Origin of the sequence: Streptomyces sp. NPDC088762, assembly GCF_044750905.1 — a bacterium.
GTDB lineage: Bacteria > Actinomycetota > Actinomycetes > Streptomycetales > Streptomycetaceae > Streptomyces.
Genome location: NZ_JBIVKT010000003.1, coordinates 45,880 through 157,952 on the forward strand (window position 1 = coordinate 45,880; position 112,073 = coordinate 157,952).

The following is a 112,073-nucleotide window of genomic DNA, read 5'->3' on the forward strand; positions in this document are numbered from 1 at the left end:
CCCCCCCCGGCTGACGACGGCCGGTGGCCGTGCCACCTCGACCACGGCGCCACCGGACCGCGGGAGGTGCCCGGTGTGCTGCCGTGGGATCAACAGCCCTACCGTCACTGTAAGTCGGCGCGGGCAGTGCGGGCTGGACGCTGACGCCGGCGTCGCTGTGACGCAGATGGGCCAGCTCGTTGCGCATCTGCTGGCGCTCGGTCTGCTCGTCGGCCAAGAGGCTGACCTTGGCCCGTAGTTCCCAGGGATCGACGGGTTTGGTGAGGTAGTCGGCGGCGCTGGTGGCGAAGCCGGTGAACGCGCACTCCGGTCGCGGGGCATGCCGGTGAGGAAGAGGACCAGGATGTCCTCGGTCTGGTGGAGCCACTTGAGGCGGGGTGGCGGTCTGCAGGCCGTCCATACCGCCGCCGGTCCTCACCACGCCCAGCAGGACCAGGGAGACGCACTGCCGCAGCGTGGCCTTGGCTTGCGGTTTAACCTCGGCGCGAGATGAGTCCGGCGGGCGACTCCGTGGGCCAGCAGAACCATTCGGCGGTTCCTCCCTCGCTGTGTCTCTGCCCGGCGGCGTTCGGCCGGGCGGCCCGACGACCACCAGCCGAGCTGTTGCGGCCTGCTCGATCAGCGCGGCGGACGCCTCGGCCTCCTGTACGAGGGTGTAGACCGGGAGGCCCCGGGAAGTCGGCTCGGACGTCTTCGGCGTGCGCGGCAGCCTGGGCCAGCGCCTGGACCGCCTGCTGACGTACAGCAAGTCCGACACCGACGACGACACCTGCCTGATCGGTATCGAGGTCCTTGAGGAGCAGCAGCCGTGACGGGTCGCCCGTAGACCCATCACGGGCCGGACGGGCCGTCACATGTCGTCGGCGAGGAGTTCGGCCAGGGCCAGCATCTCCGGGTCGTGGGGCCACCGGTCGGCGAGCGCGTGCACGGCCGCCTGTCGCAGTCCCCAGTCGGAGTCGTCGGCGGCCCGTTCCCGAAGCAGCACCTCGGTGGCGGGGTCGCGGCGCCAGCCGCCGGCCAGCGCCTCGACCGCCGCGCGCCGGCTCGTCGCCCCGGTGCCGTCGGTGACTATGCGACGAAGCAGCTCGCCGGTCGCCCGTTCCTCGCGCCAGCCCGTGGCCAGGAAGTGGATGACTTCAGCGCGCAGGAAGTCGTCGGGGTCGTCGACGGCGAGCCGACGCAGCAGATCGCGGGTCCGCGTGGTGCGGAAGCCCAGGACGAGGGCCCGGACGGCGGTCGTGCGGACGTAGGAATCGCGGTCCTTCTCAGCCCGCTCACGGAGCACTTCCTCGGTCGCGGGGGCGTCGCGAAGGCTCGCGCCCAGCATCCGTATCGCCGTCGCTCGTACGTACGTGGCGTCCATGCCGACCGCGAGTCTGCGGAGCAGCAGCCGGGTGTCCGGGTCGTCGCGCCATCCGGCGGTGATGGCGAGGACGGCCATTTCGTGCGTCCTCGACTCACCCTTGCCGTCGGCGATGCGGCGCAGCACCGCTCCGGCCTCGGGGTCTCCCGGCCACAGAGAGCCGAGGGCCCACAGTGCGGCCTGCCGCACCGACTCGCTCGCCTGTGAGGCGGCGAGCTCGCACAGCCACGGCAACGTACGCGGATCATCGCGCCATCCGGTGGCCAGAACCCGTACGGCGGCCACGCGGACGTCCGCGTCCGGGTGCGCTTCGGCACGCTCGCGCAGCAGCAGAGGAGTCCGCGCTTCGGCGCGACGCTCGACGACGAGTGGCCCGAGCGCGGTGATGCGCGGATCCTCCGGGGGTGCGGGGAAGGTCGCCAGGGCAGCGTCAGAACGGACGGGTCCGGCCCGCATCCAGTCGAGCGTCCGCTTGGCGGTCTCGCACAGCCACCTCTCGGCAGCCGGATCGGCGGCGATGGCTTCCAGCAGGGCCGCATTCAGCGGGTCGTCGGGCCAGCCCTCAGCCAGAATGCGGAACACGCTGGTCCGCAGGTGCGGGTCGGGATCGCAGGTGGCACGCGTGCGGACGACGGCCCCGGCGTCGGGGTCGCCCGGCCAGCCGGAAGCGAGACACCGCACCGCGGTGAGGCGGACTTCGGAATTTGGGTCGTTGGCGGCGTACCGGCATATCGCGGCGTACGTCTCGGGCTCGTCGCGCCAGCCGTTGACGAGTGCTCCCAAGGCTCCCCGGCGGAGGTAGGTGTCGTCGTCGTTGAGCCAGCCTTGCAGCAAGCGCGCGGCAGCCGGGTCCATGCGACGGGCCAGGGCGAACAACCGGACCGAACGCTCCCTCGTCTCTCCATCGGGGTCCGCCTCTGCGAATTCGCAGAGCAGCCGAGCCAGTCGCGGGTCCTCGGGCCGTTCCTGGATGAGCGCACGGAGGGCCTCGACTTTGGTGGCCGGCGCGGGGCCGAAGGCCGCCTGGCTGTAGAGGTTTTCGTAGAACTCGGGGTGGTCGCCCAGCAGCGCGGCGCCGACCTGTGCGGCCGGTGGCACCTCGAACCAAGCGAAGTTCTCCCCCTCCCTCATGACACTGAGGAACTGACCGCGCGCCAGGTACCAGTCGCAATAGAGCCGGTGGACGGTGGGACAGCGTGCGCCGAGCCGGACGAGCACAGGCGGCAGGGACTCCTCCACCGCGCGCATGACAGGCGAACCGGGGCGTACCCGCTCCGCGACCACATGCTCGATCAGCGCGATCACCGCGCTCACGACGGCGGAGCACTGGGCGGGCAGTGCGCCGGGGTCGCGGACCTCACCGAGGCAGCGGGCGGCGAGCACGATGTGGTGGGGGATTTCGCGCGAGGACGCCCCGGACAGGCGGACGAACCACAGCGGATCGGCCGCCAGGAGGTGGGCGACGATCCGTCCTGCGACCCGAGGTTCGACCATGCCAGCGGTGAGGACGAGGGATTCGTGCCGGGAGGGGTCGTTCCAGGTTGTCGCCGATCGGAGCCGGTCGACCAGCTCGACGGCAAGCGCTCCGAGAAGCTCGTCAAGTGGGACCAGTCGGTGGGCGAGCTCGGCGGACGGCATGCCGTAGATGGCCCGGGCCCCGAGCGGTGTCAGCGATACCTGAACACCATGCTGGCGTCCGTCGTGGTGAATCGCGACGGACCGGCACATCAGACCGCCGGCCACGCTGCCGAACCGGGTGACCGGTGACCCGTCGTCAACGCCCGCCGCCACCTCCAAAGGATCTGACAGGCTGATCACCGCAGTGAGCGCGCGGCTCGGCTGCCCGCAGTGCACCCCGGTTGGGAGCCCGCGGAGGTCGAAGCCGACATACGAGTCGACGTACTCCCGCAAGACGGGCGCCGGACGTGCACCGATCCCGGTGGCCGTGTGGTCCTCCATTTTCGTCAGTGTACGAGCCGCCCAGTCCCGGAAGATCACGTTCCAAGGACTGATCACCACCGTTTGCGGTTGGGCTTGAAGTGGCGGCCGCGGTGGGGGCCGTGTGTCGTTTGGTGACCGAGCACCATGGGGCCTCGGCCGGTGAACCGATCGCGGCCCCCGCGCAGTCCGCGGCCGAGGCGGGTGTTCACCCCGCCCGCGCTCCCGTCCACCTCACCCGCCCTCTGCGTGTAAGGACGCTGTCAGCGGACCGGCCAGACCCGGACGACGGCCAGACCAAACCCTGTCCATCACTTCTGCTCCGCCGCGAAGCCGCTCGCCAGGACACCGCAGCCGGGGACGTAGTCGACGGCCTGGGCGAGCATCGGTTCGAAGGGCGGAGTGAGGACCACTCGGGGTTTACCTCCGAGCCGGGCAACGGCAGCCTCCCCACCCCGGCAGCAACGCGGCGCTGCCGGGCGGGCGGAGAGTGTTTTGGCCGCCACGCGCTGGCCTGAACCACGGTGCCGGTCTCGACGGGGTCGAGGTGGCCCAGCCAGGGCGGGGTGGTGCTGGCACCACCCCGGATACGGGCATTGGGGGGATCGTCCGGTGGGGCGGGGTTGTCTGAGGATCGGGGTGTAACCGAATCGCTCCGACCGGGGGGAACCACCCACATGCACCTCTTCAGGAAGCCCGCGCGGTGGGCCACGGCCGCCGCGTGCGGGCTGCTCGCCCTCGCCGTCCTGCCCGCGTCGCCGGCGGGCGCTGCCGGGACGAAGGGCGGCGCGGCGGCCGTGCCAGCGCGGTACGCGCAGCAGCGCCTCGACTGGCAGCCGTGCCAGTCCGGTGCGCTGGAGTGCGCCTCCATGACGGTGCCGCGCGATTGGTACCGCTCGGGCACGGGGGCGGACCTGACCGTCGCGGTGTCCCGGCACCGGGCCGCGGACCCCGCCGCGCGGCGGGGCGTGCTGATGATGGCGGCCGGCGGGCCGGGCGCCTCGGGGCTGGGCCGGCCGGCGGGGCTTGCGGCGTACTCGCCCAAGCTGGCGGCCGCGTACGACGTCGTCGGCTTCGACCAGCGCGGGGTCGGAGCCAGCACACAGGTGGTGTGCTCCGACCAGGACGCGGTGGACGCCCTGTTCACCAGCGGCGACCTGCGCGACCGCTCCCGCCGGGCCGTGGACGCCACCGTGGACCGGGCCCGGAACTTCGTACGGGACTGCGAGCGGCGGTCGGGCGACCTGCTCCCGTACATCACCACCGACCAGGCCGTGCACGACATGGACTTGTTCCGGGCGCTGCTCGGCGAGTCGAAGGTGTCCTACTACGGCCCCTCGTACGCCACCTTCCTCGGCGCCTACTACGCAACCGAGTTCCCGCGCCGGGTCGACCGGGTGGTGCTCGACAGCAACATCGGCTTCACGGGCAGCTGGCAGGAGTTCCTGACGGGCCAGCCGATGAGCTTCCAGCGCCGGTTCGAACAGGACTTCCTGCCCTGGCTCGCCGCAAACGACGCGACGTACCATCGGGGCCGGACCGCCGAGGAGGCCAAGGCCTCGTACGAGCGGCTGCGGCGCGCGCTGGGCGAGCATCCGCTGGACTTGGAGGGGACGACGGTCACCCCCAACCACCTCGACGCCGCCGCCACCTCCATCATCTACGACGGCGACCGCTTCCCCGACCTGGCGATGCTGCTCGGTGTCCTTGAGCACCCGAAGGCGGCTCCGTCGGCCGCCCGCAAGGCCCTCGCCGAGAAGCTGAAGCACCCGCTGGGGGCGCAGTTCGCGGCGGACTTCTTCTCCGTCATCTGCCAGTACACCCCGTGGAACCACGACAGCGCCTACTGGGTCCGCCGGAGCGCGGCCGACGGCGCCGCGTACCCGATGGCCGGGGCCCGTGAGCTGACCTTCGCCTCGGTCTGCGTCGCCTGGCCGCGCTCCCAGGCGCCCCGGGTGCAGGTCACCGGGCGGGAGCTGCCGCCGATCATGATGCTCAACTCGCTCCACGACCCGGCCACTCACTACGAGGGCGCGCTGCGGGCCCACCGGGGAACGGCCGGATCCCGGCTGATCACCGTCGGTGGTGGCGACCATGGCGTCTACCAGTCGCACAACCCCTGCGTGGACGCGTATGTCGAGAACTTCCTCCTCGACGGCCGGATGCCGACCGAGGATGCCTCGTGCGCGGGCAAGCCGCTGCCCGACCCGACCGCCGGCCGGTAGGTCGGCTCTTTCGGATCCTGCCGGTCAAGCCCGCGCCGTCCGGTGCATCGGCCCGCTGGCGGCGCGCCCACGGTGCCGGAGACACCTCCGCGAGGTGGAAGCCCTCACCACCGCATACACGGCGGTGATGAGCGCGGAACAGAGCTCCGCGTGCAATCTCCTCGAGGCCGCGGCTCCACGCCGGAACACCCGTGGCCCGTGCGGTACTGAACGCCTCCGCGCACGAGGCCATCGCGCGGGAACAGAAGTGGGTCACCACCAGACCGGTACAGGCCCCGCGCCACGACCTGCCCCGAGCCCACGTCCCGACCGAACTGCTGACCGGACGCCGCCCGGGGGATGCGCCGCTGAGCCGCCCCCTTCCCCGGGCGGGACCGGCCGGACCGGAGACCGGAGAAGGGGCACCGTACGCCCCCCCCCGCAGCCTCGACGGCCAGGTCGGCGTCTACCTTCAACTCCCTGGGGAGGTGAAGATGGAGCGGTCGGTCTTCGAGTCCACCTTTCAACTGCTCCGCCGTGGTGGGTGCCTGTTCAGAGGTACGGGGTCGGCGGTTCGGGTGACCAAGCCTGAGACCGCCCGAGGAGCCGCGCCACCTGGCACATCTCGGCGGAGGCCGGGTCCGGAACTGCCGGGTGCTGGCTCGCGGCGGGACGTCTACTGGCCTACCTATGGAGCGACAGGTGAATGAGCAGACGAGCGAGGCCGGTTGGCGGGCCAGCGTCTTGGTGACGGGCGCGACCAGGGAGATCGGGCTGGCCACAGCTCTGCTCCTTGCCCGTCAAGGCCGGCGGGTGATCGAGGCTGCCCGCTCGCAGGACAAGGCCGACGCGCTGGTTCGCGCCGCCCGCGACCAGGGGCTGGTGTTGGACGCGGTGGTCATGGATGGACGGCGAAGCCTCCCACCGGCGCGACTACACGGTGTGCGAACAACGCGGCAAGCCTCAACGAGGCAAGCCGCCCAGCCACCGGACCCCTGCTGGCCACCTGCGACGCGCCGCTGGACATGGAGAGCCCTGGCGATGGCGCGGGCCACCGGCTGCGGTCCGCCGGCCGACCGCTGGATGCGGGAGAAGAGGCTCGCGGCCCGGTCATGGATGCCGACGTCGGCGTCAGCAGGGGCTTCGCCAGTAGTCAGACCGGACAGATCCTCCTGGGCCCGGTCCCAGAACGGGGTCGCGACCGTGCCGGGCTCGACGAGGACAACCTGCACGCCGTAGCGACGGACCTCCATGCGCAAGCTGTGCGTCGCAGCGCTAAGCGCGGTGCCCGCCGGGAAGGTGGAAGCCACCGACGGTATCCCTGATCTTCGGAGTGTGGGCCATGTGGGATCCCAATTCGCTGCTCGGGGCGGGCACCCGCGCACGGTCGCGGTGGCTGGGCGGATCAGGCGGGAAGGGACATAAGGAGCAGGGGGTTGGTGGTGGGCTGGGGGGAGCCTCCGGCGGGTTCGAGGGTGAGTCCGACGGCGCCGGCGTCGGCGGGGTTGCCGGTGAGGATGACGGTGCCGTCGTGGTCGATGAGTCCGGCGGGGTGCATGGTGCCGTTGTGGTCGAGCCACAGCTGGTAGGTCTTTCCGGCTCCGGGCGCGGGAAGGTTGGCGGCGGTGAAGACGGCCTTGTTCTGCCGGTCGGAGGAGACCACGGTGGTCAGGGCGCCGTTGGCGGCCTTCCCGTGGACGGTGCGCGCGTCCGGGGCGGCCAGGACAGCGCTGACCGTGTCGAGATGCCGCTGGGCCTGGTGGGCCTGCTGCTTCAGGTGCTGTGCGTTCTGCACCTGCCACACTGTGACGCCGCCCAGTGCGGCCGCGGCCACACAGGCGGCCAGCGCAAGTGGCACGGCCCGTCGGCGCAGGATGTCGCTGAGCGCGGGCGCGGCGGCGGGGGCGGGCACGCGGGGCGGCAGTTGGCGCACCTCGTCGATTGCGGCCATGGCCTGCGCCTTGGCCGCGGCGGGGGGCGGCTGGGAGACGGCTGCGGCCAGGCGGGCCGCGGTCGCTTCGAACTCGGCGGTTTCCTGCCGGCAGGTCTCGCAGGCGTGAAGGTGGGCCTCGAAGGCTTGTCGTTCGCCGTTGTCGAGCGCGTCGAGGGCGTACGCGGCGGCGAGGATGTGGGCGTCGGTGGCGTGGTCTTTCACGTGGTCACCCCCATGCAGTCGCGGAGCCGGATCAGCCCGTCGCGCATGCGTGTCTTGATGGTGGGAAGAGGCGTGCGCAGGGCTTGGGCGACTTCACGGTAGGTCAGCCCCCGGTAGTAGGCCAGGGTCACCGCCTGCCGCTGGAGCTCGGTCAGCCCGCGCAGACAACGGCGTACCTGCTCGGACTCGAGGCGGGTCTCGACCTGCTCGGCGACCTCGTCGAAGGCGGTGGTGTGCTCGCGGGCGGCCTGGGCTTGCTCGCGGTCGGTGGCGGCCTGGGCGGAGCGGACCCGGTCCACGGCCCGCCGGTGCGCGATCGTCGACGCCCACGCGGTGACGGAACCGGCGTCGCGCCGGTAGCGGGCGGCCTGCCGCCACAGGTCGATCATGACTTCCTGGGCGACCTCCTCCGATTGCGCCCGGTCGCGTAGGACCTTGACCACGATCCCGAACACCAGGGGGGCGAGGGCGTCGTAGAGCACGGAGAAGGCCTGTTTGTCACCGTGGGCGACCTTCTGCATGGTCTCGGTGAGGTCGTGGCGGGCGTGGTCGGCGGAGGGGCCGGTGTTGAAGGGGATCGGTTGGTTCACCTGTGGGGCTCCGGCTGTGGAGAGAAGGCGGAGAGGCGGCCTGGGGCGGCCGTCGGGGGGCGGGGCGTCCATCGCATGCCGGTCCTTGTGTCGTCGCTGGTGCGGGACCGGACCGCCCCGGGACGGTCCGGCCTTGGAAAGCTGGGCGTGTGTCTCCTGTTCTTCGTAGCCGACGGGCTTGCGGATGGGAGGCCACTTCGTCACCCCCACGCACCTGGACTAACCCGTTGGAGGGGACCCGAGCCCCTCGGCCAAGCCGGTGGGGAGGCGGCGGCGAAGAGCGGCTGTGAGGGAACCCGAGGGCGTTCACGGGGCTTCCTCACCGGCCGCGCGGGACCTCCGCGCGGCCGTACACCCTCACAGGAGGTATGAAGACATGGTTGATGTGCGACGAGGTCTGGCCGTGGCCATGGCGGCTGGCGCGGTCGTGATGGCAGGCGCGTCGGTGGCGTCCGCTGACGCGGGGGCGCAGGGCGTGGCCGCGTACTCGCCGGGCGTGGGCTCGGGCAACCTCATCCAGGTACCGATCCACATCCCGGTCAACGCCTGCGGCAATAGCGTGAGCGTCATCGGGCTGCTGAACCCGTCCTTCGGCAACACCTGCGTCAACGCCTGACCCCGCACCCGGGCAAAGCCCCGGTTCGCCGCCGTCAAGACGGGGAGGCGCGGGCCGGTGACCAGACCCGGCGCGGGCAACGCGGCCCGGGGGGCCGCTGCGCGCGAAATCCGTGCCGGGCGGGTCGGCTGCGGGTGGCTGTCGGCACAGCCACCCGCAGCACCTCCGACGCTCTTACGACCTACCACGTGAGGACGGCGATGACCTGCTTGCCGACGCCCGAGCGGCTGACGAAGAGGTCTGCGCCAAGCGCCCGGACGATCTTCAGTCCGCGGCCGCCCGACTCGACCTGCCGCTGCCGGACGCCCTTCCCGTCGTGCTCGGACAGCTCTGTGGAGCCGTCGGTGACCGCGACGCCGGCTCGCCTGTCCTCCAGACTGACCGTGAGCGCGTACGGTCCCTCCGCGTGCAGGACCGCGTTGGTGACCAGCTCGGAAACGATCAGCACGAGGTCCTCGGCAACCGCGTGCGGGCAGACAGCCGGCTTCAGGGCCAGCAGTTCTGTCACGGTCCGGCGTGCGTGCCGGGCGGCTTGCCCGCCCGGCGGGAGCTGGATGTGCAGCGTGGCCGGACACCCGCAGGACGCGATGACGGGGTCCATGATCATTCCTCACCGTTGGCGGCACCCGGCCCCGGGAACCGCGGTGGAGGGTGCGGGAGTGGGGTTCCGGTGAGCCCGGAACCCCACGACGGCCTGCCGGCAGTCACCACTTGTCGTGGCAGTTCCAGTGGCCGGGCACCCAGTGCTGCTTCCAGAAGCCCTTGCCCCACCATCCGTCGTGCCACTTCCCGTGATGGCCCCAGTACCCGTTGTGCCAGGTGCCCTGGTGCCACTTCCAAGCTGAGTGGCCCTTCACCCAGCTGCACCGCTCATGACGGTCCCACCGGTCGTGCCGGTGGTCCCGGTCGTCGGTGACCGTCGAGGTCACTGCGGACGTGGCCGGCGCAGCGTTCGCCGTGGCGGACACGCCCAGCACGGACGCTCCTGCCAGAAGGGCCGGCCGACGCTGCCCCTGCCATCAGCCTGCGCACGTTCACAGCTACGGTCATCGCACTCACCTCCTTTTATTTCTGTCGATCGTGGAATCGGTGTGCTGCGGGGCCCGATCAGGGACCTCACGCGGAGGATTCGGGACGAAACGCCGGGCGGATTGTGTCCATATGCCAGACCGCGGTATTCGACCGGCCGGGTGGCATCCGGACGCATAGCCCATCCCGGCCGTGCCCTGACGCCGAATCGCCCCGGTAAGCGGTCCCTTGAGGGGGTCCGTGGGCTGCCGCCGGGCCGCCGGACGGCCTCGGCCGCCACGATCGAAGGCGCCCGTCGTGGTGTGGAAGTTCCAAGCAATCCACCACGGCACGGCAGCCGGAGTGCGCGAGGAAGGCAGGCCACCAGCGGTGTCATCAGCGCCGCCGGACTCATCCTGGCCGCCATCTTCGCCGCACTGGCCGTCATGTCCCTGCTCTACGTCGCCCAGATCGGCTGCATCGTCGCCATCGGCGTCCTAGATCGGCACTCTCCTGGTACGCCTCTTCCTCGTCCCCGCCCTGATCTTCGACCTCGGCCACCGCACGTGGTGGCCGACACTCCTGCCCAGCGACCGACCCTCCCCTGCGCGGCCGCGCGGCAACACCGGCGTGCGGATTTCCCTCTCTCGCAGGACCGACCAATCCGCCGGGCCGAGGCTGCCGAATGCCGGGTGTGAGCAGCTTCCGCAGCATCCTCTTCCGCGCCGCTCGGGGCGCCCTGGCCGGTGTGCTGGCCGCGTTCACTGCTCTGGCCGTGGCCGAGCTGGTGGCCGGACTGGTGCGTCCGGCGGCCGGGCCCGTGACGGTCGTCGGGGGCTCGGTGATCGACCGAACGCCTGCCGCGGTCAAGGACTTCGCGATCCGCACGTTCGGCGAGAACGACAAGACCGTGCTGCAGCTCGGCATCCTGGCGATGCTCGCCGTCCTCGCCGTGGGGGTGGGCATCCTCGCTCTCTCTCACCGGCGTTCCGGCGCCGCCGGCGTGCTGCTCTTCGGGCTCGTCGGCTCTGCCGCGGCCCTCAGCCGTCCCGACTCCACCGGCATCGGCGACGCGCTTCCCTCCCTCACCGGAGCCTTCGCGGGGGCGGTCGCCCTGTATGTCCTCGCCGCCAAAGCCGTACGCGGCCCGGGCGCCGACTCGGAAGGTCAAGGCGCCCAAGGGTGGAGCAGGCGCGGTTTCCTCGCCGCGGCCGGTGTCACTGCTGTTGCAGCCGGCTCGGCCGGGGCGCTGGGCCGGTATTTCACCAGCCGTCAGGGCCAGGGCGCTGTCGCCTCCCGCACGAGCCTGGTCCTGCCGACTCCTGCCTCCCCGGCGCCCACCCTCCCTGCCGGTGTGCAGTTGAAGGTGGCCGACATCAGCCCCTTCACCACCCCCAACTCCGACTTCTACCGCGTGGACACCGCCCTGAGTGTTCCCAAGGTCGACGCGGGCACCTGGCAGCTGCGCATCCACGGCAAAGGGGTCACCCGGCCGCGCTCCTACCGCCTCGACCAGCTCCTGGCTTATCCCCTCATCGAGCGTGACATCACGCTGACCTGTGTCTCCAACGAGGTCGGCGGCCCCTATGTCGGCACCGCCCGCTGGCTCGGCGTCCCCCTCGCCGACCTCCTCAAGGAGGCCGGTGTGCGCCCACCGTCCAGGGGAGGCACAGCGGACCAGCTGGTGGCCCGTTCGGTGGACGGCATGACACTCGGCTCGCCGGTCGAGGACGTCATGGACGGCCGCGACGCGATGCTCGCGGTCGGCATGAACGGCCAGCCGCTGCCCTTCGACCACGGATTCCCCGTGCGCATGCTGGTCCCCGGCCTGTACGGGTACGTATCCGCCTGCAAGTGGATCACCGACATCGAACTCACCACCTTCGATGCCTACGACCCGTACTGGGTGAAGCGGAAGTGGGCCCGCCTGGCGCCGATCAAGACCCAGGCACGCATCGACACCCCCAAGCCCTTCGCCCGCCCCGCCGCCGGCACCATCACGGTCGCCGGGGTCGCCTGGGCCCAGCACCGCGGCATCACCCGCGTCGAGGTCCGCATCGACGACGGCTCCTGGCAGGACACCGACCTCGCGCCCCAGGCCACCGTGGACACCTGGCGGCAGTGGTCCTACCGCTGGAACGCCGAACCCGGCGGACACACGATCACCGTCCGCGCTACGGACGGCACCGCCACCGTGCAGACCGAACAGCGTGCCCGGACCATCCCCGACGGAGCCAGCGGCTGGCACAGCGTCTTCGTGACCGTCCCCTAGACCACCCGAGATTGCCGCCAGGCCACCTCCCGGGCAGCACAACCACCCCGATCACAACCGACAAGTCCTTCAAGGAGAACCAGATCATGAACAGCATGAAGATCCGCCGTACCGCGATCGCCGTCACAGCAGCCGCTCTGCTGCCGTTCTCCCTGGCCGCGTGCTCCGACTCCGGCAGCAACACCAAGGCCGCCCCCACCGCGGCAGCCGGCGACCAGGCCAAGACCGGCGAGAACACCCCCGCGGGCGACTCAATGACCGGCGACCAGCCCTTCGGCCCGGCCTGCGCCGGCGTACCCAAGGAGGGCGCCGGCTCCTTCGACGGCATGACCAAGGACCCGGTCGCCACGGCCGCATCCAACAACCCGGCCCTCTCCACCCTGGTCGCCGCCGTCAAGCAGGCCGGCCTCGTCGACACCCTGAACAACGCCAAGAACATCACCGTCTTCGCGCCCACGAACGACGCTTTCGCGAAGATCCCGAAGGCCGACCTCGACAAGGTCCTTGCCGACAAGGCCACCCTCACCAAGATCCTCACCTACCACGTCGTCGGCCAGAAGCTCACCCCCAAGCAGCTGGAGAACGGAAGCTTCGAAACCCTCGAGAAGGGCATGGTCACCACGAAGGGCTCCGGCGAGTCCTACAAGGCCAACGGCACCTCCAACGTGGTCTGCGGCAACGTCAAGACCGCCAACGCCAACGTCTACATCGTCGACACCGTCCTGATGCCCAAGTAGAAGTCGGCACCGTCGCGCCTGCGAGCCCGTGCGGCCCGGCGCCCCCGCGAGGGAGGTGCCGGGCTGCACGCGTGGTGAGATCGACGATCGCGGCCTTCCTGCGGACAGGGGTCGCAGGCCATAATCGGGATGGTCGGCGTAGGCGGTTGAGGAGGCGTTCGCCGGCGGCGGGAGTCCTGGAGGCTGGCGGCAGCGACCACCACAGTCAGCATGAGCTCCCGTTCTGTCCATGCTGATGGTCCGTTTGCGTCCGACGATCTTCTTTCCGGCATCGGCGCTCTGCTCGCGCGCAGGCACGTTGGTGCTGTTTCCTGTCCGGTGGGTGGGTTCGGACACTCGGAGTGACTTGAGATTTACCTGCCGTCAATGCCTGGGTGGGTCTTTGCGGGTAGACGCTGTGGGTCGGTGAGGGTGCGGGGGCTAGGGCGGCAGTATGGATCAGGCTGTTGAGGGAGAGGGCCGGCATCTGATGTCAGGCCGTTTGCCGATGGTGAGCGCTGCGTTCGAGGATGGACAGGCGATTGCCGATGGCCGCGGACTGGCTCTGTCGTTTCTGGCGGACGTGCAGGCGGTGCATGGGCTGCCGGTGTCGGAGCAGGTGATGGGCACGGTCGAGTTGGTGGTGAGCGAGCTGGTGACCAATGCCCGCAAATATGCCCCGGGCCCCTACTTGTTGGCGTTGGAGGCATGCGAGGGCGCTGTCGAGGTGACTGTCTGGGACAGCGAGCCGACCTTGCCGGCGGTTCAAGCCAGTGACCCGCTCCGGATAGGCCGGCACGGTCTGGAGATCGTCATGGCGGTGTCTCGGAGCTTCGAGGTGCACCGCGAACCGGTAGGCAAGCGCATCAAGGCGGCTGTCGCGCTGGCCGACGGTTGGGGCACGGACATGGGCGGCTGGCCGGCGGTGTGACCAGGGAGCCCGCCCGGGCTGGGCGGTGTTCGCGTCTTGGGCCGGGTGATACGGCGGGTCATCAGGGCGATGGCGGCCCGGGTGATCAGGGTTTCGGAGTGCTGGACGAGCCGTTCCCAGGTGCACGCCGTCGGGCGGTCATCATCCAAGCCCAGGTCCGTTCCACGCCCCAGCGGCGGGGAAGAACGGTGAAACCCGACACGGCGACCGGCGCGGCCCTCTTCTCACCCCCGCTTCGGCGGGGCAGGCGCTGAAGAGTGACGGCTGAGTTGAGGGCAGAGACCGTCGTGTGCCCCTATCGCGCGGCGAGCCCAGGCGACGGGGCCAGGCTCGTCCGATCGCGGTTGCAGCCGGGTGCCGCCTGACGGTGACGTGGCATATCCGGTCTTGCCCGCACTAAGCGGCTGATCGCGTCCCGGCGGGGAAAGTGGACTGAGCCCCGCCTCTGTCCGCCAGAGCCGCGCCGGCCGAAGGGTACAGGCAGGCGGCTTGCACCCCCGTGCAGGTGCCGTCCCCGCCTCTCCATACTGTCGGCGGGCTGGGCGTGACCGTAGCGCACCTCGTCCTGCCTTTTCGCGGCATCGTGGCCTGGACTCCCCCACCGGCCTGTACTCGTCGGAGTGGAAATGCGGTTCAGGCCCGGTGGAACAGGTCTCCGGTGTTGACCGGACGCCGGCCACCGCACGCTGGGCCGGGACGGCGGGGTACTTCTCGGCCCTCGGCGAGCCACTGACGTTCGACGGCGTCGTAGATCGGCGCGTCGGACACCTGACGGAATTCCTGGGTCAGCCGGGCGAATCCGGCTCGCTCCAGAGGCGAAACGGTTTTCTGCTCCATGCCGGGTCCAACGAACTCGGTCGGCCGATGTGGCGGCGCGTAACCGTTCCGTCATGAACCGCCGCCGTGAAGGCCGGCATTGCCGACGGCCCCTCGCCGAGACCGTCGTCGACGGGCACCCCGAGGACGGCGTGTCGCCGGTCTCACGCACTGCAACTTCCCGACATCCCCCGTCAGCCGGTGCCGAAATGGTGCGGCAGGGTTGATGCCCGGAACGCCAGCGAGCCTCACACCCGTACGGCGGAACGCCGCACAAGGATGGGGTTGCCCCGAGGGCCCCGGCGCCCCGGGCAGAAGCCGAACGCATTGATCACCACGGACATCCAGCGCAAGGGCACGGTCTTGGTCAGCGTCACCGGGACACTCGACGAGGACGCGGGGCCCAGCGCTACAGCGGGCGCTGGACAATGTCACCGCTGCCGAGCGAGACCTCGTGGTCGACCTGCACGGCGCGGCATCCATGGACGCCGCCGGCCTGCTCCACCTGCTGGCCCTACACCGACGCCCGGAGGACCTGGGACTGCGCGTCCTTTCGACCCACGGCCTAGGTCGTCTCTTTCGGATCTTGTCGGGCCCGCGGTGTCCGGCACCGCGCCTGGCCGCGTTGTCGGGGCACCCGAGTACGTCCCGTACTCGGGTGCCCCTCCGCCTTGCCATGCACGGCACCGGACACCGCGGGCTCGGCCGACAAGATCCGAAAGAGACGACCTAGGGCGGCCGATCAGCCTGGGCACCCGCCGGTGGGCCATGACCTGCTCGAATGCGGGTGCGTCACCCGCCTGTCCCGGCGTGACGACGAACGCGAGAGGCCGGCACCCATCCCCGGTTCCACCTGCACTTCACACCGACCAGCGCGTGGCTGAACCTGGTCGAGCGTTGGTTCGCCGAGCTCACCCAGAAGAAGCGTTCACCGCTCCGTCCAGGCCCTCGAACGCGACATCCGGGCCTGGCTGACCGACTGGAACGACCAGCCCAGGCCCCGACGGACCCGCTGAAACCGGAGCGGGTGGCGGAAAACACCCTGGTCAACGGCCCTGTCCGCGCTCACCTCCGCCACCAGGTCCGGACGGACCAGCGTGACGTCCAGGACGTTCACGGCTCCCCCACGCCGCCGCGAACGTGACCCCGGTCCACAGGTGCCCGGGACCGGCCGCGGCCAAGTGCCGCGCAATGTCTGTTTCTAACGGGTTCTGTTGGCTCCACCCTTCCGGATTCGTCTGGCCTCCCGGCTGGGCTGGACGGGTGCCAATGGAGACTTGGCAGAGGTTCCGAACTCAGCTGGCCACCCAGGGCCTCGATCGAGTAATGGCAAGAAGGGGGTGCCCTGGCTGCCGCCCGGGGCGGATGCCCTGCCAAGAGCCTCAGACCGTGGGCGGACCCTCCTGGTGCCCAGTGTGGCCGGTGACGTGGCAGCGGCACTTCCGCCTCGTCCGCCAGCACCTGGACACCGGCCGGGCACTGCCCACCACGGCGGGCGAGGTCCTGCGCCAGGACCTCGGCCCGCCAACGAGGACGAGAAGCCGAACGCGCGCACCAGCCAGGCCGACAAGTGGGCCATGCACTACGCCGCCGCAGCGCAGTACTTCGCCCTGGCGGGCAGCAGCTTCGTCAGCTGGCCAGGATTACGGAGGCGACTGTCCGCCAGCCCGCGTCGGTCCGGGCGGCGAGGTAGAGCACGCGGACGCGCTGGAACTCCCGCCCCTGGCTGTCCTGGCGTGCCCAGGTGACTTCGATCTCTGCGGCCCGCTCGTTGAGGGCGCGCACCACCGGGTCGAGGGCCTTGCTGCCCCCGTAGTCGGCGTCGCGCAATCCGCGCAGTTCGTGTGCGAGTCCTTGGGAGAGCGCCTCGGCGGAGGTGAGCACGGTGTGGGCCGTCCCAGTGGTCATGCTGATCGGCACGGAGAAGTAGTCGAGGAGCGGCGCGGGGTCGGTGCTCCCCTTCGCCGCCAGTCCGATGAACGTCTCAACGTATCCGTCGAACCATGCCTGCGCTTCGTTCGCGACGGCGGCCAGATCGGTGTGCGTCATGATTTCGTGACCTCTCTTGCATGGATTTCAGGTGTGGGTTCCCTGGAGGAGAGTGTGCTTTGCCGTCGTGTCACCGGTCGGCTGCGAGTGCGGGCCACAGCCGGTTGGTGAGCGTGTAGTGGCCCAGGTGGTTGGTGGCAGACTGCGCCTCCCCGCCGGGTCCGAGGCGGGTCTCGGGCAAGGCCATCCCGCCGGCGTTGTTGATGCGGATGCCGATGCCGCGGCCGGTTGCCAGGAACTCGTCCGAGGAAGCGTGCACGCCGGCCTGGTCGCCCAGGTTGAGGCGGCGTACTTCGACACGGTCCAGTGCGTCGAAGGCTTCCACGGCCACCTCCGGGCGGCGGACGGCGACGACGACAGTCGCGCCCCGCAGGGCGCGTGTGGTCTCCAGCCCCAGTCCGGAGTTGCCGCCGGTCACGACGGCGAGCCTTCCGGTGAGGTCAGAACCTCGGCCGCGGCGCTGTGCGCCCCCGAAGCCGGAGTCGATGGCCTGTTGTGCTGTCATGATCGCCAATTTCTTGCGCGTGGAGCGTGAATGGCGTCGCCATAAACGGGGAGTTCCCCGGTTAGCCACTACCGTAACCGGGGAACTCCCCGGTTGTCCAGATAGACTGGTGCCATGACGAAGGAGCAGCCTTGACCACCAAGCCGAGCGTGTTGCGCGCCGATGCCCGCCGCAACCGGGAGCGCATCCTCGAAGCGGCCGTTCGCGCCTTCTCCGAGAAGGGCCCGGACGTAGCGATCGACGCGATCGCCAAGGCCGCGGGCGTCGGCTCGGCCACGCTCTACCGCCACTTCCCCACGCGCGAGGCGCTCATCGAGGCGGCCTACCGCAACGAGCTGGCCCGTGTCTGCGACAGCGCCGCGACGCTGCTCGACGGCCGTGCCCCGGACCGGGCGCTCCGCCAGTGGATGGACGACTTCATCGACTACCTGGCTGCCAAGCAGGGCATGGCGGACGCGCTGCGGGCCGCAGCGGCATCCGGTGCGGACCCCTTCGCCGAGACCCTCGACAAGCTCGCCACCGCGATCGGCACCCTGCTGCACGCCGGCGCCGACGCCGGTCTCCTGCGCCCGGATCTCGACCCCGTCGATGTCGGCTTCAGCCTGGCCGGCATCGGGCTGATCACCAGCGCCCCCGCCCAGCGCGAACGGGCCGGACGCCTTCTCGACCTACTCCTCGACGGCCTCCGGTACGGAGCGGACGGGCCAGCGTCCAGCTCGTGACCCCGCTTCGGCCCGGTCCGAACCCGAGCCGGGTTGCCCCCGACATGTTCCGCACCCACTCATGTCGTCCTCGAGCAGCGTCCAGATCTCGATCAGCTCCTGCGGCTCCCAGTCCTGCCGCACCCGCATCCCTCCGCCCCACCCGAGATCACTCGTTCAGCTACGAGACGCCCAGTGATGGGAAACGACACCCCGCCGTGCGCACCACCGCAAGGCCGCACGGGCGCGCGCCGTGTCCAGAGCTCGAAGCCCGTGAGGAGAAACGCGTCACCGTGCGTCAGCTCATCCATCGAGGATCCCGAACCTGACGGGACCGTGGGGGCAGAACGTGCGAGGCCCGGCCGGCGCCCAGCGCCACCAGTCTGTTGGATCAGGGGCATGACCACGACCTCCCCCACGGGAAGGAACCGCGCCCGCTTCGGGGCCGTCCGCGGTGGTGTTTGTTGTTGTTCGAACAGCACGTGTTCCGTCGCAAGGAGATCATCGTGGCAGCCGCCGACATGGCAGACGAGAAGTCCTGGTACGCAGTGCGCTGCGTCTTCCAGTGGGACGCCGGGGAGAGCACACCGTACGAAGAACGCCTGACCTTGTGGCAGGCCACCTCGATGGACGAGGCCATCGCCAGGGCCGAAAGCGAGGCACACACGTACGCAGGTGAAAACGGCCATCACTACCTGGAGTTGGCCCAGTGCTATCGCTTGGCCACCCCAGGACGGCCGGGCGACGGAGACGAGGTCTTCTCCCTGCTCCGCGACAGTCCCCTCGACGGGCAAGCGTATCTGGACCGCTATTTCGACACCGGCCAGGAACACCAGGCCATCACACCTCAGCAGTGACGGCTGTCCGACGGCGGGCGAGACCACCACACCGCTGCTGCAGTCGGCGACCCTGTCCGTTTGCCTGCCGCTGCCGGTGAATACGGGCCGACCTTCGGCGAGCCGCATGTCGACGAACGGGCGGCTGGCGGAAGCCGGGGACTGCGAGGTGCCCGTACAAGGGTCGGTCACCGTCACGGGACCGGGTAATGGGTGGCCAGGTTGTCTTGGGCGGGTCTGTGGTGTCCGGCCGGGCCGACGGCGAAGGCGCGCAGGACGTTGGTGGTGACGGTACGGGTGAAGTGTCCGGCGCGTGCATCGAGGCCGTGGTTGGCGCGGTCGCCTGTGGGTGTGGTGGCGTCCAGGGCCTCGACCCAGCGCATGGTGCCGGTCGCGAAGACGGCGGCCCCGCCCGGCAGCGACAGGTAGGCGGTGTCCGCGAACGAGGGGCGGCCTTTGCGCACGACGGGTGAGTGCGCGAGGACCTCGATCGGCCTGGGCGTGGGATGGGCCGGGTTTACGCGGTCGTACTCGATGCCGACCAGGTGCGGGAAGGAGTCGCCCGCGCGTGCGCCGGTGCCTTCCAGGAGCCAGTGGTGGGGGTGGGTGACCACGTAGGGGGCGTCCACCGGGTATCCGTCGTAGATCACTCCGAGAAGGGAGCTCTCCGGGTCGCGGGCCGGCATCCGCCGGAACTCGTGCGTGGGCGGGCAGCCCTGCTGGTAGCCGGGATCCTGGGCGTAGTCGTCCCGGTAGCAGACGACAATGCGGTCCTCTCCGAGCGGGGAGGCCTCGGATCGGATCCGCCGGTAGCAGCAGTTCGCCCCGAACACGGCCAGGTTCATGCCCGCATCGCGTGCCCGGGTGACGTGACGGCGCTGCTCGGGGCTCCAGTACTCGTCGTGGCCCGGCGAGACCACCGTCCTCACCCCCCGCAGCAGACCCGCGTCGTTTGCCACGTCCAGGCCGGTCGCGTAGGCGAGGGGCAGTCCCAGACGTTCGGCGAGGGCGATCAGCGGAGCCTCGTAGACGAGGAACTGGCCCGCGCCGTTGCGGTTGAGGTACGGGCGGTCGAAGGACACCCGCAAGGACCGCGAGCCCTTCTTCCCCGTCTTGCCCCTGTAGAGGTCCGTGCCGCCCCACCGGTTGTACGCCTGCCACGTCGCCACCGCGTTCACCACCACCGTCCGGCCCGCGGTCACCGTGGACCGGACGGTCACGGGTACGTACCGCTGGGCCTTCCCGTCCGTCGTGTCCAGCCGCAGCAGGTAGCAGCCCTCCGGCCAGCCGGACGTGTCCACCTCCACGGTCCGGCGCCAGTGGGCCGCGTGGGCCGTCCGCGTCACCGGGTCCGTGCGGGCCGGAGGCTGGAGCACGCCGGGGAGGTGGGCGGAGCGCCACACCAGACGTGCCCGTGCGCCTCCGTACCAGCCCATCCGGAATGCGGAAACCGTGTAGAACCGGGCCACCGTCGACAGCCGCAACGCCAGCGGCTCCCCCGCACGGACACTCGTCCGCTCCGCGAACCCTTCCACGGCCCGCGCCGGCCCCCGCCGGGTGATTCGCCAGTCCGGAGAACCCGGCAGCGCGTTCTCCGCTGCCACGTCCAGCCCGGATACCCGCCCCGCACCGTCCGCCGAGCCGCCCGTAGTCGTGGCCGCGGGAGCCGCACGAGCCGGCATACCGGGCCACGAGGTCATCGCGGCGGCAGCGGTCAGGCCCAGGAACCGTCGACGCCCCGGCCCACCTGCCCGGTTGGGAACATCTGCCTGGTCCACCGCGTCACCTCGGAACTCCACATCGGATGGACCCGTTGTAGACCACCGCCCGCGCCCCAACCGGCACGACGCGCACAGCAGCCGTCAGACCATCCCCCTGCGGGGGGGTGGGTAGGTCCCGCGCTACTGCGGCGCCGCGTCCCGGCACCCGGTCCCTCCTGGACCCGGACACGTCGACGTTCCATGCTCATCTCCCCGGCGCCCAGAACAGGGCCACCGATAGCTCCACCCCAGCAAGTTCACGCCGGCCAACGTCACCCCTGTCCGGGGCCAGGGCCTGGGCAATTACGTGGACTTGAGACTGCTTCCACCGCCAGGCAGCGCGGATTCGCGTACAGCGGGTCATTGGCCGTCGGTGATGTAGTAGTCGTTCTTGAGGTACTCCAGGGTGTAGCTGCCGAGGTCGCTCTCGGTGAAGGTGGCGGAGGACCTGACCGCTTCGAGTGGCATCTCGATCTTGTCGAGGGTGTGCACGCGGACGCGCTGCGGATCGACCGTCGCGGTCTGCAGCGCCTTCTTCTGCTCGGGTGAGATCATCTGGAACACGATCACGTACGTTGACGTGCACGGACCGAATCCCTGGTCCTCTGCCTTCTTCGCGCCCGGCCCGGCCACTTCGCAGACCGTGTCGATGTCCTCACGGCCAAGCCCGTGGAGGTACTGCTCGTACCGCTGGATCGCGCGCTCCTTCGTCATGGGTGCGGGCTGGTTGCCGGTAGGGACGGTTGACGGCTTCTCGGTGCCGGCGGACGCGGACGGCGCGGCCGACGGCTCTTTCGTCGACGTCGACGCGGACGGCTGCGAAGGCTTCGCGCCCGCGCCCTCCTTCACCTTCTCCGGACCGCACGCGCACGCCACCAGCACCACGCAGGCCGATACCGCTGCGCTCACCATCGTCCGTGTTTTCATCAGATCCCCTCCACCAGCCGACTACACCGTCAAGCGTTCACGCAGGATCTCAGGGAACGGTTCCCGAGCCGGTCCAGGAGTCGTGCCCGGGCCGCGCTCGCTCTCGTACCGCGGACGCCACCGCGCTGCCCGCGGCGAGGGGCGCCGCTTCGTGAGATCGGAGCCAGGGCTGCCGCCGGGCCGCCTTCGCGGGCGGCGTGGCGTCAAAGGCCACGTAGAGGGCGGGCAGGCAGGTGGGCGGCGAGGGCGGGGGGGTTGCGGGCGCGGGCGGCCGCCCGGTGCTGCAGGCCCTCAAACGACAGGGTACCGGCCCCCACGTCCCAGGTGAGCACCTCGCCATCGAGGACCAGGCCGCCGGGCAGCGGCGGCCACCAGATCCGGGAAACACGCCCTGGACCAGAGCGCCGCGGCAAGTCTGGAACAGCACCCGCCCACCCGGCTCCGGCGGGGTGAAGACGAGCAGCCGGAACCCGTCGTACTTCAACTCATACGCCAGACCCGAGCCGGAACGCGGCGGGCCGGGATCGTCTCGGCAGCCTGCGCCAGCATCGGCACGACCGGAGGCCGCAACACCACCTTTCAGCGGCACAGCACAGCAAAACGCCCACGCCTAAGGCGTGGGCAAAGGGGACTTCCGAACCACGACAGCTGAGGCGGACGGTATGTGTCGCACATGCTGGCACCACAGGAAACGAGCACAGGTCATGGCTTGAACCGTGTCCGCAGGCCGGCCGAGGCCAGCGGGCGCGGCCCCCGGGTCCGCCCCGTGTGTGCCCGTCCGACATCGCCGCGCGATGTCCGACCACAGGTGCAGCAGCACATGACCGCATGGCGGGAGCGTGATCCGGAACCCGCCGGCCGGTCGCGCGACCTCGGTGCCGCGCAGCACGGCCAGTTCGCCGACGAGGGGCCAGCCCGAGCCGGTGGACCAGCCGGGCAGGCCCGCGCCGAAGGTGGCGTCAGCCTGCCCCGGCCCGCTGAACAGCATGCTCAGGCCGCGCAGCGAGGAGCGCAACGGCAACTCCTACCGGCTCCACCAGCTCGCGGCGAAGTACGAGAGCCCGTGAGGGCATCCAGGCGGGATACGAAGGCCCCTCCGCCGCGGTGCAGGGGCCTTCGTCCCTGAGAGGGGGTGCCCCAGTATGTTCGCCGGGCCCGTGCGCGCGCCGTTGAATGCCGCCCACACGAGCGCCGTGTCCGCTGGCCTACGCCTACGAAGCGCTGTCCGCGCCGCCGAGCGAGAGTTCTGGCGTACTTCCCTTACGGCATGCCCCGACGCCCCGCGTCCTCATGACGGGTTCAGAGGCGCGGGCTCCTCAGCGGTGGCTCCGCGCCGCCCCAGGAGAAGGCATACGGGTCCGAGCCGCCCGCGTACGAGCAGGTGATTCCGGTATCAGGCAGGTCGAACTCCTCGCGCAGCCAGCCGTCCATGGCGAGGGCGGCGACCTCCGGCCGGTAGTCGGCCAACGGGAAGTCGAGGGAGACGATCCGCAGGTGGACACCATCCGGATGCCGGGTGCGCAGCTCTTCGGCACGGAGCGCGACGCCGAAGGAGAGCCACGCCAGGTCCTCCCAGTACATGCCCGTCGCCGGAAGCAGGAGGCGCACTCCTCGGTGGATCCCCACGGAGGGAGCCGAAGCTTCACCCGGGGGTAGGGTCTCGGCCGAAAGGTCCGCCGCCAGTCCGCCGAGCGGACTCCTGAGCCGATATCTGAATTTTCGACTTATTTCACTCAATCCACGAACTTGAGAAGATGGAACGCGAATTGTGCGGCTGCGCTCCGGCCTCGCTGTACAGGCGGCTATGTTTCTCGAAGAATTCGTCCATCTTGTCGGGCGTCATCTTGGTGATATCTACCTTGTTCATCATGTTGAAGTCGTCCGCGGACACCTTGAAGGTGATGATCTCCACCTCCATGTCCCGCCGCGAAGGCGTTCCGCGTAGCGGACCGCCTCGTCCAACGTGCCCCAGGAGTAGACTCCCTCGCCCCACTGCCAGCCGTGGTAGCGGCGGACCTGGTAGTCGTCCAGACCGCATTCTTGCTTGGCGGTCTGGAAGCGTTCCTCGACCGCCCATCGGGCGCCGGCGATGCGGATGAGCTCGTCGAGCGTGGTCTGGGCGGGGCAGTAGGCGCTGTAGTACGAGGTCTCCTCGGGCCGGCGGGCACTGCGGCGGGCGATCACCCAGTGGGCGGCGGTCTGCGGTGCCAGGGCCGGACCTCGATCCTGGCCCAGGCGTAGATGCGCGGGCCATGGGCACCGTGAAGAGGTCGTGGACGGGGTGGTCGATGGCCCAACCCGGGTGACGACGGGGTCATGGCGAGTGGTGGCCATTACGTGGAAGAAGTCCGCCTGTCGAACAAGACGCACAGGACTGCGATGATCTGAGGGCCAAGACCATGCCCGGCCGCGTCGGTCAGCCGGGGCCGATCCGCGACAAAGGAGGATCACCGCACAGTGCGCATCCCGTCCCGATTTGACCGGTGCAGACAGGCGTCCTTTGGGCAGGCCATCGCGTGACCACAAAGACCACAGGCCGAACGGCCGCGATAGAAGCGTTACTTGACGCGGCGACCAGACCCGTAGTGATCAACCTGACGGGTCCTGTCGGCAGCGGGAAGTCGGCGATCCTGGCCGAACTCGCCACTGTTGTGCCCGTGGTGGACGGCATCTGCAACGAGGACGACCTGGACCGACTCGCGCTCCCGGCCGGAGGCCCGGTTGTCGTGGCCAGCCGTCGTCCGCTGCCGTCGTACCGTGCGTGGCGTCCGGGGGTCGAGGTGATCGGTGTCGAAGCCGGGCCATGGCCGGATGAGGAGATCGGCCTCTTGGCCGACGGGCTCGGGGTCACCCATCCGCACCTGCGTGACGGCGTGCTGCGGCTCGCGGGCGGCAACGTACTGCTCGCCTCGGCTCTCTGCCGAGCCCTGCACGCTGCGCCGGGCAGCGTGCCGGGCGCGCTCGACGCCGCAGCCGACGCCGCGGCGCGCGAGGTGTGCGAGCGGCTCGGGGACGAGGTGGCCGGGATCGAGCGGGCGCTGCTGCTGGTCGCTGCCGTGGGGCAGTGCGACGCAGAGCTGCTCACCCAACTCGGTGAGGGCGGAGCGGTGTTCGACCGCCTTCGCGCATGCAGCGTGGTCGTTCCGGACGCGCTCGGACTGGCCGTGGCCGAACCGTTTCGCACCGTCTTCGACCAGGCCCAGCGCTGGCGCACGCCCGTGGCCTACCGCTCGGCGCGGACGCTGGCCGCCGCGCACCACACGAGGCTGATACCCGCCGAGCACAGTGGCGCCGCAAGAGGCGATCGGATGGCCGGATCGCTGTTCGCGTCGTTGGACGGGCCGGTGCGGCGGTTGTTCAGCCCGGTGACGACGCCCGTGCACGTCCGTCCGGCCCGCGCCGACGACGCGTCCGACGTCGGCCGGCTGGTCCGCGTGTGGGCGGAGCGCGGCGGCATGGACGTCCGGCGCTCCGAGCGGCTGCTCGGGTCGCTGTTGCACGCCGTGCCCGAAGGCGTGTACGTCGTGTGTGACCGGGAGGACCGACCGGTCGGACTCAGCAGCACCGCGCCGATTCACGACGCGACCGTGGCGGTCCTCGAACCGCTGCTCCAGCAGCACGCGGACGCCGCGTCCGGCGGTGGGCTCTTCATCGGCCTCGCGGTGTACGAGGAGCGGCAGGAGGCGGCCCGGTCGGCGCTCTTCCGGCACTTGCTGTCCACCGCCGTCGGCCGGGGCCGGCTGGTCACCTCGACGCCCTCCCCCGAGTACCAGGCGCTCTACGAGCACGTCGGGGTCCGCGCACACGGGCAGCTCCGCCACGACGTGTACGGCGGGGGCTCCGCCTGCCGGGTGTACTCACAGGACTTCGCCGGCGAAGGCGGGGTGTCGCCCTGGCTGGAGCGGCTCAGACTTCCGTCTCCGGCCCCGGTGCTGCCCGACGACGCGGCCTGGCTCAGCCGCCGCATCCGTGAGGCGCTGGACGCCCTGCACCGCCCGCAGCTGCTCGCCCGCAGCCCGCTGCTGCCGGTGGCCGGCGACCCGGCCGCACTGCGCGAACTCCTCGAATCCGGCGTGCAGCACCTGCTGAACAGCACGGTCGCGACGGAGACGGAAGCCGGGCGCATCCTGTCGCAGTACTACGTGGAGCGGTGCGGCGGGCACGAGTTCATCGCGAACCGGCTGCACCTGAGCCGGGCCACGTACTTCCGCAGACTCAACCAGGGCCTCGCCCTGCTCGCCACCGTCGTCCTCGCCAGGTGCAGGCCGGTGACAAGCTGACACCGACAGGTGTCCGCCACCCCTCCTGCGGGCCGCGGACACCTGTCCGTCCCGTCAGACCCAGATCGTCCGGGCACTTGCAGAGCGGGGATGACAGCACGTACGAGGTGAGGGACCAGCTCGTTTCGCCCGGCTGTGGGAGGACCACCGGCAGTCACTGTCCCCCGAGGGCTTCCGCGGTGTGGACTTCGACGGCGTGGACCTGGCCCTCCTGGACGCCGACGTCGCCGACCTGGTGCACAGGGAGCTGAACGACGGGCTCGACGACAGCGGCATCGCCTGCCTCCGGGGTTGCATCGCCGACCTCGAAACAAGATCGTTGCCCTGATCGACGAAGAGTGCTGCGCCTGTTTCTTCACTGCCCGCCTGTGCCCTGCTCGCCCTTATGGGGCGACCTTCGCACGTGTCGTGCGAAGCCGTGAGGTGATCGCGATGCAGTCGCCGTCCGTGTGGCCTTGCCGGGCGTCGACGCGGTACAGCAGGGCGTCTGTGTACCTGCACCTGGGCGCCAGGGTGCCACGACCAGAAACCGGGCGGGGGCCCGGGTGGCGGGCGTGACGAACGGGTACACGAGCGCACCGCGGTTTCTGGCGGGCCGCTGACGCAGAGGCACGGCCCCCGGTGGGGGCCGGGGGCCGTGCTCACGTGCGTCCGGGGGTTCAGAGGCCGAGGGCCGAGCCGCGCCAGTTCTGGTACGGACGGGCGTCGGAGCAGTCCCAGATGACGAGGCGGGTGGCAATCCAGACGGTGGTCACGTCCACGCACTTGCCGGAGTGGACGCTGCGCAGCTTGCCGCCGGGCAGCAGCTCGAACTGCTGGTTGGCGGCGCCGTGGCAGGAGTTCAGGCCCAGGCGCGAGCCGTTCTCCGTCTTGGCGTACTGGACGTCCAGGCAGTGCCCCATGGAGCGGATGGTCTTGTCGGGCTCCAGGACCCACATCTGGTTGTTGCCGCCGTGGCAGTTGTAGAGCTGGACGATGGCGCCGTCTTGGGTGCTGCCGTCCTTGACGTCCACGCACTTGCCGTTGGGCACGGCGACGATCGGGCCGGAGCCTGCCGGCGGCGGCGGGAAGCAGTGGATCTTCTCGATGGCCACGTACACGTCGGCGTACTGCCAGATCGGCGTCGGGATCTCGGTGGTGCGGCAGAGGTGGGCGGGGTACCCCTCGGCGGCTGCCTTGGCGTAGGCGGCGTCGTGGGCCAGCCGCTGGGCGTAGGGGAGCTGCCCCCAGCCCTCACCGATGAAGTACTTGTCCGTGGTGGGCACGGGGGTCTCGGTGGTGGCGGCCATGGCCCCGGAGGGTGTCACGAACAAGCCCACGAGCATGACCATGAGAGCAGCCGCGAGGGTGCGGGCCAACTTCACTGTCGAGTCCTTCCAATGGCGAATGAATGTGTGATGTGCACCTGACAACCGAGATCGGGAGGGGTCGACCCCCGTCCGGATTCCGGTAAGGACGACGCTACCGACCGGACGGGCCGCCGCAGTCTCACGACAGTCTCAACCCTCCTTCCCTGCAAGCAATCTGAGTGACCGCCGGACGCCTGGGGTCGGCTGGGCGCGGGAAGTCACGGCTCGCCGCTGCGCTGGACGCGGCCACGACGGGCAGACTGACGCTGCCCTCGGGCCGGAGCTATCTCCTCGATCCCGGCCTCGGAGCATGACCTCGTCACCGAGGAAGGGCAGGTCCGTGTCATCAAGGACGGGGACCGCTATGTCGTGGCCCGCCGTGACGGTGTGCGCGAGGTGCTTGAGTCGGCGGACGACCACAGCTGGCGGCCCCTGCCGGTAGAGATCTGCGACCACGGCCGACGCGTGCGCCTGGAGTACACGTCGCTGCCGTCGAGCCGTGATCGCGTCAGCCACCTCCCTGCCCGTCGCCACACGGTGGAGCGGCGCCTGCGCCGGCGGGGGTGCCTCGGCGGGCCGGTCCGAAAGGGCTGCCCGGGCACGGGCGCGTTCCCTGGCGCTGGCGGCCGCCTTCATCCGCGCCTCGGGCCGGCCGGGCCAAGCTTCGACCGGGGGGTGACGGCGGCCAGGTGGTCGAGCAGCACCGGCAACAGCTCGGAGTCCGTACGCGGCCGCAGCCCGAAACGGGACGCCTCCTTGAGGACCTCGCTCACCGGGCGTCCCCGAACGCGGGCACCGGCTCCACGTCGGGGAGGGCATTCCACGGGAGGGTGTGCCGGGTGCCGGACCACATTCGGAGCGATTCCGGCGGCAACGAGCGGCCGCTCGGGGAGGAATCGGGCTCGTCACCGGCGTCCGACAAGGTCGGCGTACTTGCGTGCCGCGGTGCCCGGAGTACGTGAAAAGGCCCCGGAGTGGATGATCTCCGGGGCCTCATGGGGCGCGGTGAGGTGGTCAGCGGTGCTTGGAGGACGGAAGAACGCCGAACGTCGAACCGTCCGCAGTCTTTCCTGGCCGGGTGACCCCCGTGCCGTCCATCCGCACCTCGGCCGAGGTGCGGACGCGGCGGGGCCGGCCGGGGGGCAGTCCGGCTGTGGCGCGGTGTGTCTGCGTGGCTCGTGCGGCCGGGGCCTCTTCAATGGGCAGCCTCCTACGGAATCGGGCACCGTATGACCTCCGCACCTCACCAGCCACCGGCGCACGCAGCGGCCCGGTACACCCGCCGGGTCATGCTCATGGGCGGGTTCGCCGTGGCCGCCGGAGCGGCACTGCCCCTCGCTGCGGCCGGGCGCGCGTACTCGGCCGCCGGTCCGAACGTCATCGGCTGCGGCACCTGGGGGGCGCGGGCCGCGTCCGAGTCCGTCGTCATCCTGGCCAACCGCCCGGAGCGGATCATCGTTCACCACACGGCGACGGTGAACGTGACGGACTACTCGCAGCGGCGCGCTTTCGCCCTGGCCCGCGCGATCCAGACCTACCACATGGACGCGCACGGCTGGATCGACACCGGTCAGCACTTCACCGTCAGCCGCGGGGCCTTCGTGATGGAGGGCCGCCACAACAGCCTCGCGGAGCTGCGCGCCGGCACCCGCCAGGTGCGGGCAGCGCACTGCATCGGGCAGAACACGGTGGCGATCGGCATCGAGAACGAAGGCACGTACACCTCGCAGGCCCCGCCGGCGGCGCAGTACGCGGCGCTGGCCGACCTGTGCGCCTACATCTGCGGCCAGTACGGCCTGCCGGCGTCGGAGATCTACGGACACCGCGACTTCAACGCCACCGCCTGCCCCGGCGACCGCCTCTACGCCCTGCTCCCGACCCTCCGCAGGGATGTCGCCACCCGCCTCGGCACGGCCCTGTCGGATCCGGATCCGGATCCGGATGCGCAGCCGGTGCCGGATGCGGACCAGGTGTCGGACCCGGTGGGCGACCTGGTCCGTCGGGCCACCACCCAGCCGTCCGTGGCATGGTCGGATCGGGTCTCGGAATATCTCCCGGCGGGCCTCCTGCCCTGACGGACCGAAGCCGGCGGGGCCGCGCCGGGTCAGGCGGAGGGTGCGTTCCAGTAGGCCCGGCCCGGTACGGGTCGTCGGGGGGCGAAGAGCTGGGAGACGGTCACGGGGGTGAGGCCGCGCCGCCGCAGGCCGTCGATGATGTGGGGCACGGCCGGAAGGGTGCCCGGATACACGTCATGCAGGAGGATGATTCCGTTGCGCTGGGCACCTTGCAGGACGCGGCTCGTGATGATCTCGGGGGGGCCGGCGCTTGGTGCCCCGGCCGTGCTGGACCAGGTGGAACTGGGGGTAGCCGTCGGCTTCTCCGTCCTGGCTCAGGACGGCGCCCGGCGGTTGCAGATGCCGGTCGGCGAGCTCGACGAAGCGGCGCTGGGCTTGCTCGTCGGGAAGGACGGTGGCGGAGGCCAGCCCCTCGAGGAAGATACCGACGCGTGGATGGGGGGCTTCGAAGGCACCGAAACTGCTCGAAGAACTCCTCGGTCGACCAGTCGCCCGGGAACCTGAAGACGTGGCGGTTGATCAGGTCGCGGAGACCGTCTGTCCCTGCCATCGAGGCAGGTCGACTACCAGACGACGATCCCACCGCCTACAGCCTTGGCGCGAACCGCGGCGGCAACGATGTTGTCGAATCGCTGGGCAACATAGTCGGTGTCATAACCGCCCAGGCCGGCCAGGTTGTCGAGGTGATGACGGATGGACTCGCACTCCGCGAGGAAGTCGTCGATCTCGTCCCCCTCCACGTAGAGGTCGTCACCGTCGAGCCGCGGGAAGAACCGGGATCCCAAGTCCCGCATCACCGCGGATCCCCACAGTCGGGTCCGAGTGCTCTCGAAGCCCGCGAGTGTGTCGCCGTACTCAGGGTCTTCGAGGAAGTCGTGCCTGCCGTCGGCGTCGTAGACAAAGGTGTGTACGAGGAGAGTCATGAGCAGATTCTCCTGACCGGGCTCACACCACGTCGAACGCATTACGGGCTGTCAGGGCGCAGGGCGCAGCAGCTCGCGGGCCGTGCGCAGGACGGTCGCCGCGGGCTGGGGAACGCCGCTGGGGACGACCAGCGCGGCTGGTCGCGCCGGGCGTCGATGCGGCGGGTGCAGCACTGGCAGGTGGTGCGGAGTTGCTTGAGCCAGGTGCCCGTGTCCTTGGCGGTGAGCTTGGTGAGCTTCTTCTTGCCGAGGCCGGGGATGAGGTAGTGGTCGACGCCTGCGTTGTAGCGGGTGTGGGTGTTCTCGCGGAGGCGGTGTAATGATCAGTAAGTGCACCATGCGAAACCCTGCGTCGTGGCACCCTCTAAACGTACGTCGGCGGGTGCCTGTCGACCGATCGTATGGGGTGTGATACGCCCTCTGCCAAGGACGCGCCCGATGTGAGGTACTGGCCTTCAGGGAGGGGGGAGATATTGCCGGGTGTTGTGAGCAGGAGTGTGGCCGACGGAGTCGGGATGACTCGGGTGGGTGACCGGTGGCGGGTGACGCGGCCTTGGCCCGCCGGGCTGCAGCCGTATCTGCACAGCTATGCCGGCTATTGGGAAGCCGTGGCCTCGCCGTTTCGGGTCCGCCTCGTGCCCACCGGCCGAGCCGTCCTGGTGATCAGCCTGGGGGAGCCGTTCACCCAGGTCCGTCGACTCCAGGAACCGAGCTCGTCAGGCGGAGCGATCGGTTCGCTGATCGTGGGCCTCGATGACGGGCCCCGGCTGTGTGACCACCCCGGCGGCCAGGAGGCGATACGGCTAGAGCTGACGCCGCTCGGCGCCTATCGGCTACTCGGCGTACCGATGCGCGAGTTGACGAACAGGGCGGTCGAACTGCGTGACGTCCTCGGTCCCGAGGCCGACGAGCTGGCGGAGCGCATGGCGGCCACCGATGACTGGGCGACCCGCTTCGACCTTCTCGATTTCGTGTTACTGACCCGACTCGAGCGGGGCCCGGAGCCCGCGCCGGAAGTGAACCACGCCTGGCGGCTGCTCGCCCGCGCGGACGGGGCGATCCCGGTCGCGCGCATCGCCGCCGAAGTGGGCTGGAGTCAGAGCTACTTGGTCCGCCGCTTCACCGAACAGATCGGCCTGACACCCAAGGTGTCCGCCCGCGTCCTGCGCTTCCATCACGCCGTACACCTCCTCGGGCACAAGGGTGCGAGTCCCTCCGAGGTGACGGCCTCCTGTGGGTTTTACGACCAAGCCCACCTCAATCGAGAGTTCCGTGCCCTGGCCGGGACCACCCCGGGCCAGGTAGCGGCGGCTCGCATCGCGGAGGGTGCCCTCGCCCAGTGAGTGGCGAGGTCATTTCTGTCCAAGCCAGGCCGTCCGCACGTCGCTAGGATCCCCGGCAGTGATCTTCGTCCCCGAAGGCAGTCCGCCAAGTTCAGAGGTGTCCGAAATGACGTATCCGAATTCGCCGTATCCGAATTCGCCGGCGGGCCCCGAGTGGCGGCCCAGGCGCGGTAAGCGATGGCAGCGCTACAAGGTGTCGCGCCCGGCCTCCCCGCAGGACCTGTTCGGGCTGTGGGGGGCGATCGCGGCCGTGGTGGCCCTGGCGGTGTTCCTCGGGTGGGCGCTCGACATGAAGGGCGGTGCGGTGATCGTCTTCGCGATCCCGCTCATATCGTCCTGGTACGACTCCCGGCGCATCCTGTTCTACTTCAGCCCGGCCAGAGTGCAGATCGGGAACGTGATCCTGCCGTGGAGGGATGTCACCCAGTTCGTCGCGGCAACGCCCCCGTACGGTGAGCACGCCTTGATCGGGGTGCGGTTGCGGCAGGGCATGACCCTACCGCCCGGATCGAACGTACCGCCGCCGAACCCGGCCATGCCGGCCCCGCTGTACGTATCCGTTCCACGGCACCAGGTCGATGTGGCCAAGATGGTCTCCAAGGCCCGCAAGTACGGCCCGCCGCACATCCAGATCGTGGTCGCCGATCCGTCCGGCGAACGCATCGCCTCCTGAGACCCACTCCGCGCAGCCAACCCCGCTTCGTCGAGCGCAAGATCTCGAACTGCCGGGCCAAGACCAGCCACCACCGCAAGTGGCCCCAACCCATCCGACCCCCGGCAGAAGCCACCGCCGTTCCACCTCCATAAATCAACGGCATTGCGCCTAACTGATCATTTCAGAATGAGTTCGGTCTGGCCCCGTCTCCACGAGGTGCTGCTGGTCGAGCTTCGCGGCGCCAGGCTCCTCGGGATGGACGATTGCTCGATCGACGGCTCCCACGTCCGAGCCCTCAAAGACATCTCAGGGAGCCAAGAAGTCGAGCTTCCTGCCCAGCGGAGAGCGCGAGTAGTGGGCTGAAGGCGTGGTGTTCGTCGTAGTACTTGCCGGTCTGGAGGCAGTGGTGGAGCCGGCCGAGGAAGCGGTTGAGCAGGTTGCGTTGAGCGGCGTTGTGCCAGTCTCCGTGTTCGCGTCGGCGCCAGCAGTGAGCGTCGGCCCCGGGTGAGGCCTGGAGGGCGGCGAAGGCCCAGAGGAAGCCGGCGTTCATGAGCCGGTTGTTCTTGACGAAGCGGCGGCCGACGAAGCGCTTCTTGCCCGAAGCACGCGTGATTGGGGCGGAGCCGGCATAGGACTTGAGGGCTCTCGCGTCGGCGAAACGATGCCGGTCGTCGCCGATCTCGGCGAGCACCCTGGCACCGAGCAGGGAGCCGAGGCCAGGGAAGCTGAGCAGGATCTCGCTGTCCGCGTGCGGGTGGAAGCACTCTTCAGCGGCGGCTGCGAGGTCGTCCGCTGTCTGGCTGGCCGCGGACAGTTGCAGGAGCAGGGCCTGCAGTTGCCGGCCGAAGGCGTCTTCGACCGCTGGAATCCGGCGAGCGTGCTCGGCGCGGAAGACCGTCTGCAGGCGTTCGGCTTCCGTGTCGCAGGAGCGGGTGCGACCACTGCGGTTGGGGGCGGCCCGCAACTGGGCGAGGGTGAGCCAGGCGGCCTTGGCCCGGGCGGGTGCCAGGGCAAGAACAATCCGGGCGTCGGGCCGGGTCAGTCCACCCTTCTTGCTCTGGAAAGCGAGAAGAGCGCCCGGGCGGATCGCTCGCCTCCAGGCCGTCCCTGGCCTGTTACATCGACAGGACTGGACCAGGCGCGACAGACCACGCGACGCGCCGTGCCACACACGGCGCCACGTCCTTCGGCGGCACGACGATTGGAGCGTCGGCAGCGGCCGCCGTGGTGGCGGCCCGCGTCATCATGATCATCACGAGGCGGTTCTACTGGTCACCACGGCACCGGCAACAGCGCGCGGAGCAGCAGTTCACTCCCCCGGGGCGGCCGATTCACCGCCAAAAAAAACGCCACTGCACCTACGGCTGGACGAAGGGGCGGAGAATTCGGCCCGCGCCCGCCGATCAGCCAGCGCTGTGCAACGGATGCCGCCGCCGGGGTGCCACTCCATCACCGGGCCAGCCGCGTCCCCGTGTTCGGTGCACCAGGACACCGGGACCAGGCCGCCGCAGCCGTACCGGCGCCACGCGCACCCCTTGGCCGAGCCGACGGACGGCACCACGTGCCGGACCACCCCGCCCCCGCCCGTTCCGTTCCGTTCACGCGAAGACCTGTGCGGTGGGTCTACACCCCCAACGCAAGGCCGGGGCAGCGCCCCTGCATGATCGTGCAGGGGCGCTGAGCGTCCCTCGTCCGCAAGTGGTCGGGCGGGACATGGAAGGACTGAGTGTGGCCAAAAGGCGCAGCTTTCACCCGATCCCGAGACGCCGCCGCAGCCTTATGGTCTGGGAGCGAATGGCCGTGCTCACTGCCAACGGCGGTAAGTGCGCGTATTGCGCCCGCCGCGACGGGACAACCGTGGATCACCTCATACCCTTCGCTGACGGGGGCTCGGATGATCTCGACAACTTCGTGCCGGCCTGCTCCCCGTGCAACAACAAGAAACGCAAGCGTGACCCTGTGGTGTGGTACCTCGCAACAGCAATGGCCGGGGAGTGGCGCGGGAAGGGCACGATCCATGGCGGAGCCGGGTACCGCGACCTCAGCCTTCGGGACCTGTACCTCGAACGCCACGAAGAAGCGCTCGGCTGGCTGGAGCGCCTGGAAGAGGTGACCGCGGAAGTCAGCAACCACGACAGGCGGATGTGGTTCCTGAACCGCTTCTTCCACCTGGGATACCCCCAGGGCGGAATCGGAGTGGACTTCTGGCTGGGCTGGTCGAAGGACAGCATCGCCGAGGCTCATAAGAACGGGTTCCCCCCAACGCCTGGCTAACTGATCGTTTCAGAACGAGTTGAGCTGCGGGCCCTACCCTCAGCGATCTTGGTTCGGCAGGGTGTCCGGATGCGTGCTGATCTTGTTCCGGACGACCTGTGGGGGCGGGGGCCCCGCTGCTGCCACGCGCCCCGAGCCGCGTCCGCGATGGCGCTTCCGGATGCTCAGCCGGGACACAGCCGCGTAACCGTCGCACTCCTCACGCACGCACCGCACCAGCCGCCTGCGCGCACACGAGGGCCAAATGCACTTCGGCGGGGGGCGTCGGGGGGGCCCGCAGGCCCCGCCGACCCGGCTAGCTGCGCGGCCGGCCGCCCCGGCCCCGGCGGAGCGTCACAAGCGCCTTGACGGCCTCCAACAGGCCGCCCGTTACCCCGGACCACTCCGGCGCCCAATCTGCGGCCAGCGCTTCCGCCACCACCGGGGCGAGGGCAGCCGCCACCCTGAGCGCCGACGCGCCGGAGACGTGCGGCGGCCGCGCCCTGCCCGAACACCGGGACATCCTCAACGCCCACGTCCAAGCGCAGCCGCTTGAAGCGCAGCGGGTGGCGCAAGACGCCGCCCCGGTCGATCGAGCGGTCGGCGCTGATCTCGGCCACCAGGTCGGGGCGGACCAGGCGCACGTCCAGGACGTCACGCTCCCCCACGTCGCGGTGAACGTGACGCCCTCCCAGGGGTGTCCGGGATCGGCGGCGGCCAGGTGCTCCGCGACCAGGCGGGCCGCCTCCGGGCGCAGCGGGACGGTGAGGCCGACCGCGCGCAGCCGGCCGCCGGTGTCGTGGCGGCCGAGGACGAGGAGCTGGGGGCGGGTGAGGGTGCCGGTGATGGCGCCGATGATCGCCTCGATGGTGTCCCGGCGGCGGACCTTGGTCCAACCGCCACGAGACCCCGGCATGTAGCGGCTGGTCAGGGGTTTGCAGAGGATGCCCTCTACGCCGGACACATCCGTCCACAACTCCAGCCACTCCCGAGCCTTCGCCGGATCCGTGGTCATCGGGCACAAGGTCCACGGGGCCGTCGGGCGTAGTCGGCGAACAGGGCCTCCAGGTGGGCGCGGCGCTCCACATACGGCAGATGCAGCAGCTCTTGGCCGTCGATCTGCAAAACGTCGAACACCACGAAAAGACCGGCAGGTTCGCGGCCAACGAGCCAGAGATGATGCCGTTGACAACCCAGCATCTCGCGGCTGGCCAGCCGCGCAGCCACACACTTGACCTCTACTGCCCGCTTCGTATCGCCATCACCAGCCACACGACCGGTCCCGCTGCCAGAACGATCAGCAGCAGACAGCACGGAACCGGGGACGGCCCCTTGAGGGGTGACTGGGCTGCTATTTGCGGAGCCACTCGGCGCACGTCATCGGCGTGATACCACCTCTTGCCGGCGGACCCTGTAGTGGTCATCCAGCTCTCCGTATGGATCCGCACCCCATGGGCCAGCGCATTCACATACACCGAGCGAGTACCGACGCCCGGCCACAAAGTGTTCACCTGGCGCTCCGTCAGCCAGTCGTCCCTCTCGTCCGCCATATTCCGCCCTTACCCCCAGCAGCCGATGACACGACATCATGAACTGTCCCATGGACATGCCTAGTTGGCCCCCCATCGCTCCTCGGGGTTCCGACGCGGCGATCCGCTTCCCCGGCCCCGAACGCCTGGCGCGAGCGGGTGTGGCCCTCGTCATCGAGAACGGGCGGTCAGGGTCTGACCGCCGCCCTACCGCGAATCACGGCGCCGGGGCGTGAGCACCGTTGGTGCAGTCAACAAGCCGACCGGGTGCGCGCTACGGCGCTCCCGCCAACCCCTTTTCTCTCGGGAGGGATTGGCTGTGGTGTGACGTGAGGTGAGGCGGGTTCGTTGAGCTCCTGGGACTCGTTCTCGGGGGTTGTGGCTCTGCGGCGGGCTGTTGCACGACTCGATGCCGGAGTTGCTGATGCGGGCGCTTCCCGTGGTGATGCCGTCCGGGCAGACGCGCGGCAGTCGGCACGTCGCTGTTCCAGCGGCTGATCGCTGCCGCAGCCGCGCGCCGCAGGGATGAATCCTCAAGCAAGAGGGCGCCAACGTAGCCGTCCAGTGCCGCCGCCCCGGAGCCGGCGAACGTCCGCAAAGTCGACCGGGCGGCTCAACGGGCCCGAATCGCGGCAGGCCCCACACCACCTGCCGCCGGTTGCATCGACGGGTGCTCCCGGCCGGGGAGCGCCACGGGCAGCCCGGGGTTAGCCGGCACCCGAGCCGACCGAGGCCGAACCTCCGGAGGTCCAGCGGGAGTTTGGCTGCGGCCGATCACGCGTGCTGCGCTCGGTGCGCAGCACCACCATGACCCCCGCCGGGCCGAGCAGAGCCTTCAACGCGTCGGCGAGCCGCTGCGGGTCGCCGCCGAACGGGAGCTCGAGCCGCTCCCGGGCGCCCCGTAGGACGATTTCCAGCGCGAGCGTGGAGACGGCCGGCTTGTAGTCCCCCTGGTACGGCTCCACCACCTTGTGCGTCAGCAGCACCTGGCGCAGGGTTTTGACGGGCAGCCAGACGTCCGGCCCGGCAGCGCGGACCAACCGCAGGGACGCGGGCACCCTGGCCGGCGCGAACTCCACCCGCTGGATGTCCCGGGCCCGGGAAGAGGCCAGTGCCGGCCAGCCGATCAGGTACTCCAGCCCGGCGATCACCCCCACCACCACGAACACGGTCGACGCCCGCGCCCCGGCCAGCGCCATCCAGAAGGCGACGACCAGGGTCGGCGCGCCCAGGGCGAGCGGAGTGAGCAGCGCCAGCCCGGCCGAGGTCAGCGCGTTCCACACCGGCCCGGTCGGGCCGGCGCGCAGGACCAGATCCGTCGAGTCGGGGCCTTGCCTCAGCAAGGGATCGGTGGCCATGCCTCCAGCGTAGGACCGGTCCGCAAGAGCGCCTCGGCCATATCCGGCCGATGGAACACGACTTCTGACGGCCCGTAGCCTTCAGTCGGCGGGCGCGGCGGACTCCCAGGGCTCGAACACCGGCGGCTGATCGAGCCGACGGCTCCTCGAAGCGGTGGGGCCGCGACCGGGACGGGGGTCCTGTCGCGGCCCCACGGCGCCGTGCCCGCCCCGCACCCCGCCCCACCGTTCTTCGAGTACTCGAACCGCCGATGACACCACAGCTGTTGCAGCGACTGGCGTTGGCGGTCCGCGCGCTGAGCTGCACAAGCCGACCTTCGTCTGCCTCGCGCCACACCGTCTCCCCCGGAGAACTCTCTGTGGGAGGCGTGCAGGGCAGCGCGGGCGGCGCAGTACGGGAGCTGAGTCGTGTCCGTCCTGCCGCCCGACCTGCCTCGGCTGCGGACGCCGGTCATCTACCTACGCGGCGAACTCGGCCGAGCCGAGTGCGCGCTGAGCGCCGCCGAGGAGGCCGAGGCCCTCGCCACGTCCCGGCGCCCGCCGAAGGAGCCGCCCGCGTGGCTGGTCGAGCACGGGATCGGCACCGGCCGGCTCCCAGCCCGCGTACACACCGGGAACTGCTGGGACACCGGCAACCACTGCACTCCCGCCGACCCCGAGCAGATACGGCGGCTGCTGACCCAGGGCGTACCCGCCTGTATCCACTGCCGGCCCGACACCGCACTCGGAGTGCTGGAGTGACCGGATACCGGCACGGTGAAGGGATGAGCCCCGACCTGCGCGTGATCGTCTACCCGCCGGATGCCCAGGGCGCGCGCCGCGTCCGCTGCGACGGGGAAATCCTCGGCCGCGCCCTCGGCCCCGGCGACCTCCTCGAGTTCCAGGTCGGCTTCCCGTCCGCGCGCGCCCGCCCGCAGGCCCACGAACAGCGGCGCCATGCGTTCGGTGCAGGCGGCGACATACAGGCGGATCCCGCCGCCGTCCCCGCCACGCAGTGCCTCCGCTACGGCCTCCTCCACCAGCGTCTTCACGCCCTCCCCCAACCCGTTCGAACAGATCGACAGGCTACACATGGGACTGCGGACCTCAGCTTGACGAGTGAGGACCCTGAGGTGTCTGGGCCGTCATCACCCTCATGACCCGCCGCATCACCCAGCAGAAGAAGACCCCCGCAGTCTCCACCGCGAACCTCACCCAAGCCGCCTGAACCCGCATATGACCTTCGGCACGAAAACGGCTTCGTCGTTACGACCAGAACTCGTCGTACGCCTTCTGGTCGGACCACAGCCCCCGTGCCTCGGTGATCTGGCCATCCCGGATGCTGAAGACGATCACGTAGTCCATGTCGAGCTCTTTGCCCTCGCGTGAGGCCGTGGCGTGGAGCAGGGCGACCGTGTGCTCGTCGTTGGCGAGCACGTCTTGAAGTTGGGGGCGGTAGGTGCCGTCTGTCAGCTGGAATTCGCGCTGGAACAGAGCGAACGTGGCATCGCGGCCACGGTATGTACCCGACAGTGCGACGGCAGCGTTGCGGTCTGCGCGAGCCAGCCGGGCGCGGCGTGCGGGGCGTTCTTCAGCCACGCCACGTAGCGGGCCACCCCGTCGGCGATGGCCACCCGCGGTTTCCAGCCCAGGATGTTCTCCATGCGGCGGATCAAGGCGTATCCGCCGAGCGGGTCCCCGGCCGGCAGCGAGGTCTCCAGCATCGGCGTGCCGGGGTAGTGGGCGCGGACCAGGTCGGCGACGTCGCGGATGCTGGTCGCCACGCCGGTGCCGATGTTGAGCGTCTCGGTGTGCGCCCGGGGACTGGTCAGCGCGCGCAGCGTGCCCTCGGCGATGTCGTCGACGTGGGTCAGGTCGCGGACCTGGCGGCCGCCGCCGTTCAGGTGCAGCGGCAGCCCGAGCGAGGCGCGGGCGGCGAACCAGGCCACCACCCACGAGTGGCTGTTCGGCTTGACGGTCTGCGGCTCCCCGTAGACGGAGAAGTAGCGGACGATCGCGTACGAGATGCCGACCTGGCCGAGGACGAGCGCGGTCTGCTCCTCGCCCCACGCCTTGGTGTTCCCGTACACCGACACCGGCCGCATGCGGTCGCCCTCGTGGAACTGGGGCGGGATCCGCTCGCGGACGGCCTCCAGCAGCCGGCGCATCGTCAGCAGCTCCTGGCTGTGGGCCTCCTCGGGGCTGCCGTCGCCGTAGACGCTCGCGGAGGACACGAACACCATCCGCCGGGTCCAAGCTCGCCAACGGCTACAGCGTCCCCGCCCGTGGGCGCAGCCATCACCGACGCAGCCAGGCCGGTGGCCGTCCGACGGCCCGTACGGATACCCATGTCCCCTCCATGCGTCCTGGCCGAAGTGGCACTCGGCCGAGCGTGCACGGCCAGTTGACAGCTCTGGCTGGCCTCGGTGGGCGTGCGGTTGCAGTCAGACCAGGGGGCTGCTGTCTTCGACATAGACCTTGATGGACCCCTCGTAGTCTTCCGCGTAGGCGGTGGCTGTTCCGCCAAGCTCGCGGACGCGGGCCATGGTGCGGTCGAAGAAGTCCCTGCCCGACGGCCACAGGCAGGCCAGGAGCAGCTCCTCGTGGCAGGCGATGAGCTGTCCGTTCTCGGCGCGCAGCGTGATGGGAAACAGGTGGTCCTGGGTACAGGCGGCGAGTTGCTGGCGGGCGCCGGGCTGCCAGGGGGCCCAGTGTCCTGTGAAGGGGAGGATCTGGCCGGGATTGACCGTCCGGGCGTGGGCAACGGCCATCTGCTGCAGATCTTCCCACCAGGGCATCAGCAGGCGTATGCCGCTGTAGCTGTAGATGAGGTTGCGTGAGGCAGTGATGACCTGCGGGTAGTCGGCCTTTCGCTTGCGGTATTCCGCCGGGTCCACCTTGTGTAGTTCCACGTAAGCGTGGCACCCGAGGGGGCGCCCGGTGGCGTACGCCAGGCCTCGAAGGGGTCCGCCGAGCGAGCGGAGATTGCGGTCGTACATGTACCCAAAGTGCCGTTCGTGGTCGCTTCCACCGTGGGATGGGGGTGCGGCCACGCTGATGGCCTTGGGGTTGTAGTCGTTGTCGGGGCGCGGCACGAGCTGCACCTTGACGGGCAGCACGGTCTCTCCCCTTCCGGGCGTCCTGCGGATACGGTCCAGTCCGCCGGAGGCGACCTCGTGCCCGATGAAGGCGCGGAAGGCGTCCTCGGCGGCCCCGTCCCAGACCGACACTCCCAGAGCGAATTCGTGGTGTTTGCTCGGCGGGATCAGCACGAGCCCGGTTTCGCGGTCAACAACGATGGCATCCTGCGCCGTACCCACAAAGCCTGCCCTTTGTTTGCTGTCGAATGCTGCACCCGGCACATCGCTCGGCCACCGGCTACCCTCTCGCGGACGGACGGTCACCGGTCGGCGAAGTAGGGCTGGGGTGACGATATCCCCAGGTCACGCGTGCGGACCGGGCAGGGCCGGCGTACGGGAACTCGCTCGACGCCCCGGCCAGGTGTGCCGCCCGGCTGGTCAGCCGGAGACAGGTACTGCGGTCCGGGCGAGAACGTCCTGTCGGTGGTTGTCCCATCCGACGATGGGGAGCATGTCCGCCAGCCGCGCGGCAAGGTCGCGAGCTGCCTGCGGGCCCTGGTCCAGGAGGAGCAGCCAGGCGCCGTAGGCGTTGCGGGCCGCGCCCCGGCTGTCGGCCCTGGGGTGGGCCCTGGTGGCCCGGCGGCGCAGGGCGGTGAGGATGAAGAGTTCGGTGGTGTCGCGCCAGTCGGTGCGATGCCAGAGCACACGTTCCCAAGGGATGCCGCCCGCCGGCCCGTACGGGCCGGTGCGCAGCACCGCGGCGCGCAGAGCTGCCAGGATCGAGGCCCGGGACAGATGGCCGGGCGTAACCGCGGTACCGGTGATGGCCTTCGTCGCGACATCGATGAACCACGCCACCCACGGGCGCACCACCTCCCCGTCCGCGTCAACCAGGAGCGACGCCTGGAAGAAGATCCAGCCACTCCGCAAAGTGCAGCCTCTACGGCGCAATAGGGCGGGGCACTCGACAAGTCCATGGCTGGCGGGATTCTGAGAGCGACAACAGCGCCCCACGACCACGGCCGCCGGCTACACCCCATAGTCACCGCACCCGCTGCCCAGCGAAATCGCACACCGATGACACCGAACACACCGCATCAGAACGTCACCACCAGGAGGAGACCCACCCCTGACCGGCAACAACGTCAGCCAACCCACGGCGACGACAACTACCGCAGCAACCCAGCGACAATCAACCGCGGTGTCGCATCCACCTGAAGGTCGCAGAAGCCATCGCGTTCGCCGACAAGCTCCCCAGACCTGATTCCTCCCGGCCCTCCCGGCCCTCGCGGAACTGCATACCGGCTGGGGGACATGACCCGGCAACGCCAGCGGCACGTGGGAACTTTCTCGAACGGCGAACTCCAGGGCGCCGTCACTACGGCCGACTGCAAGCTGCAGCCATCCGCCGCACCGACCGCACCTGCGCCCCAAGCACCCCGCTCACCCTCCTGGGCATCACCGGTACTCTGGGCGCCGTCAGCACCACCGACCCCGTCTGACCAGCAAACTCCTTCGGTGGATTCGCTCAAGGTCTGACTCCGGAACAAGAGCAACACGATGACTCGCCCACAAGGCGTGACTGTCCGCATGCCCGCCCGTGTCCACCGGCCCCCAGGCTGGGCCGTCTCTTTCGGATCTTGCCACCATTGCTACTCCCGTGCCCGACCATCAACACGCCTGACGGCCTCCCGGCCAAGAACAGCCTGAATGGAGTTCCCTTGCTCTCGCCCCGCAGACTATTGGTACCTGCCATTACCCTGGCCTCTTTGTTTGCTCTGTCCTCGAGTCCGGGAGCCTTGGCCGAGGACCAGAGCAGCCGCATGCCGCTCGGCCCTATCACTCTGCAGACCAATCTGGGTCCCCGCCAGACCCTTTCGCCAGGTGTCACCTACCAGAAGTACTGGCAGGGCCAAGCGAGTGACGAATGGTCGGTGTGGCTGCAGATACCCATCAACGCCACCGAATCCGGCTGGCAGGTCGGTAATAAGGCCTACGCCGACAAACTCGTCCAGGAACTCGCGGCCAGCGAAACCCCGTTCGAGGGACGCGTAGACACCTTTGAGGCACCCTCCACGGTGGATACACCCGCTGCTCCGTCCGTGGGGTACACCGTCCGGGTGGGCCGTTTCGAACCGGACCAGCGGGCCGAAGCCGACGAGCTCATGGTTCGGCTGAAGAACGCGGGCTACCCCGGGCGCGTCGTCTATACAGCCGAGGACGGCAAACCCAGCACCGGTCCCTGGGAGGTGCGGGTCATCAAGATTGCGCCTGATGCCCCGGTCTCCCTCCAGGCCGTACACGGTGAACAAGTACGAACCGCCGAGAGCGTGCGCGACATGGCGAAGCTCAGCCAGGCTCTCGTCGCCGTGAACGGAAGCGAGTTCGACATCACCGGCGGAGCCGGCATGGACGGCGACCCGCAAGGCCTGTACCTGAAGACGAACGGCAAAACCACCGACCTGCTCAGCGAGGCCAACAACGGCCGCACGGCCCTCCTCCTGGACGGCGCCGACTCACGCGCACGCGTCGCCGAAATCACGACCAGGACGCAGGTGAAGGCCTCGGACGGATCCACGCGCGCCGTGGACGGCATCAACCGGTTGCCCGGCAGGGTCCTCGGCTGCGGTGGCATCGGCGGTGACCTCCGCGACGACAAGATGCCCTCGCTCGCGCCGTGGCGCAACATCCTGTGCACGGACGAGAACGAAGTGGTCATCTTCCGCCCGGAATGGGGAACCACGACTCCCTCGCCCCGCGCAGGAGTGAAGAGCATCGATGTCGTCATGGACGGCAGCTGGGTCGTCAAGCAGACGCGCAGCCCGGCGGGCGGCCCGATCCCGGCGGGATCGCGGGTATTGCAGGGCATAGGAGAAGGCGCGGACTGGCTGGAAGCACACGCAGCCATCAACAGCGTGTTCACGCCGACCACCAGCGTCCTCGACGCCGACGGGAAGTCGGTCACCAGCCCGATGCTGTCGGCCGTGGCTGGTGGCGGACCCGCCCTGGTGCGCAACGGAGAAATCTTCATCAACACCGCCGCGAACGGCATGACCAACTACCAGGGTGCCCCCAACAGCAGCGTCGTGCAGCGCCACCCGCGCACTCTCGCCGGCGTCACTGCCGCCGGCGAGGTGCTCCTGGTGACCATCGACGGCCGCAGCGCGGAGACCAGCGTGGGCGTAACCCTTCACGAAGCTGCAGACGTCATGAAATGGCTCGGTGCGAAAGACGCACTCTCGCTCGGCGTCGGTGGGGACACGACCCTGATAGCCAACGACATCCTCTACAACAGGCCGAGAGACGCCTGGGGCACACAGAACCTCGAGCGCAAGGTAGGGACCGCAGTGGTGGTCAAGCCGAACTCATGAGTTGTGGGCGGTGATCGCCCCGTTGCTGTCCCCTCGCGGATGGGTCGTCCGGTGCGGGACCGCAGGCAGGTGGTCAACGGGATTCGGGGTATTGGGGTGTCGCCCAGCTCCTGGATCGCCGGGTCGATGACCCCCCTCAGCACGTGTCGCTTTCCGCCCCTTCATCGACGTCATCACCGACATCGAACACGACCTCTTATGCAGTACATCGAGCGGGAGGGCGGCGGCGCTCCGGGGCGGGCCCATGTCGAGCACCTTTCCGACGGGACCGAGCACCGCACCGGAGTGTGGCCGGCCAGCCAGCGCCAGCGACGCGACCGGCTCGACCCCGCGGAGCTCGAAGCCCTCGCCCACCTCGGGATGGGCTGGGCCGCCTCGTGATTGCGGGGCAATCACGCGAGTGATTGCCCCGCAATCACCCCTCGCCTGTTCCAGGAAACTGGAACGGGGCGCCGTCGGCGGGGCCGGTTTTGCGCCGTCCCGCCGGGGCCGACCGGGACTGACGGGACTGAAATCCGGGATTGGGTTCACGGGCGCGGGTGGCCGTGGCCCGGCGGCGGGTACCCCCGGTCCGGGTTGCCGCCGACACCCGGCAGCACGATCCGCTCGAACGACGCCTCCTCACTCAGCGCCCGCACCCCCGCCTCCGTGTCGAAAGCCTGGTCCCCGCGGCCGCCACCAGCCGCAACGACCCCTCCTCATCCGGCACACACCGCGGACCCCGCGGCCGGGCCGCAGGGTTCAGGGCGTCCGAACCGCACGCGCTCTCCCACAACAGCAACGCGGCCACCATCGCCAAGGCCAAGCCCACCGCGGGCCGGCCCGACTCGCCAGCCAGCCAGCCGCACCCGGCCAGGACCGTCCCCGTCACGCTGCCCACGGACACGCGCCGCTGACTGCCCGACATCACCATCGCGCCTCCCCCGGTCAGGCCGGAGGCGGGGCGGACTCCGGCCGGTACACGGCGCCCCGGTACAAGGTGGCCACGCCTGCCGTGACGGCCAGCGCCGTCAGGACAAAGTCCGCCCGCCTGCACCAGCGCGAGGTGGCCCGCCCGCCACGCGGCCGCGAGCAGCGCGCCGGTCACCAGCAGGCCCTCGACAGCCTTCAGGTCCCGGCCCGACAGCGCCCACCAGGCCGCCCGTACCCCGTCCGCGCACGCCCGGACGCCCCTTCGTCCACGCCCGCCTCCGCCGCCGGGCGCGTGGGCGTCCGCCGTCACCGGCTCCGCCCCGCGCTCTTGGTGGGCGCGGTCTGTTGCCGGCAGGCCAGTACGGCGGCTTCGGCCGGGGCCGGCTGTCCGGGGGCCGCGGCGGTGGGGGTGGTGGTGGAGCGGGAGCGGGCCGCCGGGAGACCCGTACCCGAGACGAGGGTGCGGACGGCGCGGACAGCGGAGTCTCACGGTCAGTGCAGCGTCGCGTCCACGAGCCCCACGCCGACATCGCCTGGGCAGAGGGCCTGGCCGCCGCCCGCGGGTAGGCCGCCGGGCACGGCCACAAGACTCGCGCCGCTGGACGCCGCCTACCAAGGCGCGGCGGTGCCGTAGACCCGGCCACGCAGCAGCTCCTTATCCCTGTCCATGCATCCCAGCGTCCCAGCCGACACCGACAGCGGAGGCTTGCCCAGGGTCGCCTAAACCGTTCACCGCCTTCCCCCACACCACCCCCGCGGTTGGTCCGTCTCAACAACGCGATGGGTACCGGCGGGGTGGCCGAGTGGCGCGGTGGGACTTCGCCACCGACGAGTTCCGGTCCCACACCCACCATCACCAGTGGCGCGCGACCCCGCTCAGTTGCCGGGAGGAAACGCCCATGTGGTCCACAGGCGCGCATGCGCGAGCGTGCGCCGGGCGCACACGCACACGTGCGCGGAGGCTTGGAGTGTTTGGGGCACACATTCGCCTCCTCCGTCCCGTTATCACCTCAGGTATCACTTGTAAATATCCCTACGGAAGCAGGTCTTGACCGGTTCGCGCGATTCCTTCAAGAATGATTCCGGTCGCGCACAGCAAAAAAGCCTGTTCTCGTGCGCGCAGATCGAGAGGGTTTCCCGGTGGCACAAAAGGCCATTCGTTTCAGCTTGCCTGTCTCTAAACCCAGGTTAGCGTCTCTCATTCTTCTTCTGCTCGCTGCTTTCCTGGCGGTGTGCATCCCGGCGCCGCGCGCTGTTGCCGGCCCGCCGGCCCCGGCAATGACCCGATGTGTCGAACAGCAGGTACCGAACCGTGACGTCCCAGAAGTTGTTGTCTATGGGAACGGAGGAGGCAGCGAACCGGTCGGCGTCAACCCGTCGAACGTCTTGGATCCGGGAGACGTGTTCGTGATTATCCCGGACTTCGAAAGCCGCGTGAGCGTCTCGGGCGTGGGAGAGAATTACGGACCCAACGGCACCGGGGCCGCCGCGGACACCAGGTGGCCGTACCCGGGCCTGTTCCAGCACTCAGCGGTGTTGCGGTTCAACAACAACCCGGGAGGCTGGGTTGGCGCACCCGTCCAGGCCACCGCTTTCCAGCGGTGTACAGCGTGGAACAGCAGCTTCCCGGTACGCCTTCTCTTCGGGGTAAACGATCCGAAACTCGACGACAACGGCGGTATGTGGAAATTTCGGGTGAAGATCTACAAGGCTGCTGTGTCCGCAACGAACGCCATGGACCGATGTAGCCGAAACGCACCCGCAAATGCGCCGGGGGACCGTGATGAGATGGTCAAAGTATGGGGGAAGGAGGCTGGAAGCTTTCCGTCGGGAACCAACCCGGATAACGCCCTCTCCCAGGGTGATGTCGTGCGGATTATCCCAGATCTCAAAAGCAGGATCGCAATCGACTATTTGGGGAACTGGGCAACCCCGAACGGAAACCTCCTGGCCGCACCGTCGACCGGATGGCCGTATCCGGAGCTGTTCCAGTTCTCCGCCGTCCTGAGGTTCAACAACAAGCCCGGGGGCTGGGTCGGTCCCCCAGCCCAGGCCACAGCGTTCGGCGGCTGTATGACCTGGACAGACAGTCGCCCCGTGCGACTGCTGTTCGGCGTAAATGATCCGGACGTCAGCGACAACTCATCGATGCAGTACCCGTATACCGACCTCTCATGGAAGTTCCGGGTCCTCATCTACAAGAGTTGAGGCCTGTCCCGAGAGTCCCGGCGCGGCCACTTCACGCGCGCCGACCGAGGGCCGCCGGCACGTCACTGTGCCGGCGGGCCCAGCGTAACGAGCCGGTGGGAGGGTTGCCCGCGCTGCCGGCGGAGGCTTGCCCAGCCCATCAGGAGGCTTGCCCGGGGCGGAAGTGGAGCGCCAACCGCGAGCCTTCTTGGCGGTCTCGGCGGCCTCCTGCTCCAGGCGGTCACACTCGGACTGGTCCGCGGCCGCGACCAGCGGTCGTTGTCGAACTTCGTCCCGCAGCCGGCGCAGGCCGGGCGGACGGCCTCGCGCTCGGCCCTCTTCCGCTCGGCCGCGCGGCGCAGCTGCTCCTGGTACTTCTCCTGCTGTGCTCGCGCCCGCTCTGCCCGGCGGGCGAGGACGGCGTCCCGGCGGGGGTTGCCGATCGCGTCGCGCAGGGGCTGCATGTGGGTGCGGCCGAAGCTGAGGAAGACCGGGCCGTTGGGGCGTACTCGCGCAGGTTGCGCAGGCCGGTCGCGATGATCGGGATCTTCCTGTCGTAGCTGCTGAACCCGTCGGCCGGCTCGCCCGATCACAGCGGCCAGGTCAGCTCCTGCAGCCGCGGGACGGTGCGGTTGGGATCGCGGGCCCCGACGTGGTCGAAGACGATCAGCACGGGCGGGTGCGGGGCCTCCCCATGCTCAGCGACGCGGGCCATCCAGCGGGTACGCCACATCGGCTTGTCCTTCCCGTCGGTGTCCTTGATCTGCCGCTTGACGAACCAGCGATGGGATCACCTAATCGCCGGCGCAGGCCACAAGCAGTGGCTGGAAGAAGCCCGTCTCCTGTGGCATCCGCCACTGGGGGTCGACGAACCCGGCCTCGGCTGCGAGGCCGGCCAGCCGGTCCCGCCCGAGTGCCCAGTAGGTCGTCCGGCGGACCTGGACGCGCCACTCTCCGCCTGCCGGAAGGAGCTGGAAGTGCTCCAAGTCGTAGTGCTCCCCGTCGTCGTGCCAGTGCCAGAGCTGGAAGGTGACGGTTCGCTCTCCGCCGTCGGCTTCGGTGACCTTGGAGACTTGCGGAGGTGCCGACGCCGGACGATCGCGCAGCAGGTCGTCGTAGGGCCGTGTGCTGATCAGCAGCTGGCCGCCGGGGCGCAGGACTCGGCGCATCTCAGTCAGGGCGGCGTTCACATCTTGCTCTGTCAGCAGGTGAGGCAGCGAGTTGTCGGCGCAGATGACAGTGTCGAACTGGCCGTCGGCAAACGGCAGGCGCCGCATGTCGGCGGCGGCCGTGCGCAGGCTCAGGCTCCGGCGGGCAGCCTCCCAGGCAGCGCGGGCGGCGGCGCGGGGGCTGATGTCGGTCCCGGTGACCCGGTGCCCGCGCAGCGCCAGGCCGATGGCCTGGGTACCGATGCCGCAGGAGCAGTCGAGCACCGCCGCGCGATCCTGGCCGATCACTGCGTCCAGGGCGTCCCCTGCCGACGGAGGCTCGCGTCCCAGTCTGAGTAGATCAGGTGGTAGTCGTCGGCCAGTTCGTCATAGAAGTGCGCCACTGATGTCTCAGGCATGACCTGAGATTACCGTGCCAGATTCCCTGGAGGCGCTGGTCGCCCTGGTGATCGGCGCGAACGTCCTCGCTGACCGCAGTGCCGTCATTTCCCATGACATCTGCCAGCGCGCTGCTCACCAACTGCTGCTGAAACTCATCGACAAACGCTGCTGCTGAACGAACGAAGCCACCGCGGCCCCCGCCGGTACACCCGCGCCCACGGCGTCTCCGTGCGCGCGGGCGTCGTTGGCACCAGGCTGCGCCGCTGCCTTGTTGCTCGCCTCACCGTTTAGGGCACACCCATGAACTCAGCTATGCCCGCGGCCCCATCAGCACCGCGCTGCGACCGCTCTTCGGGAGTAAGGCCGTCGACGATGTAGCCGGAGCTGTAGCCGTTGCCGACGTCGCCCCCGACGTACGCGCCGGGGTCGAAGTTGCTGTCGGCGCGATCGTGGCGTCCTGCATGGCGGTGCCGGGGTTGGTGGATGGCCCGATGCGTTTGATGACTTCGGATTGGCCTTGCCCATCCGCTTGACGCTCTTGACCGGGGTGGGCTGGTCGTCGCTGGTGACGACTGGTGCGGTCTGCGGTGCAGCATGCGCGGTGGTGGCGAGAGAGGCCCCTCGTGCAGCCAGCATTCCGGCGATCAGCGCAGGGGCGAGGCGTCGAGTGAACGTGACGACATGAGGATGAACTCCTGGGACCGGTCCGTGCGTCCAGGGCTACGGGGCCGCCCACGCCGCGGCCGTAGTCCCGCCAGTGCCAGACCGCGGTCACGGTCGGGGGCTTACGTTCCCCCTCACGCTGCGGGCCCGGCCGCAGGCGGAGCGGACTCCGGTCGGAACACGGCGCCCCGGTACAAGGTGGCCACGCCTGCCGTGCCGGCCAGCGCCGTCAGAACGAAGTCCGCCTGCACCAGACCGAGGTGCCCCGGCCGCCACGCGGCCGCGAGCAGCGCGCCGGTCAGCAGCAGGCCCTCGAAAGCCATCCGGTTCCGGCCCGACAGCGCCCACTAAGCCGCCCGTACCCGGTCCGCGCACGGCCGGACGCTCCGCCATCCGGGTGTGGGAGTTCCCGCCGTCACCGCGTCCCCCCGCGCCCTGGCCGATGCGGTCTGCTGCCGGTGGGCGGGGACGGCGGCTTCCATCAGGGCCTGCCCGCCGGAGGCCGCGGCGGCGGGCGTGTTGGTGGAGCGGGAGCGGGCCGCCGCCGGGGAGACCCGGCCCCGGGACGCGGGCGCGGCCGGTGCCGAGGGCGGTGTCGTCAGGCAGTGCACGGCGAGGAGACCAGTGCCGCCCTGGTCCCGGATCTGGTCCATGCGTGCCGCGAGCAGGGACCACTGGTAGCCGATCAGGAGGCCCGCCGGCGTCTCGGGCAGGACCTCCTTGACGACGCCCACGATGCGCGAGCCGGTTCACGCCGAGCCGTTCCAGCGCCTGCGCGCGGTCGCCGAGGTTCAAATCCCGGGGCACGTTCAGGCCCTCGGTCAACGGGCCCCAGGAACGCTTCGCATCCGTACTCGCGGGCGGCGCTCATGGGTTGGCGCCCTTCCGCATCGGCGCGGCAGCAAGGGCGGGAGCAGGAGCAGTGTACGGAGCCGGAGAGCGCACGAAACAGCACCAGCCCAGTCATGGCAGCGCGATCAGCTGCCAGGCCGCGACCGAAGCAGGCCGGCATCATTCCGAAACTTTGGGACGACTGCCGCAGCTGTTGCCGGGGACCGCCGGCAGGCCGCCGCAGGACCCGGCTCGCCGAACGTCCCGTGGCCGCCGGTCACAAATGACCGGCTGCGCGGCCTGTACTGCCGCTCTGGCCGGGGCCACCCTCGTGGTCGCAACCCCACACCTACGGATGGAAGGCTGGAAGTCATGGCTTCAGGCAGAAGGAACACCCCCGCACAGGACCTCCTGGCGAGTCTCTTCTTCCTTGCCTTCGGCGCGGCGCTCGTCTGGCTCGGATTCCAGGGTTCGTCTGACGAGTGCGGCGGCAAGAAGATGTCGGCGGGCGACACCTGCGTCAGCTACTCAAACGGCAAGCAGACCGGAAGCAAGAACCTGGAAGAGCAGAAGTCCGACAATTCGATGACGTCGAACGTGGTGTTCGTCATCGGAGGGCTCGTGATCCTCGGCAGCGCCTGGTCGAGCGTTGGCGCCCTGCGACGCATGAGCGGTTCGGCTCGTTGACTGCCCCACTTCCCTGCTCCCCGGCTCATGCGCGCTGGTGAGTCCCAGCCGAGCGGGCAGAGCGGCCCCATGAGGACTTGGACCAGTCGGGCTGATCCTCAGCTTCGTCATCGGCGTGGGGGGGCACGGGAGACCTGGACGAGGTTCATGCATGACGCGTCCGCCTCTCCGGGGCTCGGGCAGGTCGGGAACCGCCGAGACGGCCGCCTGATCTACCCGATTCTCGGCCCGGGGTACGCGGCACGGGCCGATCGCAGCCGAGGTGTCGTGCACCATGCCGACAAGGCTCGAGTGTTGCTCTGAAGTGGCCGCGAGGAGGTTGAGCGTCATCCCGTCAGTTGAGACTGGCGGCAGAAGAAGTCGGCGATCGGGGGGCTGAAATGCGGTGGTTGTTCGAGCGGTTCTTGAAAGGCTCGGACGAGCTTAGGGATCTCGATGTGTACGACATCACGTTCCTGGCAGGCGGAGCGATGCGGGTGGCAGACAGTGCGGTCGTCGCGCTGAACAGACGTGGCCTGCTCGTGGTGCACGACGCACACGTGCGAACGGTGGAAGGGGAGAGGCCTGGGCATGCGGTGGAGCGTCGTGTGTACACGTACTGCGGCCGTGCGAGAAGCATCGACGCCGTACGAGCCGACATGCAGCGCTCCCTGGAGGCCTACGAGATCGCCCGTCGGCTGGCCGCATGGAGGCTGGTGAAAGGCGCGGACCACCGACTGACCCGCGAGGGCAGACGACATCTGCAGGCAGCAGGACTCGACCCGCGCGTCCCGAAACACGTCCTGCTGGGGACCGGCGGCCTGTTGGACGAGAGGGTGCCACGACCCGCCGATCCACCCCGCCCCCAACCCCATCCGACCCCGCGCACGCGAAGGCCCTCGCCAGGGCACAGTCGCCCCCACCATGGCTACGACTCCGGCGAGTAGAGGCGCTCACCGGCTCGTTCGCGGTAAGCCCTGAAACAACTCCCGAGCCACCCTGGAGCCGATCCGCCGCACCGAGCCGGCCCGACAGCTCCCACCAGGCCGCCCGTACACGGTCCGCGCACGACCGGACGCCCCGCCGTCCGGGTGTGGGAGTTCCCCCGCCGTCACCGCGTACGCCCGGCGCCCCTGGCCGGTGCGGTCTGTTTCCCGTGGGTGGGAACGGCGGCTTCCATCGCAGCCTGCTGTCCGGGGGCCGCGGCGGCGGGCGTGGTGGTGGAGCGGGAGCGGGCCGCCGCCGGGGAGACCCGGACCCGAGACGTGGGCGCGGACGGCGCGGACAGCGGTCGTCAGGCAGTGCATTGTCTCGTCCACGAGACGGCTGACCGTCGCGGAGGACGGGCCGTCCTTCCAGGTGGTGTTGTCACCGAGGCGGGCCAGGTGCACGGCGAGGAGACCGCTGCGGCACCGGTCACGGATCTGGTCCATGCGGGCCGCGAGCAGGGGCCACTGGCGGTGGCCGATCAGGAGACCCGCCGGCATCTCGGGCAGGACGTCCTTGACGACGCCCACGATCGCGGCGTGCGCGAGAGGGTTGATTGCTCTTCGAGCGCTTCCTGAGCGTCCGGCGGGCATCGCTGCCGGACATCGACATCGATGTGGAGTCGGCGCGCCGCCTGGAGACCTACGACCGGATCATCGAACGCTTCGGAGCCGAACGGGTCGCGGTGACCGGGATGCCGGAGACTTACCGGACCCGCCATGCCCTGCGCTCGCGTGTCAGGTTCAGCGTGTTGAAGCGGACTGGGCATCCGGGAGTGTGGGTCGGCTTGTGCTCAGGCGGGCCGGGTGGGGGCCCGTAGTCCGACCCGGTATCCGCCCTGGGGGGTGGGTTCGGCGGTCAGGGTTCCGTCGAGCAGTTCGGCACGTTCTTTGAGGCCGATGAGGCCGTGGCGGGCGCTGGGCAGGGCCACGGACGGGCGGGTGGGGGCGGTGTTGGTGACGGTGACGCCGAAGTGGTGCGCGTCGTGCCATAGGCGGACCTCGGCGCGGGCGCCGGGGGCGTGCTTGCGCACGTTGGTGAGGGCTTCCTGGACTGTGCGGTAGATGGTGCGCTGGGCGGTCGTGCTGATGCCCGGCGGCAGCTCGCCGGACAGTGTGGTCTCAATGCCGCTGCCGGCGATGAGCTGTTGGAGGTCGGCGAGGGTGGGCTGGGGGGTGAGCTCGGTCTCCTTGCCGCCGGAGGCGCGGAGCAGGGTGACCATGTGGCGGAGTTCGTCGAGGGTGTCCACGCTCAGGGTGCGGATGGTGCGGGCGGCGTCGCGGGCGGCGGGGTCCTTGGCGGCGACCTGGAGCGCTCCGGCCTGGACGGCGATGAGGCTGACCTGATGGGAGACGACGTCATGCATCTCGCGGGCCAGCTGGGCGCGTTCGCGGGCCAGGACGTTCTGGGCGTGCAGGGCGCGTTCGTGTTCGCGGGCCTCTTCGACCTCGACGAGCTGGCGGGCCACATCGTGCCGGGCCTGGACGAGTTGGCCGAACAGCACGGGCGCGGTGGCTGTCGCCAGTGTGTAGACGAACTGGATGAGCGTCCAGGTGCGGTCACCGTTGAACGTGCCGGAGAGGGGCCAGGCGAGGGTGCCTGCCGCCGCGTGCAGCAAGACGCAGCCGGCCAGCAGGGGGCGGTTGCGGGTGGACGCGGCCAGCGTGTAGAGGGCTGCGATCGGCGCGACCGCCACGTCCATGAAGACGGTCATGGGCAGGGTCAGCAGGAACACGGCCAGCGGAAAGCGCCTGCGCAGGAACAGCCCGGTGCTGCCGAGGGCCACGAAGGACCAGATAAGGGGGGTTCCCTCGTCGTAGAGGTTGATCCAGGCGTCGAGCGCGGCGAGTGCGACGAGGCCCGCGTCGACCGCCCAGGGGGGCACGCGCCGCCAGAGCGTGCGGCCCGTGCTCATCGTCCGTTGCCCCGCGCCGTGCTGTCGCCGTCGTGGTCGCCGAGCAGTCCGGCCCGCTCGGCGAGCAGGGCCGCCTGCACGCGGCCGGCGACCCTCAGTTTGGTCAGGATCGAGCTGACGTGGTCCTTGACGGTGCCCTGGCTCAGGTGGAGCCGGGTGCCGATGTCTGCGTTGGACAGTCCTTCCGCGATCAGGACGAGGACGTCACGTTCGCGGTCGCTGAGCAGGTTGACACGCGCTACGTCCGCGGCCTGGGGTGCTCCTGCGCCTGGGTGGCTGCGCAGCAGGGCCCGTGAGGCCTTCGGAGACATCACGACCCCGCCCGCGGCCAGGGTGCGTACGAGCTGGGCGAGTTGTTCGGGCTCGGTGTCCTTGAGCAGGAAGCCGTCGGCTCCCGAGCGCAGCGCGGTCAGGACGTACTCGTCGGTGTCGAAGGTGGTCAGCATGGCCACGTGCGGCGGTGCGGGAAGGCTCTGGATCTGGCGCAGGACGGTCAGACCGTCCACGTCGGGCATGCGGATGTCGAGGAGGACGACGTCCGGCCGCTCGCGTCGGATCACGTCGGCAGCCTGTGCTCCCTGCGCAGTCGCCACGACCTCGATGCCGTCGGACGCGTTCAGGATCATCTGGAAGCCGGACCGCACCAGGGCCTCGTCGTCGACCACCACTACCCGGATCACCGGCGTTCCGCCTCACACTCGTCTGCTCTGTCCCGCTGCTCGGCGACCCGCACACCCCTCATGGGGGGGAACCCATGTCCTCCTACGGTATTCGCCTGCCCTCGACCGTACGTCCGGCAGGGTACGCGGGGGCGCGGTCGCCGTGGACGGTGGACACCCGGCGGGCCGGGTCCAGCCGTTCGGGGGGTGTGATCCCGCCCATCGGCAGGGCGGCGGACGAGGCCCGGCGGATGGCGCCCCTGTCCTCGAACGGATGGCATCGGTCCTTGGGTCCGCACGATGGTGCGGGCCGCAAACGATCTCCGTACCGTTCGAGGACCACCCGGCCATGCCCCGCCTGTACCCGCACCAGTCCGTCCGTGCTCTGCGCCGCTGTGCGGCGTGGCCCCATGTGCTGTTCGGGGGTGTGTACGGGGCGGTTCTGGCCAGTTCCCTGGTGGCGGCGCTGTCAGAGCAGGCTGAGACAGCGCCCGCTGACCGGCTCGGCAGCGCCCGGTGGCTGGTGGTCACGTCCGTCGCGTCGGCCTTGGCAGTGGTGCTGCTCCGCCTATCGGCGGGGTGGTTCCGGCCGGTCGGCGGGGGTGTCACCGCGGCCTGCCGGATGGTCCGGCTCCTGACGTCACCGAGAGATTGTCGGTATGACACAGATTCAGCCGTCGCAGGAGACATCGGCTCCGCAGGCGACCGCGCCGCCACGGCCTGCAACCTCGCCCGAATCCGTCGGGAAGGCATCGGCCGCTCGCTCGATGGGACGCCTGGTCGGAGTGGACCTGGCTCGCGCGCTGGCAGTGTTCGGCATGTACATCGTGCACATCGGCCCGGCGCTGTCGGCCACGACCGGCGCCGGCACCTGGGTCCGGTACCTCGCCGACGGGCACTCGTCCGTCCTGTTCGCCACCCTCGCCGGGTTCTCCCTGATGCTGATCGCCGGCCGCCGTGAGCCGAAGAACGGCCCGGCCGGCCGGCAGGCCAGGGCCCGGATCGCGATCCGGGCCCTGGTCCTGCTGGCGCTGGGAACCGCGCTGGCGATGGAGTACGGCGGCGTGATCATCCTCGGCTTCTACGGCGTCTACTTCCTCCTCGCCCTGCCCCTGCTGCGGCTGTCCGCCAAGACGCTGGCGATCATCGCCGCGGGGCTCGCGCTCGTCACGCCGCAGCTGGCGTTCGTCCTGAACTCGCGGCTGAGTGAGTCCGTCCAGCAGAGCATCAACGCCTACGACCCGCTCAAGAAGCTCAGCGAAGTCGGTGTGCTCGATCTGCTGCTCACCGGCTTCTACCCGACGATCACGTGGATGTCGTTCGTGGTCGCCGGCATGGCGCTGGCCCGCCTCGACCTGTCGGCCGTCTCCGTCCAGCGGCGCCTGGCCGCGCTCGGCGCCGCCCTGACCGCCGGCGCGTACGGCCTTTCCTTGCTGCTGGCGGGCAAGGACGCGCTCAGGAGCATGGCGGAGGACGGGAAGTCGTCCGCCGGGTTCGAGAAAGCGTCGTCCTTCGCCAGCGGGTCCATCAAGCGCCACCTGTCGGCCTCGGACCTGTTGTCCGCCGGGCCGCACAGCGGCACCCCGTTCGACATCATCGGCAGCGTGGGCGTCGCGATCCTCGTGATCGTGGGCGCGACGGTGCTCATGGACCGCCTGCCGCAGCTGCGCCGCTTGGCAAAACCGGTCATCGCCGTGGGCACCATGTCCCTGACGGCCTACGTCGGCCACTTCCTCGTGCAGTCCATGGTCGGCATACCGGCCGGGGAAAGCAGCCAGACGTCCTGGATCCCCGTGCTCACGTTCATCCTCGGGGCGATCGTGTTCGCCGCGGTCTGGTCCCGCTTCTTCCGCCGCGGTCCGCTGGAGGCTCTGCTCAACGCCGCCACCCAACCGGCGAAGTACATCCGATGATGGCCGGACCGGGGCGGTCGGCCTTCATGCCCCGCCCCGGCCCGGACGGCCCCGGCGGCACGCTCGAACCGGTCGTCGGGTCCGATGCCCTGCAGAACGGCTGAAACACGCCCCGAGCTGCTGGGACAGATCGGAGCCCTTGGGCTACGCGGTACCACCTCGATCGTGTTCGGCCTGCTCGCCTTCAACGCCCTCCCCGACGTTCTCTACGCCCACACCGCCCTGTACGCCATGACCATCACCGTGCTCGGCAGCGTCCTGCACCACGGCCTCGGATGTGCTCGATGGACCCGCCCGGTTGGGCGGGGTTCTCGGCGAACAGAGCGTTCGGGAATCGGCCGTCGCTGTAAGGCAGCGCGAAGGCGCCGAGGCGGGCCCCGTCGGTGAAGCGCGAGCGCGCCGAGCTGACTGCCGGCCGATGCCCGTCCGATCAGGTTGCGCCGGCGGCTGTCCGCCCTGGTCAGCGGGACCTGCTCGCCCTTTGCCCTGCGGACGGGAACGGGGACTCCAGGGTGAGGATGACCGAGCGGGTGCGCGAACGCTTGGTGACGCTGGCACTGTCCTCACCTCGCGCGTGGTGTGGTGTTCTGGATCCGGCGAATGCCCCGGCAGTACCACCTCCCCCACGGGCTGTCCCCGCCCTGCGGCGGGGACAGCCCGTTGGAGACCGCTCTCACCCGCCGGGGTGCCCCGCCGGGAGGAGGAGTTGGGTCGCGGCAAGCTGTGCGTACAGCTCGTCTCCTGCGATGAGCTCCTCGTGGGTGCCGATCGCACGGACCCTGCCGGCGTCCATGACGACGATGCGGTCGGCATCCGTCACCGTGGACAGGCGGTGGGCCACCACCAGGACGGTGGTGTCGCGTGCCGTCTCGGCGACGACGTCCCGCAATGCCAGCTCGTTGACGGCGTCGAGTTGCGAGGTCGCCTCGTCCAGCAGCAGCCTGGGCTTGCGCAGCAGGGCGCGGGCGATCGCGACGCGCTGGCGCTCCCCGCCCGACAGCTTCGAACCCCGGTGTCCGACCAGGGTGTCCAGCCCGCGGGGGAGACGCTCGACGAGGGCGTCGAGCCTGGTGCGGGCGAGGACGGTGCGGATCTCGTCGTCCGTCGCGCCGGGCGCGGAGAAGACCAGGTTCTCCCGCAGCGTGCCGGCCAGCACCGGCGCGTCCTGCTCGACGTATCCGATGACGGACCGCAACTCCGGCAATGGCCACTGGCGTATGTCCTCGCCGTCGACCAGGATCCGGCCGCCACTCGTGTCGTAGAACCGCTCGATGAGTGAGAAGACCGTCGATTTGCCCGCACCGGAGGGGCCGACGAAGGCCGTCACCCCGGCACCCGGCACCTCGAAGTCCACCTGCCGGTGGGTGGGGGGCAGTCCGGGCTCGTAGCGGAAGGAGACGCCCTCGAACCGGACCGAAGCCGGGCGCCGCACGGCCGCCGCAGCCTCGGGCAGCGCCGGCTCCCGCATGGCCGGCGGCTCCGCCGCCAGGTGGTCCACCTCCGTGATCCGGGAGATCGCGGCCGCGCCCTCCTGGTACGCGGAGGCGGCCTCGACCAGCTTGTACACCGGCTCCATCAGGTAGAACAGGTACAGCAGGAAGGCGATGAGCGTGGAGACGGGGATGTCCCCGGACGCCACCCGCGCCCCACCGACCCCGAGGACCGCGAGGAACGCGAGCTGGACGGCGAGGTTGTCCGCCGTTCCCAGCAGGGCCTCCCACTTCGCGCCGCGCACGCCGTGGTGCCACGCCTGCCGGGCCGACGCCTCGACGCGAGCGGTCTCCCGCTCCTCGGCGCAGGACGCCTTCACCGTGCGGAACGCCCCGAAGACGCGCTCCAGGCCGGTGGACATCTCGGCCACCGCTTCCTGCGCGCGTTCAGCGGCCTGTCCGATCCTCGGCATGACCAGAGCGGCGCCCGCGGCGACGACCGCGACCACGGCGAGAGCGACGCCGAGCATGACCGCGTCCAGGAAGGCCATCACGACGACCGCTGCGATCAGCGTGAGCGCCCCGGTCGCGGCGTTGACCACGGCCTGGGTGCTGACGGCACGCAGCAGCGTGGTGTCGGAGGTCACCCGGGACATGAGGTCGCCCGGCTGCACGCGGTACATCGCCGGGAGGCGCAGCCGCAGGAGGCGGCCGATGAGACTGCGGCGAGCGGCCAGGACCACCGACTCCGCCGTCCGCTCCAGCACATAGGCGCCGAACGCCTCGGCCACCGTGCTCAGCAGCACCAGGACGGTCAGGGCCAGCAGGACGGTGGCGATCGTGCCGCCCGACGAGAGCCGGTCGACCAGTGCCTTCGTGGCCAGCGGCTGGAGCAGCGCCCCGGCGGCTCCCGCCAGGGCCAGCAGCAGACCGAGGACGACGGCCCCGCGGTGCGGGCGGACGTACCCGTACAGTGCCTTGAGCGTCTCACGGACGCGCAGGGACTCGGCACCCGTCGTCTCCGGGGCGGATGCGGCGTTCACAAGATTTCCTTCCTGCCTGGTCGGCCGCGCCGCCACGTCGGCGGCGGCATCGGTCCCCGCTCGGGGCGTGGCGCCCGGCTCAGCGGGTCAGCTCGACGGCCTTCGCGGCGAGTGTGTGCACAACGGCATCGCGCAGGTCAGGGCTGACGACAGCCACACAGAGGCCGCTCGCCGCCAACGCCATGCCGAAGAACTCCCAGAGCGCGCTCCTGCGCCGCCTGGCGTCCCCACGGCCCCCTGCTTCGGCCGGCGGTCGGCCGCAAGCGCCGGGCTCCTGCTCCTGCGCACGCTGTGTCATGCCACCAGCCTGGTGGCCTGAGCCTTCCGCCGGCCATCCGGCGATCGTCGGATACACCCCCGCCAAGTGGCTGGAACCGAGCTGGTTGAGCGTGCGGACCAAACCCTCACCGTCGGGGCGTATCTGGGTCAGTTCCTCGGCGTCCTTGGCCCGCAGTTCCTTGAGCTTGACAACCTGCTTGCGCAGCCGCTTCTCGCTGTCCGGCATCTTCCCGCAGGCCGGCTACGTGGGCGACACCGGCTGCAAATGAGTCTCAGGGCTGGACCAGCTGAGACCGGAAGTCGGAGCCACCTCAGGCCGGAACAATCGTCGCGTTGACCACGGAGTGGGGCCAACCCAGACCTGAAACGTGGGGCCAATTCGAACCGTCAACTCCGTGCCGGGAGCCTTGTACACGGGTGGCGGATCAGCAGGTCCGCGCGGTAGGCGATGTCCCGGCCGGCGTCCTGTTTGGCTATGGGCGGCCCAGTAGGTCGCCCGCAGAGACCGCGACGATCAGTCCGCGCATGAATCGCATGCAGCGTCCCTCCTGGGGCGTAGGCGGGAACCTGCTCCCCCCGTGACTGGCCAGGTATACGCGGAGCCGGCGCCGGCGGTGACGCCCGGAGGGCAGGGTTTCGTCTCAACAGCCCAAAAAGTCAGATACACGGAGCTCTGAACGTGTTCTCTCGCCCTACGGTGTGGTCGTGGATCATCCCTGGAGCCTCCGGCACCGCCCCTGTGGATACGGGATGGTCGCCGGGCGGTACCTCAGGGCGAGGGTGCGCATGAGACCCGACTGATAGTTGGCGGCTCCGATCGGTAGCTGGCGGAGCGAATCCAGGTCTCCCGCCGGCGTTCGGATCGGCCGACGGTCGACCCGGCGATGAGGACGCGGACGGCTGGGCGAGGTCATCGACCACACCCTGGCCGAAGACAACACCGCCTAAGCCGCGAACTTGAACTACTGGTGGCTGTGGCCGGGGGCGCTGCCAGTGCCGCAGCCGGACGACACCTTCATGCGGGACCGGGAAAGGACGCGGGCTAGGTGTGCTGTCTCATGAGATTGATTACGGGTCAGCACCTGGCGCGGCCGTCACGGGATGGCCCAACCTGGCCCGCATGGATTGGTTGCCACTGCTCTCCACCCTGACCGGGGCCGCGATCGGCATCGTCGCCACTCTCATCGCCGATCGGAACCCGTGGAAGCACGAGGAAGTCAAAGAAGCCCTTCGACTGCGGCTCGACATCTACACGCAGTACACCACCACCGTGAAGGTCCTCGGTGAGACCCTGCGGGCCTTGGCCGAGCGAGAGCACCCCTCCGACGACGAACGGGCGTTTGCGCTGCGCGAAGCCTTCCGGGATTCAGGCATAGGTATCGCATCGGAACGGATGTGGCTCATCGCGCCCCAACCCGTCGTCCAGGCTGCCAACAGCGTGTTCCACTGCCTGCGACGCATCTGCGACGGCTACATCGACGGCACTGTTGTCAGCAGTTCAGAGGATCGCGCCCGCTGGGAGGCACGCGGCAAAGCAGCCGCCGAGATGCGCAAGCTCATGCGTGAAGACCTCGGCGTAGGCGCACTCACCGAACGCCACAGCCCCCTTCTCAACGACTGAGACCCCGGGGGGCCTCATCGGCGCACAACGAGATCATGCTCATGCGCCGAGCCTAGGCGGCACCACTGACAACGGAGGGTCCGTACGGAAGTCGGGAGGGCAGGTCCAGGTCGGAGGGGAGCAGTGCGCCGGCCCAGCAGTCCAGCAGCGCGCCGCCGTGTTCCATGCCGGCCCGCTGGACGCCCTCGATGAGGAAGCCCACCCGCTCGGCGACGGCACGGGAGCCGTCGTTGCCGACCCCGGCGCGCCAGACCAGCCGGACGACGCCCGCCTCGGTGAACGCCCAGCGGACGGCGGCCCGCAGGGCCTCCGTCATGTAGCCGCGGCCCCGGTGCCCGGCGACGGTCCAGTACCCGATCTCGTGGGTGTGCGCGCCCGTCCGGTGCACGGCGAGCGTGGCGACGAGCGGGCCGTCCGCGCCGAGCCGGACGGCGAAGTCGTAGGCGGTGTCCTCCCGCCACCCGGCCGGGACGCTCTGTGTCACGTACTCCTCCGCGTGGGCGGGCTCGTAGGGGACGGGCACCGAGATCCAGCGCTGGATCTCGGGGTCCTGGCAGGCGGCGTGCACCTCGGCCGCGTCCCCGGGGATGTGGGGGCGCAGGACGAGGCGCTCGGTGGTCAGCGTGATCGGCTCCATGGGCAGAATTCTGCCCAGCCGCTAGCCGGCGGTCGACGGCAGGTAGGGGACCGCGGGGGTCAGGCCGAGGTTCGAGGGCAGCAGTCCTGGTCGAGTTCGACAGCTTCGAGCAGGCGATCGCGGCGCACAAGAGTGCGGCCTACCAGGAGGCGCTGGTCGCTCTCTCCGACGGCGTCGCGCGCGACTTCCGCATCGTCGAAGGCATCGACTGACCGAGGTCCAGTCGGATCCGCAACGTCGTTGCGGGCGGACCATGTGCATCGCGCTCACCCCGGCGTCGCGCGGCGGCTCGATCGGGGTTGCGATCGACACGATCCGTCCGCCCTGCCGTACCAGGGGCATCAGGGCCGCGGCGTCCTGCGGGCTCAACGGCACCAGGTTGAGCAGGATGTCCACCGGGCCGTCGAGCGAGGTGCTCACTGGGGCCTGACTTGTCCGGGCGATCGTGACGCTCCCCCGGCTGAGCCGGATGGTGTCAGGCGGTGTTAATGCTGTCGAGGGTCCTCTGGAGCCGGCGGATCGCGTCTTCGGCCTCCGTGTACTCCTGGAGGGCCGGCTGGACGGCGCCGAAGGTGGCGCCGTCTCCGGCGGGCAAGGCTCGCCAGTGCAGGACTGGCGTGAGCGCGGTAGCAGCTGCGCCGAGGAACCAGGCCAGGCGTCCGTGGACGTGGGCGAGGGCGATGGCCAGAACGGCGAGCGCTTCCCGCAGGTGTTCCAGTCGGTCGACCTCGGTCAAGGTTTCCTGGGACTGCGGGGTGCCGACGGCGGCGTGGAGGTCGGCGGCGGCTTTCGCGGCGACGGAACGGTCGGCGGGTGACAGCTCCCACCCCTGATCGTGGATTTGCCGTTCGGCTTCCTCCGCCAGATCCTCGATGATCTCCACCATGCCCATGCCTGCATCCTATGCATCCTGCTGCTGTCTGAGTACAGACAGACCGACTGGCCATCCAGCCACGGTGATCACCGAGCAATCGGGCTTGATCGACCGGACACGTCCTGGACTAGATACGTCGGCACCCTGGCGGGCCCGGCCAGGCTGACACAGTGCCGGCGCGGCCGGCCGCTGCACGGCCGCGCTGTAGAGCCGTGCCGCGGAGCACCTCCGCCGACGTGCCACTCCAGCACCGGACGGACAGCCCGGCCCCGTGCTCGATCTGGGGGCGCTTGCACGTCATGTAGCTACACCCTGCCCTGTCGTCAACGACCGCGGAGAGCTGTCCGCTTGCGGCGGCCCGGCGTTACTCCCCCGCTGCACCGGGTGCTCGGCAGTCAGCTGCGGTAAGCGGTCACTCAGGGCACTCCAGGGCCCGCCTGCTCCCGCAGCGGCGGGTCCTCTCGGGCCTCGGAGCCAGGCAATTCATCGCGGTTTCAGGAGAAATGTGTCCGAATCCGGCTGTCCAGGCTCGATCGGCACACCGTAAATGAAAACCGGCTGACCCGGGGGAATCATGTCGGCCCCTCCGCACTGATTGAGCGCGCTACCGATCGGCAATCCCGCAACATTGCCGTTACCAGCTCCCGTGCCATTGAGTAGTGGCTCCACCCGCGTGAGTCCCATGATGGTTGACACAAGTGGTCCCGAGCGCAGGGGACAGCAAGTCGCCGATGCCGCACGCAAACGCCGGAGCCGCTGTGCCCCCCCTGCCGCCATAGTGAAGGAGATGGCTGTAACCGTCTGGCGTGTGATCATGCGTGGGCAACGACGGACACCACAACAGGTGACGCATGAATGGGCCCTGCGAAACCGGTCAGCCGTCTGCGGCGGCCGGCCCTGCCCGAACACCGGGACATCCTCAACGCCCACGTCCAGGCGCAGCCGCTTGAAGCGCAACGCGTGGCACCACACGCGCGTCCAGGACGTCACGGCTCCCCCAGGTCGCAGCGAACGCGACGCCCTCTCAGGGGCGTCCAGGGTCGACGGCGGCCAGGTGCTCCGGCACCAGGCGGGCCACCTCCGGGCGCAGCGGGACGGTGCGGCCGACCGCGCGCAGCCGGCCGTCCTGGTCGTGGCGGCCGAGGACGAGGAGCTGCGGGCGGTGAGGGTGCCGGAAGTGGGACGACATGTAGCCCCGGGCTGAAGCAGTGAACAGCGAGGCCGGCTCTCGCACCCCCCGCACGGGCCGCTCCACTTATGGACAGCCGGAGCATTGGCGCTCACACCTACGGGTCGCCCGTGTGAGCGAATCCCGGGTTCTCGATATGATCACACCCTTGTAATCAAACTGACGATCTATTTTCTTGAGGTTCTCTCTGTGAAACGCTCCATCACATGGGCGGTCATGGGCATCTCGCTCGTGACGCTCGTGCTCTCTTCGCTGGCCGTCTCCCGGGCCAGTGCGGCCGAATGGCAGGGTTGTGACTCCGGCCGCCTCTGTATCTTCAGCGACGCAGACGGTCAGGGAGCCACCATCTCCTTCGGCCCGCAGAGCCCAGTCCAGCTCTACTCCGCCGAATGGGACGACAAGGTCACCTCGATCCACAACAACTCCGCCTACTGGTCCTGCGTCTACCGGGACGGCTACTACGGCGGCACCGTGCAGGCGCTGCGCCCCGGCTACCGCGGGAATCTGGCCGACACCAGCACGAACCTGAACGACCAGGTGACCTCCCACAAGATGGCCAAGTCCAAGGCGGGCTGCTTCACCGGCTTCGAGCGCTGCGCGAGCGGATACCTCTGCCTGTTCACCGAGCCCAGTGGTCGCGGTGTGATGACCGCGACGCAGAACGATGTTTCCGTGTACGACCAGGCGTGGAACGACCGCGTGGTCTCGGTCGCCAACTACACCGACAAGCACGCCTGCTTCTACCCCGGTCCCGATTTCACGGGCTCGTGGAGCGAGGGCGGCAAGACCTACGGCAAGTACGTGGTACTCCGGTCGGACAGCACGGTCATCCCCCAGCCCTACGCCGCCGGCTTCACCTCCCACAAACTGGTCACCGGGACGAGCCAGTGCTGACCGCTACCGAGGAATCCACCGTGAACAGCCGAACGCAGCACGCCGCCGGGAAAATCACCGTCGCCAAGGGCGCCATAGCGCTCGTCATGGCAGCTTCGGTCCTGGCCACCCCCGTCTCCGTACCGGCCGTGGCCGCCGCGGAGACGGGTCTGACCCTGGCCGTGTTGGAGTCAGGCTCCACGAAGACGGTCGACACCACTGTCCCGGGCATCACCCGCACCACGTACTCGGGCGGCGCCGGACCGTGGAACGTGAACGTGGTGGTGATCGACCCGGACAAGGCGCCCCTGACGCTCAAGGGCAGTTTCGGCAGCGGACTGTCCACCTCCCAGACCAGCTCCTCGATGCTGCAGGCCATCTCCGTCAACACCGTGCGCCGACCCCGGGCCGGCGTGAACGGCTCCTTCTTCGACGGAAACGTCAAGAACCCGTCGGACAACACCTACGACGGCGACGTGAGCGGCATCCTGGTGCGTGGGGGCAAGCTCGTCAGCGAGGCCACGAAGGGCAAGGGCAGCAAGCCCGTCGGCTCCGCCCTGGTACTCCAGCACGGCCGGGCCTACATCACCGAGCTGAGCACCGCCCTGACGGTCAAGCCGAAGAACTCCACTGTCGCAGCGCGGCAACTGGACGGCATCAACCGCGTGCCCGGGCGCATCGCCCACTGCGAGGGCCGCGACCCGGGCGAGACCATCGACGGCAACGGCGTCTGCTGGGACACCTCCGAGATCGTCTCCTTCACACCGGAGTACGGCACTCCCACCCCCACCACCGCGTACATCGCCACCTCCAACGACCCCGACGCCCCGAGCGGCGAGGGAGTGATCAGCACGGACGAGGGCATCGAAGTGTTGCTCGACGCCTACGGCAAGGTCACCGCCTGCTACGACTCGTCCCCGCTCGCCGCCTCCACCTGCCAGACCGGCAACAGGGGCGGGCGCACCGTGCCCTCCGCAGGCCGGATCCTCCAGGGCATCGGCGAGGGCGCGAGCTGGCTGCGCGCCAACGCGCTCGTCGGCACCGAGCTGGAGCTCCCCGAGACCGTAACCGACACCCGCTTCGGTGACACGGTGGCACTCGACCCCTCCATGTACATCACCGCAGGCGGGGACCTGCTGATGCGGGACGGCCAGATCGCCTACACACAGCCGACGAACCCGGACGGCTCCCCAACCGTCCCCGACGCGGCACCCCGAACGGCTGTCGGCACCGATGGCTACGGCCGCACCCTGCTGGTGACCGTCGACGGCAGGCACACCACCATCAGCAAGGGCGCCACCCGACTGGAGCTGGCAACCCTCCTGAAGGACCTCGGAGCCGTGGACGCCCTCAACATGGACGGCGGCGGCTCCACCACACTGGTCTGGCAGAACACCGTCGTCAACCACCCCTCGGACGGCACCGAACAGGAACGCCCTGTCGGCGACACGGTGTACGCGGGCGTCGGCGGCTACCCGCTTCCGTAGTCCGGTCGGCAGCGTCGGCACCGGCCGGGGGCGGTTGTAGAAGGTGTGCAGGCGGTCGAACATCTCCACCACCCGCGGCACCGTGTAGATCGTGGTCGTGGCGATGTCGGCGTGCCCAGGCGACAGCGGGGCCACCCGCCTGACCCCCGAGCCCTTCGACACAACCCACAGGCGCTGACCTGGCCAGTCGACATCGGTCAGACGAACGCCCAGCAACTCGGCGGCCCGAGCACCGGAGCTGACGTGGCACGACAGCAGGGCTCGGTGGCGGTCACTTCCCATCACCCCGAACAGCTAGTCCCACGCCGCGTCAGGCACGGACCTCGGCGCCGGCCGCGAAGATTTCTGGCGCAGTCCACCGCGGCGGGCCGGGAACCGCGGAGCGTCCGGTGCACGGTGCCGGTTCAGCATGGCTTCCCGCCGTGACTCCGGCACGGGGTTCGCCATCGAGGACCGGGCCGTGCGGCACCTGCGCCTCGGCAACCGCGAGGAGATCGGGGAACGCGCCCTGGACCAAGGCGCCGCGGCGGGTCTGGAGCAGCACCCGCCCACCCGGCCCGGTCGCGGTGTACATCAGCGCCCGGTACCCGTGGTACTTCAGCTCATACGCCACCCCCGAAACCAGCGGACACACGGGCGGGATCACCTTCCGACGCCTGCGCCAACGTCGGCTCAACCGGCGGCCGCAACACCATCCCCCCCAGGCCTGCCTCATCGTCGACGCCCCCCAGCGCGACCCGCGCCCACGCACACGGCCCGGCAAGGACGCCGGACGGCGGAACCCGTATGACTGAGCGCTGCACCTGGCATGTCTGGCCAACTCGGCGCTAAGCAGCTCGGAGCAAGGACGGTTCCGGCGCGTTCCGGGGCGGTCATGCAGCGACTCCGCCTAGCTGCCTGACCTAGCCCAAGAAGCCGAATGCTCTCCGAGATGTGGGGCATCACCCCAGCCACATCATTCGCAGCCGCTGACGCACGGCGGGAGGGACACGAGCGGGAACGTTCAACCGCTCTGCCGTCCGTTCCGCAAGCTAGGGGCAGTCAGGACTTCAGGGTCGCTGGTGCACCGTTCTCGGCTCGTCCTACTGGTGTGCCCACCACGTGGCGGCGGTTCCTGCGGCTGTCGCTGCTAGCGACACAAGCCAGACGGGCACGCGCTGAATCGTCAAATGCAAGCCACCACAACGTAGTTCCAGTGCCGGTTGTGTGGTGTCCGTCTTGTGGTTCATGTCGGAGTCGTCACGTCGGGCTGTGCTCGGCTTGGGCTGCATGTCCTGTCGCTCCTGTCGCGCGCCATTGTGTGACGTAGGTGAAGGAAGGAATGACACAGCGCCGCCGCGAAACGTGTTTGATCGCCACTCACGCCATGGGGCTGAACGAAGTCTGGGCGAACTCCCCTCCCAGGTCATGGGTTCAGCCTAGGACCCCGGGCCCCCTGGACGTCATGCATAAATCCGCGCGCGACATTTGACACTCCGTACATTCCGCGTTTGCGCAACTCGCTGACCCGCAATCGGGACGTGCGCTGCGCCCATCGCTGACCTGGAACCTCTCCCCGGCGGTGTGCAGGTAATAGCGGTGGAGGTGTCCCGGCTTGGCACCGAACTCGACGGTTGCACTCAGCAAGGGGTGGTCGAAGGCGGCGACGCGCCGGATGTGTCCAGTGGGCAAGGGGCCTCGATGCCCCTCCGGACTATCGCGCTGATCACGTCATCGGCCTATCGCACTGACCAGTCGTCGCGGCGGACAGCGACCTGCGGGTGGATCACGATGTGGATGCCGCGGCCCTGGCGGGCAACTCGTTCGTCACGGAGTCCACGAGGAACGGCATACGTCGGTGACCACCTCCACTACGGAGTGGCTGGAGGTCCAGCCGTTCTCCTCCACTGTGGCAGTGTGCACCCGCACTGTGGCCGTGCACTCCGGGTCCTGCCCATTACTCAGTACCGGGCGGGGTCAGGGGGACGTAGACACGCACGCACCACGGTTTCGCGGTGCGCCAGACAGCGATCTACTTCTACCCCCCGGCCCTCTCGCCGTCGGCCTCCCACGATGGCACCATAAGCTCAGGCGGTGCCGACGCTCGGTACCGACGTTCTGGGGTCAACATGAACATCCGGCTCCCACTCGGCCGACTCAACCGACTCACCCGGTTCCTCGTGGCGACAGCCGCCTTGGGTGCGCTGACCGCCTGCGGTGGCTCCGGCGGGCAACCCCCGCGGCCATCCCCTTCCGTCGTACCGGGCACGTCCTCGGCGCCCACCGCGGCTCCGACCGCACCCAGCGCGCCCAGTACCACCACCCCCAGTACGCCCGCGGCCCCCACCCCCGCGCCCGACGGAGGCACGCCGCCCCTCGGCTCGGCGCACCTCCAGCCCGTGTGGCCGTTCACTACGCTCGCCCAAGCCCAGGCTTGGCAGCAGGAGTACCGAGCCGGGGGCCACCAGCCCTGGCATCTCGACCCGGACCAGACCGCGCTCTCCTTCACCCAGGGCTACCTCGGCTTCAAGGATGTCGGCCGAGTGACCCAGCGCACCGCCACCGGCCGCGATGCCCGGATCGGCGTCGGCCTGAGCCTGCCCCCGGGCGCCGAGGGCTACAAAGGCACCGTCGCGGTCATCCACCTCGTGCGGTACGGCGCCGGCCCGGACGCCCCGTGGGAGGTCGTGGGCACCGACGACACGACGTTCTCGCTGACCACGCCCGCTTACGGATCAGTCGTGCGCTCCCCGGTGAGCACCGGCGGCCGGCTGACCGGTGTGGACGAGAGCATCCGCGTGGACGTGCGCCAGCCCTCGTCCACCGCCCCGATCGGCACCTCCTGCTGCATTCCGGCCGGCGGGAACTCACAGTCCTGGAATGCGACCGTGTCGTTCACCGGCGCCAGTGACCCGGTGCTTACCATCGTCGCGTCCACCGGCGGGCACATCTCCGAAGTCGAGCGCTTCACGGTCACGGCGGTGCGCACCGGCTGACGCGGGACCTGGACGCTGAAGAGACAGCGGTTGGTTTCCCCCGTCCGGTCCGGACCGGAAGCCGTCGCCCGGTGCAGCACGAACACTTGAAGGGACGGGCGGACCCCTGCTCATCCCAGCGGCCGGCTCCACCGAACGGTGCGTTGCCGGGCGTGTCCGCGCCTGTGCGGGCGCGTGACGTCGCGGAACACGGGCAGGTGCGGGTCATGGGCACTCTGAAGGGCTGGGAGCGGGCGATCGAGCGGGCCGAGCAGGCACTGGCGGAAAAGCTGTTCGGCAGTGACGCGGAGGCGGAGGTGGTCGAGGCGCTGCTGCGAACGTGCGACGAGCAGGCCGTCGTGTGCAGCTCTCGCCGCACCGTGGCACCGAACGTGTACACCGTCGAGCTGCCTCTGCCCGTGTATGCCGAGATCGGTCCGCACCTCACCGTCGTGGGGCAGGAGCTGACCGACCGGTTGGCGCGCCACGGCGAGCGCGAGGGCTACGAATGGGCCGGGCCCCTCACCGTGCGGCTCGCCGTGGCCGAACACGTACCCAACGGCCGCTACCAGATCCGCTGCGCCCCCATGGCACACATCACGGCCGCGCCGCTCAGCGCTCCGGAAAGGTAACCCGTCGGCCCCGCCGCGAACCTCCCTCCCGGGAGCCACTATCGGAAGTACGCACGAAGCGGTTTCCGCTACGGTGCGGCCATGGCGGACTTCGTGCTGGTTGCAGGTGCGCGGCCTGGGCCGTGGGTATGGACCGAGGTGGTGCCGTATCCGGGTGCAGCCGGTCACGGCGCCCACCCGCTCGCGCTGTCCGGTCTCGCCGAGAAGCAGGCGTGCCGGCCGGGCAGCAGACGCACGTCCAGGCTCGGCGACCCCGAGTCACCCGACGACGTGGACAGGCTACTGACCAGCGGGCAGTGGCGGCTGTTCGAGATGGACACCGGCCACTGGCCCATGCTCTCTCAGCCAAGCGAACTGGCGGATCCTCCTCGCCGTAACTGGGGAGTGACCGCAGTTCCCTCCTTGCGGACCCCTTCCCGACGTGGATCACGTGCGCGGTCACAGCCATGCGTTGGGTGACCGGCCGCCGCGGGAACGTGGCCTCTTGCGGTTACGGGCTTGGTCGGCGCCGTAGCGGTGGTCGTCCGGCTCGACGGGGACACCGCCGGGCGGCTCGGCCTGCCAGTCCCGGTTTCCTCGCCCCCGCGGCATGAGATCCCAGGTGACGGGCTCCTTGGCGTCACCGTGGTCGTCCTGCCGCCCGATCTGCCTCGGCTGCGACCCGTCGGAAGCGCCCGGGAGACCCTGCTCAAGGCCGCAGGCCGGCCCTCAGCAGGGCGACCCGGGACAGTTCGGCGATGACCTGCTGGTCCCCGCGGCGCCAGGCATCGGCGAGACCGCCGGGAGGGGCCGCGAGCGCGGCAAGGTCGTTCAACGGGCCGGTGAGAGCGCGCAGGGCGAGCAGGTCGGCGCCTCCGGGGGCATCGAGGAGGCGGCGCACGGCGGCGCTGCGGCGGATCCAGCGCACCCGTGGGGGGAGCCATAGGAGCAGGACGGCAGCGACGGGGACGACGATGAGGGCCAGCGTCGTCAGGTCGGCCACCCGGCCGACGGCGTCCTGGAGCGACTGACCGGCGTCGGCGAAGCCGGCACTGGCGTCGGCCGCGGACCGCAGCGGCTTCTCCAGGAGGTCCCCGACGAGCGGTACGTTCGACGCCGCGTCACCGGCGCGGCCGAGTTCCGTGGCGAGGCCGTCGCCCGAGCTCTCCACCGTCCGCCCCGGGCCCGCCAGCAGCATGATCGCCTCGCGGACGACGAGGGCGAACCACACCGCGGCGCCGATCAAGGCGAAGGCGATCAGGTCGGCAAGCACCTGGCGGTTACGGCGTGCGCGGGTCTGGGCATAAAGGCGCATCGGCAGGCTCCCGTTCGGGGTCGTGGCGTCGAGGCGGTCCGGCCGGTCCGTCGACCGTACGCCGAACCGGACCCTTCCACCCCTGTGCGGGCCCGAACGTCCCGAAGGCGCCCCCTGGTCGGGCGCACCGCACGGACGGTACGCGATCGCGCCGGCTCACCTGCCGAACATGAAGAAGCGGGCGGGGACGAACGTCTCGTGGCCCGTGGAGAAGCGGACGCGGACTCCGTCCTGCGTCCACGTCGTGGATTCGATGCCCTTCTCCGCCACGGCAGCGTCGATGTCCAGCCAGTGTCCATAGGCAGCGCCGGTGTACCGGCCGGCCACGATTCGGTAGGTGTCCCGCCCGGACAAGGTGTGTTGGTGAACCAGTTCAAGGTAGTGCTGTGCCTCGTCGGCGTAGACCACGGAGGAGGGCGCGGCGCTGCGGTACGTCACCTCGGTCCGCGGCCACCACACCACGGTCAGGAACACGGCGGTGAGCAGAACGCCCGCCACCACGCCCAACAGGACCAGGACGACCCCGGCTGGCCGGCGGCGGTACCGGCCACTGCGCTCGTCGGTGAACGTGTCGATGATGCCCTCCAGGCCGTCGTCGCTCCGCGAAGGAGGACGCGAATCCGGCCCGAACGGTTGTGCCGGCCCACGGGTCGGTCTCTTCCGCGCGCTGCGACGAGTTCGGAAGCAGCCGTACGGGCCTCGCCGGACGCCGGCGAAGGCGACCACAACCCCACGACTGGCCGGGGTGCGGCACCCGATCGATTTGACAGGGGGGAGACAGTGACCGGTTCCGGGATGACGACCGGCGAGCCCGAACATTTTGTGGAGCAGTTCGGAAGACGTTCGTCGTCGAGCCCGTGCGCCGCTCCCCCACATCGCAGCCCGAGCCATAAGTCCGCCCCGGGGCCCTCTTCGGCCGAGTCCGTCATGTTGTCGAGAGGCAGAGCCAGGGAGGAGGTGGCTGGGTTGACGGCAACGGGGCCGAGCGCCGGCTCGTCATGATGGCCCTGGCTGACGCTCTCCTGCGCTGTTACGTCACAGCCGCTGTGCGGCGACGCCTGACGGACGTGCCCGGAACGGGCTGGTACGGATTCACCGCGCTGTACGGGCGGCGCCCCGGGGACGTACCGACGGGCCTTCCTCCAAGCACCGAGGAGGAGGCCCGGGAGATCGACAGCGGAATCGCGGTCAACGGCCGGACCGTCCCGGTCGGCGGTTGTGCCTCGGCGGGTTACCGCAAGCTCTACGCCCCGACGCGGAGCGCTCTGCCCATGAAGCCGCCCGGCCTGGGTGGCCGGGCGGCTTGTCGGGGTTTGGCGCTGGGTTGGTCAGATGAGGTGGCTCATGCCGCCCCAGCCCTGGCCGATCTTGACGCCGGCCTTGAGGCTGTTGCTCATGCTGGCGTAGTGGTACAGGTCGCCGCTGGAAGCGATGGTGGCGACGACGTCGGCGCGGCCGTCGCTGTCGATGTCGGCCAGGGTGAGCTTGTCGATGCCGGCCCAGTTCTGGCCGATCTGGATCGCTGAGCCGATGCCGGTGCTGGTGCCGACGTAGAGGTTCAGAGCGGCGGTGGAGTTGACCTGCGCCACCAGGTCGGCGCGGCCGTCGCCGTTGAAGTCACCCGCGGCGAGCTTGGACATACCAGACCAGCCCTGCCCGATCTGCTTGGTGTAGGTCACGTCCGTGCCGGTGCCGGTGTAGAGCTGGAGGGTGGCGTCGTCCTTGCGGACGGCGACGATGTCGGCCTTGCCGTCTCCGGTGAAGTCGCCCGCGGCGAAGTCGGACATGCTGTTCCAGCCGTTGCCGATCTTCGTGGTGGACTTGAAGCCGCCGTTGCCGTTGTCCAGGTAGAGGTCGCCGGTCGATGCGTTGCGGGCGATCAGGTCGCTGTCGCCGTCGTTGTTGAAGTCGGCCGCCCTGATCTTGTCCATGCCGCCCCAGCCGGCGCCGACCTCGTGCGAGGCGAAGTCGCCGTCGCCGTTGCCGGCGTACATGCGCAGCTTGTCGTCGCTCGCGCTCACGCCCAGCAGGTCGTCGTTGAGGTCACCGGTGAAGTCGCGGTCGCCCTTGCTGTACGAGGTCGGGGTCGCGCCGAGCGGGCTGACGTAGGCGCTGATGCGCTGGCCGATGGAGCTGGGTGTGTCGCCCACCTGCTTCTGCGAGGCACTCACCGCGACGTCGGCCACCCGGTCGCTCCAGTTGCCGTGGGTGGTCAGGATCGAGCCGTCCGAGTTGACGGCGGTGACCATACCGACGTGCTGGGCCCAGCCGCCCGAGTACTCGAAGACCACGGCGTCTCCGACCTGCGGCTGGTACGAGGACGAGGTGTGCAGGGTGCCGTTCGCCTGGCCGTAGGAGTAGAACGAAGAGGCCCGTGCGTCCGTCCCGTTGACGTTGAAGCCCGAGTTCTTCCAGACCCACTTCACGAAGTCCGCGCACCAGGGCTCCGCCTCGGTGCCGGTGGAGGTGTTGCAGCTCGTCAGGAAGCCTCGGCCGCCCAGGCTGTTGGTCGAGCAGGCGTTGTCACCGACCTGGGCCCGGGCCAGGGAAGCGGCCTGGCTGGTGGTGTCGGCGAAGGCGGGGGCAGCGGCCATGGTGAAGGCGTAGCCCATGGCGGCGAGGGTGACACCGGCGGCGGAGAGGGTACGGCGGGCAGGCGAAGACATGGACATGACAGATCCTTGGGTCAGGTACTGCTGGAGAGAGGTTGGCGGGCCCCGCGTGGTTCGTGCGACTGCTGCCCTGCAGGAGCAGCGGTCGGGGGTGTGAACCGAGGCGGAAGAAGAGGTGGAGCTGGAACGAGCCGGGTCGGACTGAGGACCCGGAGGGGCTTACTGCCAGATCATGTCGTCGGTGGTGGCGACGACCGGCTTCTCGCCCAAGGGGGCGGCCGCGGCGAAGTTCGTGGTGGCCGCGCCGGCGGCGGAGTCTGCGGCCAGGGCGGCGGCGGGAGCGGCGAGAGCGAGGGAGGCGACCGCGGCGGCCAGGGCGATACGGGTGCGGATCACGGCAGAAGTCCTTTGCTGAGCTGGAGCATTCGGGTGGCCCGAACCGGTCGACATCCCGCGGTGATGCGTTCTCGGTTCTTGCCCGCCGGTCGGTGTTCCCTTCCGGCGATCACTACTTTCGTCGCTGGTCAGAGGCGTTGGAAGAGCTTTCGGGTGGACCAAATGGGCCGTGGCCCTTTCCGTCCATCGCTTCCTGTGGCGGGGTCCGGAACCACAGGTCATCTACTCGAAGGCGGGGGCGAGCAGGGGGGCTTGGGCCTCGAGGAGGGTCCAGCCACTGAGTTCGGGACAGTTCAGGAGGGCGCGCAGGCACACCTTTCGCGCCGCCGCCTCCGCCTCGAGCAGCCGGTCCGACAGGAGGTACAGCCCGAGGACGGGATGGGGCAGCACGTGTTCGTGGACGGACACGTGCTCGACACGCTCCTCGGGCGGGGCCTGGCCCAGGACGAGAGCACGGGTGTCAGGGGGAAGGACTGCGGCGCCACCGAGCGCCTTCAGGCTCGCGTGGATGAGATACATGCGTCGACTCAAACAGGTTTGCCGGCCTCGCGGCACTGCGGAACGCAGGCCTCTTTGGGCCCTGGACCCTTTCGGCCAAGGCCTGGTGGGAGGGTGACCGCTCACGAACCGCTATGGCTTGATCACGACGCCTGCACGGGGGTTGCTGGTGAAGTCTCTTACGGGGGGTTGGAGATGCTGGCCCCACTGGGTCTCGACACACATGCGGAATCCGTCTACCGCGCCATGCTGGCGGCTCCGCAGGACGGCGTGGCCGCTCTGGCCCAGTCCACGGGTCTCCACGAGGCACAGGTGCGGGACGCGCTCGACCTGCTGAGCGAGCTGGCCCTCGTACGGCCGTCGGCCGAACAGGAGGGCTGGCTGCGGGCCGTCTCGCCGGACATCGGCATGGAGATCCTGATGGCCCGCCAGCAAGCCGAACTCGCCGCCCAGCAGCAGCGGGTGGAGACCTCGCGAGCCGCCGCGGCGCAGCTGATCGCCGAGTTCGCCGATCTGCGGCCTCAGGCGCCGAGCCCCGGCGTGCAGCAGCTGGTCGGCCTGGACCAGATCCGCGAATGCCTGGCCCGCCTCACCCGGGAGATGACCACCGAGGTAATGACCTTCGCACCCGACGGAGCCCACACCCCGGAGTCCATCGCGGCGGCCCGTCCGCTCAACGAGGAGCTACTGGAGCGGGGGATCCGGATGCGGACGATCTACCTCGACAGCGCCCGCAACAGCACGCACACCGTCGAGTACGTGAATTGGCTGTCGGAGCGGGGCGCGCAGATCCGCACCGTGCCCGTCCTGCCCACCCGGATGATCATCACGGACCGTACGGCCGTCGTCATTCCCGTCAACAGCGACGACACGGCCGCCGGGGCCGTGGTCCTGACCGGGCAGGGCACCCTCACCGCGCTGTGCGCGCTTTTCGAGACCACCTGGGCGGCCGCACAGCCACTGGGACAGGCGGAGGTCCGCAACTCCCAGGGTCTGACCGGCCCGGAAGCCACCACCATCCGACTGCTCTCCGAAGGCTTCACAGACGAGGCGATAGCCAAGCGACTCGGGGTCTCCCAGCGGACGGCCCGACGGATCGCCACCGACCTGATGGAACGGCTGGGAGCGCGCAGCCGCTTCGAGGCAGGGGTACGAGCGGTGCAGCACGGGTGGCTGCCGACACAACCCGTCTGAGACGGAGATCAAGTGCACCACCACGCCTGTGCGCTCAGCGGCCGGCTTCCGCCCTGCGGTAAGGGCGGGATTGGGGGCGGTGTCCGCGTTGGTCTTCCTTGCGCGCACCGGCCGCGGCGCGGTGGCGTCCTTCGGGTCGACGTACCGGTCCATCCTTCGACGTGGTGCGCCACCTCTTCAGGACCCGCACCGCCGTCATGTCGCACCGGCTTGCCGTCCAGGCGGTCCGGCTCGACATCGGGCTCGGGGCCGGGAACGGGACGAGGAGTTGCTCAGGCATCGCGGCCTCCCCCCTGGTGGGCGGTGACGTTGTACATCGCGCATAAGTCCTGGCGGCAGGCTTCGGCCCCCGGGCGTGCTGATGGACGGCGCCGACCTCGGACGGGGGCTCCAGCAGCAGAAGCAGCCGACCCCCTGGACCCGGCTCCTGCCCGGACAGCAGAAACGGCTGACCGCGCTGGGTGTGCATCCCAACCAGGCGCCGTTCCCGTTCCTGCGGCCGGCCGCGGGGCGAAGGGCCCGAGCGAGGCGCAGCAGGCGTTCCAGCGAGGCATGACCGCCCTCGCGCAGTGGGTCGCGCGGGAAGGCGCCCACCGGCCCGGGGCCACAGCGAGGAGATCGCGGGCGATGGCGAGGCAGAACGGGTGGTCGTGAAGCCCGGCGTGTGGGTCTCCAACGCCAAGAGCCGGCGCGACAAGCTCACTCAGGACCAGCTGGACGCGCCGCTCGGGCTCGGCATGCACTGGGCGCCGTAGCGAGTCTCGCCCTGCCGGAAAATGCGCGGGAAAGGTACCTCAGGCCCGGCCGGGAACGCCTCACGTGCGCCTTGTGCGGGACCTTCGCGCTGCTCCGCTTCCCGTGGTGGCCCCCCAGGACGGCGTGCTCTGCAAAGCCGTGTACGCGACCACCCGCGAGTTCCTCTACATAGGGCCTGACCTGCATATTTACCCTCAGATACCTAGGATGGACCTGCACTGGTGACGGCGTGGAAGCAGCTTCGGCTGCTTCGTCGGCATCCGCTCACAGACATGCTCAGGACGGCCCAGGGAGGGTGCTTCATGACCGAGTCCGGCAACCCCAGTCAGCCCCCGAACGTGCAGGAGTGCACCAGCAGTCACATCCAAGTGCTCGAGGGCCGCGAGGCGGTGCGCAGGCGCCCCGGCATGTACATCGGCTCCACCGGTGAGCGCGGCCTGCATCAACTCGTGTACGAGGTGGTCTCGTACGGTGTCGACGAGCACCTGGCCGGCCACGCCGACAACATCGACGTCACGATCACTGCGGACGGCGGCATTCGGGTCGCGGACAACGGGCGGGCCCTGCCCCTCGATACGGAGGAACCTACCGGCAAGCCGACTGTCGAACGCGAACTGTCGGAGCTGTCCTTCGGCTCCAAGACCCGTACCGGCTACTGGGTATCCGGCGGCCTCAGTGGCCTGGGCCTGTGCGTGGTCAACGCGCTGTCGAGCCGCCTCACGGTCGAGATACACCGAGACGGCCAGCGCTGGACGCAGGCATACGAGGAGGGCACCCCGATCACTCCCCTCATGAGGAACGAGGAGACCAGCGGACACGGCACCGCGATCACGTTCCTGCCCGACGCCGGCATCTTCGAGACCACCCGTTACTCGTTCGCCACTCTGTCGGAGCGCCTCCGGGAACTGGCCTTCCTCAACGGGGGCCTGGCCGTCTCACTCACCGACGAGCGTCCGGAGCGTCCGGAGCGATCGGTCCGCTACCACTACACGGACGGTCTTCGGGCCTACGTCGCCCATCTCAACCCCTCCCCTCGCAGTCTCGTCCACTCCCCCGCCATCGCCTTCCAGTCGGAGAACCAGGACGAGACGATCTCCGTACAGGTCGCCATGCAATGGAACGCCTGCTCCACGGGAGGGTTCCACTCCTTCGCAAACAGCACCCGCACCCATGAGGGCGGCGCCCACGAAGAAGGTTTCCGTACCTCGCTCACGAGCCTGGTCAACGACTACGCGCGCCGTCAGGGGGCGCTCTCCGCGGACGACGAGGCCATCACGGCCGAAGCCGTCCACAAGGGCCTGACCGCGGCCGTCTCCGTAAAACTCACCCATCCCGTCTTCGAAGGCTCCACCAGAACCAGGCTCAGCCATCCCGAAGCGGGCGCCTACGTACAAGAGGTCGTCCGCCGACACCTCACCGACTGGCTTGACCGCAACCAGAACGAAGCCGCAGCCATCATCCGCCACATCCTCAGTACCTCCACCGGACGAGGGAAGTGGTGACGAAGGCCTTTTACCGCCACGGGAACTCCCCGGTTTCCCGGGCGAAGTCCTTCCGCCTGCTCAAGCAGACCCTGGGCTGGAACCGCCCCGCCTGCTGATTTTCAGCGGCATGCTGGAGCACCTCGCCCGTCTGGGTCTGTGGCGGGGTCAACACCGTTGGGCCTCTCGCAGTCGTTGTTCTGAGCCCGGCGTGGGCGGCGCGGACGGCGCCGGCCACGCCGGGTCTACGAACGGTCAGCCATCGCCACGGCCCTGCCAGGCGGCGCGCTGGCGCAGCGAGATCCGGTTGCCGTCGGGGTCCACGGCCTCGACGCGGACCCCGTACCCGTAGTCCTCCGGTTCGGGCTGGTCGAACGTCACACCGCGGTCGCGGAGCATACCGCCCCGGACGCGGCGACGGCTGCCTCACCTGCACGGCCTCACCCTGGAAGCTCACCGCACGGGCGCAGGATCATGAGCGAGTCCTCCAACGTCGCAACCATGGCAAAGGGGAACCGGTCGAGTTCCAGGCAAAGTGCGACGTCATCTGGATGGACTCCTTGGCGCATCCCTTCCGCCAGTTCGGCGGCGGCGCGCGACTCGCCGGCGCGACGGAGGAACCCGGCTGCGTCCGCTCCTGCCGCAGTGGCTCTGCGAGCGATGTATTGAGCGCATGCCAGGTCCTCGTCGGCCTGGCCGTCCTCGCCAGTGACCACGAACGTGACACTGTCACACCCGTGCGTTCGCAACAGGCGAGCCGTTGCCCCCGCCACCACGAAGCTGGCGCACAGCACCAGCGACGCCTCCTTGACCGCAAGGGCGCCGACCGTCCCGGCGGTGGTCTTCTGCACAACGGTCCGTCCACCAAGGTCAACAGACCTCAGCAGACCCGGGGAGTTGACCATGTCGAACCCGGGCGCGGGCGGGCCGTCTTTGAGCGCCACCCAATCCGGGTGGCGCTCCTTGAGCTCCAGGGCTTCGTCCAGCGACTCAGCCAGAACGATCTTCTCCGCTCCCTGGGCAAAGACCCAGGCGGCCACCGTGAAAGCACGCATCACGTCGACCACGACCGCCACGGAAGGGGCTTCAGCCAGCTCAGCGATCCCAAGGAAACGAGTGTCCATCCCGTCATGATCGCGCATACCCGTTCCGCGGCACTGCACATGGCCCCTGCGGGCATACGAGGTACACGAAGACGGGTTGGAGACCGAGGACGCAGCGCCGGCACGGGCGCAGGTTGCGATTGACGCGGCCGGAGTCACGGGGCGCGCGCCCGACGCCGACGAGGCCGGCCAGGCGGTCCGGGCAGTCCGGGCGGCCGCAATGGCTCAGATCGCCAGGGGAGGGGGCGAGGAGATCCGCGCTCAGCAGCGGGCCGACGCCGGGCGTGCTGTCGCTCACTGCGCCAAGGTCGTGGTCGCGGAACCTGAACGACATTACGCCTTCCAGTTCGGAGACCCAACCACCGAACTGGCCTGACTGCGCGGGCTGCACATGCGCATGGGGCGCCTGCTCAGCGTCACCGCGACCGAGGCAGGCATGGGCCTGTGGATTCCCGTGGACGAGCGGAACCCCAGTCATGACCAGGCGGCGACCCCGTCCTGGCGAGCCGAGGCGGGCCCCGTCGCCCTCGACACGTTCGGACACCACATGGACCTGGGCTACCTCGGCGGCATGCACTTCTTGTTTGACGCACCTGCCCGGACACTCCGTGCACCCATCGCTGCGACTGCTGAACCCCTGTGCTGTCAGGCGGAGCAGGCCAAGTCACGCTCGGCTACTGGTCGGAGAGCCCCTTGGCGGGGCGCTCAAGCCTGCTACAGTCTCCATACAAAACAGTATGGTATGGAGTGGGCGATGACGGACACCGGTAAGGAACCCTGGCTGACGGAGGGCCTCGCCCTGCTCGCGGAACAGGGCGCCCAAGCACTGACGCTCGAACGGCTCTGCGAGCGCCTCGGCAAGACCAAAGGCTCCTTCTACCACCACTTCGGCTCGATGCCGAAGTACCGGACGAGCCTGCTCGCTTACTTCGAAGCCGGGTTCACCGCCGCGATCATCGACGCCGTCGAGCGGTCCGACGCCGGATCCGGGCGAGAAAAGCTGGAACGGCTGCTGCTGAAGGTGGCCTTGCGGGATGGCCCGGAGCTGGAGATCGCCATGCGGGCCTGGGCCAAGCAGGACCCTGAAGCCAAAGCCGTCCAGGCGCGCGTCGACGAGACCAGGACCGCGTACCTGCGGACCTTGTGCGGGCAGGCCGGCTTCGCCGATCCGGACCGCATGGCGAAGTTGCTGTACGTGGTGCTCATCGGGGCCGGGCACCTGACGCCGCCGCTCCCGTCGGCCGAGGTCGTCGGCTTGTACGAACTCTTGTTGTCGTCCGACCAAACGGTAATTGGCTGATACGCAGGATCCCTTGAAAGGAACCAGCATGGCTCTCTCGATCCCTTCGCAATCCCCGATCCCAGCTGCGAACGGCCTGCTGAGGTGGGTTCCGAGACTCCTGCTCTTCGCCGCCGGGATGCACTCGATCGTCGCCGTCGTCGGCGCGTTCAGCGTCTGGGGCGACATCACGAAGGCCGGCGTCATCGACGCGGTCGGCTCCTACGACGACCGGGCCTTGGTGCTGTGGTTCACGGTCTGCGGGCTGGCGCTCGCCGCGTTGGGCACGCTCACCCAGTGGATCTTGCGGACGGTTGGCAGGCTTCCGCGTCAACTCGGCTTTTGGCTACTGGCGATGGGCGCACTGATAACCGCGCTCCAACCGGTGTCCGGCGGATGGCTCGTCATCGGGATCGGCGGGCTCGCGCTGGTCGCAGCTCGGCAGAGTGGGGAGAAGGCCGATGCGGCATGAGGTCGTGGGTGCGATCTCCGCGGTGACTCGCTAGCCTGCGGGATCAGATTGACAATCCCAGCGATCGCGACAGTGGACGACGGGCTCGATCTGCTGCACGCGCTGATGGCCACCAACGTCGCCAAGCTCAAGGCCCTGCCGCAGCTGCGGCCGGCGGTGAAGAAGGTCGCCTCGGCGGTCGACGAGCTGATGACGGCGCCGCCAGCGACCGAGTCCGGCGAGATGGTCTCCGTGGTGGACACGCTGTCAGCGATCGATCGCCCGCCTCTCTCCGCTCCAATTCGACCACATCAACTTCCTGGGCCGGTATGCCTTCACCCGGCCGCCAGTGCCGCGCCTGCGGCAGCTTCGCGACCCGCACAGCGACGAGGAGGACGGGTAGGCGCGGGGCCCGTGGAGTCCTGGGCGGGCCGGCGGAGTCACCTGCCGATGACTCCGTCGGCCCGCCCTTTTGTCGGCCTGGGGTCGAGTTCACCGACCCACGCGGTACGGGTCGCTGCGTGCGGAGCTGTGTGTTGCCCGGTCGCGCGCTCGGCGAGGCTGGTGGGCGATGGGTGGGCGCGGACGTCGGCGGCGGGCGGTCCCGCGCCTCGTTGATGACGAGGGAGGGATGTGAAGCCTGGCTAGGCTTCGGTCCGCCTCTCCAGGCGACTACCGCGCGGCAGGGTCACGGACATGATGTCGCTGGGGCGGTCCAGTGCGATGCGGTGCCATCGCCCGCGCGGGACGATGGCCGCCGTTCCGGCCGCCAGCTTGATCTCCTCCTCCTTCCCTCCCGGCTGCTCCGGGCGGAAGCAGAGACGTATCCCGCCGGTGAGGCAGGACACGAGTTCGTCCGCGGCCAAGTGGACTTCCCAATGGTCGCCGTGGACGTCCGCGTCGGTCTCCACATGGAAGGTCATCAGCTGCCAGCCGTCCCGCTCGGAGTCGAACACGGGTTCCTCGGCGCGCACTTGACCATCGTGGTCAAAGCGAATGAAGGAGGAGAAGAGATCGATCGGGGCAACAGTCATGCCGAGACATCCATTCTGCGAGTTCATCTGGTGGGTTGTGTGCATGGGCGCTGCCTGGTCGGCCGTGGCCGTCTCACTCGGCCAGGGCGCGGCGCAGGGCGGCGGTGAATGCGGCGAGCTGCCGCTGAGACACGTCGGCGGACACGACCGCCAGTGAGCCGCGGAAGGTGCCCGGCCACTGGTGCGGTTCGACCAAGACGCCTGTCTGCAGCATGCGGCGCGCGTAGGTGATGCCCTCGCCGCGGAGCGGGTCGAACTCGGCGGTGGCGGTGTAGGCCGGGGCGAGTTTGGGCAGGCCGTCGGGACCCCGGCCGGGGCGGCGTACGGTGCCCTCCCCCGGCTTCTGGCAGACACCCTCCAGCCCGGTCAGCCGTACATCGCCACGCGGTAGAGAGCCGCAAGCGCGTCGTCGATGGGATGGGGCTGCGGCTTGCCGGAGGAGTCGAGCCTGTTCCATCTCTGCAGGTTCACCGCGATGGACATCTGCCGCCGACCGTCGGCACGGGTCATGGCCAGCGCTCCACCACCCCAGACCGTGCCGCCATTGCCCCAGAAGGTGCCCTGACCGGGAGCCTCCATCGGCAGCAGTCCGAGGCCGTATTCGATCGTCTTCCCCTCCTGGGAGACGACCGGGACGGTGCGTTGCATCTGCGCCAGCGACGACGGGCTGACGATCTCGCCGGCCAGTAGCATCCCGAAGAAGCGGTTGAGGTCCGTGACGGTCGATATCAGCGAGCCCGCCAGCCCCGTCCACGACATGTCGAAGACGCTGTAGTCGCGCGGCGGGTCGATCATGCCGAACCACGCCTCGTAGAGCTGCGAGTGCGGGCCGCTGATGTGCGGTTCGGTCGGGAGTTCGGTGTGCCGGAGTCCGGCGCGCTCGATGACGTTCCGGGTGATGTACTGCTCGGCCGTCGTGCCCGTCACCTGTTCCAGGAGTTCGCCGAGGAGCAGGTAGTTGGTGTTGGAGTACACCCCCAACGGGCCGCCCGGGGCGCCGACGGCGGGTGCGGTGACCCCCATCTCGATCAGTTCGGTGCGATGGAACCGCGTGAACCGGTTGTCGTCCATGCTCTGAGGCCCGGTGTCCGCGAGGACGGGCAGCGCCTTGAGGGAGGGGTACGCGTACGGGAGGTACTCGGCGAGACCGCTGGTGTGGTTGATCAGCATGCGGACCGTGATCGCGTCACCGCGTTCTTTGGGAACCAGCCTCGGAAGGTACCGGCCGATCGGCGTGTCGAGACCGATCTCACCGCTCTCGACCTGCTGCAGAACCGCCGCGGCGGTGAAGGTCTTGGTGATGCTGCCGACGCGGTGCCGCATGTCGGCGGTGACGGGGCGACCGGTGGCGACATCGGCGACCCCGGCGGCGCCGCGCCAGACCTGGTCGCCATCACGCACCTCGGCGAACAGGCCCGGCATCCCGGCGCGATGGACGTTTTCCATGGCGGTGTTCAGCTCCGCGGGATCCAGCGGGTTCCTCACAGCATGCGTCCTTTCGTATTCCCCGGGGTGAGCTCCATGTCGGTCGCCCGCCCCGGCTGACGGGGCACGAGTGGCACGCCGACCCGCTTGCTGCCGGGTCGCCCGGCGCGCCCATGTCCTCATTATGCACGCGGTGCGTGCAACACCAAGTGCATGGGTTAGACTGAGTCCGACGAGAGGGGTGAAATGGCAGGTCGCAGGCGTTGGTCGACCGAGGAAATCCTGGATGCGGCAGCGGAGTTGCTGCGCACCGGTGACGCCGAGTCCTTCAGCGTGCGCAAGCTCGCCGCGGTGCTCGGGACCGATTCCTCCAGCCTTTACCGGCACTTCCGCAGCAAGACCGAGCTGCTGCGCGCGGTCGCCGACCGGATCCTCCTGGCCTCCATGGATGGCTACCGCGCCGAGGGCGACTGGAAGCAGCGCATCACCGCCCTGGCCCTGCGCGTCAGAGAGGCGTTCGGCCAGCAGCCGCAGCTTGCCGCGGTCTGGGGACGGTACGCGTCAGGCGGCGCCGGTTCCCGGCTGGTCGTGGAAGAGGTGCTGCAGGCTCTGCGCGCGTCGGGGCTGCCCGATGAGGAGATCCCCGCGCGCTACCACCGGATCGCGGTCCTCATCGCCGCGTTGATCGCCTCCGAGGCCGGGGTGAGCACCATCACCCCGGAAGAGTACGAGCAGGGCATGGAGCTGTTCCGCGTCGCGGTACTCGGCGCCGACCCCGAACGCTTCCCCGCCCTGGCCCACTTCGCACGCGACGTCCGCCCCCTCGGGGTGGATCGCCGCGCCGCGTTCGAAGAGATCCTCGCCGCCCAACTCGACCACATCGAGGCCGCAATCTCCCGGGCCGGCTGACCGGCTCGTGAGTGTCGGCAAACGACCGCCTGCCGGCACTCAGGCCCGTGATCACGAACCCGCAGGTGGGCGCTGCCGGCAACTCGCGTCGCAACTCAACGTCGGTGAATGGTGCGGCCCATAGATTCCGATACATGCTCGTCGGCTACGCGCGCCGGTCTCGGCCGCCGACCAGAACCCCGATCATCAGATCGACGCCCTGCTGCGGGCCGGGGTCGACGCAACCACATGCGCGTCGACACCGCGAGCGGCGCGAAGGCGCCCCGGCCGGTGCTCGACCTCGTGACGAAGAACCCCGACCTCCTGGACGAGGTGCCCGAGCTCCAGGACCACGCCCGCGAGCTGGTCCGCTCCCGCCAGCACCCCGGCCACCCGCTCGGCACCGGTGGCCGTCGCCACGACGAACTCCCATCGCCAGGTTTGAGCAGGCGGGGACGGCCTCCCGCCCACCGAGGGTCCGTCCAAGCAGTTCAGGCCGATGTTGTTGAACCGGCGGATAACGTCCCAGGATGGTGTCCTCGTAGCGGCCCGCCGCATCTTGATCATCACGCGGCGGTTCTACCGGCCACCCCGCGCCGGAGACAGGGCCCGGAGCAGCAGTCCACTCCCCCGGGCCCTGTCATTCACCGCCGAAACGCCACTGCACCTCCGCAGTGGGCCCCGGAGTCGAACTGCTCGTCGTCAGTCGGCCATGGGGTCCTCGTACGCCCTATTGGCGGGGTTGAGAGCGAAGGGGTGGTTGCAGTGTCCCGGCGGCAGGTCGATGTCGTAGACGGTGCCCGGAGGGCAGTCGTAGTCGGCGCGGAGCATGATGCCGTCCTCCTCGTAGCACCGGTAGAACTTCTTGACGTCATTTTGGTGGGGGAAGTAGCCCTCCTCGACGCAGCCGGAGCTCTGCATGACGGGCGCGGCGAGCGCTGTCTGCCCCACCGCTGGGGCGAGGACGGCGGTGAGGGCCAGCGCGGCACACGTGGCGAAGCGGGAGATGAACGAGGTCACAGGAAGCCTCCATCGTCAGGCAATGGTGATCACCAACCCAACGAAGCACCCACCCGGGGAGATACGGACCGGCGGCCCGCCCGGCACAGCCGCGGTCAGCCGACTTGCGCGGCCTCGGCACGGCGGGGGTGCAGCGCCTCGCAGCTGATGCCGCCGCGGGGGTACCGCTCCATCACCGGCACGACAGCCCGATCGTGCTCGGCGCACCAGTCGACCGGGACCAGGCTCCCGCAGTCACACCGGCGGCACGCGCACCCCTGCGCCGAGCCGGCGGACGGCCCCCAGGTCGGACCACCCCGCCCGCCGTCCCCCGGGCCGGGTCCGTTGATCTGGCACGCGGCCGCCGAGCCCAGGCGCCCAGAGACTGGCCCGCTTTCCTGAGGGACCAGACCAACGAGGAGGACGGCAGGGTGCCTGCCCGACTGACCCCCGCGTCACGTACGGCCCCATGGTCAGCGTGGCCGCCTGTCCAAGTACTTCGGTCGGACAGGCTGACCCCTGGAGAGCCCCTCCGGTTCCCGCTTCGCGCGTCGGACCGGACGGGCGCCAATCACGTGGCGGGTCAGGGGTAGGGGCTCCAGCGTCCGAAGCGGGCCAGCAGCGAACGAGTCTGATCCACGTTGAGCCCGAGCGCCGCGGGCACCTGTTCCGGTTCCTGGGAGCGGGATGGTGCGGCGGGTGACGTCGGCGAGGTGGCTGTCCCAGTCGTCCATGCAGCGGTCGGCGTCCCCGATGCCGGCCTCGCGGAACGGAGGTCGGCGAGCCCGGGCCAGTCCACGGTGTGGCGGTCGCCGGTCCAGCCGCATGAGCACTCGGCGTGCAGCGCCGCCGCGCGGGGGCGCTCCGGCCAGCTGCCGCCGTCGTAGACACTCCAGTGCGCGACATCGTGTCCCGTGCTGGAGGAGCCGTCGAAGTACGCCGGCTTGGGGACGCTCCCGTCGGCCAGGAGCACACCCACCCGGCCACCCCGCACCCCTCCCGCATCCGGTCCGGTCGTTGCCGTTCCCGGGGACGACGATCCCGCACCCAGGGCGGGACAGGTGGAGGAAGGGGAGAAGTCGACCCTGCAGTTCGCCGGGCTCGCCTGGTCGCCGCTGCGGGTCGGGCAAAGACCAGCACCTGGCGTGCACCGCAACCCCGTCGCCTGACCGCGCGTCGCCGGAAACGCTTCGGGCGGGGCTGCCCGAAGCGACGGGGCCGCCGTGCTCGTCGTCACCTTGCGGCCCGGTCGTCGCCGGTGCCTCCGCGGTTTAGGCGACGCCTGTCTTGTCGTTGATCTGGAAGGTGATGACGTCGACTTCGTCGGTTCCCGCCAGATCCGGGTAGTGGCCCTTGAGGCCCTCCCGGAGTTCGGTTGCGGTCGTCAGCCCCTCGGCTTGGGCGTCCTGGTCGGTGAGGTCGCTGACCAGGCAGTGCCTGATGCCGGTCACCTCTGCCGGCAGGACGACTTCGGGGTCGCTCTCAAACACCAGCCGTGCCGGCCCGAGCTGGGCCGGGTCCCGGAAGCGGGTGGTCTTGGTCTTGGCGCCGGAGCGGACGTCTTCGAGGTAGCGGGGGTTGAACCGGATGATCGGGGGACCGGCCGTCTCGGGGTCTTGGTAGAGCGATGGGTCGAGACCGTTCATGCCTTCCGGGGTCCACCGCTGAGTCAGCGGCATCAGGTCGGCGGCGAGAACGGACCTGGGCCCCGCGGGCGTGGGCACGATGACGCGCATGGTGGGGTAGCAGTCCACGAAGACCTGCCGATCGCGCCCGCACGGGCCGATGACCCCGCGCCCGTGGTTTCCCACGGCAACGATGCAGCGCAACTGGCGGGCGCCTTGGGCTCGTGCGGCTCCCAGAGCCACGAGCTCGGCGCAGGGTCCGCCGGTGAAGTGGTAGAGGTTCACGCCGGCGAACATCCGGTAGTCGGCGGCCATGACCGCGGCGCCCATCGTGTGGATCCCGTCTTCGTCGGGCCCGGCGTCGGTATGCGCGTCTATCGTGCGGCGTGCCAGCTCCACGAGCTCACGCTCGTCATCATCGAGAGCTCGTGCAGATGACGGTACGTACATGTTCAGCCTTCCTTCCGGCAGCGGTCGCCGAAGATCATTCCACCCCACGCAGGTGGGCTCCACGGGATTTCGGGTGCCTTGACTGGGCCCCTACGGTGGTCCCGTGGGCAGGGATGGAGCGCCCTGGCTGAGGCTGGTCGTGGTCACGGACGACCATCCCGGGCCGCGGCTCTGCCGTGGCTGTGGTGGCCCATTGATGCCGACGGTTAAGGCGGCGGCGATGGTCTGCGCGTCGGTGTGCCGTCGCGGCACTGGCGGCGGATGCGGCGGGCAGGCGCGAGGGCCCGGGCGGTGCAAGGTGCCGGGGCTGCCACCTGCCCGGGGTGTGGGGTGTCCTGGACCGTTGGCGTCAAACGTGCTTCTTCGGCAGCGTACTGCTCTCCCGCCTGTCGCAAACGGGCCTGGCACAGACGGCGCACGCAGCAGCGTGGGATGGGAGACCGCGCATGTGATGGTCCGTGAGGGCGAGTTGGCGGCCCCCGCCCGCCGGCGTCCGGCGCCACCCGTACGACCTCCTGAGGTTCCGGACCGGGATGGGCTTCCGCCTGACGGAAACGGTAGCGACCTGGCATCGGACCGGGTGCCAACGTTCGGGGTGTCCGGAACGCTCGCAGCCGCTCAGGAGTTGCCATGGCCGACGCCCCCGTCGACACCGTCGCCTCGGTACCCGTAGCCGTCGTCGGCGCCGGGCCCGCCGGCCTGATGCTGGCGCACCGGCTCGGGCGCGCGGGCGTCGAGACGATCGTGCTCGACACCCGCACCCGGCACGAGATCGCGACGACACAGCGGGCCGGGATCCTGGAGGCCGACGTGGCCCGGGACCTGGTCGAGACCGGTGTCTCCGACCGGATCCTGCGGGACGGCCACGAGCACGAGGGCATCGAGCTCCGGTGCGGCGGCCGGGCGCACCGGATCCACTTCAAGGCCCTGGTGGGCGAGTCGGTGTGGCTCTACCCGCAGACCGACGTGTTCATCGACCTGGCCGACGCGCGGGAGCGCGACGGCGGCACGGTCCACTTCGGTGTCAGCGACACAGAGGTCCTCGACATCACCACCGACGCCCCGCGGGTCCGCTACACCGCGCCCGACGGGTCCCGGCACGAGATCCGGGCGCGGTACGTCGTCGGCTCCGACGGCTCGCGGAGCATGTGCCGCGACCTGGTGCCGGAGGACCGGCGGGTGCGGTACGGCAAGGAGTATCCCTTCGCGTGGTTCGGCATCCTCGCCGAGGCGCCGATGAGCGCGCCCGAGCTGGTCTACGCCCACTCCGAGCACGGTTTCGCGCTGATCAGCCAGCGCACGGAGGCCGTGCAGCGGATGTACTTCCAGTGCGCGCCCGACGAGTCCGTGGACGATTGGCCGGACGACCGCATCTGGGAGACCCTCCAGGCGCGGGTGGCCGGTGAGGACGGCTTCCGGCTGAAGGAGGGGCCCGTCATCGAGAAGACGGTGCTGCGGTTCCGGTCGTTCGTGCAGGAGCCGATGCGCTGGGGCTCGATGGCGCTCGCCGGGGACGCCGCGCACACCGTGCCGCCGACCGGTGCCCGCGGGCTCAACCTGGCGCTGCACGACGTGAAGATCCTTGCCGATGTGCTGCTGCGGGCCCTTGCCCGCGAGGGCGAGGCCGCGCTGGACGAGTACCAGCCGCAGGCCCTCCAGCGGGTGTGGCGGGCACAGAACTTCTCGTACTGGATGACTCGGCTGCTCCACACGGCGCCCGGCGCCTCGGCCTTCGACCTGCGGCGCCAGCTCGGCGAGCTCGACAACGTGGTGGGCACGCGCGCCGGACGCGCCTACCTCTCGGAGCAGTACACCGGCTGGCCCCTCAGCTCCCGGGGCTGACCACGTCCCCGGCCCGGCCGGCTCCCGCCCGACACCCCAGGAGACCCCCCGTGATCATCGACTGCCACGGTCACTTCACCACCGCGCCGCCGCAGCTGGCCGAGTGGCGCGACCGCCAGATCGCGGCCGTCGGCTCCCCCGCGGACGCGCCCGCCCCCGACGACCTCGTCATCACCGACGACGACCTGCGCCGGGCCGTGGAGGACAACCAGCTGCGCCTGATGGACGAACGCGGCAGCGACCTGACGGTCTTCTCCCCGCGGGCCAGCTTCATGGCCCACCACATCGGCGGCTTCCAGGTCTCCTCCACCTGGGCACGGATCTGCAACGACCTCGTCCACCGCGTCAGCACGCTCTACCCCGACCGGTTCGCGATGGGCGCGATGCTGCCGCAGTCCCCCGGCGTCGACCCGTCCACCTGCCTGCCCGAGCTGCGCCGCGCGGTCGAGGAGCTCGGCGCGGTGACGGTCAACCTCAACCCGGATCCGTCGGGCGGCCGTTGGACGGCGCCGCCCCTGACGGACCGGAGCTGGTACCCCCTCTACGAGGCGATGGTCACGTACGACATCCCCGCCATGATCCACGTCTCCACGTCCTGCAACCCGGCTTTCCACACCACCGGCGCGCACTACCTGAACGCCGACACCACGGCCTTCATGCAGCTCGTCCAGGGCGATCTGTTTGCCGACTTCCCGACGCTGCGGTTCGTGATCCCGCACGGCGGGGGCGCCGTGCCGTACCACTGGGGCCGGTTCCGCGGACTGGCGATGGCGCTCGGCAAGCCGGATCCGGAGGCACTGCTCGACAACGTCTTCTTCGACACCTGCGTCTACCACCAGCCCGGCATCGACCTGCTGACCCGGGTGATCCCCAGCCGGTCCGTCCTCTTCGCCAGCGAGATGATCGGCGCGGTCCGCGACATCGACCCGCGCACCGGCCACCACTTCGACGACACGAAGCGGTACGTCGACGCCACCCCTCACCTGTCGGACGAGGAACGCGCCGCCGTCTACTCCGGCAACGCCCTGCGCGTCTACCCCCGACTCGCCGCCCGCCTCGCCGCGGCCGGGCGCTGACCCCAGGAGAACACCCATGGAACACACCGAGATCGGCGTCGTCCACACCAAGATCGAACGCGCAGATCCCGAGGCCGTCGCCGAGCTGGCGAAGTACGGCGTCGCGACGATCCACGAGGCCATGGGCCGTGTCGGCCTGATGCGCCCCTACCTGCGCCCCGTCTACCCGAAGGCCCGGATGTGCGGCACCGCCGTCACCGTGCTGCTCCAGCCGGGCGACAACTGGATGCTGCACGTCGCCGCCGAGCAGATCCAGGACGGGGACGTCGTCGTCGCGGCCTGTACGACCGAGAGCGAGGACGGCTTCTTCGGCGAGCTGCTCGCCACCTCCTTCCGCGCCCGGGGTTGCGCCGGCCTCGTCATCGACGGCGGTGTTCGCGACGTCGTCGACCTGGAGGCAATGGACTTCCCCGTCTTCTCCCGCGCGGTCAACGCCAAGGGCACGGTCAAGGCCACCCTCGGCTCGGTCAACGTGCCCGTCGTCTGCGGCAATGCCCTCGTACGGCCCGGCGACGTCATCGTCGCCGACGCCGACGGCGTCGTCGTGGTACCGCGCGAGCGGGCCGCCGAGGTGGCCGCCGCCTCGGCCGCCCGCGAGGCCCGCGAGGAGGGCAAACGCACGCAGTTCCGCGCCGGGAAGCTCGGCCTGGACATGTACGGCATGCGCGGCCCGCTGGCCGAACTCGGCCTGCGCTACGAGGACTGACGAGTACTGACGAGGACGGACCAGAACCCATGACGACCGACTTCGAGAAGACCCCGGGCTGGCTCGACTGGTACGCCGGCCCGAGCCGGCCGCGGTTTCGGCTCCCCGAGGGCGCCGTCGACGCGCACTGCCACGTCTTCGGCCCGGGCGACGAGTTCCCCTACGCCCCCGAACGGAAGTACACGCCCTGCGACGCGTCCAAGGACCAGCTCTTCGCGCTCCGCGACCACCTCGGCTTCACCCGCAACGTCATCGTGCAGGCCACCTGCCACGGCACCGACAACCGCGCCCTGGTCGACGCCCTGCGCGCCTCCGGCGGACTGGCCCGGGGCGTGGCGACGCTCCGGCCCGACGTCACGGACGCCCACGTACGGGAGCTGCACGAGGCGGGCGTCCGCGGGGTGCGGTTCAACTTCGTCAAGCGGCTGGTGGACGCGGCCCCGAAGCAGGACCTGCGGGACATCGTCGAGAAGATCGCGCCGTATGGCTGGCACGTCGTCGTCTACTTCGAGGCGGCCGACCTGCCGGGCCTGCGCGACCTCCTCCTCTCGATACCCGTCCCGCTGGTCATCGACCACATGGGCCGGCCGGACACGGCGAAGGACCCGGAAGGGCCCGACTTCGAGGCGTTCCTGAACCTCATGCGGGCCCGGCCGGACATCTGGTGCAAGGTCACCTGCCCGGAGCGCCTGACGGTGAGCGGCCCGCCGGCCCTCGGCGGGGAGCGGCACGCCTACCGCGACGTCGTCCCCTTCGCCCGGCGTGTGGTCGAGGAGTTCCCCGACCGTGTCCTGTGGGGTACCGACTGGCCGCACCCCAACCTCACCGACCACATGCCCGACGACGGGCTGCTCGTCGACTTCGTCCCGCACATCGCGCCGACACCGGAGCTCCGGCACAAGCTCCTCGTCGGCAACCCGACGCGCCTGTACTGGCACGACGCCGACTGACCCGCCCCACGATTGGAGCCCCAGCATGTCGCTGGACAAGACCTACAAGCTGGTTCCGGGGACGACCGTCTTCGACGCCGAGCAGTCGGCGAAGGGGTACCACCTCAACCAGTTCTGCATGTCGCTGATGACGGCCGAGAACCGTGCGGCCTACCTCGCCGACGAGCGTGCCTACCTGGACGCCTGGCCGCTCCGGGAGGAACAGAAGCGGGCGCTGCTCGACCGCGACCTCAACGCGGCGATGCGCGAAGGCGGCAACATCTACTTCCTCGCCAAGTGGGGCGCGACCCTGGGGTTCTCGTTCCAGCAGATGGCGGGGTCGATGACCGGCATGACCGAGGAGGAGTACCGCGCGATGATGGTCGGCGGCGGCCGCCCGGTAGACGGCAACCGCATCGACCACGCGGTCCTGGAAGCGGCCCACGCCGATCCGGCGCCGCCGGTCGAGCACGCCGTGATCACCGGCGCGGTCTTCACCTCCCATGTGCCGGCGATCGGCGCGGCGATGGACCACGCGAAGACCGAAGAGCCGTACTGGCGACCGGTCTTCGAGGGCTACGCGTTCTCCAGGCAGTGGGAGCGGGAGAACGTCCCCGATGTGATCTTCCTGGTCTACAACGACCACGCCTCCGCCTTCGACCTGTCCCTGATCCCCACCTTCGTCCTCGGGACCGGCGCCGCCTTCCCCACCGCCGACGAGGGTTACGGGCCCCGGCCCGTACCCGGCGTCGAGGGCGACCCGGACCTGGCCGCGCACATCGCGCACTCGCTCATCAGGGACGACTTCGACCTCACGCTCGCGAACGAGCTGACGGTCGACCACGGCCTGACCGTCCCCCTGTCGCTGATGTTCGGCGACGTCGGGAAGTGGCCGTGCAAGGTGATCCCCTTCCACGTCAACGTGGTCCAGTACCCCGTCCCCTCGGGGGCCCGCTGCTTCGCGCTCGGCCGGGCCCTGCGCCGGGCGATCGAGTCGTACGACCGGCCGCTCAAGGTGCAGGTGTGGGGCACCGGCGGCATGAGCCACCAGCTCCAGGGCCCGCGCGCCGGCCTCATCAACCGCGAGTGGGACAACGCCTTCCTGGACCGGCTGGTCACCGACCCCGCCGGGCTGGCCGGGGTACCCCACCTGGAGTACGTCGAGGAGGCCGGCTCGGAAGGCATCGAGCTGGTCATGTGGCTGATCGCCCGCGGCGCGATGAGCGACGTGGACGGCACCGGCGACGTCGAGGTCAAGCACCGCTTTTACCACGTGCCCGCGTCCAACACCGCCGTCGGACATCTGATCCTGGAAAACCACCCCCGGGCCGAGGGGCCCGCCGAAGGAGAGAACTGACATGACCGACGACCGAACCCTGCGGATCGCCCTGGCCGGCGGCGGCGCCTTCGGCGCCAAGCACGCGGCCGCGCTCCGCCGCATCGAGGGCATCGAGGTGGCCGCCGTCGTGAGCAGCAGCCCGGAGCGAGCCCAGAAGTTCGCCGCCGAGCAGGGCGTCGCACGGGCCGCCGCGTCCCTGGACGAGGTACTCGCGATGGACGACGTCGACGCCGTCGTCCTCGCCACCCCGACCCAGCTGCACGCCGCGCAGACCCTGGCTTGCCTGGATGCGGGCAAGCACGTGCAGACCGAGATCCCGCTCGCCGACTCCCTCGCCGACGCCGAGGCGTGCCAGGCCGCACAGGAGCGCACCGGTCTGGTCGCGATGGTGGGCCACACCCGCCGCTTCAACCCGAGCCACCAGTGGGTGCGGCGCCGGATCGAGGCCGGCGACTACGACATCCAGCAGATGGACGTGCAGACGTACTTCTTCCGGCGGGAGAACCTCAACGCGCTCGGGGAGCCGCGCTCCTGGACCGACCACCTGCTGTGGCACCACGCCGCGCACACCGTCGACCTGTTCGCCTACCAGACCGGCTCGCCGATCGTGCAGGCCAACGCGATCCAGGGCCCGGTCCACCCCGAGCTGGGCATCGCGATGGACATGTCGATCCAGCTGCGCGCGGCGAACGGCGCCATCTGCACGCTGTCGCTGTCCTTCAACAACGACGGCCCGCTCGGCACCTTCTTCCGGTACATCGGTGACACCGGCACCTACATCGCCCGGTACGACGACCTGTTCACCGGCAAGGACGAGCCGATCGACGTCAGCGGTGTCGACGTGTCGATGGACGGCATCGAGCTCCAGGACCGCGAGTTCGTCGCGGCGATCCGCGAGGGCCGCGAGCCGAACTCGTCCATCGCCCAGGTCCTTCCCTGCTACCGGACGCTGGCGTCGCTGGAACAGCAGCTCAGCGGCTGAGGGCGGGTCGGGGGGAGCGGTACCGACACGGAGGTGGGTACCGCTCCCCCCGACCCGCCCTCTGGTAGGCGGAGAGTTCCGGTGCCTGCGGGCCTGGAGGGTGGCCCGCGAGCGTGCGTGGGGTGATCCCTACCGCTCCGGCTCACCCGGCGCACGCACTGCCGGTGTGTGTCGCCGGACGCGGCAGGCGACGGGGTCTCGCCTCACGGCACGGGGCTGGTCAGGCGTAGTGGCGGTAGACGGCCTGGGCGACGCAGGCCGGCTTGTCGCTGCCGTCGACCTCGACGGTGAACGTCAGCGGCATCTGGACACCGTTGCCCTTGACCTCCTCCACCGTGCCGACGGTGCCGTGGAGGCGGATCTTCGCCCCGACGGGGACGGGGCTCGGGAAACGGACCTTGTCCAGGCCGTAGTTGACGCTCAGCTTGGTACCGGTGATCGTGAGCAGCTCTCCGAAGAGCGGAATGATCAGGGAGAGGGTGAGGTAGCCGTGGGCGATGGGGCCGCCGAAGGGGCCTTCCTTGGCCTTCTCCGGGTCGGTGTGGATCCACTGGTGGTCGTCGGTGGCGTCGGCGAAGGTGTTCACCCGTTCCTGGGTGATCTCGAGCCATTCGGTACGGCCGAGGTCGGCTCCGGTGAGGGCCTTGAGTCCGTCGAGGCCGTGGGCGGTGGCGGGCATGGAGGATCCTTTCGATGGCAGAGGCGACATGTCAGCGGGGCCTCTGAGAGCGTGCTGCTCAACGTGGGTCACGGGTGGGGGCGCTCGGCGGGACCTGTCGCGTAGGCATCGCGCAGGGCGGGCTTGATGATCTTCCCGGAGGCCGTGCGGGGCAGCGCTTCGGTCACGACGAGGGACTTGGGGATCTTGTACTTGGCGAGCCGGCCGCGGAGGTGGCCGAGGAGGTCGTCCTCGTCGGCGCGGACGCCGGCTTCGAGGACGACGACGGCGCGGCCGACCTCCCCCCAGACCGGGTCGGGCACTGAGATGACCGCGCACTCGGCGATGGCGGGGTGGGTGAGGAGGGCGTCCTCGACCTCGGCCGGGTAGACGTTCTCGCCGCCCGAGACGAACATGTCCTTGACCCGGTCGACGATGTAGGCGTAGCCCTCGGCGTCGGTTCGCGCCACGTCACCCGTGCGCAGCCAGTGGCCGTCGGTGAAGGCGGCCTCCGTGTCCTCGGGCCGTCCCCAGTAGCCGGTCATGACGTTGGGGCCGTGGACGAGGATTTCGCCGGGCTCTCCCGGGCCGGCCTCCCGACCGTCGGGGCCGACGACTCGCGTGTCGGTGAAGAAGTGCGGCACTCCGGCGGAGCCCGCCTTGACCGAGGTCTGCTCCCGGTCCAGGAACAGGACGCCGGGGGACGCTTCGGTCATGCCGTAGCCCTGGCTGAAGGCCAGGCCGCGCTCGAGGTACGCGGCGATGGTGCGGGCGGGCACGGGGGCGCCGCCGCAGTTGAGGGTGCGCAGGCTCGACAGGTCGGCGGTCGCCCAGCGGGACCGGGCGGCCATGGCGTCGTACATGGTGGGGACGCCGAACATGTACGTCACCCGCAGGTCCTCGATGAGCTCCAGGACGCGCTCGGCGTCGAAGGCGCCGAGGAGGACCACGCGGCCGCCCTTGAGGAGGGTCGGCAGGCAGGTCATGTTGAGACCGGCGGTGTGGAACAGCGGGGCGACGACGAGGGTGACCTCGTCCCCGGACAGGTCGGTGTCGACGAGGACGTTGAGGCTGTTCCAGGTGATGTTGGCGTGGGAGAGGACGGCGCCCTTGGGGCGGCCCGTGGTCCCGGAGGTGTACATGATCATGCACGGGTCCTCGGGTGCCACGGCCTCGTCCAGCGGCCCGCTCCGGGCGCCGGCGAGCAGCTCCTCGTAACCGAGGGCGCCGTCCTCGTCGGGGCCGGCCAGCGCGATCCGGTGGCGTGCGTCCGCCTCGGCCGCCGCGGCCCGGGCCGGCCCGTCCTGCTCGGGTCCGTGGACGAGGACGGTGCTGCCCGAGTCGGTCAGGTTGTAGGCCAGTTCCGGGGCGGCGAGCCGGGTGTTGAGGGGGACGAAGACCGCTCCCAGGCTCCCGGCGGCGAACAGGGTCTCCAGGAACGCCGGGTGGTTGGGTCCGAGGTACGCGATCCGGTCCCCCCGCGCCACGCCGAGCGCTCGCAGGGCGTGGGCGAGGCGTTGGACGCGTCCGTGCAGCTCGCGGTAGGTGAGGGTGCGGTCCTCGTGGACGACGGCCACCCGGTCGGGGGTCTTGCGGGCCCGGCGCGCCGGCCAGGAGCCAATGCCTTGGTTCAACACGGCGTCTCCTTCAGTCCGTGGTCAGACCGAGCAGGCGGGCGGCGTTCTCCTTGAGGACCTTCGGCCGGACCTCGGGCTTGATGTCGAGCTTCTCGAAATCCGCGAGCCACCGGTCGGGGGTGATGACGGGGTAGTCGGAGCCGAAGAGGACCTTGTCCTGGAGCAGGGTGTTGGCGTAGCGCACGAGCTGCGGCGGGAAGTACTTCGGTGACCAGCCGGAGAGGTCGATGTACACCTGCGGCTTGTGCGTGGCCACTGCCAGCGCCTCGTCCTGCCAGGGGAAGGACGGGTGGGCCAGGATGATCCGCAGCTCGGGGAAGTCGACGGCCACGTCGTCGACCAACATCGGGTTCGAGTACTTCAGCCGGATGCCGCCGCCGCCCGGGACGCCGGCGCCGATGCCGGTCTGGCCGGTGTGGAAGAGCGCGGGCACGCCGAGCTCCTCGATCGCCTCGTACAGGGGGTAGGCGAGCGGGTCGTTCGGCGAGAACGCCTGGATGCTGGGGTGGAACTTGAAGCCGCGTACGCCGTGTTCCTCGACCAGGCGGCGGGCCTCGCGTACGCCCGCGCGTCCCTTGTGCGGGTCGATGCTCGCGAAGGGGATGAGCGCGTCGGCGTGGGCGGCGCAGCTCTCGGCGATCTCCTCGTTGGAGATCCGCGGATGCCCGGTGGCGTGTTCGGCGTCGACGGTGAACACCACCGCCGCCATCCGGCGCTCGCGGTAGTGGTCGGCCATCTCGTCGATGGTCGGCTGCCGGTGTCCGTGGGCCTTGAAGTATTTCTCGGAGGCGCCGAACAGCTCCGGGCTCAGGGCCCCGTGGCCGTCCTTGGAGATCTCCGCGTGTGTGTGCACGTCGATGGCGGTGAGCCGGTCGAGGTCGAGCGCCAGGTCGCCCATGGTCACGCCGCCGGCGCCTGGGGCGCGGGGATGCCGTAGGTTTCGGGCTCGGAGCCGACACCGTCCGGCCACTCGGCGGCGATGGCGCCTGCGCTCCAGCCGCCCTCGGCGAAGGCGACCGCCTTCTCCTTCGGGTGCGCCCACAGAGCCAGCCGGTCCCCGCCGATGCCTATGGCCTGGCCGGTCACTCCGTCGGAGTCGTCCGAGGCCAGGAAAGTGATCAGGGAGGCGACGTCCTCGGCGGTGCCGAGGCCCTCGTCCTTGCGCAGCCAGTCCGGCAGCGGCTTGCCGGTGCGCTCGGACTCCTCGATGACCGGGGCGAAGGCCGGGATGGTCTTGGTCATCTCGGTGGCGGCGACCGGCACGACGGCGTTGACGGTGATGCCGGCGCGGCCCAGTTCCATGGCCCAGGTGCGGGCCATGGCGACGATGCCGGCCTTGGCGGCGGCGTAGTTGGTCTGGCCGAAGTTGCCGCGCTGGCCGGCCGGGGAGGAGATGAGGATCAGCCGGCCGCCCGTGCCTTGCTCGCGCATGCGGACGGCGGCGGCGCGGGCGCAGGTGAAGGTGCCGCGCAGGTGGACGCGGACCACGTCGTCGAAGTCCTCGTCGGTCATCTTCCACAGGACGCGGTCGCGCAGGATGCCCGCGTTGGTGACGAGCACGTCCAGGCGTCCGAACTCCCGAACCGCCGCGTCCACGAGTTCCTGCGCCGCCGCGCTGTCGCCCACCGCTGCGACGACACCTGTCGCCCTGCCGCCCCCGGACGTGATGGAGGTGACGGCGGCGTCGACAACGGCCTGGTCGACGTCGTTGACGACGACGGAGGCGCCGGCCGCGGCGAGGGCCTGCGCGTACGCCAGTCCCAGACCGCGCCCGCTGCCCGTGACCACGGCGACCTTGCCCTGAAGATCCATGAGAGGTGCCTCTCGTAAGTAGCGTGAGGGAATGCCGAAAACGCCGGCACGAGCCGGGATCGACAGGAATCCTGATAAAGCCAGTCTGGGTATCAACAGGAATCCTGTCAATGTTTTAGGGTGGGAGAGGCGGCCACCCCGGCGGCAGCGATATGCCCCGTCCACGCGGACGATCACCACTGGAGGACGAACGTGAGCACCTCGCTGCTCTACCTGCTCAAGAGGACGGAGCTGGCGGTGCGCGCCCGCCTGGAGGAGCTGCTCAAGCCCACCGGGATCACGGCGTTGCAGTACACCGCCCTCACCGTGCTGGAGCGGCACGACGGCATCTCCGCCGCACAGCTCGCCCGCGACTCCTTCGTCACCGCCCAGACGATGGCCGACATGGTCCGCGCACTGGAGAGCCGCGACCTCATCCGCCGCGAGCCCAATCCCGCCAACCGCCGCGAACGCCTCATCCTGCTCGCCGACCCGGGGCGACGCCTGCTCGCCGAGTACGCCGAGCCGGCCCGCGCCCTGGAGGAGCGCATGGTGGCAGACCTGACCGCCGAGGAGATCGGCGCGCTCCGGCAGGCCCTGGTCAGTGCATGGCGATCCCTGTCGTAGCCAGGGTGGCGGCGGCTGCGCCGTGGCCCGCGGACATCGCACGGGCCACGGCCGGACCACTACTTGAGCGCGTACATGCGAATGATCACGGCATGGTCGCCATCCGGGCGGGCGAGCCCGACGAAGACGGTCTCCGCGAGCCAGCGATGGGCGGGGGCGTCCGTACGGAAGACCGGCGACGTGCGGTAGTAGTGGCCGGCCTCGGAGACCTGCACCTCTCCGTCGAACTGGTCCGGGGTGTCGGCCTTGGGCCGGTAGTAGCCGCGGTTGACGATGTCGATCACGGCTCCGTCCTCCGCCTGAAGCAGGTAGCGGGCCTCCAGCTCACACACCTCCCCGCGCGTACTGCTCCAGTCGCCTCCGCCGGGAAGGACCGTGCCCCGCAAGCGAGGACCGTCCACGACGCCCCCGGTGATGGGGGTGAATTCGGTGACCTCTCCGTCACCGTTGCCGATGTGCAGCGTGTCGGACACCTCAGCACGGATCTCGAACGCGAAGTCGAGGGCGGGCGTGAAGGACATGGCAGTTCTCCGCTTCTGTGAAAGAGGACGGCACGCCCGAAGCCCCGGCGCGATCCGCCCGCGGCCGGCGCGGACGGGACGGGTCACCGGCCTCGCCCGCCGGGCGAACGGGAATCCGGCAGCCATGGGACCGCGAGTCATCGCCGATGGTCAGGTGCGTTCCAGCGCCGGGCTGATCCCGGACGGGTCGAACCCCTGACCCGTGAGATGGTCACGTCTTGCTCTTGACGCCCTAGCTCACCAGATGCAAGCGTGACATGCAACAACGTTATATGACGTTCGTTTACGACGGCTCGTCGGCGTGTGTCCTCTCTCTCCCTGTCGAGCGTCCTCCTTCTCTCCTCACTCCTCTCGACTCCCCTCGGCAAGGAGCATCAGCTATGGCTGCGAAGAAATCGGTGCTGGCGTTGCTCACGAGCGCGGGACTGCTGGCCACCACGGCCTGCACCAGCTCGTCGAACGGAAACGGCACCCTCCCCAGGCCCGGCCGCCTGACCACCACCACCGCACCCGGAACCGCCGAAGTGGACCGGATCACCTGGGCCCTGCCCTACGGTGAACCGACGACCCTCGACCCCGCGAAGATCGGCGACTACTCGCCCCAGACGGTCGAAGCCAACCTCTGCGACACCCTGACCCGGATGAACGCGGACTTCTCCCTGAGCCCCGGCCTCGCCCAGCAGGTCACTTGGGCCGATGACCACACTCTGGTTCTCGACCTCCGCCCCGGCGTGACGTTCTGGGACGGCTCGCCCATGACACCCGAGGACGTGATCCACAGCCTGGAGCGACAGCGGGACCCGAGGACGCAGGCCCTGTACGGGAACTACCTGGCCGCCGTGACCTCGATCAAGGCCACCGGCCCCCACCAGGTGACGCTGGGGACCCAGGGGTACGACCAGACGCTCCCCAAGGCGCTCGCCACGTCGTTCGGTGCGGTCAGCCAGAAGGCGTACACCGAGAAGGCCGGCCCCGCCTACGGGACCGCCAGGGGCGGCTTGATGTGTACGGGGCCGTTCAAGCTGGGCACCTGGAAGTCCGGCAACGGCATCACCTTGGAGCGGAACGACGCCTACTGGGACACCGGCCTCAAGCCGAAGGCGAAGCAGGTCGAGTTCCGGTTCATCACCAACAACAACACACTCACCAGCGCGCTGCTGTCCGGCGAGGTGGACGGCACCTACGAGCTGCCGCCGAGCAGCGCCACCGCGCTCGGCAAGGCCGGCAACGGCGCTGTGCACCTCGGCCCGTCGACCCAGAACGTGCTGCTGATCCCCGCGAACGCCGAGTCGCCTGCGGCCGACCGCACGCTCCTGGACGCCCTGTCCCTGGTCATCGACCGCGACGCGCTGATCCGGAACGTCTTCGGCGGTGACGCCATCATCCTGAAGTCGCTCGTCCCGCCGCTCACCTGGCGCGGGGACAAGGCCGCCGCTCGGTTCGACGCCGCCTACGCGGCACTGCCCGACGCCCCGAAGCCGGACGCGGAGAAGGCGAAGAAGCTGGTCGCGCGGGCCCGCCCCCTCTCACATCCGCTGGTGGCCGCCATCCCCGCCGGGGACCAGCGCGGACTTCAGGCGCTGACGTTCGTCCAGGCCGCAGCCAAGGAGATCGGCGTCGACATCGAGATCAAGCAGCTCCAGCCCACCGAGATGTCCTCGCTCTTCTACGACCCCTCGGTCCGCAAGGGGCTCGACCTCATCCTCACCTTCGGTTACGTCACGATGCCCGACCCGGCCTCCTACGTCGCCGAGAGCGTCACTCCCCGGGGGCTCTTCAACTGGACGGGCTACGACAACCCCGAGGTGACACGGCTGCTCGACCAGGCCCGCACCTCCTCCGACCCCGCGGCCTCGGCCTCGGCGTACGCCGAAGCCCAGGCCCTGTTCACCCCCACCACCCCGGCCGTGTTCCTGGCCGGCACGCACGAGCGGATGTTCATGAACAAGCGCATCAGCGGTGCGCCGACCTCGTTCGCGTACATGGGCATGCCATGGGCCGCCCACCTCGGCGGCACCGCCAAGTGACCACCAGCCCTTCGAATCAGGAGACGACGATGACCGACACCACCGGCGGCAGGCCGTTGTGGGACCACTCGGCTGCCGAACTGGCCGCCGGCATCCGCGCGAAGACGTTCTCCGCGACCGAGGTCGCCCAGGCGTTCCTCTCGCGCATCGAGGAGACCAACCCGGCCCTCAACGCCCTCGTGGACATCCGGCCCGAGGAGGCTCTCGCCCAGGCCGCCGCCGCCGACGCCGCCGTCGCCGCGGGCGGGAAGCTCCCCCCGCTGCTCGGTGTCCCCGTCTCCACGAAGATCAACACCTCGCAGCGCGGACACATCAGCTCGCACGGCGTCTCGGCCTGGGCCGGCGTCGTGGCCGAGGACGACGCCGTCTGCGTCGCCGCCCTGCGCGAGGCCGGTGCGACCCTGATGGGCCGCAGCAACAGCCCGGCCTTCGCCGTGCGCTGGTTCACCGGCAACGATCTGCACGGCACGACGCTCAACCCGTGGGACCCCGGCCGCACCCCGGGCGGGTCCTCCGGGGGCGCCGCCGCGTCGGTCGCCGTCGGCATGACACCCATCGCGCAGGGCAACGACATCGGCGGCTCCGTCCGCTTCCCTGCCTACTGCTGCGGCGCCGTCGGCCTGCGCCCCACCATGGGACTCGTCTCCGGGGTGGAACCCCGTGGCGCCGAGGAGTTCGACAGCCCGTTGTCCTTCCAGACCATGGCGGTCCACGGCCCGCTCGGCTGGACCGTCGACGACGTCCGGCTCGGGCTGCACGCCATGGTGAGCCCCGACCTGACCGACCCGGTGGGACTTCCGGCGCGCCCGCCGCTGGGCGAACCGCGCCGGGTCAAGGTCGCCGTCGTCCGCGACGCCGGCGGCGCCAAGCCGCATCCCGGCGTCAACGCCGCCATCGACGACGCGGCCCGCTGGCTCAGCGAGGCCGGCCACGAGGTGGAGGAGGTCGAACTCCGCCTGCTCGGCGAGGCCGCCCGGCTGTGGTCGCTCCTGCTCTACCAAGAGCTGAAGACGATGATGTCCGAGATCGAGCGGTTCGGTGACGACACCGTACGCATCTCCCTCGCCGCCTCGTTCGCCGCCGCCGCGGAGACCTGGGGCGAGCAGCCCACCCTCACCGACTACATCCGGGGCTACGCCCGCCGCGGCACCCTCATCAGCCGCCTCCAGCAGTTCCTCGGCCAGGACCGGATCGTGCTGACGCCGGTCTGCGCCGAGCCCCCGTTCGAGCAGGACGCCGACCTCGCCGGGGACGCCCGGGTAAGCGAACTCCTGGCCGCGCAGTGGCCGATGCAGGCCGTCCCCGTCCTGGGTTTCCCCGCCATCTCCGTACCCACCGGGCCGCGCGACGGATTGCCCTCCGGCGTACAGCTGATCGGCGGACGCTTCCAGGAGGACCTGCTGCTCCACGTCGCCGCGGCGATCGAGGCCCGCGCCCCGCGTACCCGGCCGACCCTCTCCTGGAGGCAGACCGGCTGACCACCCGATCCCGCACCACACCAACGGCGTGCCCCGGCGGTCTCTGCGTACCGCCGCGGCACGCCGTCTCCGTCACAGCGGGACGAGCGGGGGCGCCGGGGCCTTCACCCGCGGCACCGCGTAGAAGATGCCGACCAATACCCCGGTCGAGGGCGCCTGGACGTACGGCACGGGGTCAGCTTCAGGTGCGCCACAGAGGTACCGTCGCTCCGGGACCCGGATGCGACAAGAGGAGGACGGCTGCCCCGCCCCCTTCCCGGGACAGCCGTCCTCGCTCGGTGAGCCGCGTGATGTGCGGGGCATCAGGCGGCCGCTTTGTTCGCCCTTCTCTGCGGTTTCCAGCCCGGCTTCGGGATGGAGGCGATGAGGCGTTGGGTGTAGGGGTCTTGGGGGTCGCCGAGGACCGATGCGACGGGGCCGCGCTCGACGACTCTGCCTCGCTGCATCACCAGGACGTCGTCGCTGATGTGCCGGACAGCGCCGAGGTCGTGCGTGATGAACAGCAGCGCGGTCCCCGTGTCCGTGCGGATGCGGGTGAGCAGGGCCAGGATCTGCGCCTGGATGGACACGTCCAGAGCCGCGATGGCCTCGTCGAGGATCAGTATCCGTGGTTCGGCGGCCAGGGCGCGGGCGATGGCGACGCGCTGGCGCTGGCCGCCGGAGAGCGCCTTCGGCAGGGATTGTGCCTGCCGGTCGTCCAAGCCGACCATGTCCAGCAGTTCGGCCACGCGGGCGCGCAGCCGGTCCGTCGACAGGTGCTGGTGGAGCCCGACCGCCTCGGCGACGGCGTCGCCGACGCGCTGGCGCCGGTCGAGGGACGAGTAGGGGTCCTGGAACACCATCTGGATCTGCCGGTCGCGGGCACGGCGCTCGCGTGAGCGTGACCGGCCGGGCCTGCGCTCGTCGCCGGCGACGACGATGTGTCCGCCGCTGGGCATCTCGAGTCCGGCGATCATGCGGGCGGTGGTCGTCTTGCCCGATCCCGACTCGCCGACGATGGCCACTGACCCCTGCTCCGGGAGCGAGAACGTCACGTCGTCCACGGCGACGAAGTCACCGAACTCCTTACGGAGGTTGCGTACTTCAAGCATGGCCGAGGGCCTCCTCGGGAGTGAAGGTGTGGGGGAAGTGGCAGGCCGCCGACGCGTCACCGTCGGAGGCGCTGGCCGTGCTCGGTTGTGGCCGGTCGCTTCGGCACAGGTCCTGAACGTGGGGACATCGGTCGCTGAAGGCGCATCCTGTGGGCGCTTCGAAACCCGACAGGGGCCTTCCGGGGATCGAGCGGAGCTCCGCGGCGGCGTCGGAGACCGAGGGGCGGGAGGCGAGCAGGGCGCGCGTGTAGGGATGGGCGGCGTGCCCGCGCAGGCGGTCGGCGGGGAGTTCCTCGACGGTGGTGCCCGCGTACATCACCACGACCCGGTCGCACACGGCCGCCGCCAGTTCCAGGTCGTGGGTGATGAAGAGCATGGCCAGTCCGCGGGCCGCACGGGCTTCTCCGATGATGGCCATCACCTCTTCCTGCGTGGTCACGTCGAGGGCGGTGGTCGGCTCGTCCGCGAGGAGCAGACGTGGCTCGGCGGCCAGCGCCGCGGCGATCATGACGCGTTGCAGCAGGCCGCCCGACAGTTCGTGGGGCCGTTGACGCATGCGCCGGTCGGCGTCGGCGACGCCGACCTCCCGCAGGATCCCCGTGACTTTCCCCACCGCCTCGGCGGCCGGGACACGGCGTGCGGTGGTCAGTCCTTCGACCAGGAAGTCGCCCACACTGCGGGCGGGGTTGATGTGGGCTCGCGGGTCCTGGAACACCATGGCGACCTCGGTCGCCCGGAAGGCGCGCAGGCGCTCGGGCTTCATTCGCGGCACCGACTCCCCCGCGAACAGCACGTCTCCGTGGATCCGGGCGCTGCCCGGGAGCAGCCCCAACGCCGCGCGGGCCGTCAGGGACTTGCCGGAACCGGATTCGCCAACCAGGGCGACGGCCCTGCCTTCGGGGATGGTGACGCCGGCGCGGTGGACGACGGTGCGCGGGGCGCCGTCGAGGAGCAGGTCGATGCCGAGCGCGTCGATCTGGAGCAGGGGCGGTGTGCTCATGCGTTCTCTCCGAGCAGACGTCTGGACAGTGCCGTACCCAGCAGGTTGAACGCGACGACGACGATCAGGATGGCGACGCCCGCGTACAGCGCCTGCTGCGGCCGGCCGGCGAGGATCGAGGGGGCTCCGTTGGCCACCATCAGTCCCCACTCCGGATCCGGCGGCTGGCTGCCGAGTCCGAGGAAGGAAATCGCGGCCACGTCGAGCAGCGCGTAGCCGAAGCCGATGGTGGCCTGGACGAGGACGAGCGGCAGCAGGTTCGGCAGCAGGTGCCTCAGCCAGATGCGGGCGGTGGGCGCGCCGAGGAGCTGGAGCGCCGACACGTACGGCAGGTTGCGTTCCTTGATCGCGGCCGATCGTACGACGCGGGTGATCAGGGGCAGGTAGGCGATCGACAGGGCGACGATCGGTGCGGTGAGTCCGGCGCCGAAGACCGCGGCGACGAGGACGGCCAGGATGAGCCCCGGAAAGCCGAAGACGATGTCGAGGGCCCCGGAGACGAACCGGTCCAGCCAACCCCCGGACCAGGCTGCCGTCAGCGCGAGGAGGGTACCGAGCGTGGTGGACACGGCGATCACGACGGCGGGGGCGGCGAGGCTGGCGGGGGTTCCGGCGATCAGCCGCGAGAGGAGATCGCGTCCGGTGTCGTCCGTCCCGAGGAGGTGGGTGGCGGACGGTCCGAAGTTGACGTTCAGCGGGTCGACGGCGTTTGGGTCGTGCGGGGCGAGCAGCGGTCCGAGCACGGCCAGTACGACGAACAGGGCCACGACGCATCCCGCGCCGAGTGTCAGGTGGTCGCGTGGGCGTCCGGTGCGCCGCTTGGGCAAGGTACGGGTGAACAGGGCGGTCGTCATCGGGCGGCCCCCTTCTGTGCGGTTCGGGGGTCGAAGGCGGCGCTGACGAGGTCGACGGTGGTGTTGAGGACGACGAAGACGATCACGAAGATCAGGGAGACGGCCTGCACAACGGCCATGTCCTGCTTGGACGCGGCCTCGATCATGAGGGCTCCGAGCCCTCCTGTGCCGAACGCCTGCTCGGCGACCGCCGCGGTGGCGATGAGTCCGGCGATGCCGACGCCCGAGACGGCGAAGACGGGGCCGGAGGCGTTGTGCAGGACGTGCCGCCTGATCACCGTCCGCTCGGGCACGCCGCGACTGCGGGCGGTCTCCACGTGCTCGGAGCGCATCTCCGCGCGGACGGCGGTCCGGGTCACCTGGGCGACGTAGCCGATCCAGCTCAGCGCCAGCGCTACGGCCGGAAGCGTCAGGTGCGTCAGTGTGCCCGTGAAGCCCTCGCCGGAGCCGTAGACGGGAAACCACGGGAGCTGGACGGCGAAGAGCCAGATGAGCAGGACCGCCATGACGAAGGTCGGTACCGCCATCGCACCCGCCGTCAGGGTCGTGGTCAGCGTTTCCGTGCGTCCGCCGCGTAGTGCGGCGGCCGTGCCGATGACGGTGCCGCCGATGAGGACGAGGACCGAGGCGTAGGCGACGAGTGCCAGGGTGTCGCCGGCGCGGGCGCCGATGAGGCCGGCGACGGAGTCGCGGTAGACGAGGGACTTGCCGAAGTCCCCTTGGAGGAAGCTGCTCAGCCAGTGCCAGTAGCCTTGGATGAACGGATCATCCAGGTGGTACTCGCGGTGGATCTGTGCCAGCACGGCGGGGTCGGGATTGCGGCTGCCCCCGACGAGCAGCGTGGCGGGGTCCCCGGGAGTGAGGAACATCGCGCCGTAGATGGCCAGGCTGGAGGCGAGTACGGTCAGGACGAGCATGCCGAGCCTGATCGCGACGAATCGGAGGCTCATTTCGGACCGCCTCCTTCACGGCACTGTTCGACGGCCGGGTGGTGCGCTCCTGCGCCGCTTGCCGGAGTCGTGCTGGGGAGATGTCGCAGAGGGAGCATGGGCCCTCCTGGGTGCAGGGGCTATTCGCCGCTTTCGGGCAGGACGGTCAGGCACAGGCGGGAGGGGTGGGCGGTGCCGGTCCGGATCTTCTGCAGACTCGCCTTGGGGGCGGTCGTCAGCCACGGACTCTCCAGGGAGCCGGAGTTGGGCAGGTGGTTCGGGAAGTCGCTGCCGGCGATCATCAGCGCGAGGCGGTGGCCCGGGCGCACCCGGTAGCCGGTGTGTCCCAGGGCGATCTCGATCTCGCCCGGCTTGTCGGCCTGGGCGCAGCCACGCACGATGAGGCGTGCCGTGCCGTCGGGGGCCAGGTCGAGGAGTCGTACGAAGATGTCGAACGTGGGGGCCGTGCTCTCCGCGTGCAGCACCGCTTGGACGGGGCCGGCGAGGTCGAGTGGCCGGTCGGAGGCTGGGCTGGTGAACAGGAGGACGTCGTCCCGGTCGATGGTGCGACGCTCGTCGACGTGGTCGCGCAGTTGCAGGAACGTGTCAGCCGCGGCCGACGGTACGAGATCGTCGGGGTCGTACCGCCACTGCGCCGATTCCGATGTGCCGTCCGGACGCGGGGCCAGCTTCCCACCGGGAACCGTGCCGGTCGCCGCAGCCGGCTCCGTCAGGTACAACTCGGCGGCCCTGGCTTCCGGCAGCGGCCACCTGGCCGAGGTGCGCCAGCCCTCGTGCCCGAGCTTCCAGCGCACCCGGGGCAGCGAGTCGGGATGCGCGGCGCCCTTGAGGAAGACGTCGAAGAACTCGATCGCGGGACCGGTGTAGGAGTCCAGCATGCGTGCGAGGGCGGCGTCGCCGGCCAGGTGGTCGGTCTCCGGGGTCGCCGGGGCGTCCTCGAGGAAGTAGTTCTCGTGGTCGATGGTGTCGGCGATCAGGTACTGGACGGCCGCCCAGCCGGGGCGCTTGGCCAGCTCCGTGTAGTCGCGCATGTGGGCGATGCCGAGGTTGTCGAACCAGCCCACGCAGTGCAGCACGGGGACGGGGCGGGCGTCGTAGGGGTGCGGCCCGTTGTACGGGTCGAGGGGGATGCCGCCGACGATGAGGTCGAAACCGGTGGAGCGCTTCCCGATCGCGGTGAAGGCCTCCTCGTAGGCGTCGATGATCGGGCGCCTGACGAGATCGACGTCGAACGCGTGGATGTCGTTGTCCGTCCACACCTGCGCCTGGTAAGTGGCACCTTCCAGCCACAGGGGCTGTCGCCCGGAGCCCGAGTCGTAGGTGGCGATGCCAGGGGCGTTGGTGGTGCTGGTGACCCGGGGGACGATGGCGCGCAGGGCGGGGTGCTGGCTGGAGACGGCGGACCACTGGGTGAAGCCGTAGTACGAGTCGCCGAACATGCCCACGATCCCGTCGGACCAGGGCTGGCGGGTGATCCACTCGATGGTGTCGTAGCCGTCGTCGACCTCTCCGGTCCAGCCCAGTGTCCTGCCCTGCGAACGGAACTTGCCCCGGACGTCCTGGACCACCACGACGTAGCCACCCGCCGTGAACCTGTCCGCGATCTTGTCGAAGAAGGCATACCGGCTGTTCTTGTCATAGGGCAGGCGGGCCAGGACCGTGGGCGCCGGCGCCTGATCGGCGCCGTACACGTCGGTGGCCAGTTGCACCCCGTCGCGCATGCGCACCATGTGCTGTCGCGCGCACGGAGGGACGGGTTCCGGTGTTACTCGTTGGACGGCAAGGCTCATGAAGCCCCTCCAGGGAAGCAACTTTTACATAACAACGTGATATAACAGCGTTGCATTTAAATGCGTTCAACGTCAACCCCCTCTGAGCTAGGTTGATTCCATGCCGATCGACGTCGACGAAGTCCAGCGCCACAAGGCAATCGCCCAGGCCACCCTCGCTATCGCCGCCCGGGACGGCGCGCGCGCCATCACCATCCGCGCCGTGGCCAAGGAACTCGGCGGCTCCACGGCCATGGTCACCAACTACGTGCCGACCCGCACCGCGCTGATCACCAACGCCGTACGCGCCGCCGAGTCACGGTGGCGGGCCGATCTGGAGGCCCACCTGGGCGACCTGTCCGGCGCGGACCGACTGCGAGCCACGGTGGAGTGGCACCTGACCACGGATCCCGAGGACCTGCTGCTCCGCACGCTCTGGATCGAGATGCTCTCGTCGGCACACTCCGACCCCAACGGGGTCGACCGCCAGGAACCGCGCGAAACACGCGAGGAGTTCCTCGACGCCTCCCTCGCCGCGGGAGCTCGGGACGCCGGCCTCGCCGCCGACGTCCTCTCACTGCTGACCCGCGGCTACTACGTCTCCACGGTGGAAGAGCCCACCTACTGGACACCGGAGCGCGCAAGCCGCGTCGCCAGAGCCGTGGTGGACGCCCTCATCGACAGCTGAAGGAGACGCACCCCCGACCGGCACGAGCCCCGGCACATACCGCGGCCAACAGCCCGATCCACACCTCTTGACATTGCTCCGCCGCCACCCGCCCCGAGCCGTACCGGCCCCCACACTTCCCGCTCAACACCGACGCGCACGTCGCCGCGACCTTTCCGGTCCCCGGCCAGCCCGCCCAGCTCACCGACGCCGACAACGACGACGCACACGCGCTGACCGTCACCGGCGCCGTACGTCATGCGTCATGCGTCACGCCTTCTTCAGTTCCCACTTCTGGGATGCCTCCACCTTGTCCTTCTCTGGGGCCGCTCCCAACACCCACCTATACTCCTCCGGGATTTCGTCGGACGGAGAGAGTCCCAATCTCATGCGAATATCACGCTCGCGTTCTTGATATTGGGCAGCGTAAGTGGCGCAGCTCCCAGCCGTATAAGGGCCGCAGTCATCGACCGAGCTGGCCAGATAACGGTCACGATCCCTGATTTTGATGAAGCCGTCGGTGAACTCCCACCTGGCCCCGTAGAGACTGCCCGTTCCGATCATGGTGACCGAGCCTGAATCAAAGGCTCGCAGGGCGAAGTACCCCCGGCCAGCCGCCTCCTCCACGGCGCTGACCAGGCGGCCTCCATCATCGTAGGACCACACCTCGTCCGTGCTGCTCCTGAGGCCGGTACGCATCTCGGGCGTCGGATTAGACGTGCCGCCAGCTGCATCGTATGGAGCGGACGTATCTACCGAGTGGACACGTCCGCCTCGATTAATGAGGTACCTCTGCGTTTCAACGTGGAAGATGCGGAATTTTCCACCGGGAAATCCATGAGACATTGGAGACCCTCTCTTCGCGCGAAGCCGATCAACCCATCGAGTCACTTTGCCACATGATTTCTGCCCCCTCCAGTGCGCTGGTCCGTCCGAGCGAGTGATTACATCAGAAGCTGCGTCAGGCCTTACGGGTGGACATCGGGGAGCTCGAGCACCCCGCCGAGGCGGACCAAGAGGCCGACCGGATACCCGACCGCGCCGCAGTCACCCCGCGACGGGCCCGTGGATTCGTTGCAGGGTTACGGGTGGGGTGTGGCGAGGTCGCCGATGGTGGCGATGCCGTATCGGGCGAGCGTGCGGGCCGTCTTGGGGCCGAGGCCCGGGAGGGCGGCGGTCGGCCGGGGCCCGGAGGAACGCCGCGATCTCGTAGGGGTGTCGGCGACGATGGTCGCGGCCCCGGGCGGGGTGATGTCGGCGGCCATGGCGGCGATCGACGCGAGCCGTTCGTCGGCCTGGACGGTGAGACGCATCTGCAGGCCGTCGACCCAGGTCAGGTGGGCGCGGTGCTGGACGTCGGCCATGGTGGTGGTTCCCTACGCGGCGGTACAGAGGGTGGCTCGTACCCACGCAGCAGGAGCGGCACGAGCGGCAACTGCTGCGCTCACGCGGGAGAATCCGGCTCCCCGAAGAGGGTCGAAGGGCCACAGCGGCCAGGCGCATCCCCTGACTCAGGGGATGCGCCTGGAAGGCTGCGCCTCGGCTTCAGCACGGGTGCGGGAGTTCCGGCGGCTTCGAAGTTCCGGGCCAGCGGAAGCGTTCGCGGGGCTTCTAGAAGGGTTCGGCGGCCCGAAGGAGGTACTGCGGCAGGTAGGGGGACTCGACGCGGATGGCCCAGCCGCGGCAGCGGGCGTGGCAGGCCAGGGCGAGGACGTCGAGGTTGACCGAGACCTCGGGGCCGTCGGCGCGGTCGGCGACCTGGTAGTAGGCGCGGTGGGCTTCGAGCGCGTCGGCCAGGGCGAGGTTGAAGCTCTCCTCGTCACCGTCCACGAGCTGCGACAGCAGGACCGCCGGCGGCATCGAGAAGCCCCAGTCCTTGGCCTTCTCGGCCTCCTGGAGCGCCCGCTGCGCGGCCGCTTCGGGCTCGGCGCCCTTCAGATAGGCGTGGAGCGCTTCGCGGTACGCCGTGAACGCGGAGCCGTCCGGGCCGGCGAAGGTAGGGCCGGTGAGGACCAGGGGAGCAAGGTCCTCGCGCACACCGGTGATCAGGGCGAAGGCGACGGCCATGTGCCAGTAGCCGGCACCGGCTTCCCTCCCCCGCTTGGCCGGGTAGCGCAGGGTGCGCCCGCCGATGGACACCTCGACCTCGGTGTCCGGCTCCGCCAGTGCGATGCGGAACAGGGCCGCCCCCGCCTGAGAGGCCAGCCGGAGCGTGGCGAGCTGCGCTTCCGCCAGGTCGCCGGGGTTCCCCGACCGCCACTGGAACAGGCGCTTCTGGTCCTCCAGGACGCTGCCCAGACGCCACACAGGAAGGGGCTTGCCGTCGACGGACGTGAACGCCTCCTGGAGGTGTTCCTCGTACATGGCCTCGATCCGCTGGATCCCATCCCGCTCGCAGGCCGGTCGCTCCACCACCAGCGGGCCCGCGGCGAGCGCGGCGACAGCGTCCGGCCGCCGGTCCCGGCCGAACCCCGCGACCCGAGGTCCCCGCGTCTCGAAGCCGGTGACCAGCGCGTGCGGGAGGTAGTCGCTGCGGACGGCCGGCGCCCAGCCCAGCGTCCGGTGCGCGAGCGCGGCGAAGGCGATGGGGACGAGCGGGAGAAGGCTGCCCGGGGAAGCCTTGGGACCGTGCAGGGTGGATTCCCTGGTCAGCAGGCCGGTCAGGCCGCTGTCGAACGCCTCCTTGTCCTCGGCGGCCAGGGCGCGCAGTGTCCGCAGCGCCGCGCTGTTCAGCTGGTCCAGCAGGGGTTCACCGGTCTCCTCGGCGCGGATCCGGATCCGGTCCAGGGCCGCGTCGACGGCGGCGAGCTTGGCCTGCGCGCTCGGCGGGTACTCCTCGTCGTCGCCCGTGTCGTCCAGGACCACGGCCGTCAGGCCTGTGGCGAGCTCGCCAAGCGGCGTTCCCTGCGCCTGCTCGGCGAACTTCTGCCGGGCGAAGTGGAAGGCCTCGCCGTGCCACTTCGCCTTGTCCCGGAGGACCGACAGGCACAGCGCGTCGATCCAGTCCCCCGGTGTGACCCTCTCCTCGGGGGCGTCATCTCCCGGGTCGTAGCTCATGCCGAAGTTCACGTACTCCAGGAAGACGTGGAAGGTGCAGTGCGGGTTGTACGCGGCGTAGGCGACGGCGCCGGCCGCGGCTTCGGAGGCGTCCCTGAGGGCGGCCTTGGCCTCCGGGGTGTCGAGGTCGGGTGTCTCGACGGAGAGGGCGCCCAGGTAGTCGAGGAACTCCTCCGCGATCGACTGCCATTCGTAGGTGGCCATCCGGCCGGCCCTCGACATGGAGTGCACCTGGCGCCCGATCCGGTTCGTGAAGTCCTCGCGCGCTGCCGACACGGCGGCCCCGCCCACCTGGTGACGCTCTATTCGCACTGCTCTACTCCTTGATCGATTTCTGCCCCAGCCTATGTGCGGGGTCTGACAGAGTCGTGATGACCACGGTCCTGGCCGGCGCCGGGGCGCGCAGCGCCGCCCCAGGCGTCCACGGTGGCCGCCACACCCCCACCTCCTCATCCGGGTCCGACACGCATCCCGCGCTGCTGGTCAGCCGGGTACTGCGCGCCGTGCAAGCTGGCGGGGCAGGAAACGCGTAGGAGGGGAGAGTGCACCTCTCACCGCCCGTCGAGCCGATGCCGGCCCGCTCCGTGACGGTTCTGCCGCTACCCGGGTAGTCCGCGTCCCCTGAGATCCGTCGGCCGCCGGGGCGGCGACCGGCCCGGTCGCCCGTAAGGAAACCGTCATAACGGCGGGCATGGCGCCGACG

Annotated in this window: 104 protein-coding genes and 11 pseudogenes; 48 read left to right on the forward strand and 67 right to left on the reverse strand. The window is 69.9% G+C overall.

Annotated features, from left to right (window positions below; genetic code table 11):
* Positions 1–850: 850 nt before the first annotated feature.
* Both ACIP5M_RS08475 and ACIP5M_RS08480 read right to left on the reverse strand, forming a co-directional pair.
* Positions 851–2,857, reverse strand: a complete 2,007-nt coding sequence (locus ACIP5M_RS08475; RefSeq protein ID WP_401195040.1) for a HEAT repeat domain-containing protein — start codon at positions 2,855–2,857, stop codon at positions 851–853.
* 42 nt (positions 2,858–2,899) lie between these two features.
* Positions 2,900–3,322: pseudogene (locus ACIP5M_RS08480) on the reverse strand (AraC family transcriptional regulator); the annotation flags it as partial.
* Between the two features lie 656 nt (positions 3,323–3,978).
* Between ACIP5M_RS08480 and ACIP5M_RS08485 the strand changes: the two are divergent.
* Both ACIP5M_RS08485 and ACIP5M_RS08490 read left to right on the forward strand, forming a co-directional pair.
* A complete protein-coding gene (locus tag ACIP5M_RS08485) occupies positions 3,979–5,526 on the forward strand; it encodes an alpha/beta hydrolase (protein ID WP_401193677.1) in 1,548 nt (515 codons plus the stop codon).
* Positions 5,527–6,195: 669 nt separating this feature from the next.
* Complete coding sequence (locus ACIP5M_RS08490; RefSeq protein ID WP_401193678.1) at positions 6,196–6,744, forward strand: SDR family NAD(P)-dependent oxidoreductase; 549 nt, start codon at positions 6,196–6,198, stop codon at positions 6,742–6,744.
* A gap of 166 nt (positions 6,745–6,910) precedes the next feature.
* Here ACIP5M_RS08490 and ACIP5M_RS08495 read toward each other — a convergent pair whose 3' ends face one another.
* Both ACIP5M_RS08495 and sigK read right to left on the reverse strand, forming a co-directional pair.
* The gene (locus ACIP5M_RS08495) at positions 6,911–7,660 is read right to left on the reverse strand and encodes an anti-sigma factor (protein WP_401193679.1); all 750 of its coding nucleotides are present in this window, start codon (positions 7,658–7,660) and stop codon (positions 6,911–6,913) included.
* Complete coding sequence (gene sigK / locus ACIP5M_RS08500; RefSeq protein WP_401193681.1) at positions 7,657–8,250, reverse strand: ECF RNA polymerase sigma factor SigK; 594 nt, start codon at positions 8,248–8,250, stop codon at positions 7,657–7,659. Before sigK ends, ACIP5M_RS08495 begins: the two co-directional genes overlap by 4 nt.
* 376 nt (positions 8,251–8,626) lie before the next feature.
* On the opposite strand from sigK, the gene ACIP5M_RS08505 reads away from it, so the two are divergent.
* Entirely contained in the window at positions 8,627–8,866 is a 240-nt protein-coding gene (locus tag ACIP5M_RS08505) for a chaplin (protein ID WP_401193684.1), read from the forward strand.
* Positions 8,867–9,047: 181 nt separating this feature from the next.
* On the opposite strand, the gene ACIP5M_RS08510 is transcribed toward ACIP5M_RS08505, so the two are convergent.
* The gene (locus tag ACIP5M_RS08510; protein ID WP_401193686.1) at positions 9,048–9,467 is read right to left on the reverse strand and encodes an ATP-binding protein; all 420 of its coding nucleotides are present in this window, start codon (positions 9,465–9,467) and stop codon (positions 9,048–9,050) included.
* 103 nt (positions 9,468–9,570) lie between these two features.
* A complete protein-coding gene (locus ACIP5M_RS08515) occupies positions 9,571–9,843 on the reverse strand; it encodes a hypothetical protein (RefSeq protein WP_401195109.1) in 273 nt (90 codons plus the stop codon).
* Here ACIP5M_RS08515 and ACIP5M_RS08520 point away from each other — a divergent pair.
* From ACIP5M_RS08520 to ACIP5M_RS08535, 4 genes are all read left to right on the forward strand, one after another.
* Positions 9,739–10,572 carry an MMPL family transporter gene (locus tag ACIP5M_RS08520; RefSeq protein WP_401193689.1) on the forward strand — a complete coding sequence of 278 codons (834 nt, stop codon included), beginning with the start codon at positions 9,739–9,741 and terminating at the stop codon, positions 10,570–10,572. The genes ACIP5M_RS08515 and ACIP5M_RS08520 overlap by 105 nt on opposite strands.
* A complete protein-coding gene (locus ACIP5M_RS08525) occupies positions 10,560–12,146 on the forward strand; it encodes a molybdopterin-dependent oxidoreductase (RefSeq protein ID WP_401193692.1) in 1,587 nt (528 codons plus the stop codon). Before ACIP5M_RS08520 ends, ACIP5M_RS08525 begins: the two co-directional genes overlap by 13 nt.
* Before the next feature lie 86 nt (positions 12,147–12,232).
* Positions 12,233–12,883 carry a fasciclin domain-containing protein gene (locus ACIP5M_RS08530; protein ID WP_401193695.1) on the forward strand — a complete coding sequence of 217 codons (651 nt, stop codon included), beginning with the start codon at positions 12,233–12,235 and terminating at the stop codon, positions 12,881–12,883.
* Between the two features lie 433 nt (positions 12,884–13,316).
* Complete coding sequence (locus tag ACIP5M_RS08535) at positions 13,317–13,793, forward strand: ATP-binding protein (RefSeq protein ID WP_401193698.1); 477 nt, start codon at positions 13,317–13,319, stop codon at positions 13,791–13,793.
* 1,502 nt (positions 13,794–15,295) lie between these two features.
* Here ACIP5M_RS08535 and ACIP5M_RS08540 read toward each other — a convergent pair.
* Positions 15,296–15,442, reverse strand: a pseudogene (locus ACIP5M_RS08540) (IS5/IS1182 family transposase); the annotation flags it as partial.
* Between the two features lie 5 nt (positions 15,443–15,447).
* On the opposite strand from ACIP5M_RS08540, the pseudogene ACIP5M_RS08545 reads away from it, so the two are divergent.
* A pseudogene (locus ACIP5M_RS08545) lies at positions 15,448–15,610 on the forward strand (IS630 family transposase); the annotation flags it as partial.
* A 628-nt stretch (positions 15,611–16,238) separates the two neighbouring features.
* Here the strand turns inward: ACIP5M_RS08545 and ACIP5M_RS08550 are convergent.
* Together ACIP5M_RS08550 and ACIP5M_RS08555 are read right to left on the reverse strand one after the other, a co-directional pair.
* Entirely contained in the window at positions 16,239–16,658 is a 420-nt protein-coding gene (locus ACIP5M_RS08550) for a hypothetical protein (RefSeq protein WP_401193700.1), read from the reverse strand.
* 70 nt (positions 16,659–16,728) lie between these two features.
* Positions 16,729–17,163, reverse strand: coding sequence for an SDR family NAD(P)-dependent oxidoreductase (locus ACIP5M_RS08555; protein WP_401193702.1), 435 nt, complete (start codon positions 17,161–17,163; stop codon positions 16,729–16,731).
* A 131-nt stretch (positions 17,164–17,294) separates the two neighbouring features.
* Between ACIP5M_RS08555 and ACIP5M_RS08560 the strand changes: the two genes are divergently transcribed.
* Positions 17,295–17,885: a TetR/AcrR family transcriptional regulator gene (locus tag ACIP5M_RS08560; protein ID WP_401193704.1), complete on the forward strand. Its 591-nt coding sequence runs from the start codon at positions 17,295–17,297 to the stop codon at positions 17,883–17,885.
* Between the two features lie 446 nt (positions 17,886–18,331).
* Positions 18,332–18,721 (forward strand): hypothetical protein, encoded by a 390-nt coding sequence (locus ACIP5M_RS08565; RefSeq protein ID WP_401193707.1) that lies wholly within the window; start codon positions 18,332–18,334, stop codon positions 18,719–18,721.
* 173 nt (positions 18,722–18,894) lie between these two features.
* Here the strand turns inward: ACIP5M_RS08565 and ACIP5M_RS08570 are convergent, their stop codons facing one another.
* On the reverse strand, positions 18,895–20,304 hold the full coding sequence (locus ACIP5M_RS08570; RefSeq protein WP_401193710.1) for a N,N-dimethylformamidase beta subunit family domain-containing protein: 1,410 nt from the start codon (positions 20,302–20,304) through the stop codon (positions 18,895–18,897).
* A gap of 516 nt (positions 20,305–20,820) precedes the next feature.
* On the reverse strand, positions 20,821–21,387 hold the full coding sequence (locus ACIP5M_RS08575) for a hypothetical protein (RefSeq protein ID WP_401193713.1): 567 nt from the start codon (positions 21,385–21,387) through the stop codon (positions 20,821–20,823).
* Positions 21,388–22,226: 839 nt separating this feature from the next.
* Here ACIP5M_RS08575 and ACIP5M_RS08580 point away from each other — a divergent pair.
* Positions 22,227–22,454 (forward strand): hypothetical protein, encoded by a 228-nt coding sequence (locus tag ACIP5M_RS08580; RefSeq protein ID WP_401193715.1) that lies wholly within the window; start codon positions 22,227–22,229, stop codon positions 22,452–22,454.
* A gap of 232 nt (positions 22,455–22,686) precedes the next feature.
* Here ACIP5M_RS08580 and ACIP5M_RS08585 read toward each other — a convergent pair whose 3' ends face one another.
* The 3 genes and pseudogenes from ACIP5M_RS08585 to ACIP5M_RS08595 all read right to left on the reverse strand — a co-directional run.
* Entirely contained in the window at positions 22,687–23,013 is a 327-nt protein-coding gene (locus tag ACIP5M_RS08585; protein ID WP_401193717.1) for a hypothetical protein, read from the reverse strand.
* A 103-nt stretch (positions 23,014–23,116) separates the two neighbouring features.
* The gene (locus ACIP5M_RS08590) at positions 23,117–23,299 is read right to left on the reverse strand and encodes a hypothetical protein (protein ID WP_401193720.1); all 183 of its coding nucleotides are present in this window, start codon (positions 23,297–23,299) and stop codon (positions 23,117–23,119) included.
* 83 nt (positions 23,300–23,382) lie between these two features.
* Positions 23,383–23,748, reverse strand: a pseudogene (locus tag ACIP5M_RS08595) (IS701 family transposase); the annotation flags it as partial.
* A gap of 224 nt (positions 23,749–23,972) precedes the next feature.
* Here ACIP5M_RS08595 and ACIP5M_RS08600 point away from each other — a divergent pair.
* Both ACIP5M_RS08600 and ACIP5M_RS08605 read left to right on the forward strand, forming a co-directional pair.
* Positions 23,973–25,667, forward strand: a complete 1,695-nt coding sequence (locus ACIP5M_RS08600; RefSeq protein WP_401193722.1) for a hypothetical protein — start codon at positions 23,973–23,975, stop codon at positions 25,665–25,667.
* A 181-nt stretch (positions 25,668–25,848) separates the two neighbouring features.
* Positions 25,849–25,995, forward strand: a complete 147-nt coding sequence (locus tag ACIP5M_RS08605; protein WP_401193724.1) for a hypothetical protein — start codon at positions 25,849–25,851, stop codon at positions 25,993–25,995.
* A 331-nt stretch (positions 25,996–26,326) separates the two neighbouring features.
* Here ACIP5M_RS08605 and ACIP5M_RS08610 read toward each other — a convergent pair whose 3' ends face one another.
* Both ACIP5M_RS08610 and ACIP5M_RS08615 read right to left on the reverse strand, forming a co-directional pair.
* Positions 26,327–27,031: an RICIN domain-containing protein gene (locus ACIP5M_RS08610; RefSeq protein ID WP_401193727.1), complete on the reverse strand. Its 705-nt coding sequence runs from the start codon at positions 27,029–27,031 to the stop codon at positions 26,327–26,329.
* 617 nt (positions 27,032–27,648) lie between these two features.
* Complete coding sequence (locus ACIP5M_RS08615) at positions 27,649–27,789, reverse strand: hypothetical protein (RefSeq protein WP_401193730.1); 141 nt, start codon at positions 27,787–27,789, stop codon at positions 27,649–27,651.
* Between the two features lie 456 nt (positions 27,790–28,245).
* Here ACIP5M_RS08615 and ACIP5M_RS08620 point away from each other — a divergent pair, with 456 nt between their 5' ends.
* On the forward strand, positions 28,246–29,091 hold the full coding sequence (locus ACIP5M_RS08620) for a peptidoglycan recognition family protein (RefSeq protein WP_401193733.1): 846 nt from the start codon (positions 28,246–28,248) through the stop codon (positions 29,089–29,091).
* A 174-nt stretch (positions 29,092–29,265) separates the two neighbouring features.
* Here ACIP5M_RS08620 and ACIP5M_RS08625 read toward each other — a convergent pair whose 3' ends face one another.
* The 3 genes and pseudogenes from ACIP5M_RS08625 to ACIP5M_RS08635 form a co-directional block, all read right to left on the reverse strand.
* A complete protein-coding gene (locus ACIP5M_RS08625) occupies positions 29,266–29,514 on the reverse strand; it encodes a hypothetical protein (RefSeq protein ID WP_401195043.1) in 249 nt (82 codons plus the stop codon).
* Positions 29,515–29,654: 140 nt separating this feature from the next.
* Positions 29,655–30,014, reverse strand: a complete 360-nt coding sequence (locus tag ACIP5M_RS08630; protein WP_401193736.1) for a hypothetical protein — start codon at positions 30,012–30,014, stop codon at positions 29,655–29,657.
* Between the two features lie 131 nt (positions 30,015–30,145).
* Positions 30,146–30,337, reverse strand: a pseudogene (locus ACIP5M_RS08635) (site-specific integrase); the annotation flags it as partial.
* 192 nt (positions 30,338–30,529) lie between these two features.
* On the opposite strand from ACIP5M_RS08635, the gene ACIP5M_RS08640 reads away from it, so the two are divergent.
* Positions 30,530–31,357, forward strand: coding sequence for a helix-turn-helix domain-containing protein (locus ACIP5M_RS08640; protein ID WP_401193739.1), 828 nt, complete (start codon positions 30,530–30,532; stop codon positions 31,355–31,357).
* Positions 31,358–31,415: 58 nt separating this feature from the next.
* Positions 31,416–32,030: a hypothetical protein gene (locus ACIP5M_RS08645; RefSeq protein WP_401193742.1), complete on the forward strand. Its 615-nt coding sequence runs from the start codon at positions 31,416–31,418 to the stop codon at positions 32,028–32,030.
* A gap of 277 nt (positions 32,031–32,307) precedes the next feature.
* Here ACIP5M_RS08645 and ACIP5M_RS08650 read toward each other — a convergent pair.
* A pseudogene (locus ACIP5M_RS08650) lies at positions 32,308–33,105 on the reverse strand (transposase); the annotation flags it as partial.
* 701 nt (positions 33,106–33,806) lie between these two features.
* Here ACIP5M_RS08650 and ACIP5M_RS08655 point away from each other — a divergent pair.
* Positions 33,807–34,286 (forward strand): HNH endonuclease, encoded by a 480-nt coding sequence (locus tag ACIP5M_RS08655; RefSeq protein WP_401193744.1) that lies wholly within the window; start codon positions 33,807–33,809, stop codon positions 34,284–34,286.
* A 295-nt stretch (positions 34,287–34,581) separates the two neighbouring features.
* On the opposite strand, the gene ACIP5M_RS08660 is transcribed toward ACIP5M_RS08655, so the two are convergent.
* The 3 genes from ACIP5M_RS08660 to ACIP5M_RS08670 all read right to left on the reverse strand — a co-directional run bounded on the left by ACIP5M_RS08660 (position 34,582) and on the right by ACIP5M_RS08670 (position 37,152).
* On the reverse strand, positions 34,582–35,280 hold the full coding sequence (locus tag ACIP5M_RS08660) for a hypothetical protein (protein WP_401193746.1): 699 nt from the start codon (positions 35,278–35,280) through the stop codon (positions 34,582–34,584).
* Positions 35,277–35,492, reverse strand: coding sequence for a hypothetical protein (locus ACIP5M_RS08665; RefSeq protein WP_401193749.1), 216 nt, complete (start codon positions 35,490–35,492; stop codon positions 35,277–35,279). The genes ACIP5M_RS08660 and ACIP5M_RS08665 overlap by 4 nt, the downstream gene beginning before the upstream one ends.
* Before the next feature lie 1,009 nt (positions 35,493–36,501).
* Positions 36,502–37,152: a hypothetical protein gene (locus ACIP5M_RS08670; protein ID WP_401193752.1), complete on the reverse strand. Its 651-nt coding sequence runs from the start codon at positions 37,150–37,152 to the stop codon at positions 36,502–36,504.
* Positions 37,153–37,560: 408 nt separating this feature from the next.
* Between ACIP5M_RS08670 and ACIP5M_RS08675 the strand changes: the two genes are divergently transcribed.
* Positions 37,561–37,893, forward strand: a complete 333-nt coding sequence (locus ACIP5M_RS08675) for a DUF6233 domain-containing protein (RefSeq protein ID WP_401193754.1) — start codon at positions 37,561–37,563, stop codon at positions 37,891–37,893.
* Between the two features lie 504 nt (positions 37,894–38,397).
* Here ACIP5M_RS08675 and ACIP5M_RS08680 read toward each other — a convergent pair.
* The 4 genes from ACIP5M_RS08680 to ACIP5M_RS08695 form a co-directional block, all read right to left on the reverse strand.
* Positions 38,398–38,697: a nuclear transport factor 2 family protein gene (locus ACIP5M_RS08680; protein ID WP_401195046.1), complete on the reverse strand. Its 300-nt coding sequence runs from the start codon at positions 38,695–38,697 to the stop codon at positions 38,398–38,400.
* Positions 38,601–39,374: an NAD-dependent epimerase/dehydratase family protein gene (locus ACIP5M_RS08685; RefSeq protein ID WP_401193757.1), complete on the reverse strand. Its 774-nt coding sequence runs from the start codon at positions 39,372–39,374 to the stop codon at positions 38,601–38,603. Before ACIP5M_RS08685 ends, ACIP5M_RS08680 begins: the two co-directional genes overlap by 97 nt.
* A 201-nt stretch (positions 39,375–39,575) precedes the next feature.
* Positions 39,576–40,451, reverse strand: a complete 876-nt coding sequence (locus ACIP5M_RS08690; protein WP_401193759.1) for a hypothetical protein — start codon at positions 40,449–40,451, stop codon at positions 39,576–39,578.
* A 198-nt stretch (positions 40,452–40,649) separates the two neighbouring features.
* Complete coding sequence (locus ACIP5M_RS08695; protein WP_401193762.1) at positions 40,650–41,141, reverse strand: hypothetical protein; 492 nt, start codon at positions 41,139–41,141, stop codon at positions 40,650–40,652.
* Between the two features lie 869 nt (positions 41,142–42,010).
* Here ACIP5M_RS08695 and ACIP5M_RS08700 point away from each other — a divergent pair.
* The 3 genes from ACIP5M_RS08700 (at position 42,011) to ACIP5M_RS08710 (ending at position 46,702) form a co-directional block, all read left to right on the forward strand.
* The gene (locus ACIP5M_RS08700) at positions 42,011–43,582 is read left to right on the forward strand and encodes a phosphodiester glycosidase family protein (protein ID WP_401193765.1); all 1,572 of its coding nucleotides are present in this window, start codon (positions 42,011–42,013) and stop codon (positions 43,580–43,582) included.
* Positions 43,583–43,780: 198 nt separating this feature from the next.
* Positions 43,781–43,963, forward strand: a complete 183-nt coding sequence (locus ACIP5M_RS08705; RefSeq protein ID WP_401195111.1) for a hypothetical protein — start codon at positions 43,781–43,783, stop codon at positions 43,961–43,963.
* Positions 43,964–45,634: 1,671 nt separating this feature from the next.
* Positions 45,635–46,702 carry a hypothetical protein gene (locus ACIP5M_RS08710; protein WP_401193767.1) on the forward strand — a complete coding sequence of 356 codons (1,068 nt, stop codon included), beginning with the start codon at positions 45,635–45,637 and terminating at the stop codon, positions 46,700–46,702.
* A 568-nt stretch (positions 46,703–47,270) separates the two neighbouring features.
* Here ACIP5M_RS08710 and ACIP5M_RS08715 read toward each other — a convergent pair.
* Positions 47,271–47,414: a hypothetical protein gene (locus ACIP5M_RS08715; protein WP_401193770.1), complete on the reverse strand. Its 144-nt coding sequence runs from the start codon at positions 47,412–47,414 to the stop codon at positions 47,271–47,273.
* A 61-nt stretch (positions 47,415–47,475) separates the two neighbouring features.
* Positions 47,476–48,248, reverse strand: a pseudogene (locus tag ACIP5M_RS08720) (class I SAM-dependent methyltransferase).
* A 14-nt stretch (positions 48,249–48,262) separates the two neighbouring features.
* On the opposite strand from ACIP5M_RS08720, the gene ACIP5M_RS08725 reads away from it, so the two are divergent.
* On the forward strand, positions 48,263–48,406 hold the full coding sequence (locus tag ACIP5M_RS08725) for a hypothetical protein (protein WP_401193772.1): 144 nt from the start codon (positions 48,263–48,265) through the stop codon (positions 48,404–48,406).
* A 622-nt stretch (positions 48,407–49,028) separates the two neighbouring features.
* On the opposite strand, the gene ACIP5M_RS08730 is transcribed toward ACIP5M_RS08725, so the two are convergent.
* Together ACIP5M_RS08730 and ACIP5M_RS08735 are read right to left on the reverse strand one after the other, a co-directional pair.
* Entirely contained in the window at positions 49,029–49,217 is a 189-nt protein-coding gene (locus ACIP5M_RS08730) for a hypothetical protein (protein WP_401193774.1), read from the reverse strand.
* A 24-nt stretch (positions 49,218–49,241) separates the two neighbouring features.
* Positions 49,242–49,628 (reverse strand): hypothetical protein, encoded by a 387-nt coding sequence (locus ACIP5M_RS08735; RefSeq protein WP_401193777.1) that lies wholly within the window; start codon positions 49,626–49,628, stop codon positions 49,242–49,244.
* Between the two features lie 469 nt (positions 49,629–50,097).
* Between ACIP5M_RS08735 and ACIP5M_RS08740 the strand changes: the two genes are divergently transcribed.
* From ACIP5M_RS08740 to ACIP5M_RS08750, 3 genes and pseudogenes are all read left to right on the forward strand, one after another.
* Positions 50,098–50,412, forward strand: coding sequence for a hypothetical protein (locus ACIP5M_RS08740; RefSeq protein ID WP_401193779.1), 315 nt, complete (start codon positions 50,098–50,100; stop codon positions 50,410–50,412).
* 389 nt (positions 50,413–50,801) lie between these two features.
* On the forward strand, positions 50,802–51,338 hold the full coding sequence (locus ACIP5M_RS08745) for a TIGR04222 domain-containing membrane protein (RefSeq protein ID WP_401193781.1): 537 nt from the start codon (positions 50,802–50,804) through the stop codon (positions 51,336–51,338).
* A 596-nt stretch (positions 51,339–51,934) separates the two neighbouring features.
* Positions 51,935–52,198, forward strand: a pseudogene (locus ACIP5M_RS08750) (hypothetical protein); the annotation flags it as partial.
* Here the strand turns inward: ACIP5M_RS08750 and ACIP5M_RS08755 are convergent.
* Complete coding sequence (locus ACIP5M_RS08755; RefSeq protein WP_401193783.1) at positions 52,172–53,293, reverse strand: sensor histidine kinase; 1,122 nt, start codon at positions 53,291–53,293, stop codon at positions 52,172–52,174. The pseudogene ACIP5M_RS08750 and the gene ACIP5M_RS08755 overlap by 27 nt on opposite strands.
* Positions 53,290–53,919, reverse strand: coding sequence for a response regulator (locus tag ACIP5M_RS08760; protein ID WP_401195048.1), 630 nt, complete (start codon positions 53,917–53,919; stop codon positions 53,290–53,292). Before ACIP5M_RS08760 ends, ACIP5M_RS08755 begins: the two co-directional genes overlap by 4 nt.
* Positions 53,920–54,719: 800 nt before the next feature.
* Between ACIP5M_RS08760 and ACIP5M_RS08765 the strand changes: the two genes are divergently transcribed.
* Positions 54,720–55,865: a DUF418 domain-containing protein gene (locus tag ACIP5M_RS08765; RefSeq protein WP_401193786.1), complete on the forward strand. Its 1,146-nt coding sequence runs from the start codon at positions 54,720–54,722 to the stop codon at positions 55,863–55,865.
* A gap of 673 nt (positions 55,866–56,538) precedes the next feature.
* Here ACIP5M_RS08765 and ACIP5M_RS08770 read toward each other — a convergent pair.
* Positions 56,539–58,338 carry an ABC transporter ATP-binding protein gene (locus ACIP5M_RS08770; protein ID WP_401193789.1) on the reverse strand — a complete coding sequence of 600 codons (1,800 nt, stop codon included), beginning with the start codon at positions 58,336–58,338 and terminating at the stop codon, positions 56,539–56,541.
* 79 nt (positions 58,339–58,417) lie between these two features.
* The gene (locus ACIP5M_RS08775; RefSeq protein WP_401193792.1) at positions 58,418–58,843 is read right to left on the reverse strand and encodes a hypothetical protein; all 426 of its coding nucleotides are present in this window, start codon (positions 58,841–58,843) and stop codon (positions 58,418–58,420) included.
* 894 nt (positions 58,844–59,737) lie between these two features.
* Between ACIP5M_RS08775 and ACIP5M_RS08780 the strand changes: the two genes are divergently transcribed.
* A complete protein-coding gene (locus tag ACIP5M_RS08780; protein ID WP_401193794.1) occupies positions 59,738–60,238 on the forward strand; it encodes a hypothetical protein in 501 nt (166 codons plus the stop codon).
* Between the two features lie 52 nt (positions 60,239–60,290).
* Here the strand turns inward: ACIP5M_RS08780 and ACIP5M_RS08785 are convergent, their stop codons facing one another.
* Complete coding sequence (locus tag ACIP5M_RS08785; protein WP_401193796.1) at positions 60,291–60,875, reverse strand: GNAT family N-acetyltransferase; 585 nt, start codon at positions 60,873–60,875, stop codon at positions 60,291–60,293.
* Between the two features lie 83 nt (positions 60,876–60,958).
* Between ACIP5M_RS08785 and ACIP5M_RS08790 the strand changes: the two are divergent.
* Positions 60,959–61,087: pseudogene (locus ACIP5M_RS08790) on the forward strand (DUF1330 domain-containing protein); the annotation flags it as partial.
* A 263-nt stretch (positions 61,088–61,350) separates the two neighbouring features.
* Here the strand turns inward: ACIP5M_RS08790 and ACIP5M_RS08795 are convergent.
* On the reverse strand, positions 61,351–61,767 hold the full coding sequence (locus tag ACIP5M_RS08795) for a hypothetical protein (RefSeq protein ID WP_401193798.1): 417 nt from the start codon (positions 61,765–61,767) through the stop codon (positions 61,351–61,353).
* Positions 61,768–62,773: 1,006 nt separating this feature from the next.
* Complete coding sequence (locus tag ACIP5M_RS08800; RefSeq protein WP_401193801.1) at positions 62,774–62,992, reverse strand: hypothetical protein; 219 nt, start codon at positions 62,990–62,992, stop codon at positions 62,774–62,776.
* 135 nt (positions 62,993–63,127) lie between these two features.
* On the opposite strand from ACIP5M_RS08800, the gene ACIP5M_RS08805 reads away from it, so the two are divergent.
* Together ACIP5M_RS08805 and ACIP5M_RS08810 are read left to right on the forward strand one after the other, a co-directional pair.
* Complete coding sequence (locus ACIP5M_RS08805) at positions 63,128–63,832, forward strand: peptidase inhibitor family I36 protein (RefSeq protein ID WP_401193803.1); 705 nt, start codon at positions 63,128–63,130, stop codon at positions 63,830–63,832.
* Positions 63,833–63,852: 20 nt separating this feature from the next.
* Complete coding sequence (locus tag ACIP5M_RS08810; protein ID WP_401193806.1) at positions 63,853–65,298, forward strand: phosphodiester glycosidase family protein; 1,446 nt, start codon at positions 63,853–63,855, stop codon at positions 65,296–65,298.
* Positions 65,299–67,034: 1,736 nt separating this feature from the next.
* Here ACIP5M_RS08810 and ACIP5M_RS08815 read toward each other — a convergent pair.
* A pseudogene (locus ACIP5M_RS08815) lies at positions 67,035–67,224 on the reverse strand (hypothetical protein); the annotation flags it as partial.
* A 452-nt stretch (positions 67,225–67,676) separates the two neighbouring features.
* Here ACIP5M_RS08815 and ACIP5M_RS08820 point away from each other — a divergent pair.
* Both ACIP5M_RS08820 and ACIP5M_RS08825 read left to right on the forward strand, forming a co-directional pair.
* Positions 67,677–68,273 (forward strand): hypothetical protein, encoded by a 597-nt coding sequence (locus ACIP5M_RS08820; protein WP_401193808.1) that lies wholly within the window; start codon positions 67,677–67,679, stop codon positions 68,271–68,273.
* Between the two features lie 206 nt (positions 68,274–68,479).
* Positions 68,480–68,884: a DUF3662 domain-containing protein gene (locus ACIP5M_RS08825; RefSeq protein ID WP_401193810.1), complete on the forward strand. Its 405-nt coding sequence runs from the start codon at positions 68,480–68,482 to the stop codon at positions 68,882–68,884.
* A gap of 688 nt (positions 68,885–69,572) precedes the next feature.
* Here the strand turns inward: ACIP5M_RS08825 and ACIP5M_RS08830 are convergent.
* The 5 genes from ACIP5M_RS08830 to ACIP5M_RS08850 form a co-directional block, all read right to left on the reverse strand.
* Positions 69,573–70,178 carry a hypothetical protein gene (locus ACIP5M_RS08830; RefSeq protein WP_401193812.1) on the reverse strand — a complete coding sequence of 202 codons (606 nt, stop codon included), beginning with the start codon at positions 70,176–70,178 and terminating at the stop codon, positions 69,573–69,575.
* Between the two features lie 156 nt (positions 70,179–70,334).
* Positions 70,335–70,679, reverse strand: coding sequence for a hypothetical protein (locus ACIP5M_RS08835; protein ID WP_401193815.1), 345 nt, complete (start codon positions 70,677–70,679; stop codon positions 70,335–70,337).
* A gap of 827 nt (positions 70,680–71,506) precedes the next feature.
* The gene (locus ACIP5M_RS08840; RefSeq protein ID WP_401193818.1) at positions 71,507–72,850 is read right to left on the reverse strand and encodes an FG-GAP-like repeat-containing protein; all 1,344 of its coding nucleotides are present in this window, start codon (positions 72,848–72,850) and stop codon (positions 71,507–71,509) included.
* 159 nt (positions 72,851–73,009) lie between these two features.
* On the reverse strand, positions 73,010–73,186 hold the full coding sequence (locus tag ACIP5M_RS08845) for a hypothetical protein (RefSeq protein WP_401193821.1): 177 nt from the start codon (positions 73,184–73,186) through the stop codon (positions 73,010–73,012).
* 222 nt (positions 73,187–73,408) lie between these two features.
* Positions 73,409–73,705 carry a hypothetical protein gene (locus ACIP5M_RS08850; RefSeq protein WP_401193823.1) on the reverse strand — a complete coding sequence of 99 codons (297 nt, stop codon included), beginning with the start codon at positions 73,703–73,705 and terminating at the stop codon, positions 73,409–73,411.
* Between the two features lie 174 nt (positions 73,706–73,879).
* On the opposite strand from ACIP5M_RS08850, the gene ACIP5M_RS08855 reads away from it, so the two are divergent.
* Together ACIP5M_RS08855 and ACIP5M_RS08860 are read left to right on the forward strand one after the other, a co-directional pair.
* Complete coding sequence (locus tag ACIP5M_RS08855; protein ID WP_401193826.1) at positions 73,880–74,878, forward strand: helix-turn-helix domain-containing protein; 999 nt, start codon at positions 73,880–73,882, stop codon at positions 74,876–74,878.
* 1,058 nt (positions 74,879–75,936) lie between these two features.
* Positions 75,937–77,136 (forward strand): ATP-binding protein, encoded by a 1,200-nt coding sequence (locus ACIP5M_RS08860; protein ID WP_401193829.1) that lies wholly within the window; start codon positions 75,937–75,939, stop codon positions 77,134–77,136.
* 234 nt (positions 77,137–77,370) lie between these two features.
* On the opposite strand, the gene ACIP5M_RS08865 is transcribed toward ACIP5M_RS08860, so the two are convergent.
* Both ACIP5M_RS08865 and ACIP5M_RS08870 read right to left on the reverse strand, forming a co-directional pair.
* Positions 77,371–77,496 (reverse strand): hypothetical protein, encoded by a 126-nt coding sequence (locus tag ACIP5M_RS08865; protein ID WP_401193832.1) that lies wholly within the window; start codon positions 77,494–77,496, stop codon positions 77,371–77,373.
* A 59-nt stretch (positions 77,497–77,555) separates the two neighbouring features.
* A complete protein-coding gene (locus ACIP5M_RS08870) occupies positions 77,556–78,239 on the reverse strand; it encodes a 2-phosphosulfolactate phosphatase (protein ID WP_401193834.1) in 684 nt (227 codons plus the stop codon).
* Positions 78,240–78,315: 76 nt separating this feature from the next.
* Here ACIP5M_RS08870 and ACIP5M_RS08875 point away from each other — a divergent pair, with 76 nt between their 5' ends.
* The 3 genes from ACIP5M_RS08875 (at position 78,316) to ACIP5M_RS08885 (ending at position 79,969) form a co-directional block, all read left to right on the forward strand.
* Entirely contained in the window at positions 78,316–78,594 is a 279-nt protein-coding gene (locus ACIP5M_RS08875) for a hypothetical protein (RefSeq protein ID WP_401193836.1), read from the forward strand.
* A 378-nt stretch (positions 78,595–78,972) separates the two neighbouring features.
* Positions 78,973–79,518, forward strand: a complete 546-nt coding sequence (locus ACIP5M_RS08880) for a TetR/AcrR family transcriptional regulator (RefSeq protein ID WP_401193838.1) — start codon at positions 78,973–78,975, stop codon at positions 79,516–79,518.
* Between the two features lie 28 nt (positions 79,519–79,546).
* Positions 79,547–79,969 (forward strand): DUF6463 family protein, encoded by a 423-nt coding sequence (locus ACIP5M_RS08885; protein ID WP_401193841.1) that lies wholly within the window; start codon positions 79,547–79,549, stop codon positions 79,967–79,969.
* 623 nt (positions 79,970–80,592) lie between these two features.
* Here the strand turns inward: ACIP5M_RS08885 and ACIP5M_RS08890 are convergent.
* From ACIP5M_RS08890 to ACIP5M_RS08905, 4 genes and pseudogenes are all read right to left on the reverse strand, one after another.
* Positions 80,593–80,922 (reverse strand): cupin, encoded by a 330-nt coding sequence (locus tag ACIP5M_RS08890; protein ID WP_401193844.1) that lies wholly within the window; start codon positions 80,920–80,922, stop codon positions 80,593–80,595.
* 133 nt (positions 80,923–81,055) lie between these two features.
* Positions 81,056–81,196 (reverse strand): hypothetical protein, encoded by a 141-nt coding sequence (locus ACIP5M_RS08895; RefSeq protein ID WP_401195113.1) that lies wholly within the window; start codon positions 81,194–81,196, stop codon positions 81,056–81,058.
* A 9-nt stretch (positions 81,197–81,205) separates the two neighbouring features.
* Positions 81,206–81,439 (reverse strand): annotated as a pseudogene (locus tag ACIP5M_RS08900) (hypothetical protein); the annotation flags it as partial.
* On the reverse strand, positions 81,349–82,467 hold the full coding sequence (locus tag ACIP5M_RS08905) for a serine hydrolase domain-containing protein (RefSeq protein ID WP_401193847.1): 1,119 nt from the start codon (positions 82,465–82,467) through the stop codon (positions 81,349–81,351). The pseudogene ACIP5M_RS08900 and the gene ACIP5M_RS08905, both read right to left, overlap by 91 nt.
* A gap of 186 nt (positions 82,468–82,653) precedes the next feature.
* Here ACIP5M_RS08905 and ACIP5M_RS08910 point away from each other — a divergent pair, with 186 nt between their 5' ends.
* Positions 82,654–83,316 carry a TetR/AcrR family transcriptional regulator gene (locus ACIP5M_RS08910; RefSeq protein ID WP_401193850.1) on the forward strand — a complete coding sequence of 221 codons (663 nt, stop codon included), beginning with the start codon at positions 82,654–82,656 and terminating at the stop codon, positions 83,314–83,316.
* A gap of 186 nt (positions 83,317–83,502) precedes the next feature.
* Here the strand turns inward: ACIP5M_RS08910 and ACIP5M_RS08915 are convergent, their stop codons facing one another.
* From ACIP5M_RS08915 to ACIP5M_RS08930, 4 genes are all read right to left on the reverse strand, one after another.
* The gene (locus tag ACIP5M_RS08915; protein WP_401193852.1) at positions 83,503–83,715 is read right to left on the reverse strand and encodes a hypothetical protein; all 213 of its coding nucleotides are present in this window, start codon (positions 83,713–83,715) and stop codon (positions 83,503–83,505) included.
* Between the two features lie 282 nt (positions 83,716–83,997).
* Positions 83,998–84,315 (reverse strand): chitin binding peritrophin-A domain-containing protein, encoded by a 318-nt coding sequence (locus ACIP5M_RS08920; protein ID WP_401193854.1) that lies wholly within the window; start codon positions 84,313–84,315, stop codon positions 83,998–84,000.
* 562 nt (positions 84,316–84,877) lie between these two features.
* A complete protein-coding gene (locus ACIP5M_RS08925; protein ID WP_401193857.1) occupies positions 84,878–85,273 on the reverse strand; it encodes a hypothetical protein in 396 nt (131 codons plus the stop codon).
* A 292-nt stretch (positions 85,274–85,565) separates the two neighbouring features.
* On the reverse strand, positions 85,566–86,318 hold the full coding sequence (locus tag ACIP5M_RS08930; RefSeq protein WP_401193859.1) for an ASCH domain-containing protein: 753 nt from the start codon (positions 86,316–86,318) through the stop codon (positions 85,566–85,568).
* A gap of 681 nt (positions 86,319–86,999) precedes the next feature.
* Between ACIP5M_RS08930 and ACIP5M_RS08935 the strand changes: the two genes are divergently transcribed.
* Genes ACIP5M_RS08935 through ACIP5M_RS08960 form a run of 6 tightly spaced genes read left to right on the forward strand, consistent with a single transcriptional unit; the run spans position 87,000 to position 93,243 of the window.
* Positions 87,000–88,211 (forward strand): 4-hydroxybenzoate 3-monooxygenase, encoded by a 1,212-nt coding sequence (locus ACIP5M_RS08935; protein ID WP_401193861.1) that lies wholly within the window; start codon positions 87,000–87,002, stop codon positions 88,209–88,211.
* A 50-nt stretch (positions 88,212–88,261) separates the two neighbouring features.
* The gene (locus tag ACIP5M_RS08940) at positions 88,262–89,287 is read left to right on the forward strand and encodes an amidohydrolase family protein (RefSeq protein WP_401193864.1); all 1,026 of its coding nucleotides are present in this window, start codon (positions 88,262–88,264) and stop codon (positions 89,285–89,287) included.
* A 16-nt stretch (positions 89,288–89,303) separates the two neighbouring features.
* Positions 89,304–89,993, forward strand: a complete 690-nt coding sequence (gene ligK, locus ACIP5M_RS08945; protein WP_401193867.1) for a 4-carboxy-4-hydroxy-2-oxoadipate aldolase/oxaloacetate decarboxylase — start codon at positions 89,304–89,306, stop codon at positions 89,991–89,993.
* A gap of 29 nt (positions 89,994–90,022) precedes the next feature.
* Positions 90,023–90,943, forward strand: coding sequence for an amidohydrolase family protein (locus tag ACIP5M_RS08950; protein WP_401193870.1), 921 nt, complete (start codon positions 90,023–90,025; stop codon positions 90,941–90,943).
* A 25-nt stretch (positions 90,944–90,968) separates the two neighbouring features.
* Positions 90,969–92,279 carry a protocatechuate 4,5-dioxygenase subunit alpha gene (gene ligA, locus ACIP5M_RS08955; RefSeq protein ID WP_401193872.1) on the forward strand — a complete coding sequence of 437 codons (1,311 nt, stop codon included), beginning with the start codon at positions 90,969–90,971 and terminating at the stop codon, positions 92,277–92,279.
* Position 92,280: 1 nt separating this feature from the next.
* On the forward strand, positions 92,281–93,243 hold the full coding sequence (locus tag ACIP5M_RS08960) for a Gfo/Idh/MocA family oxidoreductase (RefSeq protein ID WP_401193875.1): 963 nt from the start codon (positions 92,281–92,283) through the stop codon (positions 93,241–93,243).
* Between the two features lie 220 nt (positions 93,244–93,463).
* On the opposite strand, the gene ACIP5M_RS08965 is transcribed toward ACIP5M_RS08960, so the two are convergent.
* From ACIP5M_RS08965 to ACIP5M_RS08980, 4 genes are all read right to left on the reverse strand, one after another.
* The gene (locus tag ACIP5M_RS08965; RefSeq protein ID WP_401193877.1) at positions 93,464–93,922 is read right to left on the reverse strand and encodes a MaoC family dehydratase; all 459 of its coding nucleotides are present in this window, start codon (positions 93,920–93,922) and stop codon (positions 93,464–93,466) included.
* A 68-nt stretch (positions 93,923–93,990) separates the two neighbouring features.
* On the reverse strand, positions 93,991–95,538 hold the full coding sequence (locus tag ACIP5M_RS08970) for a long-chain fatty acid--CoA ligase (RefSeq protein ID WP_401193880.1): 1,548 nt from the start codon (positions 95,536–95,538) through the stop codon (positions 93,991–93,993).
* Between the two features lie 10 nt (positions 95,539–95,548).
* Entirely contained in the window at positions 95,549–96,436 is an 888-nt protein-coding gene (locus ACIP5M_RS08975) for an amidohydrolase family protein (protein ID WP_401195049.1), read from the reverse strand.
* Positions 96,437–96,438: 2 nt separating this feature from the next.
* Positions 96,439–97,350: an SDR family oxidoreductase gene (locus ACIP5M_RS08980; protein ID WP_401193882.1), complete on the reverse strand. Its 912-nt coding sequence runs from the start codon at positions 97,348–97,350 to the stop codon at positions 96,439–96,441.
* A gap of 192 nt (positions 97,351–97,542) precedes the next feature.
* Between ACIP5M_RS08980 and ACIP5M_RS08985 the strand changes: the two genes are divergently transcribed.
* Complete coding sequence (locus tag ACIP5M_RS08985; RefSeq protein ID WP_401193885.1) at positions 97,543–97,956, forward strand: MarR family winged helix-turn-helix transcriptional regulator; 414 nt, start codon at positions 97,543–97,545, stop codon at positions 97,954–97,956.
* A 59-nt stretch (positions 97,957–98,015) separates the two neighbouring features.
* On the opposite strand, the gene ACIP5M_RS08990 is transcribed toward ACIP5M_RS08985, so the two are convergent.
* The gene (locus tag ACIP5M_RS08990; RefSeq protein ID WP_401193888.1) at positions 98,016–98,477 is read right to left on the reverse strand and encodes a DUF3237 domain-containing protein; all 462 of its coding nucleotides are present in this window, start codon (positions 98,475–98,477) and stop codon (positions 98,016–98,018) included.
* Between the two features lie 380 nt (positions 98,478–98,857).
* Between ACIP5M_RS08990 and ACIP5M_RS08995 the strand changes: the two genes are divergently transcribed.
* Complete coding sequence (locus ACIP5M_RS08995) at positions 98,858–100,504, forward strand: ABC transporter substrate-binding protein (protein ID WP_401193891.1); 1,647 nt, start codon at positions 98,858–98,860, stop codon at positions 100,502–100,504.
* Positions 100,505–100,533: 29 nt separating this feature from the next.
* Positions 100,534–101,982 (forward strand): amidase, encoded by a 1,449-nt coding sequence (locus ACIP5M_RS09000; RefSeq protein WP_401193894.1) that lies wholly within the window; start codon positions 100,534–100,536, stop codon positions 101,980–101,982.
* Between the two features lie 302 nt (positions 101,983–102,284).
* Here the strand turns inward: ACIP5M_RS09000 and ACIP5M_RS09005 are convergent, their stop codons facing one another.
* From ACIP5M_RS09005 to ACIP5M_RS09025, 5 genes are all read right to left on the reverse strand, one after another.
* Positions 102,285–103,073, reverse strand: coding sequence for an ABC transporter ATP-binding protein (locus ACIP5M_RS09005; protein ID WP_401193897.1), 789 nt, complete (start codon positions 103,071–103,073; stop codon positions 102,285–102,287).
* The gene (locus ACIP5M_RS09010; protein WP_401193899.1) at positions 103,066–104,073 is read right to left on the reverse strand and encodes an ABC transporter ATP-binding protein; all 1,008 of its coding nucleotides are present in this window, start codon (positions 104,071–104,073) and stop codon (positions 103,066–103,068) included. Before ACIP5M_RS09010 ends, ACIP5M_RS09005 begins: the two co-directional genes overlap by 8 nt.
* A complete protein-coding gene (locus tag ACIP5M_RS09015) occupies positions 104,070–104,927 on the reverse strand; it encodes an ABC transporter permease (protein ID WP_401193901.1) in 858 nt (285 codons plus the stop codon). The genes ACIP5M_RS09010 and ACIP5M_RS09015 overlap by 4 nt, the downstream gene beginning before the upstream one ends.
* Positions 104,924–105,877, reverse strand: coding sequence for an ABC transporter permease (locus ACIP5M_RS09020; protein ID WP_401193903.1), 954 nt, complete (start codon positions 105,875–105,877; stop codon positions 104,924–104,926). The genes ACIP5M_RS09015 and ACIP5M_RS09020 overlap by 4 nt, the downstream gene beginning before the upstream one ends.
* A 119-nt stretch (positions 105,878–105,996) precedes the next feature.
* Positions 105,997–107,598: a CocE/NonD family hydrolase gene (locus ACIP5M_RS09025; protein ID WP_401193906.1), complete on the reverse strand. Its 1,602-nt coding sequence runs from the start codon at positions 107,596–107,598 to the stop codon at positions 105,997–105,999.
* Positions 107,599–107,767: 169 nt separating this feature from the next.
* Here ACIP5M_RS09025 and ACIP5M_RS09030 point away from each other — a divergent pair, with 169 nt between their 5' ends.
* Positions 107,768–108,334 carry a TetR/AcrR family transcriptional regulator gene (locus tag ACIP5M_RS09030; protein ID WP_401193909.1) on the forward strand — a complete coding sequence of 189 codons (567 nt, stop codon included), beginning with the start codon at positions 107,768–107,770 and terminating at the stop codon, positions 108,332–108,334.
* 249 nt (positions 108,335–108,583) lie between these two features.
* On the opposite strand, the gene ACIP5M_RS09035 is transcribed toward ACIP5M_RS09030, so the two are convergent.
* The 3 genes from ACIP5M_RS09035 to ACIP5M_RS09045 form a co-directional block, all read right to left on the reverse strand.
* Positions 108,584–109,012, reverse strand: a complete 429-nt coding sequence (locus ACIP5M_RS09035; RefSeq protein WP_401193912.1) for a hypothetical protein — start codon at positions 109,010–109,012, stop codon at positions 108,584–108,586.
* Positions 109,013–109,395: 383 nt separating this feature from the next.
* Entirely contained in the window at positions 109,396–109,677 is a 282-nt protein-coding gene (locus ACIP5M_RS09040) for a hypothetical protein (RefSeq protein WP_401193914.1), read from the reverse strand.
* 247 nt (positions 109,678–109,924) lie between these two features.
* The gene (locus tag ACIP5M_RS09045; protein ID WP_401195051.1) at positions 109,925–111,661 is read right to left on the reverse strand and encodes an immunity 49 family protein; all 1,737 of its coding nucleotides are present in this window, start codon (positions 111,659–111,661) and stop codon (positions 109,925–109,927) included.
* Between the last annotated feature and the right edge of the window lie 412 nt (positions 111,662–112,073).

Excerpts from the sequence above, each read along its gene's own strand:
- ACIP5M_RS08530 (WP_401193695.1), top strand. The coding sequence starts at position 12,233 with ATGAACAGCATGAAGATCCGCCGTACCGCGATCGCCGTCACAGCAGCC.
- ACIP5M_RS08995 (WP_401193891.1), top strand. The coding sequence starts at position 98,858 with ATGGCTGCGAAGAAATCGGTGCTGGCGTTGCTCACGAGCGCGGGACTG.
- ACIP5M_RS08885 (WP_401193841.1), top strand. The coding sequence starts at position 79,547 with ATGGCTCTCTCGATCCCTTCGCAATCCCCGATCCCAGCTGCGAACGGC.
- ACIP5M_RS08660 (WP_401193746.1), bottom strand. The coding sequence starts at position 35,280 with ATGACCACGGATCCGGCGAAGGCTCGGGAGTGGCTGGAGTTGTGGACG.
- ACIP5M_RS08860 (WP_401193829.1), top strand. The coding sequence starts at position 75,937 with ATGACCGAGTCCGGCAACCCCAGTCAGCCCCCGAACGTGCAGGAGTGC.
- ACIP5M_RS08950 (WP_401193870.1), top strand. The coding sequence starts at position 90,023 with ATGACGACCGACTTCGAGAAGACCCCGGGCTGGCTCGACTGGTACGCC.
- ACIP5M_RS09020 (WP_401193903.1), bottom strand. The coding sequence starts at position 105,877 with ATGAGCCTCCGATTCGTCGCGATCAGGCTCGGCATGCTCGTCCTGACC.
- ACIP5M_RS08630 (WP_401193736.1), bottom strand. The coding sequence starts at position 30,014 with ATGACTCTCCTCGTACACACCTTTGTCTACGACGCCGACGGCAGGCAC.
- ACIP5M_RS09040 (WP_401193914.1), bottom strand. The coding sequence starts at position 109,677 with ATGGCCGACGTCCAGCACCGCGCCCACCTGACCTGGGTCGACGGCCTG.
- ACIP5M_RS08910 (WP_401193850.1), top strand. The coding sequence starts at position 82,654 with ATGGCAGGTCGCAGGCGTTGGTCGACCGAGGAAATCCTGGATGCGGCA.
- ACIP5M_RS08655 (WP_401193744.1), top strand. The coding sequence starts at position 33,807 with ATGGCCGTGCTCACTGCCAACGGCGGTAAGTGCGCGTATTGCGCCCGC.
- ACIP5M_RS08895 (WP_401195113.1), bottom strand. The coding sequence starts at position 81,196 with ATGCTGCAGACAGGCGTCTTGGTCGAACCGCACCAGTGGCCGGGCACC.
- ACIP5M_RS08960 (WP_401193875.1), top strand. The coding sequence starts at position 92,281 with ATGACCGACGACCGAACCCTGCGGATCGCCCTGGCCGGCGGCGGCGCC.
- ACIP5M_RS09030 (WP_401193909.1), top strand. The coding sequence starts at position 107,768 with ATGCCGATCGACGTCGACGAAGTCCAGCGCCACAAGGCAATCGCCCAG.
- ACIP5M_RS08855 (WP_401193826.1), top strand. The coding sequence starts at position 73,880 with ATGCTGGCCCCACTGGGTCTCGACACACATGCGGAATCCGTCTACCGC.
- ACIP5M_RS08485 (WP_401193677.1), top strand. The coding sequence starts at position 3,979 with ATGCACCTCTTCAGGAAGCCCGCGCGGTGGGCCACGGCCGCCGCGTGC.
- ACIP5M_RS08980 (WP_401193882.1), bottom strand. The coding sequence starts at position 97,350 with ATGGATCTTCAGGGCAAGGTCGCCGTGGTCACGGGCAGCGGGCGCGGT.
- ACIP5M_RS08705 (WP_401195111.1), top strand. The coding sequence starts at position 43,781 with ATGCAGTACATCGAGCGGGAGGGCGGCGGCGCTCCGGGGCGGGCCCAT.
- ligA (WP_401193872.1), top strand. The coding sequence starts at position 90,969 with ATGTCGCTGGACAAGACCTACAAGCTGGTTCCGGGGACGACCGTCTTC.
- ACIP5M_RS08935 (WP_401193861.1), top strand. The coding sequence starts at position 87,000 with ATGGCCGACGCCCCCGTCGACACCGTCGCCTCGGTACCCGTAGCCGTC.
- ACIP5M_RS08780 (WP_401193794.1), top strand. The coding sequence starts at position 59,738 with ATGGATTGGTTGCCACTGCTCTCCACCCTGACCGGGGCCGCGATCGGC.
- ACIP5M_RS09000 (WP_401193894.1), top strand. The coding sequence starts at position 100,534 with ATGACCGACACCACCGGCGGCAGGCCGTTGTGGGACCACTCGGCTGCC.
- ACIP5M_RS08965 (WP_401193877.1), bottom strand. The coding sequence starts at position 93,922 with ATGCCCGCCACCGCCCACGGCCTCGACGGACTCAAGGCCCTCACCGGA.
- ACIP5M_RS08475 (WP_401195040.1), bottom strand. The coding sequence starts at position 2,857 with ATGGTCGAACCTCGGGTCGCAGGACGGATCGTCGCCCACCTCCTGGCG.
- ACIP5M_RS08795 (WP_401193798.1), bottom strand. The coding sequence starts at position 61,767 with ATGGGCATGGTGGAGATCATCGAGGATCTGGCGGAGGAAGCCGAACGG.
- ACIP5M_RS08825 (WP_401193810.1), top strand. The coding sequence starts at position 68,480 with ATGGGCACTCTGAAGGGCTGGGAGCGGGCGATCGAGCGGGCCGAGCAG.
- ACIP5M_RS09015 (WP_401193901.1), bottom strand. The coding sequence starts at position 104,927 with ATGACGACCGCCCTGTTCACCCGTACCTTGCCCAAGCGGCGCACCGGA.
- ACIP5M_RS08575 (WP_401193713.1), bottom strand. The coding sequence starts at position 21,387 with ATGAAAACACGGACGATGGTGAGCGCAGCGGTATCGGCCTGCGTGGTG.
- ACIP5M_RS08775 (WP_401193792.1), bottom strand. The coding sequence starts at position 58,843 with ATGCCGGACAGCGAGAAGCGGCTGCGCAAGCAGGTTGTCAAGCTCAAG.
- ACIP5M_RS08785 (WP_401193796.1), bottom strand. The coding sequence starts at position 60,875 with ATGGAGCCGATCACGCTGACCACCGAGCGCCTCGTCCTGCGCCCCCAC.
- ACIP5M_RS08880 (WP_401193838.1), top strand. The coding sequence starts at position 78,973 with ATGACGGACACCGGTAAGGAACCCTGGCTGACGGAGGGCCTCGCCCTG.
- ACIP5M_RS08505 (WP_401193684.1), top strand. The coding sequence starts at position 8,627 with ATGGTTGATGTGCGACGAGGTCTGGCCGTGGCCATGGCGGCTGGCGCG.
- ACIP5M_RS09025 (WP_401193906.1), bottom strand. The coding sequence starts at position 107,598 with ATGCGCGACGGGGTGCAACTGGCCACCGACGTGTACGGCGCCGATCAG.
- ACIP5M_RS09005 (WP_401193897.1), bottom strand. The coding sequence starts at position 103,073 with ATGCTTGAAGTACGCAACCTCCGTAAGGAGTTCGGTGACTTCGTCGCC.
- ACIP5M_RS08550 (WP_401193700.1), bottom strand. The coding sequence starts at position 16,658 with ATGACGCACACCGATCTGGCCGCCGTCGCGAACGAAGCGCAGGCATGG.
- ACIP5M_RS08850 (WP_401193823.1), bottom strand. The coding sequence starts at position 73,705 with ATGTATCTCATCCACGCGAGCCTGAAGGCGCTCGGTGGCGCCGCAGTC.
- ACIP5M_RS08685 (WP_401193757.1), bottom strand. The coding sequence starts at position 39,374 with ATGGTGTTCGTGTCCTCCGCGAGCGTCTACGGCGACGGCAGCCCCGAG.
- ACIP5M_RS08670 (WP_401193752.1), bottom strand. The coding sequence starts at position 37,152 with ATGGCCACCGATCCCTTGCTGAGGCAAGGCCCCGACTCGACGGATCTG.
- ACIP5M_RS09035 (WP_401193912.1), bottom strand. The coding sequence starts at position 109,012 with ATGCGTACCGGCCTCAGGAGCAGCACGGACGAGGTGTGGTCCTACGAT.
- ACIP5M_RS08510 (WP_401193686.1), bottom strand. The coding sequence starts at position 9,467 with ATGGACCCCGTCATCGCGTCCTGCGGGTGTCCGGCCACGCTGCACATC.
- ACIP5M_RS08620 (WP_401193733.1), top strand. The coding sequence starts at position 28,246 with ATGACCTCCGCACCTCACCAGCCACCGGCGCACGCAGCGGCCCGGTAC.
- ACIP5M_RS08760 (WP_401195048.1), bottom strand. The coding sequence starts at position 53,919 with ATGATCCTGAACGCGTCCGACGGCATCGAGGTCGTGGCGACTGCGCAG.
- ACIP5M_RS08730 (WP_401193774.1), bottom strand. The coding sequence starts at position 49,217 with ATGGCTTTCGAGGGCCTGCTGCTGACCGGCGCGCTGCTCGCGGCCGCG.
- ACIP5M_RS08740 (WP_401193779.1), top strand. The coding sequence starts at position 50,098 with ATGGCTTCAGGCAGAAGGAACACCCCCGCACAGGACCTCCTGGCGAGT.
- ACIP5M_RS08490 (WP_401193678.1), top strand. The coding sequence starts at position 6,196 with ATGGAGCGACAGGTGAATGAGCAGACGAGCGAGGCCGGTTGGCGGGCC.
- ACIP5M_RS08755 (WP_401193783.1), bottom strand. The coding sequence starts at position 53,293 with ATGAGCACGGGCCGCACGCTCTGGCGGCGCGTGCCCCCCTGGGCGGTC.
- ACIP5M_RS08840 (WP_401193818.1), bottom strand. The coding sequence starts at position 72,850 with ATGTCCATGTCTTCGCCTGCCCGCCGTACCCTCTCCGCCGCCGGTGTC.
- ACIP5M_RS08555 (WP_401193702.1), bottom strand. The coding sequence starts at position 17,163 with ATGACAGCACAACAGGCCATCGACTCCGGCTTCGGGGGCGCACAGCGC.
- ACIP5M_RS08975 (WP_401195049.1), bottom strand. The coding sequence starts at position 96,436 with ATGGGCGACCTGGCGCTCGACCTCGACCGGCTCACCGCCATCGACGTG.
- ACIP5M_RS08535 (WP_401193698.1), top strand. The coding sequence starts at position 13,317 with ATGGATCAGGCTGTTGAGGGAGAGGGCCGGCATCTGATGTCAGGCCGT.
- ACIP5M_RS08990 (WP_401193888.1), bottom strand. The coding sequence starts at position 98,477 with ATGTCCTTCACGCCCGCCCTCGACTTCGCGTTCGAGATCCGTGCTGAG.
- ACIP5M_RS08830 (WP_401193812.1), bottom strand. The coding sequence starts at position 70,178 with ATGCGCCTTTATGCCCAGACCCGCGCACGCCGTAACCGCCAGGTGCTT.
- ACIP5M_RS08870 (WP_401193834.1), bottom strand. The coding sequence starts at position 78,239 with ATGGACACTCGTTTCCTTGGGATCGCTGAGCTGGCTGAAGCCCCTTCC.
- ACIP5M_RS08640 (WP_401193739.1), top strand. The coding sequence starts at position 30,530 with ATGACTCGGGTGGGTGACCGGTGGCGGGTGACGCGGCCTTGGCCCGCC.
- ACIP5M_RS09010 (WP_401193899.1), bottom strand. The coding sequence starts at position 104,073 with ATGAGCACACCGCCCCTGCTCCAGATCGACGCGCTCGGCATCGACCTG.
- ACIP5M_RS08765 (WP_401193786.1), top strand. The coding sequence starts at position 54,720 with ATGGGACGCCTGGTCGGAGTGGACCTGGCTCGCGCGCTGGCAGTGTTC.
- ACIP5M_RS08715 (WP_401193770.1), bottom strand. The coding sequence starts at position 47,414 with ATGTGGCGTACCCGCTGGATGGCCCGCGTCGCTGAGCATGGGGAGGCC.
- ACIP5M_RS08520 (WP_401193689.1), top strand. The coding sequence starts at position 9,739 with ATGACGGTCCCACCGGTCGTGCCGGTGGTCCCGGTCGTCGGTGACCGT.
- ACIP5M_RS08525 (WP_401193692.1), top strand. The coding sequence starts at position 10,560 with ATGCCGGGTGTGAGCAGCTTCCGCAGCATCCTCTTCCGCGCCGCTCGG.
- ligK (WP_401193867.1), top strand. The coding sequence starts at position 89,304 with ATGGAACACACCGAGATCGGCGTCGTCCACACCAAGATCGAACGCGCA.